Origin of the sequence: Agrococcus jejuensis (genome assembly GCF_900099705.1) — a bacterium.
Lineage (GTDB): Bacteria > Actinomycetota > Actinomycetes > Actinomycetales > Microbacteriaceae > Agrococcus > Agrococcus jejuensis.
Window position 1 is genome coordinate 1414763 of sequence record NZ_LT629695.1, and the last position, 108564, is coordinate 1523326.

Here is a 108564-nt window from a genome sequence, read left to right on the forward strand (position 1 = left end):
GACCGCACGGCGCACGTGCACCTGCGCGACGCCGTGCGCGGCGACTTCGCGAAGCCCATCGGCGGCGGCGACGTCGACTTCGAGGCCGCCTTCGCGGCCCTCGCCGCGTCGGGCTACGAGGGCGGCTTCACGCTCGAGCTGCCGGCCCGCGCCTACACCGACGACGCGACCTCGACGTCGACGCCCGAGTTCCGCGCCGAGCGCCTCGTGGCGATCGACGCCGCCGCGCGCCACGTCGCCCCCATGCTCGAGGCCGCCGGCCTCGCCCACCGTGGCGTGCAGACGCACTGACGCCGACCCACGCATCGACCGCATCCGACGAAGGAGCAGCATGACCACCACCAGGACCGCCATCGTGACGGGCGCCGCGAGCGACCGGGGCATCGGCATGGCCGTCGCCGACCGCTACGCGGCCGACGGCTGGGCCGTCGTCATCCTCGACCTCGACGGCGAGCGCGCCGCGCAGGTCGCCGCCGAGATCGGCGAGCGCCACGGCGTGGCCCACTTCGGCGCCACCGTGAACGTCGCCGACGAGGCATCGGTCGAGGCCGCCCGCGTCGCCGTCGCCGCCGAGGTCGAGGCGGGCCGCCTGCCCGTCGTCGGCGCGCTCGCGAACATCGCCGGCATCACGTCGCCCGTGCCGTTCCTCGAGACCGACCTCGCCCTGTGGAACAAGGTCATGGCCGTGAACGCCACCGGCACCTACCTCGTCACGAAGGCGTTCCTGCCGCCGATGCTCGAGGCCGGCTTCGGTCGCATCGTCAACATGTCGTCGGTCTCCGCGCAGCGCGGCGGCGGCGTGTTCGGCAAGGTGCCCTACTCGGCGGCGAAGGCAGCGATCCTCGGCTTCACGAAGGCGCTCGCCCGCGAGATCGCCGACTCGGGCGTCACCGTGAACTCCGTCACGCCCGGCGCCGTCGACACGAACATCCGCGTCGGCACGACCCCCGAGCTCGAGGCGCGCATCGCCGCCGACATCCCCATCGGCCGCACGGCGTCGACCGACGAGATCTCGGCCGTGTTCGCGTTCCTGTCGAGCGAGGGCGCCTCGTACCTGCAGGGCACGAACATCGACATCAACGGTGGCAGCCACATGCACTGAGCCTCGGCTCGGCTCGTCGAACGGGCGCCCTCCTGCGGGAGGGCGCCCGTTCGGCGTTCCCCGGGGGCTGCATCCGCGCGAATGGCTTCTCGCCCACTGATCGAGAAGCGCGTCTCCACCCGCTCACTGAGGTGCGAGCCCGAAGGGCGAGCCTCGAAGGGCTCCGTGCGAGGAGTCCTCGGTGCGGCACCTTTCGAGGCTCGCTTCGCTCGCACCTCAAGGAGCGGTCATGGGCGATCGCCGACCCAGGAGAGGAGGCCGCAAGGACCGGCCCGTGAGGTGCGAGCCCGAGGGGCGAGCCTCGAAGGGGCCTCCGCGGGACGTCAGTGCGGCAGGTGGTGGTGCCGCAGCAGGTTCGACCAGGCCGGCTCCTCGGGCTCCGGCTCGGGCGCCGCGGGCCGCGTGAGGTGCGCGACGAACCACCACGTGAGCATGCCGGTCGCCGACGCGATCGCGACGTTCATCGCGCAGGCGATGAGCAGGCCCACGACGGTGCCGACTGCGGCGATGCCGCCATCGGCGAGCCCCTCGAAGCCGCGCTCCAGCAGCGGCGACAGCAGGCTCGAGAAGGGGGCGGTGAAGATGTTGAGCACGATGCGGGCGCCGAGCGCGAGGCCGAACGCGGCGATCGTGATGCGCACAGGATGCGCGAAGCCGGCGGCGCGCAGCGCGCGCACGCTCACCGTGACGCCCGCGGCGGCGAGGCCGATGCCGACGAGGGCGACGAGCGCCGTGAGCCACGGCCACGGGCCCGTGTACAGCTGCTCGACGCTCGTCGCGGCGGCGCCGGGGTCGACGTCGGGCAGCAGCGACGCCATCCAGCGCACGAACGACTCGAGCACGAGGGGCAGGAGCAGCAGCAGGAGGCCGAGCCCCGCGAGGTCGGCACCGACGAGCATCATCGCGCCGCCCACGCCGCCTGCGAAGCGGGCGCGGCCCGTCATCGCCTGCGGCAGCTGGGGCTTCGGCGGGGGTGCGATCGACGCGGCGTAGGCCCGCTGCGCCTCCGGGTTGGGGGCGAGCGTGGGTGCCGAGGTGGTGTACCCCAGTCGCTCGTCGGTCGTCACCTCCCCATGGTGCCGGTCGCGCCTGTGCCGGAGGTGGGAGCCGTCCCTTGATGCCGTGCATGAGGACGGCCCGACGGGCGTCAGCGCCGTGGCCTCAGGACGCGACCGCCTCGCCGGCGTCGTGCTCGTCGTCGGCCCTCACCGCGCGCACACCGTGGGTCACGTGGTGGCGTCCGAGCGGCAGCACGAGCGGCTTGCCGCACGTCGGGTCGGCGATGACGCGGCTCGAGAGCCCGAACACCTCGCGCACCATCGTCTCGGTGAGCACCTCCGACGGCTCCCCCGCCGCGTAGAGCGCGCCGGAGCGCACGGCGACGAGATGGTCGGCGTAGCGGGCGGCGAGGTTCAGCTCGTGCAGCACCATGACGATGGTCGTGCCGAGCTCGCGATTGAGGTCGGTGAGCAGGTCGAGCACCTCGACCTGGTGCGTGACGTCGAGGAACGTCGTGGGCTCGTCGAGCAGCAGCAGCTCGGTCTGCTGCGCGAGCACCATCGCGATCCAGACGCGCTGGCGCTGGCCGCCCGAGAGCTCGTCGACCGCGCGGTCGGCGAGCTCCGCCGTGCCCGTCACCTCGAGCGCGCGTGCGACCGCGGCGTCGTCGTCGGCGGTCCACCGGGCGAGCACGCCCTGGTGCGGATGGCGACCGCGGCCGACGAGGTCGGACACGGCGATGCCCTCGGGCGCGACCGGCGACTGCGGCAGCAGCGCGAGCGTGCGCGCGACCTCCTTCGTCGGCATCCCGTGGATGCTGCGGCCGTCGAGCAGCACCGCCCCCGACTTCACGGGCAGCAGGCGCGACATCGCCTTGAGCACCGTCGACTTGCCGCACGCGTTCGCACCGACGATCGCCGTGATCCTCCCCGGCGGCACGGCGAGGTCGAGGTCGTCGACGACGACGCGGTCGCCGTAGCCGAGCCGCAGCGCGTCGGCGACGAGCGTGCGCTCGTGCGTCATCGCGCGCCTCCCGCCGACCGGGCGGCGGCTGCCGCGTCGGGGCGCGCACGGCGCTGGACGGTGTCGATGACGCTCACGCGGAGCCTCCACGGTTGGTGCGGACGAGCAGCGCGATGAGGAACGGGGCGCCGAGCGCGCCCGTGATCACGCCGACGGGGAACTTGGTGCCGAGCGCGTACTGCGCGAACAGGTCGGCGACGAGCACGAGCAGGGCGCCGAAGAGCCCGGAGGCGAGCACCGGCGAGCCGACGGGACCGAGGATGCGGCTCGCGATGGGCCCGGAGAGGAACGCGACGAACGCGATGGGGCCCGCGGCCGCCGTCGCGAAGGCCATGAGCATGACCGCGACGACGATCAGCGTGACGCGGCGCAGCTCCACCGGCACGCCGAGCGCGGAGGCGGTCTGCTCGCCGAGGCGCATGATCTCGAGGTCGCGCAGCAGCCACAGCAGCACGGGCGTCAGCACGACCACCGCGATGACGAGCGGCAGCAGCCGCTCGGTCGTGGCCCCGTTGAGGTTGCCCGTGAGCCAGCGCATCGCCACCTGCATGTCCCACGCCGCTGCGCCGCTCAGCACGTACGAGACGACGCTGCCGAGCATCGCCGACAGGCCGATGCCGACGAGGATGAGCCGCGTGTTCGCGACCCCGCCGCCCCGGTAGGCGAGCAGGTACACGAGCAGCGCCGTCACGAGGGCTGCGACGGTCGCGAGCACCGACACCGCCGTCGGCTCGAGCCCCAGCACGAGGATGCCGATGACCGCCGCCGCGCTGGCACCGGATCCGATGCCGATGATGTCGGGGCTCGCAAGCGGGTTGCGCAGCATGGTCTGGAACGTCGCGCCGGCGAGGCCGAACGCGAAGCCCACGAGCACGCCCGTCGTCGCACGCGGGATGCGCAGCGTGCCGATCGTGAACGTGCCCTCGCCGTCCTGCCCGAGGATCACACGGATGACGTCGAGGCTCGAGTAGGTCGTGCGGCCGACCGTGAGGGAGATCCAGAGCGTCGCGAGCACAGCGACGGCGAGCACCACGTGCACGACGAGACGACGGCGCGCGCGTCTGCGGCGCCCGGCCGCGACGGCGAGCAGGGTCGGCGACGGCTCGGCCGTCGCCGTGGGGATGCGGGTCGCGGTCACAGCTCACGCACCTTCTGCCTGCGGACGATCCAGATGAAGAAGGGAGCCCCGACGATCGACGTGACGATGCCGACCTGGATCTCCTCCGTGCCGCCGACGAGGCGGCCGACGACGTCGGCGGCGACGAGCAGCACCGCGCCGCCGATCGCGGACAGCGGCACGAGCCAGCGATGGTCGACGCCCGAGAGCAGGCGCACGACGTGCGGCACGACGAGGCCGACGAATCCGATCGGCCCGGCGATGGCCGTCGACGCGCCGCAGAGGATGACGCCACCGAGGGCCGCGATCACGCGAGCGCGCAGCACGTGCTCGCCGAGGCCGCGCGCGAGCTCGTCGCCGAGCGCGAGGGAGTTGAGCGCGCGCGCCGACGCCCACGAGACGAGCAGGCCGACGAGCAGGAACGGGCCGATCAGCGCGATCTTGTCCCACGATCCGCCGCCGACGCCGCCGATCGACCAGTGCCGGAACTCCTCCATCGCGTCGACGCGCGGCAGCAGCACGGCGCCCACGAGCGACGTGAGCGCGACGGAGGTCGCGGCGCCCGCGAGCGCGAGCTTGAGCGGCGTCGCGCCGCCCCGACCGAGCGATCCGACGGCGTAGACGAAGACGGCGGCGACGGAGGCGCCGAGCATCGCCGTCCAGATGTACGCCGAGTCGGTCGACATGCCTACGAAGACGATGCCGATGACGACGGCGAGCGACGCGCCCGCGTTGACGCCGAGGATCTCGGGATCCGCGAGCGGGTTGCGCGTGACGCCCTGCATGACGGCGCCGGCCACGCCGAGGGCTGCGCCCACGACGATCGCCAGCACGGTGCGGGGCATGCGCTTGACGACGGCGGCCTGCGCCGTCGTGTCCTGGTGCCCGAGCACACCCGCGACGAGGTCGTCCCATCCGACGTCGAGCACGCCGAACGTGACCGACGCCGCCGAGGCGAGCGCGAGGGCGAGCAGCAGGCCGAGGGCGACGAGCAGACGCACCCGCACCGGGCGTCGACGACGGTCGACGCCCGGTGCGGGTGCGGTGGTGACGGTGCTGGTCATGCTGCGCGACGACCGAGGGTCGTCATCCAGGCGTCAGGCGATCAGGATGCCGTGGCCGCGGCCGCGTCGAGCAGCGGCAGGTAGTGCTCGATGAGGTGGTCGATCGCCAGCGGGCTCGGGTTCGACGATGCGGTCGTCGACGGGTCGGTCTCGACGTCGAGGAACACGACGGAGCCGCTCGCGATGGCCGGGATGCGCGAGAGCAGCGGGTCGGCCTGCAGCGCGGCGAGCTCCTCGCCCGTGCCGTACGTGACGATGACGTCGAGGTCGCTGAGCGTGTCGACGGCCTCGGCGCTCACCGAGAAGTAGAACTCGTCGGTGCCGGGGTCGGCGACGGCCTGCGGCACCTCGAACCCGGCGAACTCGCTGAGGAACGCCGTGCGCGGGTCGGCGGTCGAGTAGAAGCCGACGCTCGAGAGGTCGGTGACGTCGAAGAACGCGAACGCGGCGCCCAGGCCCGTGCCGAGGTGCTCGTAGCCGGCGACGGCCTCGGCGATCGCGGCCTCGTCGTCGGCGACCAGCTGCTCGGCCTCCGCCTCGAAGCCCAGGCCCTTGCCGTTCATGAGGATCGTGTCCTGCCACGACGTGCCCCACGCGACGCCGGGGAACGCCACGACGGGCGCGATCTCGCTGAGCGTGGCGTAGTCGTCCTCCGACAGGCCCGAGTAGGCCGACAGGATGACGTCGGGGTCGGCGTCGGCGATGGCCTCGAAGTCGATGCCGTCGGTGCCGTCGTAGAGCGCGGGCGTCTCGGCGCCGAGCTCCTCGAGCCGCTCCTCGACCCAGGGCAGCACGCCGTCGCCGTCGTCGTCGCCCCACGTCGCCTCCTCCATCACGACGGGCACGATGTCGAACGCGAGCGCGACCTCCTGGTTGCTCCAGCCGACGGTGGCGACGCGCTGGGGCGCCGCGTCGATCGTCGTCTCGCCGTAGGCGTGCTCGATCGTGACGGGGAACGATGCAGACGAGGCGTTCGACGAGCCGGACTCCTGCGCGGCGTCGCCGCTGCTGGCGCAGGCGGCGAGGGCGAGAGCCGTGAGGCCTGCGAACGTGGCGGCGGCGGGACGGGACAGGCGCATCGGGGCTCCATTCAGGATTTAGCAAGGTAAGGCTACCCTGACTCGGAAGTCGTGTCGGCATGCAGTCGGACGCTCAGCGCCCCTCCGCGGGCCCCTCCCGCCGCGATCCCGCGCCTATGGCTGCGACCGGGGTGCAGTCGGCTCGGAGGCTGGCCAGCCCTCGACCGGCCACGGCTGCATCGCCACGACCACGGGCACCTTCTCGCGCAGCGCCCGCGCCATCCACCACGTCGTGAGGATGCCGGTGCCGAGCCACGTGCCTGCCGCGGCGACGACGCCCACGATGACGATCAGCACCGCCGCGAGCACGAACATCGCGCCCGTCGGTCCGCCCGAATCGCCGTACACGTGGCCGAACCCGATGCCGATGAGCGGCGGCAGCCACGCACCCAGCAGCAGCTCGGGCAGGCCGCCGAGCAGGGTGCCCACGACCCACGTGCCGACCCGCGCGAGCAGCAGGCCGAGCAGCGCGACCGCGACCGGCCGGTGCACGCCCGCGCGACGCAGGCGACGGATGGTCGTCACGATGCCCAGCGCGACGAGCCCACCGCCCAGCAGCAGGCACACGACGGTCGCGACGATGCCGATCGGGCTCGACAGCGCCTGCAGCATGTGCTCGAACACGGCGCGCGTGTCGGCATCCATGCCGTCGGGGTCGTTGCCCGGCAGCGTCGCCACCCACGCCTGCAGGCCCGTGGAGCCCCACGCGAACGCCGGCGACAGGGCGATCGGCAGGCCGACGCCCACGAGCGCGCCGCCGAGCGCTCCTGCCCTCCGTGCGGCGCGGGCGTGCTCGACGGGCAGGGGCGCGAAGGCCGGGGTTGGCGCGTAGGTCATGCGCGCGACCGTACGCGGCACCGCTGGACGCCGCGTGCGGGATGCGTCAGCGCAACGTGGTCAGCGCAACGTGCGGCGCGCGGTGATCTGGCCCGTGTCGAAGCCCAGCAGGTGCAGGCCGCCGTGGAAGCGCGCGTGCTCGACCTTGATGCAGCGATCCATCACGACCGTCAGCCCCTTGGCCTCCGCGTCGTACGCCGCCTCCTCGTTCCAGATGCCCAGCTGCACCCAGATGGTCTTCGCGCCGATCTCGACGACCTCGTCGACGACCGACGGGATGTCGGACGCCTTGCGGAACACCACGACGACGTCGGGCACGCCCGGCAGCGACTGCAGGTTCGGGTACACGGGCTGGCCGAGGATCTCGGTCGCGTTCGGATTGACGAACCACAGCTCGAAGTCGCTCGACTGCTGCAGGTACGTGCCCACGAAGTACGACGAGCGCGTCACGTTCGGCGAGGCGCCGACGATCGCGACCGTCTTCGCGGCGCGCAGGATCGCGAGGCGCTCCTTCGCATCCGGCCCGACCCACGTGCGCTGGCTCTTCAGCAGACGCGCGAGCGGCGAGGATGCCGGGATCGAGCAGGTGAGGCCGTTCTGCAGCGTGACGAGCTCCGTGTCCTGCTGCTCGGTCGTGTCGGTCATCGCTCCTCCGTCGCGGCCGCGAGGGCCTGGTCGAGGTCGTGGATGATGTCGTCGACGTCCTCGAGGCCCACCGAGATGCGCACGAGGCCGGGGCCGACGCCCGCATCCACCAGCTGCTGCTCGGAGAGCTGCGCGTGCGTCGTGGATCCGGGGTGGATGATGAGCGTCTTCGTGTCGCCGATGTTCGCCACGTGGCTCGCGAGGTTCACGTGCTCGATGAGGCGCTGGCCGACGGCGCGGCCGCCCTTGACGTCGAACGAGAACACCGAGCCGGGACCCTTCGGCAGGTACTTCTGCGCGCGCTCGTGGTGCGGATGCGACGGCAGGCCCGCCCACGACACGCGCTCGATGCGCGGATCCTGGTCGAGCCACTCGGCGACGGTGCGCGCGTTGTCGACGTGGGACTGCATGCGCAGCGGCAGCGTCTCGACGCCCTGCGCGAGCTGGAACGCCGACTGCGCCGAGAGCACGGGGCCGATGTCGCGCAGCTGCTCGCCGCGCAGGCGCGTGAGGAAGGCGTACTCGCCGAAGTTGCCGTTCCACGTGAGGCCGCCGTAGTGCGGCACGGGCTCGTCGAGCAGCGGGAATCGGCCGTTGTCCCAGGGGAAGCGGCCCGACTCCACGACGACGCCGCCGAGGGTCGTGCCGTGGCCGCCGAGGAACTTCGTCGCCGAGTGCGTGACGATGTCGGCGCCCCACTCGATCGGGCGGTTCAGGTACGGGGTCGCGATCGTCGCGTCGACGACGAGCGGCACGCCGGCCGCGTGCGCGACGTCGGCGAGGCCCTCGAGGTCGGCGACCTCGCCAGACGGATTCGCGACGGTCTCGACGAAGACGAGCTTCGTGCGGTCCGTGATCGCGGCGGCGTAGGCGGCCGGGTCGGAGCTCGACACGAACGTCGTCTCGACGCCGAAGCGGCGCAGCGTCACGTCGAGCTGCGTCACGGTGCCGCCGTAGAGGCTCGATGACGCGACGATGTGGTCGCCCGCGCCGGCGAGCGCCGCGAACACGAGGAACTCGGCGCCGAGGCCCGAGGCCGTCGCGACGGCGCCGAGGCCGCCCTCGAGGCTCGCGATGCGCTCCTCGAACGACGCGACCGTGGGGTTCGAGACGCGCGAGTAGATGTTGCCGTACTTCTGCAGCGCGAAGCGAGCTGCGGCGTCGGCGGTGTCGTCGAAGACGAACGCAGTGGACTGGTGGATGGGGAGCGCGCGGGATCCGTGCACGGCATCGGGGATGTTGCCTGCGTGGATGGCGCGCGTACGGAATCCGTACTCGCGATCGGCCATGCCCTCAGGCTATGCGGTGGCGGGTGCTGCGCGGGTCGCTCGCGTCACGGGGCGTCACGCGTGCGGCGGATGCGGTAGGCGGCTGCGTCGATTGGCCATCTTCTGCGACGGTCGCCCGTCGATTGGCCATCTTCTGCGACGCCGCGCGGTCGATTGGCGCCAATGTGCGCCAATCGGCGGGGTCCCGGCGCAGAAGGTGGCCAATCGATCGCAGAAGATGGCCAATCGACGCGGGTCCGGCGCCTGCCAGAGCCGCGTGGGGTCAGCCCTTGCCGATCGCCTTCGCCACGAGGGCGCGCACGCGGGCCTCGACGTCGGCGTTCACCTCGATGACGGCGAACGAGACGCCCCACATGACGCCGTCGTCGAGCGCGGCGTGCTCGTCGAAGCTCACGGTGCCGTAGCGGGTCTTGAACTTCGACGCCGGCTGGTAGAACACGACGACCTTGCCCTCGTCGTTCGCGTACGCGGGGAAGCCGTAGAACGTCTTCGGGTTCAGGTCGGGCGCGACGTCGCCCACGATGCGGTGCAGCATCGTCGCGACCTCGCCGTCGACGCCCTCGAGCGCCTCGACGGCCGCGCCGCACGCCTCGAGCTCCTTCGCGAGCTTCGCAGCGCCCTTGAGGCCCTTCGTCGAGCGCAGCTCCTCGGCGCGCTGCTGCATCGCGGCGCGCTCCTCGGCGGTGAATCCGGTCTTCGTGCTCACGATGCGGTCCTGTTCTCCTGGATGCGGATGAGGTTGCCTGCGGGGTCGCGCACGGCTGCGTCGCGTACCCCGTAGTCCTGGGCGATGGGCTCCTGCACCACGTCGACGCCCGCCGCCTCGAGCGCGGCGTACGTCGCGTCGAGGTCGTCGGTCGCGAGGTTCACGCCGAAGTACGAGCCCTTGGCGACGAGCTCGTCGATGACGACGCGCTCCTCGTCGGTGAGCTCGCGCGGCGCCGTCGCCGGGTGCAGCACGATCGCGGTATCCGGCTGGTCGGCGGGGCCGACGGTGATCCACCGCATCCCCTCGTAACCGACGTCGAGGCGCACCTCGAAGCCGAGCGCGTCGCGGTAGAACGCGAGCGACGCCTCGGGGTCGCTGTGCGGCAGGAAGCTCGAGTGGATGGTGATGCCCATGCCGCTACCGTACGAGCGCGGATGCGGGTGCCGCTTCTCGATTCCTGACGGGTCTCGTGAGCATGCGCACGATGCACGGCGGCATGCCGTCGCGGAACGGCGCGCCCTCGTCGCGGTAGACGCTGGGCGGCACGCCGACGATCTCGGCGAAGCGCGTCGAGAACGTGCCGAGCGACTGCCATCCGACGGCGAAGCACACCTCGGTCACCGAGTGGTCGCCGCGGCGCAGCAGCAGCATCGCGCGCTCGATGCGGCGCGTCATGAGGTACCGGTAGGGCGTCTCGCCGTACGCGGCGCGGAACTGCCGCGACAGCGTGCCCGACGAGCGGTGCACCATGCGCGCGAGCGCCTCGAGGTCGAGCGGCTGCGCGTAGTCGCGGTCCATGCGGTCGCGCACGCGGCGCATCGCGACGAGCGCCTCGCGGTCGAGGCGCGCGGTGGCACCGGTGGTCATGCGGCGAGCGTACGCCCGCCGCGCACGCACGAGGGGCCGCCCGGGATGGGCGACCCCTCGTGGATCGAACGATGCGCGGGCCGGGCCCGCTCGACTGGCGGTCACCGCAGGGGCGACGTGAGGGCCAGCAGGTGGCGGGCGTCGAGCTCGCGGCGCGCCTCGGCGGCATCGCGGGTCTCGGCCGACCGGCGGTCGGGGCGGTGCAGGGCGATGCGCGCGAGCGCCTCGGCGAGCGCGAGCAGCGCACGCCTGGCGGGGGTCGCGGGCCTCGCGGCTGCGAGCCGCAGGGGCTGGGAGATGGTCGACATGGGGGTCCTTCGGATGGGGCGTGCGGGCACGCCGAATGGAGGTGCGAGCGCATTCGCGAATGCGCGACGGAATGCGTGCGGAATGGCACGCCGAATACGCCGTGGCGCGGAAAGGAATTGCGCAGGGATGCGCATTCGCGAATGCGAGATGGGGGCCGAGCGTCGAGCGCTCGGGTGTGCTGTCGTGTCGCGGTCACGCCGACGCGTGCTCCACCCGATCGCGGCCGAGCGCCGGCGGATGCCGAGGCTCGGATGCGGGGGTGCGGGCGCTGCGTGGGCGGCGATGCACGGGCGGCGACGCGGCGGATGCGCGCGCGGCCGGCGGTGCCGACGTGTCCGCGGTGCTAGCGGATCCCGGAGACGAGGGCCGGGCCGGTGCACGTGGTGGTCATGAACATGGCAGCTCCTCTCTCGACGGGATTGCGGCGTGTGCCGTGGACGAGAGCGAGCATAACCGCACGAATTGCGCTCGCGCAAGTCGATTCGCGGAATTCGTCGCGCGAGGCGCGAATTCTGTCGCGATCAGGCGATCGGGTACGCCTGCTCCGCGGCGTCGGCCGCCGCCTGCGCGGCGATGCGACGCGAGCGCAGCAGCCACGTCATCCACCACGTGGCGAGCGCGCCGAGCGGAGCGCCGGCGAGGCCGAGCAGCACCGCGAGCGTCACGGCGTGCGGCACGGCGGGCGGGCCGCCGAGCAGCGTGAGCGCCGGCAGGAACGCCGCGGTCGTGACGGTGCCGAGCACGAGCATCGCCACGGCGACGACGGCCGTCGACAGCCCGACGACGGCACCCGGCTGCGGCACGCGCCCGCGCAGCAGCAGCCACAGCGCGACGAACGATGCAGCCCCCACCACGGCGCCCGCACCGCCCGCCGTCGCGAGCGGCACCGCGAGCTCGACGAGCGCCTCGTCGTCGAGCACGTCGCCGGGCGGCCCCCACATGACCGAGAGCAGCCCGGCGCCGGCACCCACGAGCGTCGCGACCGCGAGGGCCACGACCACGAGGTTCATGAGCGACAGGCCGGCGCCGAGCATCGCGCCGCCGACCGCGCCCCCGAGGAGGGCGGCGAGCAGCACGGATCGCGGCAGCCTGGGTCGAGGCTCGCGCAGCAGCGTCATGCGGGCACGGTAACCAGCGCCGGTGTGGAGGCGCTGTGCGGCGGGCGCCGCGATCGCGTCCGCGGGTCAGCCGAGGGCGTCGATGCCGACGATGTCGATGGGCTGCTGCGTGCGCGCGCGTCGTTCGGCCAGCGCCGACGACGCCCGCAGCAGCGCGGCGCCAACCGGCGCAGCGACCGCGCCGACGGCGATCGCGGCGGCCGTCGACGCTGCCGAGAGCCTCGCGTCGTCGAGCGCGCGCGACGGCATGGCGAGCCAGCCGGTCGCCGTGCCGACGAGCACGACGACGAGCAAGGTCAGCGCGACGGCGTCGCGCACGGCACGCCGTGCGTCGGCGTCGCGCCTGCCGAGCACGCCCCAGCCGACGATGCAGCCGATCGCCACGAATGCGCATCCGACGAGCACGAGCACGGCGAGCTCCACGCCTCGACTCGCGAGCTCCAACGGCAGCGCCGTCGGATCCCAGGGAGCGTCGCGGCCCGACAGGAAGTTCAGAGGGAACGGACTCTCGGCCGCCGCGACGATCGTGGCGGCGATTCCCACCGCGAGCGATGCGACGCCGACGCCCGCCCCGGCGAAGGCTCCGACGACGGCGCCCGCCGCGAGATCGCGCGCGAGCGGCGGACGCGGACGGGGTGCGGAGTCGTCGGACATGCCGCGACGCTATGCATCCCGACCGAGCGCGCGCTGCGAGCCCTACGACTCCTTCGTGATCTCCACCGTCACGAACAGCTCCGACCCGCCCGCGCCCGCGTACACGCCGCGCAGCGGGGCGACGTCGGCGTAGTCGCGGCCGTAGCCGACCTTGACGTGCCGCTCGCCGATGTCGATGAGGTTCGTGGGATCCCACGCCGTCCAGTCGCCCGTGAACCACTCGACCCACGCGTGGCTCTCGCCCACGACCGTCTCGCCGATCTGCGCGTTCGGCTTCGGGTGCAGGTAGCCGGACACGTACTTCGCAGGGATGCCGACGGCGCGCAGCGCGCCGATCGTCACGTGCGCGATGTCCTGGCAGACGCCCTTGCGCTTCGCCCACGCCTCGTGCGCGTTCGTGTGCACGTGGGTCACGCCCGACATGTACTGCATCTCCTCGCCGACGTAGCGCGCGATCGCCGCGGCGGCCTCGCCGGGCGTCTCCGTCTCGTCGACGAACCGCCTCGCCGTCTCGACGAGGTCGTCGAGCGGCCGCGTGCGGTCGGTCTGGCCCAGCTGCTCGACGTACGGCGTCGCGCGCTTCGACACCTTCGCGAGCTGCTCCCACGTGATGTCGTGCCCGCCCGTGAGGCGGGGACGCACCTCGACGAGGCTCGTCGCCGTGAGCTGCAGCTCGGTGTGGGGCGAGAGCACGTCGAACGACGTGACCGTGGTGCCCCAGTAGTCCTCGTACGTGTTCACCGACGTCGACGGACGCACGTCGAGGTTCGAGTAGATGACGAACTGGCCGTCGCTCGTCGACGGCAGCATGCGCGCCTCGTTGTACGACGCCACGGCGGGCGCCTTGTAGCGGTAGCCGGTCGTGTGCCGGATGCGGATGCGGCTCATGCTCGCTCCCCCACCCACGCGGGCAGGTTGTGCGTCGGGAAGTACCGTTCGCGCACCGCCTCCGACACCGTCGTGGTGGTCGTCTGCACCTGGTCCATGACGCTGGCGAGGTCGTCGATGATCTCCCCGATCGGTCGGAACTCGAGCTCGGCGCGCACCTGGCCCAGCATCCGCTGCGCCGAGTCGCCGTAGCCGACGCGCTCGTGGCGCGGCTCGATGTCGCGCAGGCACTGCTCGGCGCGATGCACGCTGAAGAGGATCGAGCGCGGGAACAGGCGGTCGAGCAGCAGGAACTCGGCGGCGTTCGTCGACGACGGCACGCCGCGGTACGTGCGCAGGTACGCCTCGTACGCGCCGACCGAGCGCAGGATGGCCGTCCACGACGGGCTCGCATCCTCGGTCAGCGCACGCGTGGCGAGCAGGCGGGCAGTCATGTCGGCGCGCTCGAGCGAGCGGCCGAGCGTGAGGAACGACCAGGCGTCGTCGCGGCTCGCGGTCGAGTCGGCGATGCCCGTCGCGAGCGCCGCACGCTCGCGCACCCATCCGAACAGCTCGTGCACCTTCTCGCCCGACACCCGCCGCGGCATGCCGGCGTGCGTGGTGTTGAGCACCTCCCACAGCTCGGTCGAGATGATCTCGCGGGCGCGGCGGGCGTTCTCGCGGGCCGCGTTGACCGAGTAGGCGATGGACGCGGTGTCCATGCGGTCGATCGCGAGCGACGTGATGACGTCGCCGCGGCGCAGGGTGCGCTCGGGCGGGGCGTCGCTGCCCATGACGCCCAGCAGGGCGCGGCAGGCGGTGTCCTCGTCGACGAACGTGTCCTCGAGCAGCAGCTGCAGGTAGACGTCGAGGATGCGGGCGGTGCCGTCGGCTCGCTCGATGTAGCGGCCGATCCAGAAGAGGCTCTCGGCGATGCGGCTCAGCATGCTGCGCCCCCTTCCTGGTCGCGCCCGGCTTGCTGCTGCTGCTCTGCCTGGCGGTTCGTGCCGGCATCCTGCGGGCTCTGATCCTGCGGATGCTCGTGGCCGGCGATGATCGAGATGGGCCGCGTCATCGGCTCGCCCGAGCCGCCGAACTCGGCCTCGACGTCGTCGTACGGCGCCGGCTCGCGCGGGTCGCCGAGCACCCACGTGTCCTTCGACCCGCCGCCCTGCGACGAGTTCACGACGAGCTGGCCCTCGGGCAGCGCGACGCGCGTGAGGCCGCCGGGCAGCACCCACACGTCGTGGCCGTCGTGCACCGCGAACGGACGCAGGTCGACGTGGCGGGGGCGCATGCCGTCCTCGACGAGCGTCGGGATCGTCGACAGCTGCACGACGGGCTGCGCGATCCAGCCGCGCGGGTCGGCGATGAGTCGCTGGCGCAGCTCGTCGAGCTGCTCCTCGGTCGCATCCGGGCCCACGACGAGCCCCTTGCCGCCCGAGCCGTCGACGGGCTTCACGACGAGCTCGTGGAGCCGATCGAGCACCTCGTCGAGCGCACCCTCGTCCTCGAGCCGCCACGTGTCGACGTTCTTGAGGATCGGCTCCTCGTTCAGGTAATAGCGGATGAGCTCGGGCACGTAGGTGTAGACGAGCTTGTCGTCGGCGATGCCGTTGCCGACCGCGTTCGCGATCGTCACGTTGCCGAGGCGCGCCGCGAGCATGAGCCCCGGGCTGCCGAGCATCGAGTCGGGGCGGAACTGCAGCGGGTCGAGGAACTCGTCGTCGACGCGGCGGTAGATGACGTCGACGCGCTGCGGCCCCTCGGTCGTGCGCATGTAGACGCGGCCGCCGCTCGTGAACAGGTCGCGGCCCTCGACGAGCTCGACGCCCATGAGGCGTGCGAGCAGCGTGTGCTCGAAGTACGCCGAGTTGTAGACGCCCGGCGTGAGCACGACGACCGTCGGGTCGTCGACGCCGGCCGGCGCGCTGAGGCGGAGCGCCTGCAGCAGCCGGTCGGGGTACTCGCCGACCGGGCGCACGCGCATCGACGAGAACATCTCGGGCAGCGTCTGCGCGATGACGCGACGGTTCGAGATGACGTACGAGACGCCCGACGGCACGCGCACGTTGTCCTCGAGCACGCGCCACTCGCCATCCTGGTCGCGGATGAGGTCGATGCCCGACACGTGGATGCGCACGCCGTTCGCGCCCACGACGCCGGCCGCCTGGCGGTGGAAGTGCGTCGACGACGAGATGAGCGCCGCGGGGATGATGCCGTCCTCGACGGCGCGCTGCGGCCCGTACATGTCGGCGAGGAACGCCTCGAGCGCGAGCACGCGCTGCCGCACGCCCGACTCGACGTGCGCCCAGTCCTCGCTCGTGATCACGCGCGGCACCGCATCCAACGGGAACGGCCGCTCCTCGCCCGCGAAGTCGAACGTGACGCCCTGCGCGAGGTACGAGCGCGCGAGCGCGTCGGCGCGTCCTCGCAGCTCGGCCTGCGTCATCTCGCCGAGCGACGCGTGCACGTCGGCGTAGGGAGCGCGCGGGGTGCCGGATGCGTCGAACATCTCGTCCCACGGGGTGCCTTGGCGCTTCGGCGGATTCGCGAAGGGCTTGTCGTAGTCCTCGAACAGGTCGCCCATGTCGCGAGCCTACCTAGGCATCTGTTTCCGGCTCGTGACGGTGCGAAGAAGGGTGTGGATGGGGTATCCGCGCGTGGGGCACGGGGCGCATCGGCGCGTGCGGTGCTCGTGAGCGGAGACGCGTGTGCGCATCGCACGTGCCCGCCCTCTCACGAGCACTTCGTGCGGCACGAGGTGACGCTGAGCGCGGCTTGCCGTGCGATGTGCAGGTGAAGCCGCGCTCAGCGTCACCTCGCGCCGGCGGCGTCAGCCCACGCGCGCCTCGACGCCGATGCGGTCGCCCGCCGTGAGCGTCACGTCGGTCACGCGCACGCCGGGCGGCAGCTGCGCGGCCAGGTCGATCGGCTTCGCGGTCGCCTGCTCGACCTTGCCGCGCACCGCGGCGAGCAGGCCCGCGACGATGACGTTCGACGACGTGATGCGCAGGTCCTCGACGTGCACCTGCAGGGCGTCGTCGACGCGCAGGGTCGCGCTCGCCGACGCGGGGGCGCCGAGGAAGCCCTTCTTGATGCGGGCGGTGCCCTCCGCCCGCACGGTGCGGGGTCCCTGCGACGTCAGCTGCACGTCGAGGTCGGCGAGCGTCACGCCCTGCTCGGCGAGCGCAGCCTCGGCGACGCGGCGCACGGCATCCACGGTCTCGGCCTGCGGCGCCTCGATGCGCACGTGCCCGCGCACGGGATTCGCGGCGTCCTGCTCGGCCACGTCGATGCCGACGGTGCCGTCGTCGACCACCTCGACCCAGCGGATCGCGATGCCCTCGAGCGTGATGCCCACGTCGACGGGCACGCCCTCGACGTGCATCGGATGCGCGCGCACGGTGAGCGAGCGCAGCGTGCCGCGGTCGGTCTCGCGCACGTCGGCGTCGCGCGTCGGCACGAGGTCGGAGGCGCCGGTCTCGTCGCCGAAGAGTCCGTCGAACGACAGCCCGGTCGCATCGAGGTCGAGGGAGACGTCGGCGCCGTCGACCTCGGCGGTCGCGTGCGTGAACGCCGCCTCGAGCTGCAGCCGCAGCCGCTCGGGGGCGTCGGCGACCGCCGCGGCATGCAGCCGTGCCAGGAGGTCGGCGCCGGTGGCGGGGCGCGGGGCGGGGCCGAGGTTCAGGTGCTCGCTCATCGTGCCCAGGGTAGGCGGCGCGGCTGTGGCATCGTCACCTCAGCCGACGAGCCTCGCGCCGATCTCGGCGAGCCGCCGGCCCTGGTAGCGAGCGGCTGCGAGCACCTCGTCGCTCGGCGGCGCTCCGTCGGGTCCCGTCGCGTGCCCGGTGCCGTACGGGTTGCCGCCTGCGGCGTACAGCAGGTCGTCGGTGTAGCCCGGCGGCACGATGACGCAGCCCCAGTGGTAGAAGACGTTGTTGAGGGCGAGGATCGTCGACTCGATGCCGCCGTGCTGGTTCATCGCGCTCGTCCAGCTCGTCACGGCCTTCCCCGCCATGACGCCCTCGCCCCACTGCTTCGACGCGGAGTCGAGGAACTGCTTCAGCTGCGCCGCAGGCAGGCCGAAGCGCGTCGGCGTGCCGAAGGCGTACGCATCCGCCCACTCGAGGTCGGCCAGCGTGACCTCCTCGACGGTGGGCGCCACCTCGTCGACGTGGCGGCGCCACTCGGGGTTCGAGTCGATCGCCGCATCGGGCGCGAGCTCGGCGACCCGACGGAGGCGCACCTCGGCGCCCGCCTCCTCCGCCCCGGCTGCGATCTCCTGCGCCAGGCGATGGTTCGTGCCCGTCGACGAGTAGTAGATGACGGCGACCTTCATGGATGCTTCCCTTCGTCGGACGTCCACCGTGCCCAGACGTCGGCGGTCGCGTCGACCGGTTGCGCCGATGGGCTTCGTCGGTCAGGCGCTCGGATGCGTCGCGAACGGCCAGTCGGCCGGGTAGGCGTGCGGCACGGCGACGACCTGCACGTCGTCCTCGTAGGTGATGCGTCCTGGCGTCGACGTGCGCAGCTCCATCCATGCCACGCCGTGCCGGTCGAGCAGCGCGAGGTACGGCTCGCACATGAGCAGGAGGTGCAGGGCGGATGCGCGGAACCACGCACGGGCGCCCGGATGCAGCACGGGGTCGTAGCAGTCGGGCGCGACGGTCGTCGGGTCGACGTACGCAGCGGTCGCGCGGGCGTTCGCCTCGCGCAGCCACACGACGTCGTCGTGCGGCAGGTGGCCGGCGTCGCGCAGGCCGTTCGCGAGCGCGAAGACGCCGGGATGGCGCCCGTGGCGGTTGGGTGCCGCGCTCTGGAATCGCACGAGCCCCGTCATGCCGCGATCGTACGGGCGCGGCGGCCGAGCCCCTCCTAGGCTGGCGGGGTGACCGACGCATCCCTCGCCGTCCGCCTCGTGACCGACGCGGGATCGCTCGCGGCCCGCATGCGCGCGGAGGGGCTCGAGGCCGAGTTCAAGACGTCGATCTCCGACGTCGTGACGGCCGCCGACCGCGCGGCCGAGGACCTCGTGGGCGCGGCGCTGCGCGACGAGCGGCCCGACGATGGCGTGCTCGGCGAGGAGGGGGCCGCCGCCGAGGGCACGACCGGCCGGCGCTGGGTCATCGACCCCGTCGACGGCACCTACAACTTCCTGTCGGGCCTCTCCTACTGGTGCAGCGCCATCGCGCTCGACGACGCCGACGGCGTGATCGTGGGCGCCGTGCACCAGCCGATCACGGGCGAGACCTGGGTCGGCGGCCGCGACCTGCCGACGACGCTCGACGGCGCGCCCGTCGCACCGCTCGTCGACCGTCCGCTCGCCGAGGTCAGCCTCGCGACGTACGTGCACCCGACGACGCTCGACGACCCCGACGTGGCCGAGCCGTGGCACGCGATCGTCGCCGGCGCGGCAACCCTGCGGGTGCTCGGCTCGGGCTCGTGCGACCTCGCGGGCGTCGCCGGCGGACGCGTGGGCGTGTGGGCGCAGCACTCGACCGCCGAGTGGGACTGGCTGCCCGGCAAGGCGCTCGTCGACGCCGCGGGCGGCCGCACGGAGGTCGTCGAGCATCGCGGCCACCGCTGGCACGTCGCCGGCAACCGCCAGGCGGTCGCCGAGCTGCTCGACCTGCTGCTCGCGAGCTGATCGTGGCCGACGCAGCCGAGTACGACGCCGTCGCCGACGCGTACGACCGACTGCTGCCCGGCGTCGACGCCGAGCACGAGCGCGACCTCGCGATGCTCGAGGCGTTCGCGGATGCGGCGGCCGAGACAGGCGGCACGGTCGTCGACGTGGGCTGCGGCACGGGCCGCGTCGCCCGCTGGCTCGGCGCACGAGGGCTCTCGGTCGTCGGCGTCGACCCGTCGGCGGCGATGCTGGCGATCGCGAGCGCCGCGCAGCCCGACGCCGCGTTCGAGGTCGGCACCGCCACCGCGATCCCCGCGCCCACGGCATCCGCCGCCGGCGTGCTCGCCTGGTACTCGCTCATCCACGTGCCGCCCACCGAGCTCGACGCCGCCGCGGCCGAGCTCGCCCGCGTCGTGCACCCCGGCGGCGTCGTGCTCGTCGCCGCCCAGTCGGGCGAGGGGATGCGCACGATCGCCGGCGCGTACGGCACGGACGCGACGCTCACGGCGTGGGCGTACGACGCCGCGACGCTCGCCGCGGCGCTCGAGGCCGAGGGCCTGGTCGTGGAGGCGACGCTCGAGCGCGAGCCCGAGGGCCGCGAGCGCATGCCGCAGGCGGCGGTGCTGGCGCGGCGTCCGCTGCGCTGAGGCCGTCACCCGGTTCCCACCGCACGTCGCACGACGTCATCATGGGAGCAGCGGCGCCCCGACCCGAGCGCCGCCGCCGACCACGACGGAGGAGTCCGATGGCCCGCCAGTCCCCGCTCGACACGATCGCCAAGATGGTCGACCTGTCGATGCTCACGAATCCCGCCGAGACGCGGCTCGCGAAGGCGTCGAACATCTGGGACCTGCGCACGATCGCGAAGAAGCGCACGCCGCGCGGCCCGTTCGACTACACCGACGGCGCCGCAGAGGACGAGATCGGCATCGCTCGCGCCCGGCAGGCCTTCCAGGACGTCGAGCTGCACCCGACGGTGCTCGAGGACGTCACGAACGTCTCCACCGGCTGGGACGTGCTCGGCCGTCCGTCCGCCTTCCCGCTCGCGATCGCGCCCACGGGGTTCACCCGCCTCATGCACACGGCTGGCGAGCCGGCCGGCGCCCGCGCCGCCGCCGCGTACGGCATCCCGTTCACGCTCTCGACGCTCGGCACGACGTCGATCGAGGACACGCGCGCCGCATCCCCGCACGGTCGACTGTGGATGCAGCTCTACATGATGAAGGAACGGTCGCGGTCGATCGAGCTCGTGCACCGCGCGAAGGCGGCGGGCTTCGACGCGCTGCACATCACCGTCGACACCCCCGTCGCCGGTGCGCGGCACCGCGACAAGCGCAACGGCATGCAGTTCCCGCCGCGCCTCACTCCGACGGCGATGCTCGACGCCGCGCCGAAGGTCGAGTGGTGGTGGTCGTTCCTCACGGGCGAGCCGATCGAGTTCGCCGCGATCTCCGAGTGGGACGGCACGGTCGCCGAGCTGCTCGACACGATGTTCGACCCCTCGGTCGACTACGACGCGCTCGCCGAGGTGCGCGAGGCGTGGGACGGCCCGATCGTCGTCAAGGGCGTGCAGTCGCTCGCCGACGCCAAGCGACTCGCCGACCTCGGCGTCGACGCCATCACGCTCTCGAACCACGGTGGCCGCCAGCTCGACCGCGCTCCCGTGCCGTTCCTGCTGCTGCCGGAGGTGGCTCGCGAGGTGGGCGGCGACCTCGAGGTGCACCTCGACACCGGCATCATGTCGGGCACCGACATCGTCTCGGCCATCGCGCTCGGCGCCCGCTCGACCATGGTCGGCCGCGCCTACCTGTACGGCCTCATGGCCGGCGGGCAGGCGGGCGTCAACCGCGCCCTCGCCATCCTCACCGACGAGATCGCCCGCACGATGCGCCTGCTCGGCGTCGGCTCGCTCGAGGAGCTCGGTCCGCAGCACGTGACGCAGCTCGAGCGGCTCGTGCCGCGGCGGTAGGGCACGCACGCGACGAGGGCCCGCGACCGGATGGTCGCGGGCCCTCGTGCGTGGATGGGTGGATCAGTCGTCGACCGAGATGACCGACAGGTCGTCGGCGAGCTCGACGTCGACGTCCTGGTCGCCGCCGAGGTCGACCTGCACCTCGTACGCGTGGCTGTCGTCGTCCTCGGCCTCGATCTTGTCGACGGTGCCGCCGCCCGCAGCCGCGATCGCCGCATCGACGATGGCGGAGACGCGCGACGTGTCGATGAGCCGCTCGTTCGTCGAGTCGTCGTCGTCCTGCTGCACGAGCGAGTCGCGACCGTCGGCGTACACGCGCACCTCGACCTCGGTGCCGTCGGCGAGGCGCACGTCGACCTTCCAGCCGTCGCGCTCGACCTCGATCGACGTCGCACCCTCGCCACCCGCGGCGGCGACCGCTGCGTCGATCGCGTCGACGAGCGCGGTGCCGGAGGCGAGCTGATCGGGGTTCACGGGCGCCATCGTGCTCGTGCCGCCGTCGTCGGAGCCGCTGCCGCCGTTGCCGCCGTCGTCGTCGCCGGGCTGCGTGGGGGCGGGCGCGCTCACCATGGGCGCCGTCGTGGCCGGCTGCGTCTGCGACTGGTCGTTCGCGTCGTCGAGCGCGTCGGCGACCGAGAGGCCGATGCCCGCGACGGCGAGCACCACGACGGCGGCGCCGGCGCCGATGAGCACGGGCTTGAGGATGCCGCGGCCGCGCTTGGGCGCCTCGTCGGCGGCTGCGGGGTTGGCGATGGGCTGCTGCGTCGTCGCCGCATCGGTGGGCTGGGCCACCGGGTGCTGCGGCGTGGGGTCGTTCGCGCCGACCGGCTGCTGCGGGTCGCGGGGCGTCTGCTCGTTCATGGGTCCCACCTTGCTCGGCGGGTGCTGACGCGGAGTTGAACGATGCTGAACGGGGGTTCAGGAGGGGGATCCAGGCACTGGCGCGATTCGCTCGTCCCTCACCAACCGTGCCGAGCGCTCTCAACCGCTCCCTGAGGTGCGAGCCCGAAGGGCGAGCCTCGAAGGGAGCACCACCACGTGGCGTCGTCGCTCGGGCACCTTTCGAGGCTCGCTTCGCTCGCACCTCAAGGAGCGGTCCTGGGGTCGGCGCGGACTCGGGGCGGAGCGGTCCTGGGGCGGCGCGGACTCGGGGCGGAGCGGTCCTGGGGCGGCGCGGACTCGGGGCGGAGCGGTCCTGGCAGGGAGCGGTCTCGAGTCAGGCGTGCGACGCCGGGAGCTCCAGCACGAAGCGGGCTCCGCCCAAGGGGGAGTCGGCGATCCACGCGTCGCCGCCGTGCGCGCGGGCGACCTCGCGCACGATCGCGAGCCCGAGGCCCGATCCGCCGTCGTCGCGCGCCCGCGCCTCGTCGAGCCGCACGAACCGCTCGAAGACCCGCTCGCGCTCCGACTCGGCGACGCCGGCGCCGTCGTCGTCGACCCACACCATCGCGCGTCCGTCGCGCACGACCGAGCCGAGCGCGATGCGACTGGACGCGTGCCGCATGCCGTTGTCGACGAGGTTGCGCAGCGCCCGGCCGAGCAGGCGCGCATCCCCCGCCACCGGCGCGACGCGGATCGCGGCGCCGTCGACCGTGCGGCCGAGCGCGCGCACGCGCTCGACCTCGGCATGCGCGAGGTCGTCGAGGTCGACGGCCTTCGCCGCCGCCGAGCCGTGCTCGTCGAGGCGCGCGAGCAGCAGCAGCCCCTCGACGATGCCGTGCATCCGCTCGCCCTCGCCCAGCACGACGTCGGCGAGCTCGTCGGGCGTCGTCGCGTCGGGATGCGCCTTCGAGAGCTCGGCGAACTGTCGCATGGTCGCGAGCGGCGAGCGCAGCTCGTGCGACGCATCCGACACGAACCGCTGCCGCGCGCGCACGCCGTCGTCCACGCGGCCGAGCATGCGGTTCATCGTCGCCGCGAGCCGATCGACCTCGTCGCCCGACCCCGTCGTCGGCACGCGTCGATCGAGGGCGGTCGCGTCGATGGCGTCGACGCGGGCGCGGATGCGGTCGACCGGCGCGAGCGCGCGGCCCACGACGATCCACACGACGGTGCCGATGAGCACGAGCGCGAGCGGCACGGCGACCGCGAGCAGCACGGCGGCGGTGCGCACGGCGTCGTCGGCCTCCTGCAGCGAGCGCCCGACGACGATGGTGCCCTGGGTGGTCTCGGCGGCGACGACGACGAAGTGCTCGCCACCGACCTCCGCCTCGGTGGGCGCCGCCGTCGACGGGATCGGCAGCAGCGCCGCATCCTCGGCGTTCACCGTCACGCCCGCGGGCGCGCGCAGCGCCACGAGCACGTCGTCGTCGCGCGCGACGAGCGCCGCGGTCTGGATCGTGCCCGCATCCACGCCCTCCGCGAGCGCCGCCAGCTCGTCGGCGAGCTGCTCGGCGACCGACGCGCGCAGCTGCTGCTCGAGCGTCCACGTCATGGCGAGCGCGCCGACGCCGAACGCCACGGCGACGACCGCCACGGCCGCCGCCGTGATGCGCACGCGGATGGATGCGCGCCGCCGCCGCCGCGGAGCCGACGCGGGCGCGGGGTCGGCGACGTCAGCCACCGTCGGCCGCCAGCCGGTACCCGGCGCCGCGCACCGTCTGGATCGCGTCGCGCCCGAACGGGCGGTCGACCTTGCGGCGGATGCGGCCCACGTACACCTCGACGATGTTCGGGTCGCCGTCGAAGTCCTCGCTCCACACGTCGTCGAGCACCTGCGTCTTCGTCACGGCCTCGCCCTTGCGGCGCATGAGCAGCTCGAGCACGGCGAGCTCACGCGCGGTCAGCTCGACCTCGGTGTCGCCGCGATGCACGGTGCGGGCCGCGGGGTCGAGGCGCAGGTCGCCGGCCTCGAGCACGACGGGCCGCTCGCGGCCGCCGCGACGCACGAGGGCACGGATGCGGGCGACGAGCACGGGGAACGAGAAGGGCTTCGTGAGCCAGTCGTCGCCGCCGGTGTCGAGGCCCTCGACCTCGTCCCACTCGCCGTCCTTGGCGGTGAGGAACAGCACGGGCGTCCAGATGCCCTCGGCCCGCATGGTCTGGCACACGCGGTAGCCGGACATGCCGGGCATCATGACGTCGAGCAGCACGACGTCGTACGCGAACTCGCGAGCCCGCCACAGGCCGTCGACGCCGTCGTGGGCGACGTCGACCGTCATGCCCTCGGCCTCGAGGCCGCGACGCACGCCGTCGGCGAGGCGCACCTCGTCGTCGACCAGCAGCACCCGCATGGCTCGATCCTGGCGCGGATGCGCTGACGCGGGGCTGAACGGCGCGGCCCTGACGTCAGCCGGAGGGATCCTCTCGAGGCTCACTTCGCTCGCAGCTCGAGGAGCGGGCTCTGGACAGGGTGCCCATATGGAAGGTGCGCTCCCCACGTCGCTCCCTGAGGTGCGAGCCCGAAGGGCGAGCCTCGAAGGGTTCCCTGCGATGACGTCCCTTGCAAGGCACCTTTCGAGGCTCGCTCCGCTCGCACCTGAAGGAGCGGTCGATGGAGGAGCGGGCATTGGGAGGAGCGGTCGACGGAACGCCGAAGGCCCCGCCCCCCTCCGGGAGCGGGGCCTTCACGAGCGTCAGCCCTGGCGGCGGCTGCGGCGGCCGAGCACGAGGCCGGCGGCCACGAGCAGGCCGGCGAGCAGCGCGAGCAGGGCGGCGAAGCCGAGCTCGGCACCCGTGCGGGGCAGACCCGAGGCGGGCGTGCCTGCCGGCGTCGTCGGCGTCGTCGTCGGCGCGGGGGCCGTCGGCGTCGTCGTCGGCGTCTCCGACGGGGTCGGGGGCTGCTCCGAGGCCGAGGGGCTCGGCGTCGGCGGCTCCGTGGCGGGCGTGTCGAGGATCGCGAGACCCGCGTCGATCGCCAGCTGGTCCGGCACCTCCTGCGTCAGCGTCACCGGGGCGTCGCCCGTGCGGCGGTCGGCGTTCGAGTCGGTCTCGGGGTCGCCCACGAGGTGGCTCGTGTACCACCAGCCCTCGGGCAGGTCGGTGAACTGCACCGTGTAGTCGCCCATCGGCAGGCCCGTGAACAGGTACCGACCGTCGGCATCCGTCACCGTGCGCGCCACCTCGACGCCGTTCGCATCGAGCAGGATCACCGTGACGCCCTCGACGAGATCCTCGTCGCCCTCGCGCTGACCGTCGAAGTCCGGGTCGTACCAGACGATCGAGCCGATCGAGCCGAGCGGGCCCACGAGGCCTGCGTCGACGTCGTCGACGTCGGGCAGCTCGTTCGTGAGCACCACGGCACCCGTGCGACCCGTGGCCGGGTTCGCGTCGGAGTCGACCGAGCGGTCGTCGCCGGCACCTGCGACCGTGAGGGACACGTTCGTGCCGAGGTCCTCGAAGCCGACCGAGTACTCGCCCATCGCGAGGCCGGCGAACAGGTACGTGCCCTGCGCATCCGTCTCGGTGCGTGCGATCTCGGTGCCCGCGGCGTCGTACAGCACGACGGTGATGCCGGCTGCGCCGAGCTCGCCCTCGTCCTGGATGCCGTCGCGGTCGGCGTCGTACCAGACGGTGTCGCCGATGGAGCCGAGGGCCACGAGGCCCGCGTCGACGTCGCGGCGGTCCTGCGCGCCGTCGGCGATCGTGACCGTCGCCGTCGCGCCCGTCGCCGCGTCGGCGTCGGAGTCGACCGTGCGGTCGTCGCCGGCACCCTGCTGCGTGAGGGCGAGGCCTGCGGGCACGTCGGTGAACGTGACCGAGTAGTCGCCGAGCAGCAGGCCCTCGAAGAGGTACGCGCCGTCGTCGTCGGTCGTCGTCGAGTCGAGCACGGCGCCCGAGGCGTCGAGCAGCGTCACGGTGACGCCGGCCACGCCGGGCTCGCCGTCGTCCTGGATGCCGTCGCCGTCGAGGTCGCGCCACACGCGGTCGCCGATCGAGCCGACGGGCGTGACGCCCGCGTCGACGTCGGTGACGTCGGGACGCTCGTTCGTGAGCGTCACCGTGCCCGTGGTGCCGGTCTCGTCGGCGTCGGAGTCGACGTCGCCGTCCTCGCCCGCACCCTGGGGCGACGGGATGGTATCGGCGGGCAGGCCCGTGAACACGACCGTGTAGTCGCCCATGGCCAGGCCGGTGAAGGCGTAGAGGCCGCCACCTGCCGTGACCGTCGTGGCCACCACGTCGCCCGCGGCGTCGAGGAGGGTCACGGTCGCGCCGTCGACGCCGGGCTCGCCGTCGTCCTGGATGCCGTCGCCGTCGAGGTCGCGCCACACGCGGTCGCCGATGGAGCCGAGCTGCACGAGGCCGGCGTCGACGTCGGTGCGGTGCGGCTGCTCGTGGTCGATCGTGACCGCGACCGCACCCGTGGCGGGTGCGACGTCGGAGTCGACCGCACGGTCGTCGCCTGCACCCGGCGTCGTGAAGCCGAGGTCCGCGGCGGGGCTCGTCACGACGACCGTGTAGTCGCCGAGCTCGAGACCGTCGAACAGGTAGGTGCCGTCGGCAGCCGTCGTGGTCGTCGCGACCGTCTGGCCGTTCGCGTCGAGCAGCGTCACGGTGACGCCGGCCACGCCGGGCTCGCCGTCGTCCTGGATGCCGTCGTCGTCGAGGTCGCGCCAGACGGTGTCGCCGATCGAGCCGAGCTGCACGATGCCCGCGTCGACGTCGGTGCGGTCCTTCGCCTCGGGCGTGAGGGCGATGGCGCCCGTGCGGCCCGTGGCCTGGTCCACGTCGGAGTCGAGCGCGGCGTCGCCCTGCGCGGGGGTCGTGATGCGCACGTCGGCGGCGAGGCCCGAGACCTCGATCGCGTAGGTGCCCATCGCGAGACCCGTGAAGGCGTACGCGCCGTCGTCGTCGGTCGTCGTCGTGTCGAGCGCGGCGCCGTTCGCGTCGAGCAGCGTCACGGTGACGCCGGCCACGCCGGGCTCGCCGTCGTCCTGCACGCCGTCGGCGTCGAGGTCGAGCCACACTCGGTCGCCGATCGAGCCGAGCGGCGGCAGCACGCCAGCGTCGACGTCGGTGCGGTCCTTCGCCTCGGGCGTGAGCGTGATCGTGCCGGTCGCACCCGTCTCCGGGTTCGCGTCGGAGTCGACCGTCACGTCGTCGCCCGCACCCTGCTCGGCGAAGGTCGCCGACGTCGGGAGGTTCGAGAACACGACCGTGTAGTCGCCCATCGGGAGGTTCGGGAAGACGTACGAGCCGTCGTCGCCGGTCGTGGTCGTGGCGACCGTCGCGCCCGTGCCGTCGAGCAGCGTCACGGTGACGCCGGCGACGCCGGTCTCACCCTGGTCCTGCACGCCGTTCCGGTTCGCGTCGAGCCAGACAGTGTCGCCGATCGAGCCGAGCGGCGGCAGGATGCCCGCATCCACGTCGGTCCGGTCCTTCGCGTCGGCCGTGAGCGTGATCGTGCCCGTCGCACCCGTCTCCGGGTTCGCGTCGGAGTCGACCGTCACGTCGTCGCCCGCACCCTGCTCGGCGAAGGTCGCCGAGGCCGGGAGGGTCGAGAACACGACCGAGTAGTCGCCGAGCTCGAGGCCGATGAAGCCGTACGAGCCGGTCTCCGAGGTCGTCGTCGTCGCGACGGTCTCGCCGTTCGCGTCGAGCAGCGTCACGGTGACGTCGGCCACGCCGGCCTCGCCCTCGTCCTGCACGCCGTTCCGGTTCACGTCGAGCCACACGCGGTCGCCGATCGAGCCGAGCGGCGGCAGGATGCCTGCATCCACGTCGGTCCGGTCCTTGGCCTCGGGAGTCAGCGTGATCGTGCCGGTCGAGCCCGTGAAGGGGTTCGCGTCGGAGTCGAGCGCGCGGTCGTCGCCCTGGCCGGGCGTCGCGATGGTCGTCGCGGTCGGCAGGTTCGAGAACACCACCGAGTAGTCGCCCATCGGCAGGCCCGTGAAGACGTACGCGCCGGCATCGTCGGTCGTCGTGGTGCCGACGACGGCGCCCGACGCCTCGAGCAGGGTGACGGTGACGTCGGGCTGGCCCAGCTCGCCCTCGTCCTGCACGCCGTTGCGGTTCGTGTCGAGCCACACGCGGTCGCCGATCGAGCCGAGCGGCGCGAGGATGCCCGCATCCACGTCGGTCCGGTCCTTGGCCTCGGGGGTCAGCGTGATCGTGCCGGTCGCACCCGTCGTGACGTCGACGTCGGAGTCGACGGCCCGGTCGTCGCCCTGCGTCTGCGCCGTGAAGGTCGCAGCCGTCGGGAGGTTCGAGACGACGACCGTGTAGTCGCCCATCTCGAGGCCGTCGAAGAGGTACGTGCCGTCGGCGGCGGTCTCGGTCGAGTCGACCTCGGCACCCGTCGCGTCGCGCAGCGTCACGGTGATGCCAGCGACGCCGGTCTCGTCCTCGTCCTGCACGCCGTTCCGGTTCGCGTCGAGCCAGACGGTGTCGCCGATCGAGCCGAGCGGCGACTGCACGCCGGCATCCACGTCGGTGCGGTCCTTCGCGGCCGGCGTGAGCGTGATCGTGCCCGTCGCACCCGTGGTCGGGTTCGCGTCGGAGTCGACGGTCACGTCGTCGCCGGCGCCCTGCTCGGCGAACGTCGCCGCCGTGGGCAGGCCCGAGAAGACGACCGAGTAGTCGCCCATCGCCAGGCCGACGAAGCCGTACGAGCCGGTCTCGGAGGTCGTCGTCGTCGCGACCGTCTGGCCGTTCGCGTCGAGCAGCGTCACCGTGACGCCGGCGAGGCCGAGCTCGCCCTCGTCCTGCACGCCGTTCCGGTTCACGTCGAGCCACACGCGGTCGCCGATCGAGCCGAGCGGCGGCAGGATGCCTGCATCCACGTCGGTGCGGTCCTTGACCTCGGGCGTCAGCGTGATCGTGCCCGTCGAGCCCGTGAAGGGGTTCGCGTCGGAGTCGCGCGTCGCGTCGCCGCCCTGGCCGGGGGTCGCGATGGTCGTCGCGGTCGGCAGGTTCGAGAACACGACCGTGTAGTCGCCCATCGGGAGGTTCGGGAAGACGTACGAGCCGTCGTCGCCCGTCGTCGTCGTCGCGACCGTCTGGCCGGCGCCGTCGAGCAGCGTCACGGTGATGCCGGGCTGGCCCGGCTCGCCCTCGTCCTGCACGCCGTTCCGGTTCTCGTCGACCCACACGAAGTCGCCGATCGAGCCGAGCGGGGGCAGCACGCCCGCGTCGACGTCGGTGCGGTCCTTCGTGGCCGGGGTCAGCGTGATCGTGCCCGTGGCACCCGTGGTCGGGTCCGCGTCGGAGTCGACGGTGACGTCGTCGCCCGCGCCCTGCTCGGCGAAGGTCGCCGAGGTGGGCAGGCCCGAGAAGACCACGGAGTAGTCGCCCATGGGCAGGCCGGTGAAGACGTAGGCGCCCTCGGCGTCGGTCGTCGTCGTGCCGATCGTCTGGCCGTTCGCGTCGCGCAGCGTCACGGTGACGCCGGCCACGCCGACCTCGCCGTCGCCCTGCACGCCGTCGCGGTCGACGTCGAGCCACACGCGGTCGCCGATCGAGCCGAGCGGCGGCAGCACGCCCGCATCCACGTCACGACGGTCCTTCGCGTCGGCCGTGAGCACGATCGCACCCGTGATGCCCGTCGCCTGGTCGGCGTCGGAGTCGAGCGTCGTGTCGCCGCCCTGACCCGCCAGCGTGAAGGTCGCCGCGGTCGGGAGGGTCGAGAACGCCACCGAGTAGGTGCCGAGCTCGAGACCCTGGAAGAGGTACGTGCCGTCCGCGTCGGTCGTCGTCGTGGCGACCGTCGCACCGTCGCCGTCGCGCAGCGTCACGGTGACGCCGGCCACGCCGGCCTCGCCCTGGCCCTGCACGCCGTCACGGTCCGTGTCGAGCCACACGCGGTCGCCGATCGAGCCGAGCGGCGGCAGCACGCCCGCATCCACGTCGCGGCGGTCCTTGCGCGCCGGCGTGAGCGTGATCGTGCCCGTGGCACCCGTCGCGGGGTTCGCGTCGGAGTCGATGGCGCGGTTCGAGCCCGCACGCTGCGTCGTGAGCGACGTCGCCGTGGGCAGCGTCGAGAACGCGACCGAGTAGTCGCCCATCGCGAGCCCCGAGAACACGTACCAGCCGTTCGCGTCGGTCGTGGTCGTGGCGATCGCGGCGCCCGAGGCGTCGCGCAGCGTCACGGTGACGCCGGCCACGCCGGGCTCGCCCGCATCCTGGATGCCGTCGCGGTCCTGGTCGAGCCACACGCGGTCGCCGATCGAGCCGAGCGGCGGCAGCACGCCGGCGTCGACGTCGCGACGGTCCTTCGCGTCGGCCGTGAGCGTCACGGCACCCGTCGTCGCCGTCGCGGGGTTCGCGTCGGAGTCGAGGTTCGCGTCGCCGCCCTCGCCCTGCAGCGTGAGCGTCGTGGCCGTCGGCAGCGTCGAGAACGCGACCGTGTAGGTGCCGAGCTCGAGGTTCGAGAAGAGGTACGCGCCATTCGCGTCGGTCGTCGTGGTCGCCACGGTCATGCCGTTCGCACCCACGAGGCGCACCGTGACGCCCGAGACGCCGGGCTCGCCCGCATCCTGGATGCCGTCGCGGTCCTGGTCGAGCCAGACGAAGTCGCCGATCGAGCCGAGCGGGGGCAGCACGCCCGCGTCGACGTCGCTGCGGTCCTTCGCGGTCGCCGTCAGCGTGATGGCGGCCGTGGCACCCGTGGTCGGGTTCGCGTCGGAGTCGAGCGCGCGGTCGGAGCCGACGCCCTGCGTCGTGAGCGACGTCGCCGTCGGCAGGCCCGAGAAGACGACCGAGTACGTGCCGAGCTCGAGGCCCGAGAAGACGTACGCGCCGTCGGCACCCGTCGTCGTGGTCGCGATCGCCGTTCCGTTCGCGTCGCGCAGCGTCACGGTGACGCCGGCCACGCCGGGCTCGCCCGCGTCCTGGATGCCGTCGCGGTCGGTGTCGAGCCACACGCGGTCGCCGATCGAGCCGAGCGGCGAGCGCACGCCCGCGTCGACGTCGGTGCGGTCCTTCGCACCAGGCGTCAGCGTGATGGGGCCCGTGACGCCCGTCGTCTGGTCGGCGTCGGAGTCGACGGCGCGGTTCGAGCCCACGCCCTGCGTCGTGAACGTCGCGGCCGTCGGCAGGCCCGAGAAGGCCACCGAGTACGTGCCCATCGCGAGGCCCGTGAACGAGTAGGCGCCGTCGACGCCCGTCGTGGTCGTCGCGATGGCGGTGCCGTTGGCGTCGCGCAGCGTCACGGTGATGCCGGGCAGGCCGGCCTCGCCGTCGTCCTGGATGCCGTCGCGGTCCTTGTCGAGCCACACGCGGTCGCCGATCGAGCCGAGCGGCGGCAGCACGCCCGCATCCACGTCGCGGCGGTCCTTCGCCTCGACCGTGAGCGTCACGGGGCCGGTGATGCCCGTCGTCGCGTTGGCGTCGGAGTCGAGGTTCGCGTCGCCGCCCTGCGCCTGCGCCGTGAACGTGGCAGCCGTGGGGAGGTTCGAGAAGGCGACCGAGTAGGTGCCGAGCTCGAGGTTCTGGAACAGGTACGCGCCGTTGGCGTCGGTCGTCGTCGTGGCGACGGCGGTGCCCGACGCGTTGCGCAGCGTCACGGTGACGCCGGCCACGCCGGCCTCGCCCGCATCCTGCACGCCGTCACGGTCCTGGTCGAGCCACACGAAGTCGCCGATCGAGCCGAGGGGCGCGACGATGCCGGCGTCGACGTCGGTGCGGTTGCGGGTCGCCGACGACGTCGGCTGCAGCGTGACGGTGCCCGTGCGACCCGTCGTGGGGCTCGCGTCGGAGCCCGTCGCGGCCGTGCCGGCGCCCATGGCGGTGAAGGCGTGGCCGGTCGGCAGGTTCGAGAAGCCGACGACGTACGAGCCCATGGGGAGGTTCGAGAACAGGTAGGCGCCGTTGGCGTCCGTCGTCGTGGTCTGCAGCGTCGCGCCGGCCGTCGTGAGCAGCGTCACGGTGACGCCGGCGACGCCGACCTCGCCCGAGTCCTGCACGCCGTTGCGGTTGGCGTCGAGCCACACGAAGTCGCCGATCGAGCCGAGCGGGGCGAGGATGCCGGCATCCACGTCGGTGCGGTCCTTCGCGGCGACCGTCAGCGTGATCTGCCCCGTGGTGCCGAGCGACGGGTACACGTCGGAGTCGATCGTGCGGTCGGTGCCGACGGCGCGCGTCGTGTACGTGGCGCCCGTGGGCAGCGTCGCGAACTGCACCGAGTAGGTGCCGAGCTCGAGGCCCTGGAACAGGTAGGCGCCGTTCGCGTCGGTCGTCGTCGTGCGCACCTGGTTGCCGTCGCCGTCGAGCAGCGTCACCGTGACGCCGGCGACGCCGGGCTCGCCAGCGGTCTGCAGACCGTCGCGGTTGGCGTCGAGCCACACGCGGTCGCCGATCGAGCCGAGGGGCGCGAGGATGCCGGCGTCGATGTCCGAGCGGTCGCGGTTGCCAGGGGCCAGCGTGATGGGCGCGGTCGTCGCCGTCGTGACGTTCGCGTCGGAGTCGACGGTGCGGTCGGAGCCGACGCCCTGCGCCGTGAGCGACGTGAGCGTGGGGAGCGTCGTGAAGCGCACGGAGTACGTGCCCATGGCCAGGTTCGTGAACGCGTAGGCGCCGTCGGCGCCCGTGACCATCGACGTGATGGCGGTGCCGTTCGCGTCGAGCAGCGTCACCGTGACGCCGGCGACGCCGACCTCGTTGGCGTCCTGGATGCCGTCGCGGTCCTGGTCGAGCCACACGCGATCGCCGATCGAGCCGAGCGGCGACAGCACGCCGGCGTCGATGTCGCGACGGTCGCGGTTGTCGGCGGTGAGGGCGATGACGCCCGAGCGGCCCGCGTTGTTGCCGGTCGCGAGCACGTCGGAGTCGAGCGTGACGTCGTTGCCGGCCGTCTGCTGGGTGAAGCTCGCGTCGGCGGGGATGTCGGTCACGCGGATGCGGTAGCTGCCGAGCGCGAGGCCCGAGAACAGGTACGCGCCGTTGGCGTCGGTCGTGGTCGTCGCGATCGTCTGCTGGCCGTTCTGCGACAGCAGCGTCACGGTCGCGCCGGCGACGCCGGGCTCGCCGGCGTCCTGCACGCCGTTGCGATTCGTGTCGAGCCACACGCGGTCGCCGATCGAGCCGAGCGGCACGAAGCCGGCATCGACGTCGGTGCGCGCAGGGTTCGTGATGGTGATCGTGACGGTGCCCGAGCGGCCCGTCGTGGTGCTCGCGTCGGAGTCGACCGTGCGGTCGGAGCCGGCGGCCTGCGTCGTCGGGCGGAAGCTCGCGCCGGGCGAGACGAACTCGACGACGTACGAGCCGTAGACGAGCGTGTCGAAGCGGTAGGCGCCGTTGGCGTCGGTGGTCGTGGTGGCGACGACCGTGCCGGTCGTCGTCAGCAGGCGCACGGTCGCGCCGGCGATGCCGGGCTCGCCGGAGTCCTGGATGCCGTCGGCGTCGTCGTCGCGCCACACGCGGTCGCCGATCGAGCCGAGGCTCGCGATGCCGGCGTCGACCGTGAGGTTCGTGGGGGCCGCGGCCGTGATGCGCACGGTGCCCGACTGCCGGGTCGACGGCGAGAAGTCGGAGTCGAGCGTGTCGTTCGTCGTCGTGACGTCCTGGTCGGTGAGCGTGAAGCCCGTGGGCAGCGTGCCGATCTGCACGCGGTAGTCGCCGAACGGCAGGTTCGTGAACTGGTACGCGCCGTTCACGCCGGTCGTCGTGGTGACGGCGGCGCCGGCCGTGGTCGTGACGGGCGTGCCGTCGCCCTTGAGCAGTGACAGCTGCACGCCGGCGACGCCGGGCTCGCCGGCATCCTGCACGCCGTTGCCGTTGAGGTCGTTCCACACGAAGTCACCGATGGTGCCGGTCGAGGGGAGGCGCAGCGAGATGCGCTGGAGGTCGGCGTTCTGCAGGGCGCTCGTGCTGCCGTTGATCACCGAGGTCTCGCCGTAGGTGATGTTCATGCCGTTGATGCCGTCGCCGCCGTTCGACGTGCGGAAGAAGGCCGTGCCCGTGCCGTGCGACGACGTCGGGTAGACGCTCCAGGGCGTGGAGATGTTCGAGACCTGGAAGGTGACCGACGTGAACGTGCCCTGCAGGGTCACGGAGCCGCAGCCTGCGAACGTCTGCGCGGGCATCGCGACGTCGGCGGCGGTCCAGTCGGAGGGCCGGTCGGTGTTGTTGCAGTACGGGCTCGCGTTGCGGTTCGCGACCTGCAGCGTCGTCGGCGTGACCGAGAGGTTCGTGGCGCCCGACGACACGTTGGCGAACTGCACGCCGGCGGTGGCGAGCGTCCAGGACGTGCTGTTGAACGAGCCGCGCGCGGTGCTGCCGTTGCGCTCGACGGCGAAGCCGCCGAGGCCCGAGATGTCCATGATCGGGTCGGTCACGGGCTGCGAGAACGTGAGCGTGAGCGTGCCGACCGAGCAGGTGCCGTTGAAGTTCTGGTGCGCTGCCGTGCCGAGGGCGCCCCCACACCCTGCCGACGACTGCGTCACGAGACCGAGCGCCGGCACGTTGCCGACCGTCGGCGAGCCGGTGAAGGTCGACGAGCTCGCGCCGTAGGCGCCCTGGTTCGAGCCGCTCGTGAGGTAGCTCGCGCCCGCGGTACGACCCGATGCGGTCGCGAACGCGGCCGTGACGCCGACGTTGCCGTACGCCGTCGGGATCTGGGTCGTCGCACCGTTCGTCGCGTTGGCGCTCGAGTCGGCGCTCGTGTTCGCGGTCGCTGCCGAGCCGGGGCTCGTCAGGCTCCACGCGTCGTTGAAGACGTAGCCGCCCTGCGCGGCGGCGGACGCCTGCGGTGCGGCGATCGCCTGCACGACGACGAGGCCGGAGCCGACGAGCGCGGTGCTCACGACTGCGGCGATGGCGCGGAGCGCGCGCGAACGGACGAACGAAGGCATGGGGGGCCTTTCAGGGAAGATGCAGGATTTCCTGCTACTCGACGGACCCCTGGCGAGGGATCACGTGACGGTAGCAGTTGTGAGGGATCCTCGATTGCACGGATTTCGTCGTGGGGGACAAGCGATCGCTGCAATCCACGGGAAATCGGGGCGTTTCGCTTCGGATCCCGTGAGGAAAGGTCATTCCTGAACGTGTCATGAACGCACCCCGAACGACGGTGGTGTGAGGAGAGGAATCAGCCGGGGGACAGACCCCGACACGCCCACTCAGGGAAATCGCAGGTTGGCATGCGTGCGCGTTCGCGGTCGGCATGACGCCGCGAGTCGCCCCGAGCGTGCGGACGCGAGAGGATGGGACGTCGGGCCATCCGGCACGGAGGACGCATGCAGCACCAGACGATCGCACCCGACGCACTCGACCGCATCCGCGCGGACTTCCCCGAGCTCGCCGAGCAGGTGCAGGGCCACGCGCTCGCGTACCTCGACACCGGTGCGACCGCGCTGCGTCCCACGCCCGTGCTCGACGCCGAGCGCGTGTTCGCCGAGACGCGCACCGCTGCCGTGCATCGCGGCGCCCACACGCTCGCGGCCCTCGCGACCGTCGCCTACGAGGAGGCGCGCGAGCGCATCGCCGCGTTCGTCGGCGCCGACGCCGACGAGGTGAGCTGGACGCAGAACGCCACCGACGCGCTCAACATGATCGGCCTCTCGCTCGCGCGGGCGCAGCGCGGCCCGCATGAGCAGCTCGTCGACCTCGGCCCCGGCGACGTCATCGTGACGACCGAGGCCGAGCACCACGCGAACCTGCTGCCGTGGCAGGACCTCGCCGCCGCGACGGGCGCGACGCTGCGCGTCATCCCCGTCGACGACGATGGCCTCTGGACCGCCGACGACGCCCGCGCCGCGATCGACGAGCGCACGCGCCTCGTCGCCTTCGCGCACGTCGGGAACGTCACGGGCCTCATCGCCCCCGTCGCGGAGGTCGTCGCGGCCGCGCGCGCCGTCGGCGCGCTCACGGTGCTCGACGCCTGCCAGTCGGCGCCCCACATGGCGCTCGACCTCCACGCGCTCGACGTCGACGCCGCGGCGTTCTCGTCGCACAAGATGCTCGGCCCCGGCGGCGTCGGCGTGCTGTACCTGCGACGCGAGCTGGGCCTCGCGCTGCCGCCCGCCCGCACCGGCGGCTCGATGATCACGACCGTGACGCTCGAGGGCGCCGAGTGGATGCCGCCGCCGCAGCGCTTCGAGGCGGGCACGCAGGCCGTCACGCAGGTCGTCGGCCTCGCTGCCGCGACCGAGTACCTCGACGCCGTGGGCCTCGACGCCATCGCCGCGCACGAGCACGCGCTCGGCCAGCGGCTCGTCGACGGGCTCGCGACCATCGAGGGCATCCGCATCGTCGGGCCGCAGCGCGGCCTCGAGCGCGCAGGGCTCGCGTCGATCGTCGTCGACGGCGTGCACGCGCACGACGTCGGCCAGCTGCTCGACGCGCAGGGCGTCGCCGCCCGCGTCGGCCACCACTGCGCCCAGCCGCTGCACCGCCGGCTCGGCGTCGCGGCCACGACCCGCGCATCCACGTACCTCTACACGACCGAGGCCGAGGTCGACCGGTTCCTCGATGCCGTCAGCGGCGTGCGCGCCTACTTCGGAGCGACGCGATGAGCGGCCTCGACGAGCTGTACCAGCAGATCATCCTCGACCACGCGAAGGCGCGGCACGGCGAGGGTGCGCTCTCGGCCGACGCGGCCCACGCCGAGCGGTTCGAGCGCAATCCCACGTGCGGCGACGAGATCCGCCTGCGCATCACGATCGACGGCGACCGCGTGGATGCCGTCGGCTGGGAGGGCCAGGGCTGCTCGATCTCGCAGGCGTCGGCCTCGATCGTCGGCCAGGACGTGCCCGGGATCACGCGCGAGGACGCGCAGCTGCGCGTCGACGCCATGCGGCGCATGCTGCGCACGCGCGGCGAGCACGACGACGCCGACCTCGACCTGCTCGGCGACGCGTCCGCGTTCGAGGGCGTCGCGAAGTTCCCCATGCGCGTGAAGTGCGCCATGCTGCCGTGGGTCGCCCTCGAGGACACCCTGCGGCAGGTCACCGCGCGCGACTGACGCGCGGCGCTCCGCGTCGAGCCTGCAGGTCGTCAACCCCGCGCGCGACGTGCGCCGTGCGCCTAGCGTCGGTGCTCCGCCAACGTCAGGAGCACGTCATGCCGATCCCCGTCACCGACTTCGCCCACGTCCGCCTCACGGTCACCGACATCGTGCGCTCGCGGGCGTTCTACGACGAGGTGTTCGGCTTCGACGTCGCGTTCGAGGCGCCGCCCGAGGATGCCGACGCCGAGACGAAGGAGCAGCTCGCGTTCCTGTTCGGCGGGGTGATCTACGAGTTCCCCGGCGGACTCCTCGGCCTGCGTCCCGTCGCCGGCCCGAACGACCGCTACGACGAGGACCGCGTGGGACTCGACCACCTCAGCCTCGCCGTCGCATCGCGGGCCGACCTCGACGAGGCCGCCGCGACGCTCGATCGCCTGGGCATCGCGCACGAGGGCGTCAAGGACATCGGCGCCGGCTTCATCCTGGAGTTCCGCGACCCCGACCACATCGCCCTCGAGCTCAACGCCCCGGCCTGAGCCAGGCGCGCCTCCGCTGCGGAGCGTCTGCGGGTCAACTCGCCTTCGCCGCCTCGCGGGCCGCGATGCGCGCCTGCACCTCGGGGCGCCGCAGCGGCGGCACCGTCTTGGGCGGCTGCCTGCGGTCGGGCAGGTCCTCGAGCAGGTGGCGCGTGATGTGCGCGATCTCGGCGACGGCGTGCTCGAACGCCTCGCTCGTGCGGTCGGTGGGATGCGTGATGCCCGAGACCTTGCGCACGTACTGCCGCGCGGCGGCCTCGACCTCGTCGTCGTTCGCTGCGGGCTCGAGGCCGCGCAGGGTCGTGATGTTCCGGCACATGCCCGCCACGGTACGCCCGACCGCCGACGGCGACCAGAGGCTTGCGATCAGCGCTCGAGCAGCGCGCGCAGGCCGGCCTCGCCCGAGCGCATGACGGCGTCGTGGTTCGCGCGCAGCCGCCTCGTGGCGACGCGGGCGATGGCCTGCAGCGAGCGACGCTGCAGGATGACGTGCTGCTGGAACACCACGCACGTGCCGCCGTCCTTCGCGGGCGAGAGGTGCCACGAGCACCAGCCGAGCAGGTCGCCGCGGATGCGGGCGGCGAGCACGCCGTCTGGCGCATCCATCTGCGTCAGCCGCACGCGCAGCGTGTAGGGCAGCGGGCCGCGCATGCCGATCCAGCCGTCGCCGCGGCCCGGCGTCGCGGCCTGCTCGACGCGGCCCTCGACGACGCTCGGCCACCACTGGGGGTAGGCCGCGACGTCGGCGAGCACGGCCTGCACGGCGTCGGGCTCGGCCGCGATCCGCCACACGGAGCGGAAGCGGAAGTCGGAGGCCACGCATCCATCCTCTCGCGTCGATCTCGATGGATGCCGCATGCGGCATGCATGGCGCATCGTGCTCCTCCCGGGTGCGGTTGGCAAGCCCCCGACGACGGCGCGGAGGCGAGGAGGAACGTGGCATCCATGCATCGCTCCACGTCGCTCGCCATCGCCTCCGCCGTCGCCGTGCTCGCGCTCGCAGGGTGCGCCGGAGGTGCCGAGCCGAGCCCGTCGCCGACGCCCAGCCCGAGCGCGACGAGCTCGCCGACCGCATCGCCGTCGCCGTCGCCCTCCGCCTCCCCCGCGCCCGAGGGGGCGTGCACTGCCTCCGACCTCGCGGTGACGCAGAGCACGGGCGACGCGGGCGCGGGATCCGTGTCCGTGACGTTCGCGTTCGAGAACGTCGGCGTCGAGCCGTGCACCCTCGCGGGCTTCCCTGGCGTCTCGGCCGTCGGTGGCGGCGACGGCGAGCAGCTCGGCCAGCCGGCCGATCGCTCCGACCTCGCGTACGACGCCGTCGAGCTGCCGCCTGGCGTCACGGCGACCGCCGCGATGCGCATGGTGAACGTCGCGGGCGGCGGCGGTCCGCTCGGCGAGGCCTGCGCGGTGCAGGACGCGGACGGCTGGCGCGTCTACCCGCCCGACTCGACCGAGGCGATCTTCGTCGCCGTCGACGGCCTGCAGGCGTGCGCGGGCGACGTCGACTGGATCACGATCGACCCGATCGTCGGCTGAGGTCAGCCCACGAGCCCTCGCTAGGACGGGCCACGCCTCCCCACCAGCTGGTCGAGGAGGCCCCGAGCGCAGCGAGGAGCCGTCACGAGACCTCGTGACGTGCCCGCTCGACGCGACCATGCGCGCGGCTGGCCAGGAGCGGCGGTCGCGAGGTCTCGTGACGCGTGCTCGCCCCAGGGGCTCGCGCGCTCCTCGACCAGCTGGTGGGACGGCCTCAGCCCGCCAGCGCCCCCTCGAACGCCTCCAGCAGCAGGTCGATCTCGGCCTCCGTGATGACGATCGGCGGCGCGAGGCGCACGGTCTGGCCGTGCGTGTCCTTCGCGAGCACGCCCGCATCCATGAGCCGCAGGCACACCTCGCGCGCCGTCGCGACGGCGGGGTCGATGTCGATGCCCGCCCACAGGCCCGCGCAGCGCACCTCGGTGACGCCGCGACCCACGAGTCGCCGCAGCCCCGCCTCGAGCCTGGCGCCGAGCTCGAGCGCACGGCGCTGCATGTCGCCCTCCGCGAGCATCCGCACGACCTCGAGGCCCACGGCCGCGGCGAGCGGGTTGCCGCCGAACGTCGAGCCGTGGCTGCCGGGCGTGAGCACGCCCAGCACGTCGGCGTCGCCGACGACCGCCGACACCGGCACGATGCCGCCGCCGAGCGCCTTGCCGAGCAGGTACAGGTCGGGCACGACGTCGACCTGCTGGCAGCGGAACGTCGCGCCGGTGCGGCCGAGGCCCGACTGGATCTCGTCGGCGATCATGAGCACGCGCTCGCGGCGCGTGATCTCGCGCACGCGCGGCAGGTAGTCGGCAGGCGGGATGCCCACGCCGGCCTCGCCCTGGATGGGCTCGAGCAGCACGGCCGCGGTGTTCGGGCCGATCGCGGCGGCGAGCGCATCCGCATCCCCGTACGGCACGGTGACGAAGCCGGGCGTGAACGGGCCGAATCCCTCGCGCGCGTCGGGATCGTCGGAGAACGACACGATCGTCGTCGTGCGGCCATGGAAGTTGCCGGCCGCGACGACGATCTCGGCCTGCCCCGCGGGCACGCCCTTCACCTCGTATGCCCAGCGGCGCGCGACCTTGATGCCCGACTCCACGGCCTCCGCGCCCGTGTTCATCGGCAGCACCATGTCCTTGCCGGCGAGGGCCGCGAGCTCGGCGACGAACGGGCCGAGCGCCGCCGAGTGGAAGGCGCGGCTCGTGAGCGTGACCCGGTCGATCTGCGCCTTCGCCGCCGCGACGAGGCGTGGGTTGCCGTGGCCGAAGTTCACCGCGGAGTACGCGGCGAGGCAGTCGAGGTAGCGGCGCCCGTCGACGTCGGTGACCCACGCGCCCGACGCCGACTCCACGACGACGGGCAGCGGGTGGTAGTTGTGCGCGGCGTGCTGCTCGACCTGCGCGATCGCCGCCTGCGTGCGCGTCTCGGTGGATGCGGCGCTCATCGTCGCAGCTCCAGCGTGCAGCACTTCACGCCGCCGCCGCCGAGCAGCAGCTCGGAGAGATCGACGCCGACCGTGGCGTAGCCGCGCGCCTGCAGGTCGCGGTCGAAGCCGGCGGCGCGCGAGGCGATGACCATCGACCGGCCGTCGCCGAACGAGTTGAGGCCGAGCACGGCCGCATCGTCGTCGCTCACGAGCACCGCATCCGGGAACCGCCGCTCGAGCTCGGCGCGGCTCGCGTCGTCGAACGCCTTCGGCAGGTACGCGACGTTCTGGTCGTCGAGGATCGCGATGGCCGTGTCCAGGTGGTAGAACGACGGGTCGACGAGGCGCAGGCTCACGACCTCGCGGCCGAAGATGCGGCGCAGCTCGTCGTGCGACTCGAGCGTCGTGCGGAAGCCGTGGCCGGCGAGGATCGCGTCGCCGGCGACGAGGAAGTCGCCCTCGCCCTCGTTGACGTGGCTCGGCGCGTGCACCTCGAAGCCGGCCTCCTGGAGCCACGCCATGTAGGCGGGGCCCTCGGGGGCGCGCTGCTCGTAGGTGAAGAGGGCGCCGTACGCCTTGCCGTCGAGGGTGAAGCCGCCGTTCGCCGAGTAGACCATGTCGTTGAGGCCGTCGATCGGATCGATGAGATGCACGTCGTACCCGAGCGCGACGTACGCTGCGTGCAGGGCCTCCCACTGCGTCACGGCGGTCTGCGTGCTCGTCGGATGCTCGGGATGCATCCACGGGTTGATGCGGTAGCTGACCGTGAAGAAGTCGGGCCGGCACATGAGCACGGTCTTGTGCGTGGCGACGCGGTCGGACTCGATCGGTGGGGCGGTGACGAGCTCGGGCTGCATGCGTTCCATCGTCGCAGCGATCTCGCGCGCCACAGCCAGTTCTCACGCAGGATGCCTGCGAATGTCAGGGTCTGGCTGTAGATTCTTGCGCATGGATCGCATCGATCAGGGCATCATCGACCAGCTTCGCTCGAATGCCCGAGCCGGCTACGGCGACATCGGGCAGGTCGTCGGCCTGTCCGCCTCCGCCGTCAAGCGCCGCGTCGACCGTCTCGTCGCCGACGGCATCATCCGCGGCTTCACCGTGCAGGTCGACCCGAAGGTCGAGGGGCTCGCGACCGAGGCGTACGTCGAGCTGTTCTGCCGCGGCACCGTCTCGCCCACCGACCTCAAGCGCATCCTGTCGGGCGTGCCCGAGATCGTCGAGGCCGGCACCGTCACGGGCGAGGCCGACGCGATCGTCATCATGCGCGCCCGCGACGTCATCGCCCTCGAGGAGGCGCTCGAGAAGGTGCGCGCCGCGTCGTCGGTCGACCACACGCGCTCGGCGATCGTGCTCTCGAAGCTCGTGACGCGCGTCGCGGGCTGACCCGTCGGCGCGTCGCTGGCTAGCCTGGCGGGATGGCATCCGACCCGCGCCCGCTGCTCGCCATGCTCGCCGACGACGACCGCAGGCTGCTGCTCGCGGAGGTCACCGTCGCCGCCGCTCGCCTCGCGCCGATCGTCGCCGAGCGGCTGCCGGCGGTCGAGCGACGGCGGCTCGAGGCCCTCGAGCGCGTGGGTCTCGTCGAGATCGTCGACGGATGGGCGTGGCCGCGCGACCCGTTCACGGCGACGCTCGAGCGCACGCCGAGCCGCACGGGCATCGAGCGCTTCGTGCACGACGGCCGCATCGACGAGTGGCCGCGGCGCATGGCCGACCGCGTCGACCTCATGCGCTGGGCGATGGAGCAGGCCGTCGCCGCCGACGAGGTCGTCGACGAGCCCACGGTGACGGCGCGGCTCGGCGAGGTCTGGCGCGACCCGGCGACGCTGCGCCGCGACCTCGTCGACGCGGGCCTGCTCGACCGCGACCTCGAGGGCCGCGCGTACCGCCGAGCCGGCTGAGCCTCCCGCGCGCATCCAGCGGACTTCGGGCCGCGTCGGCGAGAGTCGACCCGTTCGCACCCCGCGCCCCGCATCCCGGAGGAACCATGTCGACCGATCCCTCGACGACCCTGCTGCACGCGATCGTCGACCACATGCGCGGCGCGCCCGACGACTGGAGCGCCATCGCGATCGTCGTCGCGCTGCGCGGCGGCCGCGTCGGCGGCACCCACGGCTTCGCGTACGCCGCCGACGGCACCGCGACCCCGGTCGCGTCGCGCCCGAGCGGCGTCGACCCCGCCGCGCAGGCGTACCTCGCGAGCCGGCCCGAGCACGCCGCGCAGCCGCCGGTCGCGATGCTCGTGCAGCTCGACCGTGACGCCGGGGCGTACGAGATCACGTTCGAGGACGCCGACGCGTCGCGGTGGGCCGTGACGCCGGCGACCGTCGGCACGATGGGCGAGACGCTGCGGCCGCACCTGGGCTGAGACGGCCGGCGTCGCTGGCGGCGTCAGGCGTCGTCGCCGAGCAGGTCGGCGCGCGCCGCATCCCAGCCCTCGACCTGCAGGGCCCAGTCGGGGCGCACGAACGCGTCGCGATCGAGGCGCAGGCGCTGCTCCTCGATCCGCCGGTCGCCGAACGCCGCGGGCGCCCGGCCGTTGTCGACGTAGCCGAGCCGTCGCGAGACGCCCGCCGAGGCTGCGTTGCCCTCGGCGTAGCCGCTGAGCGCGACGGTGGCGCCGAGCACGTCGAAGGCGAACAGCAGCGCGGCGGCGCGCATCTCGGTGCCGATGCCGCGGCCCTGCACGTCCTGCCGCAGCCACGAGCCCGTCTCGACGACGCGGCGCACGGCGAGGTCCTTCGCGCCGATGTCCTGCACGCCGACGACGCGACCCTCGAACCGCACGCCGAGCTGCACCACCCAGTCGTTCGGCTCGACCGACGCGCGCTGCCGCCACTGGAACTGCAGCACACGACGGCGCACCTCGTCGGGCGTGCCGACGTTCCAGGCGTTCGGGAACGGATGCAGGTCGGGCTCGTGGATGCCGCTCAGGGCGGCGTCGACCACGTCGTCGAGGTCGTCGTCGCGCACGGGCCGCAGCTCGAGCCGGGGCGTGCGCAGCACGAGGTCGAAGAGTGGCCAGGAGCGCATGCGGCGACGCTACCGGTCGAGGTCCGGTGTGCGTTCTGCAGGCGATCAGGGGTGGCGGAGGGAAGATGCCCCTCTGGTACCCCTGATCGCCTGCGAAACGCGAACCGGGTGGGCCGGGCCAGGCGGGTCGATGGCTAGCCTCGACGCGTGGGCATCATCACGGTCTCGGCGGTGTGCTTCGCGCGCGACGGGCGCATCCTCACCGTGCGCAAGCGCGGCACGTCGATGTTCATGCTGCCCGGCGGCAAGCCCGAGGCGGGCGAGTCCGCTGCGGAGTGCGCGGCGCGCGAGGTGCACGAGGAGCTCGGCGTCGTCGTGGCACCAGACGCGCTGCGGCTCGTGGGCGTCTTCGACGCCGTCGCCGCCAACGAGGCCGGCTTCACGGTGCGCGCGACGGTCTTCGCGCACGATGGCGACATCGACCCCGTCGTGCAGGCCGAGCTCGAGGATGCGCGCTGGATCGACCCCGCCGTGGGCATCGACGACCCGCAGGAGGCGCCGCTCAACCGCGTGCACGTCTTCCCGCTGCTGGTGGCCGCGCGCGGGTAGTGCATCGGTCAGCGCCTCGGCGGGCTCCAGCGCAGCATCCAGTCGGCCGCGATCTCGGCGAGCAGCGTCGGCGCGAGGTGGATGACGCCGTTGCGGGCGGCGGCGAGCACGGGGTTCCGCACCTCCATGCCCGAGCGGTAGAGCCGGTGCGACAGCTGCTGCAGCCGCTGCGTGCGCGGACGTCGCAGTCGGTCGTAGGCGCCGAGCAGGTCGTCGACGTCGTCGCGTGCGGCGAGCACGCCGAGGGTCGCGGCGTCCTCGAGCGCCGACGCGGCGCCCTGCCCCATGGTGGGCAGCATCGCGTGAGCGGCGTCGCCGAGCAGGGCGACGCCGGGCGCGACGAACGTGCGCAGCCCCGTCGGCAGGTACCGCATGTCGTGCCGCAGCACCGGCGTCTCGGGCTCGGCGGCCACGTGCGCGCGCACGAGCTCCTCGAAGCCGCGCACCGCATCCGTCGCGGCAGCGTGCTCGTCGCGCGCCGTGCGGCCCATGCGGGCGCGGGCGGCGACGTACCAGTACACGCGGTCGCCGTCGATGGGCACGAGGCCGACCTCCGAGCCGGCGCCGAACCACTGCAGGAAGCCGGCGGGCGAGTCGGGGCGGCGGGCGACGACGCCCCGCCAGCACGTCGAGCCGGAGTAGTCGACCGGCAGATCCGTGCGGATCGCGGCGCGCACGAGCGAGTCGATGCCGTCGGCGCCCACGACGAGGTCGGCGACGCGCTCGCGCTGCTCGCCGCCCTCGACGGTCGTGACGCGGGCGCGGGACCCGGGATGCACGCGCACGACGTGCGCGCCCGTGACGATCTCCGCATCCCTCGCGGCGTCGGCGAGGATGCGGTGCAACGTGGTGCGATGGATGCCGTGCACCGCGCTCGACGCGAACTCCGCCGGCCCCTGCAGGCGCGTGCCCTGCGCCGTGCGCGTGCCCTGCGGCAGCGCGGCGACGGCGACGGCGCGCACGGCGTCGCCGAGATCGAGGGCGTCGAGCGCCACGAGCCCGTTGGCGCTCAGGCCGATGCCGGCGCCGACCTCGCGCAGCGCCGCATCCTCCTCGAGCACCGTGACGCGCCAACCCGCATCCACGAGCCCCTTCGCGGCGGCGAGCCCGCCGATGCCTGCACCGACGACGATGGCCTCACGCATGGTGTCGAGGCTAGCCGCGCCGCCGATGCGGCGACAGTGGATGCGGCTGCGCCGTCAGCGGATCGTCGCGCACGGGCGACGCGCGGGTGCGACGATCGACGCATGCGCATCGCCGACGCCACCTACGTGCTGCTCACCTCGTTCAAGCGCGACGGCGACGGCGTGGGCACGCCCGTGTGGATCGCGCCGCTCGGCGACGGCACCGCGGGCTTCACGACGCCGTCGAACGCGTGGAAGGCGAAGCGCATCCGCCGCACGCCGCGCGTGCTCGTGCAGGAGAGCGACGTGCGCGGCACGCCGACGCCGGGCTCCGAGCCCGTGGAGCTGCACGCGACCGTGCACGCGGACGCGCCGACGGTCGCGCGCGTGCGGGCTGCGGTGCGGGCGAAGTACGGGTTCCAGTACCGCCTCATCTCGGGCGTCGAGCGCGTCGTGGGATTCGTGCGGCGCCGCTCGGTGGAGCGCGTGGTGATCGTGCTCGCGGAGCCGGGCGCCGAGTCCTAGCCGCTCAGTCCGGCAGCGCGACCGTCTCGGCGAAGCGCCGCTGCTGCGGCGTCTCGACCGCGCGCGGGTCGTGGTGCTCGCGCACCCAGGCGACGGCGTCGGTGGCGGGCACGCCGCTCATGCGGGCGAGGATCGCGAGCGCCGTGCCCGTGCGGCCGATGCCGCCCGCGCACGCGACCTCGACGCGTTGCTCCGCCGCGGCGGCGTGGATGTGGGCGAGGGTCGCGACGGCTGCGGCCGCGTCGCGCGGCAGGCGGAAGTCGGGCCAGGCGATCCACACGCTCGGCCACGGGACCTCGGGCGCTCGGCCGAGCAGGTAGGCGCCGAGGTCGGGCTCGTCGCCTGGCGCGACGGCGCCGCGGCGCACCCCGCGACCTCGCACCCGGCGCCCGTCGGGCAGCGTCACGACGCCGAGCGCATCCGCATCCCACACCCGGCGCTCGCTCGTCATGCCGTCATCCTGCGGCTCACCGACGTCGATTGGCCACCTTCTGCGATGCGGCGGCGTCGATTGGCGCCAATGTGCGCCAATCAGTGGGTCGCGATCGCCATTCGTGGCCAATCGAACGCAGAAGGTGGCCAATCGACCTGACGGACGCGTCCTCGCGGTGACCGCGGCGACCGCGGCGACCGGACCCCGGCCCCAGCCCCTCAGCGCAGCAGCGCCCGCACCGCCCGCGCGACGTCGGCGGCGTCGACGGGCTCGAGCGACGGCACCTCGAGCAGGTCGCCGATGCCGAGCGGGCCGGCGTCGTCGACGAGCGAGTCCCACTCGCGCGCGAACCGCTCGCGCGTGCGCAGCCGGTCGCGGCTCGAGAGCGCCCTCGCCTGCGCCACGGCGGGGTCGACGTCGCACCACACCTCGACGACGTGCGGCGAGCCCGCGCGCCGCAGCCCCTCCTGCACGAAGCCGAGGTCGCGCGAGCGGATCCACAGCGAGTCGACGATCGGCGGCTCGTCGCTGCGACCCGCGAGCGCCCACACGACGTCCATCGCGAGCGCGCCGTAGATCGCGCCCGGCAGGCCCATGTGCGGCGTCGAGCCGACGATGCCCGCCTTCACGAGGCTCTTCGACAGCAGCGGCACGTCGAGCTCGGCCGCGAGCGCCCGCGCCAGCGTCGACTTGCCCGAGCCGGGCAGTCCGTTCACGAGCACGACGCTCGAAGCCATCAGGCGGATTCCTCTCGTCGGTCGTCGTCGCCTGCTGCGGGGTGCGCGGATGCGCCGGCCCCCTCGTCGAGCCACGTCGCCGACGCCGGGCTCGGGGCGAACGGGTCGACGTCGTCGGGCGCGTCGCCGGCGGGCGCGACGTCGGACGCCTCGACCTCGACCACGGCGTCCTCGCCGCTCGGTGGCTCGGCAGGCGGCTCGTCGGCGACGACGACCGCGTCGACGATCGTCGCCTCGCCACTCGCAGGCGTCGCGATCGGGGCAGCCTCGGCGCCCGCATCCTCGCCGCGCAGCGCGCGCCCCTCGAGCGCGCGCTCGTCGGCGTCGAGCGTGTCGTCGCGCTGGTTCGTGCGGCGATCCCACACGAGCCACTTCGCATCCATCGCGCGCTCGACGTCGACGCCGGTGACCTGCGCGAACGCGAGCAGCATGCCGATGGAGTCGGCGAGCTCGAGCGCGAACCGCTCGTCGATCTCGGCGGGGGTCAGGCCCTTGTCGCGCTGGCGGCCGGTCTTCGCGAGCCACGCCTGCGCGAGCTCGCCGACCTCCTCCTGCACCTTGAGCATGAGCCAGTCGCCGTCGCGCTCGAACCCGTAGATCTCCGCGTACCGGGCGCTGATGGCGTCGATGCGCCGTGCCAGCTCTGCGAGCTCCATCGCTCCATCATGGGGCGTCGATCCTCATGACGCGCGGGGAGGAGGGGTCACTGTCGTACGCCGCGCCCGGCGGCGCGCGCGACAGTGGTCACTCGATGCCGCTTCGCGCGGCGTGTCGCGGCAGGAGGTGACCAGTCATCGCACGGAGATGACCACTCCCCGGCAGGAAGTGACCACTCCCGATCTCAGGAGGCGGATGCGGGCGCGGTCGGCAGCGGCTGCTCGCGCATGCCCCACGCCTGGCCGTAGCCGCCGTCGGCCTCGGGCGCCGCCATGAGGTCGAGGAACGCCTTCGCGTCGAACGCCTCGGGGCCGAGCACGCCTGCACCCGACCAGACGCCCGTCGCGAGCAGCTCGAGCGCGATGACGGGGTTGAGGGCCGTCTGCCACACGACGCACTGCGAGTCGTACTCGGCCATCGTCCACGCGTTGTCGGACACGTGATAGAGGTACGTCGACCGCGGCTGCCCATCCGTGCCGGTGCCCGTGACCCACACGCCAGCGCACGTCTTGCCCTCCATGCGCGGCCCGATCGTGGCGGGGTCGGGCAGCGCGGCGGCGACGACGTCGCGCGGCGACACCTCCACCGGTCCGCCCTTCGAGCGCACCCGGATGGGCTCGTTCGAGTCGAGGCCGAGCAGGCCCAGGGTGCGCAGCACGCCGATGAACTCCGAGCCGAGGCCGTACTTGAACGTGACGCGCTTCGCGTCGAGCCAGCGCGGCATGAGCAGCACCTCCTCGTGCTCGACGTTGACGCACTCGACGGGGCCGATGCCCTCGGGGAAGTCGAACACCTCGGGCTCCGAGAACGGCGGCGTCGTGAACCAGCCGCGCCCCTGCTCCCACACGACGGGCGGGTTGAGGCACTCCTCGATCGTCGTCCAGATCGAGAACGACGGCGCGAAGATCTCGGTGCCGTCGTCGTCGCGCACGACGAGGTTGGCGCCGTCGCGCGTGCCGAGCTCGTCGATCGACGAGAAGAGGTGGTCGGATGCGTAGCGCGCGAACACGTCGGAGAGGCCGGGCTCGACGCCCATGCCCACGAGCGCGAGCCGGCCGGCGGCCTCCCACTCCCCCGCCTTCGCGAACTGGCGGTCGCCGAGCATGACGCCGACCTCCTCGTACGGCCGCTCGGGGTGGCGCGCCGAGAGGCTCATGGCCATGTCGAGGTAGTCGCAGCCGGCCTCGAAGGCACCGGCGAAGATCGCGTCGACGAATCCGGGCTCGACGGCGTTCATGACGTGCGTCGCGGCGTGCTCGCGCGCGAGCGCGGCGACGTTCGCGGGGTCGGAGGCGTCGACGCGGGCGACCGTGAAGCGACCGGCGACCTCGGCGCCGTGGCGCTCGGCGATCGCGGCGACGACGGCCTCTGCGCGCTCGATCGCGTAGTCGGCGACGACGATCGCGTCGTAGAACGAGCGCCGGGCGGCGATGCGGGCGAAGGCGGCGCCGACGCCGCCGGCGCCGATGAGCAGGATGCGCATGGTCTCTCCTCGTTCCTGGGCGAATCGGCCCCGTGCGCCCAGCATCCCCCGAGCGAGGGCTCGGCGCCAGCAGCCGGGGCACGACCCGGCGCCGAATGTGCGCGTCAGCGAGCCCTCGCGGCGCTGAGCGCCACGTGACCCCATCCAGGCGCACATCCCGCCGGCGATGCGACGGCATCTCGCGGGGCGTAGCGTGGAGACGTGGATCAGCACTTCGACGACCTGCTCGCCGCCAACCGCACCTACGCCGAGACCTTCGACCTGCAGGGATTCGACGGCATCGCCAAGTCGGGCGTCATGCTCGTGACCTGCATGGACTCGCGCATCGAGCCGCTCGGCATGCTGGGCCTGCAGCCGGGCGACGCGAAGATCCTGCGCAACCCGGGCGGCCGCGTCGACGACCGCGCGCTCGTGGCGCTCGTGCTCGGCAACAACCTGCTGAACGTCGACCGCATCCTCATCGTCGAGCACACGCGCTGCGCCGTCGCGTCGAACGACGAGGAGACGATCCTCACCCGCATCGGCGAGTCCGCGGGCCAGGATGCGCACTGGCTGCCGGTCGACCCGATCGCCGACCAGCGCCGCGCGCTCGCGGAGGACGTGCACAAGGTCACGTCGCACCCGCTCATCGCCGACTCCGTGCACGTGGGCGGCTTCCTCTACGACGTCGACTCGGGCCTGCTCGAGCGCGTCGCGTGACCAGCCCCGCCACGCACCCGAACCCGCTCGAGCAGGTGCCGCTCGAGCGGCTGCGCGAGCGCACGAGCATCAAGTGGCGCCACTTCGGCCCCGAGGTGCTGCCGATGTGGGTCGCCGAGATGGACGTCGTGCCCGCCGACGCGATCCAGGATGCGATCGCGAGGGCGATGCGCGACGGCGACACGGGCTACGCCCGCGGCGTCGACTACGCGGAGGCGCACGCGCGCTTCAGCGCCGACCGCTGGGGCTTCGCGCCCGACCCCGCGGCGTCGGTGACGGTCGCCGACGTCATGACGGGCATCTTCGAGCTCATCCGCATGCTCACGGACCTCGGCGACGAGGTGGTCGTGACGAGCCCCGTGTACCCGCCGTTCCACGGCTACACGATGCATGCCGGCCGCGTGGTGCGCGAGGCGCCGCTGACGGCCGCCGGGCGCCTCGACGTCGACGCGATCGACGCGGCGCTCGCCGCCGCGACGGCGGGCGGTCGCCGCTCGGTGCTGCTGCTCGCGAGCCCCCACAACCCCACCGGCACGGTGCACACGCGCGCCGAGCTCGAGGCCGTCGCGGCGATCGCGGCCCGGCACGGCGCATCCGTCGTCGTCGACGAGATCCACGCGCCGCTCGCGCTGCCCGGCGCCGTCTTCACGCCGTACCTCTCGGTCGACCCTCGGGGGTTCGTCGTGACGTCGGCGTCGAAGGCGTGGAACCTCGCCGGCATCCGCTCTGCCACGATCCTCGCGGGCACGGATGCCGCGGCGACGCTGCGCGCGTTCCCCGAGGTCGTGACGCACGGCCCGAACCACCTCGCCGTCATCGCCCACACCGCCGCGTACGACCACGGCCGCGACTGGCTCGACGCCGTCGTCGTGGGCATCGCGGCCAACCACGCCCTCCTCCGCGAGCTGCTCGCCGGCTCGGGCGTCGAGCACCGCATCCCCGAGGCGACGTACCTCGCGTGGCTCGACCTGTCGGCGACCGCGATCGCGGATCCGGATGCGCGCGCCGCCGGCGGCGACGTGACCGCGACGAGCGCGCCGAGCATCGCGCTGCAGCGCGCCGGCCTCGGCGTCAACGCGGGCGAGCCCTTCGGCGCGGGCGGTGCGAACCACGTACGCGTGAACGTCGGCACGTCGCAGGCGGTGCTGCGCGAGGGCGTCGCGAGGCTGCGCTCCGCGGTCGGCCCAGCATGACCCGCTGCTCCCCACGCGCACCCAGGATGCGCGACCGCGATGCGAGTAGCCTCGTCCGCGGAATGTCCGAAGTCTGGAGGGTTCCGTGAGCGAGCCGATCGTGCCGCAGACGCGCATCCGCGCCGAGATCCGCCCCGACGGGTCCGGCGTGCTCGACGTCAACGGCACGCACCGCCACATCGAGCCCGGACCCTTCCCGCAGACGCGCACGGCGATCGTGTCGCACGCCGCCGAGTTCGCCGCAGCGCTGCGCCGCCCCATCGGCGTGACGATCGCGGGCGCCGACGGCCACTGGGACATCGTCGTGCACCCCGACGGCTCCGTCACCGACGTGCGCCAGCTCGAGGCGCCCGCGCCCGAGGTCATCCCGTCGACGCCGCCGCTCGCCGGACCGCCGGCGCCGCAGCAGCCCGCTGCTCCCGCCGCGCCCGCTCCTGCGCCCGCGCCGGTCATCGCATCCGCACCCGCGGCGCCCTCCGCGCCCGCACCGGTCGTCGCGTCGGCGCCCGCCGCATCCGACGCGCCCGCCTTCGGCCAGACCGGCACCGTGCCGCCGCTCGAAGATGCGACGCTCGCGTCGCGCGACGAGCTGCCCGAGGTCGAGCCGGTCGCCTCCGCGCCCGTGGCGTCGGCACCCGTGGCATCCGCTCCCGCGCCCACCGCCCACGGGGCGCAGGAGCTGCCCGCGACCCACGAGACCCCCGCGCCCGCACCGGCCGCGCCGTCGCCGGCGCTGCCGTCGTTCGAGCCGCCCGCGATCGACGACACCGTCGCCGCGCAGCCCGCACCGGCGCCCACGGGCCACCCCATCCAGTCGGTGCCCGGCTACGACCCGCTGCTCGACGAGACCGTCACGCGGCCGCCGACCGCGCACCCCATCGCCTCCGTGCCCACGACGCCCGGCACCGCGCCCGCACCGCTCGGGTACCAGCCCGGCCAGCTCGCGGCCGCGCCGCAGCAGGCGCCCGGCTTCCCGCCCGCATCCGCGCAGGCGCCGATGCAGCAGATGCCCATGCAGCAGATGCCGCAGGCGCCCGCGCAGCCCGGCTACGCGCCCGGCGAGCTCTCGGGCCCCATGACGGCCGACGGCCGCCACTCCTTCCTCGAGGCCGCGCAGCGCGCGCACCCGGCGCAGCAGGGCCTGCGCGGCGCCATGACCCGCATGGGCCTCAAGATGGCGCCGAGCCAGGAGGAGCTGTCGGAGCGCGCCGACGAGCGCGCCGTGAGCCAGCACTGGTCGGGCCCCCGCACGATCGCGGTCGTGAACGGCAAGGGCGGCGCGGGCAAGACGCCCACGACCGTGCTGCTGTCGGCGATCTTCGCCCAGCTCGGCGGCGGCGGCGTGCTCGCGTGGGACAACAACCAGACCCGCGGCACCCTCGGCTGGCGCACCGAGCGCGGCCCGCACGAGGCGACGCTGCTCGAGCTGCTGCCGCAGGCCGACCGCCTGCTCTCGTCGGGCGCGCAGGCCGGCGATCTCGCCGCGTTCGTGCACCACCAGTCGCAGGACAAGTACGACGTGCTGCGCTCGAAGCCCATGCGCCTCGCGCACGAGAACCGCATCGAGCCCGGCGACGTCGACGCCATCCACGCCGTCGCCTCGCGCTACTACCGCCTCATCGTCATCGACTCGGGCAACGACGAGTCCGACCCCATGTGGCTGCGGATGATCGACCACGCCGACCAGATCGTGGTCGCCACCACGACGAGGGCCGACCACGCCGAGGCCGGCGCCCTGCTGCTCGAGGCGCTCGCGCAGCGCGACGAGCGCTCGGCGATCCTCGCGAAGCGCTCGGTCGTCGTCGTGAGCCAGGCCGACCCGAAGGCGTCGCGGCAGGACGTCGACGGCGTGATCGGCGGCTACGGCCCGCTGTCGCGCGAGGTCGTGCGCATCCCCTTCGACCAGGCGATCGTCGACGGCCACCTGCGTCTCTCGTCGCTGCGCCCCGAGACGCGTCGCGCGTGGCTCGGAGCCGCCGCGGCGGTCGCGCGCGGGCTCTGACGCGACGCCCGCGAGCCGCGGGGATCGTCAGGCGTCAGCCGCGGGTCGCGACGCGCGGTCGTGCGCGCTGCCGCGGGAGGTGCCGCCGCGCGGCGAGCGCACCTCGGCGGGCATCATCGAGCTCGCCACGTGCTCCTGCGCGATGCGCCGCATCCCGAGCAGCATCGCGTCGCCCAGCACCGTGCCGATGACGACGGTCTCGGCGATGCGCGAGCGTGCGGCGGCGGCGCGGCCGACGGCGGCGAGGTCCTGCCGCGCGATGAGCTCGATGGGCGTCGCGTAGACCGCGAGCATCTCCTCGATGTCCTCGCGGCCCACGCTGATCGCGGTGTCGACGACGGAGGCGCATTGCAGCACGCCGGGGTTGTCCTCGCCGACGTCCCAACCCTCGCGCTCGATCGCCGCGCGCACGAGCGCGATCGCCTCGTCGGACGGACGCTGCTCGACGCGCGAGACGGCTCGGTGCGCGTCGCGCACGACGATGTCGACCGGCAGGCTGTCGTCGTCGATCGCGTCGAGCAGCTCGCCGACCGCGGCGAGCGACAGCCGACCGCCCTCGACGAGCGCGCGGATCAGGCGCAGCCTCGCGACATGCGTCTCGTCGTAGGTCGTGCTGTTGACGGATTCGCGCACGCCGGGGTGGAGCAGCCCCTCGCGCACGTAGAACTTCACGAGCGCGACGCTGACTCCTGCGGCGGCACTGACCTCTCGCACGTGCATCGCGGCACCTCCCCCAACTGACAGCAAGCCGGCGGTGCTTGGTCGGGTGGCCTCTCCTCGTCCGCGGCGGGTGCAGCCTACTCCCAGGTGGGTGTGATTGTCGAAGGATTCTCGACAATGTCGAGCATTGCTCGCTCGAACCCGTCCCCCACTTCGAGCACGACACGGTGTCGCGCATCCGCCTCGTCCTGCCACGCGCCGTCGACCATCTCGAGCACGGCGCGGGTGCGCCCGCGCTCGGGGCCGTCGGAGCAGTCGACCGTCACGGTCGCGAGCGGCGATCGCGTCGTCTGCACGAGTCCCGTCGCGATGCCGAGGGCGACGGCGTCGTGGTTCACGGCGGCGCGCTGCCCGAGGATCGGCTCGTAGAAGTCCATGTAGGCGTCGAGCATCGCCGCGAGGCGCTGGCCGAGCGCGTCGCCGCCCGCGAGCCGCTGCCGCATCTCGTCGGTGATGATCGAGTCCATCGTCACGTCGAGCCCCACGAGCGTGACCTCCCACGGTGCGGCGAAGACCTTCGCGGCCGCCTCGGGGTCGTGGTGGATGTTCGCCTCGGCGAACTCCGACACGTTGCCGCGGCGCAGCACCGCCCCGCCCATGATCGTGACCTGCCGGATGCGCTCGGGCAGCGTCGGGTCGGCGTCGAGCGCGTGCGCGAGGTTCGTGAGCGGGCCGACGGCGACGAGCTCGAGGTCCGCGACGGCGTGGCTCGCGGCGACGATCGTCTCGACCGCCGTGCGCTCGGAGAGGGTCGGCGCGAACGCGAGGTCGGCGTGGCCGCCCTGCCCGTCGGCGCCGTGCACCTGCGGCGAGTACCAGGCGTCGCGGCCGTCGTACGGGCCGGCGGCGCCGACCGCGACGGGCACGTCGTCGCGGCCCGCGAGCGCGAGCACCTCGCTCGTGTTGCGTGCACCCTGGGCGACGTCGACGTTGCCCCACACGACGGTGCAGGCGACGAGGTCGATCGAGGAGGAGCGAGCCGCGGTGGCGATGGCGAGGGCGTCGTCGATGCCCGTGCCGACGTCGAGGATGATGCTGGTCACGCTGCGAGCCTAGGTCGGCCGCCGTGTCGGTGGCGGCACGCAGGATGGGGCGACGACCTCGAGGAGGAGCCATGTCCGAGCCCACCGGCCCCCAGCACCACGCCATCGACTACGTCGAGCTCTCGGCACCCGACCTGCCCGCCGCGCGCGCGTTCTACGAGCAGGCGTTCGACTGGACGTTCACGGAGTACGGCCCCGAGTACCTGGGCATCCAAGGCGTCGGCCGCGAGCAGGGCGGCATCGCGATCGGCGACGCGCCGCCCCTCGTGCAGCTGTACTCCGACGACCTCGACGCCACGCTCGCGGCCGTGCGCGCCGCGGGCGGCACGATCACGGTCGAGCCGTTCGACTTCCCCGGTGGGCGCCGCTTCGCGTTCGCCGACCCTGCAGGCAACCAGCTGGGCGTCTGGACGGCCGCTCCGGAGTGACGCGTCCGGTGGCTCTACCCGTCGTTCGCGCGGCACAGGCAGAACGGATGCCCCGCCGGGTCGAGGAAGACGCGGAAGCCGCCGTCGGTCGACGGCTGGTGCTCGTGCAGCGTCGCGCCGAGCGCCAGCACCTGCGGCTCGGCCGCGGGGATGTCGTCGACCCACACGTCGAGGTGCATCTGCTGCGGATGCTCCTGCCCCGGCCACTCGGGGGCGCGGTAGCCGTCGGCGCGCTGGAAGCACAGCGGCGGCCATCCCTCGCCGTACGCCTCGGCCCACGACCCGTCGTCGTCGGCGGTGTGCTGCCAGTCGAGCATCGCGGCGTAGAACGTCGCGAGCGCGGCCGGATCGGGACAGTCGAGGACGATGCTGGGCTTGCGTGCGATGGCCATGCCGCGACGGTAGCCCCGGCCTGCGACATGCACGAGGGGCTTGCCGGGTGCGCGGGCCGGCGCCCGCATCCGTCCGTCAGCCGAGCAGCGGCGCCGCGAGCGGGAAGAGCCAGATGAGGTCGGGGTTGCGGCCGACGACGATGGCGAGGAACACGACGACGTCGAACAGCAGGTGCACCGTGACGACGTAGAGCAGGTTGCGCTTCGACAGGTTGAAGATGAGGCCCTGGATGAGCGCGAACGGGATCGTGAGCAGCGGACCCCACGACTGGTAGCCGAGCTCCCACAGGAACGACACGAAGATCGTCGCCTGCAGCACGTTCGCCACCCACAGCGGGAAGTGGCGCAGCAGCAGCGTGAAGACGATGCAGATGAAGAAGAGCTCGTCCCACAACCCCACGGCGTTGACGCCGACGAAGAAGCGGGCGACCTCGCCGCCGTCGGCGAGCTCGGGCCAGTTGAGGTAGACGCCCGAGCCGAGGAAGTAGGCGGGGAGGATGAGGTAGGCGGCGACGATCACGACGGCGACGTACGTCCACTGCGCGCGCGTCCAGCGGCCGCCGCGCCACGGGAACGCGATGCTGCGCTCCTTGTAGATCAGGCGCGTGATGACGACCGGGATCACGATGGCGAGGCCGAGGATGACCGTGAAGCGCGCGACGCCCGCCCACGACACGTCGGCCTTCAGCTCGACGAGGCTGATGACGGTGAGGCTCGCGGCGATGGCGGCGAGGTCGGCGCCGAGGCGCCGTGACAGGCCAGCGCGGTCGGTGAGGATGCCACCGGCGACGCCCGCGAGCAGGATGACGTAGCCGGGGATCGACTCGAGGAACCCGAACAGCACGACCGCCGACAGCGACACGAGCGCCGCGGGCACGATCGCGAGCGGATGCGTCGCGGCGGGGTCGGGGTGGGCTGACGCGCCGGACTCGGCCGGCGTCTCGGCGGCGCTCGCGCTGGTGGCTGCGGACGCGCCGGCGTCGGCTTCCGAGGGCTGCGGCTCCGTGGCCTCCGACGCGGTCACGCCTCCACCCTACGAGGCGCGCCTGTCGGCACGCCGGGCGCGCCCCGCCGAATCCGCGGGATCCCCACCAGCTGGTCGAGGAGCGCGCGAGCCCGCAGGGCGAGCACGCGTCACGAGACCCGCCGACCCTGCAGATCCGGCGCGTCCCGAAGACCGCTCCTCGAGGTGCGAACGAAGTGAGCCTCGAAAGGTGCCCTGCGGCGACGCCGGGGCACCTTTCGAGGCTCGCCCAGGGGCTCGCACCTCAAGGAGCGGTCATTGCGACGCGGACATCCCGCCGCGGCGCGATGGCGGTCAGCGCGCCTCAGCCCCTCGCGACCAGCGCGTCCAACGCCTCGCCGATCGGCGTCGCGCCCGTGTTCACCTCGACGATCGCCTTCGTCAGCGCAGGGCGCTCGAGCACCGCAGCCACGAGCGCGGCCACGTCGGCGCGCGAGATCGTGCCGGACTCGACCGACGCATCCAGCTGCCGCACCTCGACCGCACCGGTCGGCTCGTCGAGCGTGAGCCCGCTCGGGCGCAGGATGACCCAGTCGAGCGCCGACGCGGCGAGCGCGGCGTCGGCATCGGACTTCGCGTCGGCGTACGCGCGGAACGACGAGTCGGCGGGCACGCCATGGTCGGGTCCGGCGCCGAAGTACGACACCATCACGTACCGCGTCGCGCCCGCGGCCTGCGCGGCATGCATCGAGCGCACGGCGGCGTCGCGGTCGACCGCGGTCGTGCGCGCGGCGTCGCCGCCGCCTGCACCGGCCGACCAGACGACCGCATCCGAGCCCTGCAGCAGCTGCGTGAGGGCGGCGGCGTCCATCGACTCGACGTCGGCGACGACGGGCGTCGCACCCGCGGCGACGACGTCGGCCTCGTGGTCGGGGTTGCGGATGATCGAGCGCACCTCGTGGCCGGCCTGCGCGAGCAGGGGCGCCGCGAGCAGCGCGACCTTGCCGTGGCCTCCGATGATCGTGATCTGCATCATGCTCCCTTCTCGAGCAGCGGCAGCACGTCCTCGGCGAACTGGTCGAGGAAGCGCTGCTGGTCGTGGCCCGGCCCGTGGAAGACCAGGTGGGTGAAGCCGAGGTCGACGTAGTGCTGGATGGCGGCGGCCGTCTCCTCGGGGTCCGACGAGACGATCCAGCGCTTCGCGACCTGCTCGATCGGCAGCTCGTCGGCGAGGCGCTGCATCTCGGTGGGCGAGTGCACCGACTGCTTCTGCTCGGGCGTCAGCGACAGCGCCGCCCAGAAGCGCGTGTTCTCGAGCGCGCGCTCGGGGTCGCGGTCGTACGACACCTTGATCTCGATCATGCGGTCGACGTCCGCATCCGTGCGGCCGCCCTTCGCGATCCCCTCCTCGAGGTTGGGGATGATCGTCTCCTGGTAGTAGGCGTCGCCCTTGCCGGAGGTGCAGATGTGACCGTCGCCGACCCGGCCGGCGTAGCGCGTCGTGGCGGGGCCGCCGCCGGCGACGTAGATCGGGATGCGCTCGTGCGGCTTGTCGTAGATGGTCGCGCCGTCGGTGGAGTAGTGCTCGCCCTCGAAGGTGACGAGATCCTCCTTCCACAGCTGGCGGATGAGGCGCACGGCCTCGCGCAGGCGCGCGAAGCGCTCGGGGCCGTCGGGGAACTCGACGCCGATCGCGTGCTCGTTGAGCGCCTCGCCCGTGCCGACGCCGAGGATGAAGCGGCCAGGATGCACCTGGCCGAGCGTGCCGAACGCCTGCGCGATGACCGCCGGGTGGTAGCGCAGCGTGGGGGTGAGCACGCTCGTGCCGAGCACGATGCTGCTCGTGCGCTCGGCGGCCATGCCGAGCCACGTGAGCGCGTTGGGCGCGTGACCGCCCTCGTGCCGCCAGGGCTGCAGGTGGTCGGAGATGAAGGCCGAGTCGAACCCGACGCGCTCGGCCTCGACCACGAGGTCGAGGAGCTCGGCGGGCGTGAACTGCTCGGCGCTGGCCTTGTATCCGTAGCGCATGCTCCCCATGCTGCACCCTCTCCGTCGTCGTCGTGCGGGTCGGCGTCGTGCCTGTCGCGCGGTGCGCGCGCGTGCTATCGCCGCCCTCCCCAGGTGCAACGGGTCGGGCGGGTGGGCATTCCGCGGGCCCCGCGCCTCACGTCGATTGGCCACTTCTTGCGGTGACTGGTCGCAGTTGCACCACACTGGTCGCAGCTTCGGTGCAATGGCGACCAGTCGAGCGGAAGCTGCGACCAGTCAGCGGGGCTCAGGCGCGGGGCCAGGCGGCGACGACGCGGGCGAGGAGGGCCGCGAGCTGCTGACGCTCGGACGGCTCGAGGGCAGCGAGCGCCTCCGCGACCGGTGCCGCGCGGCGCTCGCGGTGCTCGTCGGCGTGACCGCGGCCCTTGGCCGTCACGACGATGCGCGTGCGCCGCGCATCCGACGGGTCGGGCTCGCGCCGCACGAGCCCCTCGTGCTGCAGCATCTGCACGACGCGGGATGCGCGCGGCTGGTCGATGCCGATCGCGGCGCCGAGGTCGGTGATCGACATGGGCTCGTCGGATGCGGCGAGCACGGCGAGGGCACGGTGCACGGCCATCATGCGTCCGCGTCCTCCGGGGCCTCGGCCGTGCGGACCGTGGCCGCGATGCGCGTCGTCGCCGTTCGAGTCCGCGTCGTGCGGCCACCCGCCACGGTCTCCGCGGCCGAAGGGCGGCGGGCCGCCGAACGGGCCGGGGCCACCGAACGGAGCGCCGGCCTCCGCATCTCCCGGCCCACGGCCACGACCCCGCATCCACGGGCCGCCCGGGCCGGGCACGCCTCGCCCGCGGCGCAGGATCGCGAGGGCGTCGAGCGCATCGGCGACGGCTGCGACGGATTCGTCGGATGCGGGGTCTTGACGTGGCGGGCGCATGCATGTCATCCTACATATGCATGCACTTCGACATGCACTTGCGATGCGACAGGAACGGTCGCCGCATCCGCCCCTCGACTCCATCGAGCCGCGGACGCCCGACCCGACGCCACCCAGGCGCCCGGCATCGCCGAAGATCCTGAAGGAGCCATCTTGAGCACCCACGACATCCAGAACGAGTCCACGCCCGAGCCGCGCGACGAGCGCCGCTGCGAGCACCCCCACGCCGGCCACCCGCACGGCGAGCACCCGCACCGCGGCCACGGCCGCACGGGCTTCGGCCCCGGCCACCGCGGCTTCGGCCCGGAGGCAGCGGGCGACGAGCGCGACGAGCGCGACGAGCGCACGCCGCTCGACGACCGCCGTCCCTTCGGCCGCGGCATGCACCCCGGCCGTGCGTTCGGCCGCCCCATCGGTCACGGCGGCCGCGGCTTCGGCCCTCGTCCGTTCGGCCCGGGCTTCGGCCCGCGCCCCTTCGGCCCCGGCTTCGGCCCCGGCCGTCCTGCCGACGGCGAGCGGATGCGCGACGAGCGCGCCGACCACCGCGGCGCCCGCGGCCGGCAGCGCCGGCTCGACCGCCGCATCCTGCGCACCGCGCGCATCGTGGCGTTCGCCGAGCACCGCTCGGGCCGCGAGGCCGTCGAGCGCACGATGGCGGCGAGCGTGAGCCACGCCGACCACGAGGCGACGATGCGCACCCTGCGCACCATCGCTCGCGCCGTGCGCGCCGAGCACCTGCCCGAGCGCGGCCACGGCCGACGCCACCAGGGCTGACCCATCCAGCACGACGGGCCGCACCGCGAGGTGCGGCCCGTCGTCGTGCCCGGCGGAATGTGCGCGAATCCGAGGCCATGTGGCGCTGAGCGCCGCAAGAGCCTGGATTCGCGCACATCTCGCCGCGCACCCGTCGGTCACGCGAGGAGATGTGCACCTGAGCGACACGGCAGGCCCGCATGCGCGGATGGTCGCCCGCTCACGTGCACATCTCCCATATTGGAGCCATGGAGCCAGCGCCCATCACCAGCATCGAGCTGCTGCTCGACGCCGACGCCGAGGCCGCCGTGCGCGCCGAATGGGATGCGCTCGCCGCGGCCGGGCTGTCGAGCATGGCGCCGCACACGTCGCCGTCGAACCGTCCGCACGTCACGCTGCTCGCGCGGCGCGGGGGCGTGCCGCATCCGCTCGCCCTACCCGACGATGCGCTGCCGGTGCCGCTCGTGCTGGGCGCGCCGCTGCTGTTCGGCGACGGCGACCGGCGCGTGCTCGTGCGCTCGGTGGTGCCGTCAGCGGCGCTGCTCGCGCTGCAGGCCGCGGTGCGGGATGCGGCGGGCGCCGGCGACGACGTCGACCACATGGCGCCCGGCACGTGGACGCCGCACGTCACGCTCGCGCGACGCCTGCGCCTCGCGGACCTCGAGCGTGCGCTGCCGCTCGTCGGCGGCGAGCTCGCATGCGAGGGCGTCGCCCTGCGTCGATGGGACGCGGGCACGCGCACGGTGACGGCGCTCTGACGCGTCGGCGCTGGGCCATCGCGTCGTCGATTGGCGCACATTGGCGCCAATCGAGCGGGTTCCGACGCAGAACGTGACCACTCGATCGCAGAAGGTGGCCAATCACCGCACGAAGTCGCCAATCAGCGCAGGAATCGGCCGATCGACGATCGGCAGCCCCGCCCGCGCGTCAGTCCTCCAGCGGCGCCGGGGGGACGGGCGTGAGGTGGAACGACGCGAACGAGCGGCTCGCCGTCGGGCCGCGCTGACCCTGGTAGCGGTTCTTGTTGTCGCCAGTGCCGTAGGGGTGCTCCGACGGGCTCGTCAGCTGGAAGTAGCAGATCTGCCCGATCTTCATGCCGGGCCACAGCTTCACGGGCAGCGTCGACACGTTCGCGAGCTCGAGCGTCACGTGACCCGAGAATCCGGGGTCGATGAAGCCGGCGGTCGAGTGCGTCAGCAGACCGAGGCGGCCGAGCGACGACTTGCCCTCGAGTCGGGCGGCGACGTCGGCGGGCAGCGAGACGCGCTCGAACGTCGCGCCGAGCACGAACTCGCCGGGGTGCAGGATGAACGCCTCGCCGTCGGGGGTGTCGACGAGTCGCGTGAGCTCGGGCTGGTCGATCGACGGATCGATGAACGGGTACCGGTGGTTGTCGAACAGCCGGAACTGCCGGTCGAGCCGCACGTCGACGCTCGACGGCTGCACCATCGACGGGTCGAACGGGTCGAGGCCCAGCTCGCCGGAGTCCAGACGGGCACGGATGTCGCGGTCGCTGAGCAGCACGGGTCGAGCCTATGCCGTGCCGCGCCCCACATCCGAAGGGGTGACTGGTCGCTCGTGGTGGGGAATGGTCGCTCGTTGCACCCACGAGTGACGACTCGATCCCCACCAGTGACCAGTCGACACCACGAGTGACCAGTCAGCACCACCAGTGACCAGTCAGCACCACCAGTGACCAGTCAGCACCACCAGTGACCAGTCAGCACCACGAGCGACCGGTCGCGGGATTGACGCCCGAGCGCCGAGCGCGGATCGTGGATGCAGGAGGTCGCCATGCCCGCATCCGTGCCCGGCAGTCCCGCGCCGAGGAGCCCGGGGCTCGCGCTGCTCGTCGAGCAGGTCGCCCGCGTCGTCGCCCGCGCCCGCGCGCAGCAGGGCGATGCTGCGGTGCACGACCGCATCGACTCAGCGATCACGCCCGAGGATGCCGCGACCGCTGCCCGCGTGCTGCGCACGCTCGGCCGCGAGCTCGGCGAGACGCCGCTCGACCTCGGCGCGCTCGACGCTCGCCTGCGGTCGATCGCGCGCGACGCGAGCGGCGACGCACCAGCCACGCCCGACGCGGAGCAGCCGAAGGCGCCGCGTCCCGTGCCGCCGACGGGTCTGCGGTCCGCGATGCGCGGTCGTCGCAACTGACGACTCGGCGGCGCCGAGCGCGCCCGGCACCCCGCCCCGAGCGGGCTGACGCACCGCGATGCGCACGCAGCGCCGCCTCGGGTGCGCATCGCGCTCGAGCGCCCGCTCCGTACGCATCCGCGCGGGCGGACGCGCCTCAGCGCTTCGACGCCCAGACGCCGCGCGCGATCGAGAAGACGCCGTACGCGCCGATCCCGAGCCCGACGACGAGCAGCAGCACGACGCCGAACGGCAGCTGCTGCAGCGACTTCAGCGCATCGTCGAGCCCGCCGGCCTGCGACGGGTCGTGCGCGATCGCGGCGGCGACGAACAGCACCCCGACGACGGCGATCGCGACGCCCTTCGCGACGTAGCCGACGACGCCGAGCGCCATGGCAGCCCGCCGTGCCGACGCCGGCGGCGAAATGTGCTTCTCGAACGAGCGACGCACGCCCATCACGACGAACGCGATGCCGATCGCGAGGATCCCGACGCCCACGATGCCGACGAGCACCTGGCCGAGCGGCTGCGCCATGAGCTGGCCCGTGGCCGACTGCGCCTGCTGGTCGCCGTCGCTGCCGCCACCGAGCGCCGTGCGGATGCCCGTGACCGCGACGGCGCCGTAGGCGATCGCCTTCCCGATGCCCTTCGCGAGCGCCTTCGCCCCGTCGCTCGCGCGCTGCGCGATGCCCTCGAGCACGGCGAAGGCCGCGAGGGCGAGCATCGCGATCGCCACGGCCCACAGGGCGCCGACGCCCGCGGGCGTCGACGCGAGCGCCTGCATCGCGCCACCCTGGTCGGCCGAGCCGCCACCGGCGCCGACGGCGACCGCCACCACGATGCCGGCGAGGGCGAGGTGCACGATGCCGTTCGCGACATGCCCGACGCGGGCGGCGACGCGCATCCCCCGGCTGCGCTCGAGGCGGGATGCGTGCCGCTCGGCATCGTCGGCGGCACCCTTCGCAGCATCGGAGGCGCGGCGCACGTCATGTCGATCGACCATGTGCTCGACGCTAGCCACGCTGCGGCGGATGCGGCGAGGGGTGGCGCCGCCGAGCGCACCCGCGTAGCGCATCCGCGCCGACGGATCCTCACAGCATGTCCAGGCAAGGGCCAGCCGGCGTCCAGCGGCCCCTTCCTACGGTGGAGGCAGTCCCACTGCTCGAAGAGAGGCACCTCCATGCCCGCGCGCCGCGCCCCACTGCTCGCCACCATCGTCGCCGCCGCTGCCCTCGGCCTCACCGCCTGCATCCCGACGCCGCCCGCGGTGCCCACGGAGACGCCCGAGACGACGGCACCTGAGACCAGCTCGGCCCCCGCCGAGAGCGAGGAGGCGGAGGAGGAGCAGCCCGCATCGGCGCCCGGCGAGGCCGCCGCCCCCGGCTCGGAGTTCGCCTTCGGCGAGTACGCGACCGTCGAGCTCATCAACCTCGACGACCAGGCGCAGCTCGTCGAGATCACCGTGACGGGCGTGCGCACCGGCTCGGTCGCCGACTTCGAGGCCGCGGGCCTCGACCAGGAGTTCCTCGACCAGCTCGAGGGCTACACGCCGCTGTACGTCGACGTCGAGATGCGCCAGGTCGCCCCGATGACGGCCGCGCTCGAGTACGACTCGATCTACATCGACTTCGGCGGCCTCGACCAGGCCGACCGCGCGCTGCAGGACATCTCGATCTTCGGCTCGTTCGAGCCGTGCGACACCGCGTCGATCGACCCCGAGTTCGACTCGGGCACGCCGCACACGACGTGCTTCATCGTCGCGACGGCCGGCGGCGACGAGCTCGCGGGCATCAGCTACGGCCCGTACGACACGGTCTACGACGACTACGACGGCGAGCCGCTCGTCTGGCGTCCGTAGTCGCAGGCAGCACGAAGGGGTCGCCCGCGAGGGCGGCCCCTTCGTCGTGTCCGGCTGGCCCCGGAACACGTGCGGCGAGCCGGATGCCCCCATGCATCCGATCCGCCGCGCTCATCCGGCGCGAACGGCGTCGCGCCGGTGGCTCAGCGCGTCTGGCCCGTGTGCTGGCCCTCCGAGATCTCCTCGATCGTCTTGGCGTTGAACGCGGGCAGGTCGTCGGGCGTGCGGCTCGAGGTGAGCCCCTGGTCGACGACGACCTCCTCGTCGACCCACTCGGCGCCGGCGTTGATCAGGTCGGTGCGCAGGCTCGGGAAGCTCGTCATGCGGCGACCGCGCACGGCGTCGGCCTCGGTGAGGATCCACGCGCCGTGGCAGATGACCGAGACGGGCTTGTGCTGGTCGAAGAACGCGCCGGCGAAGGCGACGGATGCGGCGTCGAGCCGCAGGTGGTCGGCGTTGCCGGTGCCGCCGGGCAGCACGAGCGCGTCGAAGTCGGATGCGTCGGCAGCGGATGCGGCGAGGTCGACGGCCTGCACGTGGCCGTTCTTGCCCTCGACCGAGCCCTCCTTCGGGCTCACGAGCGTCGCCGTCGCGCCCTCGCCGGTCACGGCATCCCAGGGGCTCGTGAGCTCCGAGTCCTCGAAGCCGTCGGTGAGCAGGAATGCGACCTTCTTGCCGTCGAGCTGGGCCATGCTGTGCCTCCAGATGGTTCGGTGATGTGCGGTACGTCCACGCTAGGAACGCGGGCAGGTGGTTCGCGCGGCCTTGACAGCGTTCGCTCTCGGCGAGGAGGCCGGGCCGTCGCGCGCGGTCGCGGCTGGCACGGCGACGACCGCGTGCGCTAGCATTCCTGAACGAACGGTCAGGAATTCGCGAGCCCGCGCATCCGGCCCCGATTCGTCGAGGAGGACGGATGCCCGAGGCGTACCTCGTGGGTGGCGTGCGCACGCCGGTCGGCCGCTACGGCGGCGCCCTCGCATCCGTGCGGCCCGACGACCTCGCGGCGCTCGTCGTGGGCGAGGCCGTACGCCGCGCCGGCATCGACGGGGCGGCGGTCGACGAGGTCATCCTCGGCGCCGCGAACCAGGCCGGCGAGGACAACCGCAATGTCGCGCGCATGGCCGTGCTGCTCGCGGGGCTGCCCGACGACGTGCCCGGCATCACCGTGAACCGGCTCTGCGCCTCCGGCATGTCGGCCATCCAGCTCGCGTCGCAGGCGATCCGCGCCGGCGACGCCGACCTCGTCGTCGCCGGCGGCGTCGAGTCGATGACGCGCGCACCGTGGGTGCAGGCGAAGCCCGAGCGCGCCTGGGCCAAGCCCGGCGACGCGTTCGACACGTCGATCGGCTGGCGCTTCACGAACCCGCGGCTCGCGGCCCGCGACAAGGCCGTGTTCACGATGCCCGAGACGGCCGAGGAGGTCGCGCGCGTCGACGGCATCAGCCGTGCGGATGCGGATGCGTTCGCCGTGCGCTCGCACGAGCGCGCCATCGCCGCGATCGACGCCGGGCGGTTCGCCGACGAGATCGTGGCGGTGCCGACGAAGGCGGGCGAGGTGTCGGTCGACGAGGGTCCGCGTCGCGACACGTCGCTCGAGACGCTCGCGGGGCTGCGGCCCGTCGTCGCGGGCGGCTCGGTCGTGACGGCCGGCAACGCGTCGTCGCTCAACGACGGCGCCTCGGCGATCGTGGTCGCGAGCGCCGCCGCCGTCGAGCGGTACGGCCTCACGCCGCGCGCCCGCATCGTCTCCGCCGTGAGCGCCGCGCTCGAGCCCGAGGTCATGGGCCTCGGCCCCGTGCCGGCCACGAGGAAGGCGCTCGAGCGCGCCGGGCTGACGATCGGCGACATCGGTGCCGTCGAGCTCAACGAGGCGTTCGCGGCGCAGGGCCTCGCGTGCGTGCGCCGCCTCGGCCTCGACGAGGCGATCGTGAACGCCGACGGCGGCGCGATCGCGCTGGGGCATCCGCTCGGCTCGTCGGGCTGCCGCATCGTCGTGACGCTGTTGGGCCGCATGGAGCGCGAGGGCGTCGACCGCGGCCTCGCCACGATGTGCGTCGGCGTGGGCCAGGGCACCGCGATGATCCTGGAGCGGGTGTGATGCCTTCCCACGCGCTGATCGCACAGGACCGCCCCTTGAGGTGCGAGCCGCTAGGCGAGCCTCGAAAGGGGCATCGCGATCGGGTCGCGAGCATGCGCCTCTCTGAGAACCCTTCGAGGCTCACTTCGTTCGCACCTCAGGGAGCGAAACGGGACGACCACCTAGCAAGGGACCTCGCATGACCGGCGCCCTGCGCGTCGAGCGCCACGACGCCTACGTGCTCGCGACGCTCGACCGGCCCGAGCGGCGCAACGCCATCGACCAGGCGACGATCGACGACCTGCACGCGCTGTGCGCCGACCTCGAGGCGAACCCTGCGACGCTCATCCTCACGGGCGCCGGCGGCGTCTTCGCGGGCGGCGCCGACATCGCGCAGCTGCGCGAGCGCCGCGCCGCCGACGCGCTGCGCGGCATCAACGCCACGGCGTTCGCGCGCGTGCACGCGCTGCCGATGCCGGTCATCGCCGCGCTCGAGGGCTTCGCGCTCGGCGGCGGCGCCGAGCTGGCCTTCGCCGCCGACATCCGCTTCGCCTCGCCCACGCTGCGCCTCGGCAACCCCGAGCCGGGCCTCGGCATCCTCGCCGCGGCGGGCGCGACGTGGCGCCTGCCCGAGATCGCGGGCCACGGCGTCGCGGCCGACCTCCTGCTCACGGCGCGCATCGTGGACGCCGACGAGGCGCTGCGGCTCGGCATCGTGTCGCGCGTCGTCGACGACCCGCTCGCCGAGGCCATCGCGGCCGCCGAGCAGATCGCGAGTCTCGACGCCGACGCCATCCAGGCGACGAAGCGCGCCCTCGCGGCGCCGCGCGCCGAGCATCCGCGCGTCGACTGCGAGGAGCAGGCGATCCTCTTCGAGAGCCCCGAGAAGGAGCGACGGATGACCGAGTTCCTCGAGCGCAAGGCGAAGCGATGAGCGTCGGTGGTGCACCTTTCGAGGCTCGCTCCGCTCGCACCTCAAGGAGCGGGCTCGGCGGCGTCCCGGCACGCGTCGGCGTGCTCGGCGGCGGCCGCATGGGCGCGGGCATCGCGCACGCGTTCGTGCTGGCCGGCGCGCAGGTGACGGTCGTCGAGCGTGATGCGGATGCGGCTGCCGGCGCTCGCGAGCGCGTGGAGCAGGCGATCGACGGCTCGCTCGCGCGCGGCCTCGACGCCGACCGCGCCGCGCTCGTCGCCGCGCTCACCACCGCGACCGACGCATCCGCGTTCGCCGGCTGCGGCCTCGTGATCGAGGCCGTGCCCGAGGATCCCGCGCTCAAGGCCGACGCGCTCGCTCGCGCCGAGGCCGCCATCGACGACGACGCCGTGCTCGCCACGAACACGTCGTCGATCGGCATCGCCTCCCTCGCGCAGCCCCTCGCGCGCCCGCACCGATTCATCGGCCTCCACTTCTTCAACCCCGTGCCGGCGTCGAGGCTCGTCGAGGTCGTCGTCGGCGACGCGACCGACGCCGACGTCGTCGAGAGCGCGCAGGGCTGGGTCGAGGCGCTCGGCAAGGCCGCCGTCACGGTGCGCGACTCCCCCGGATTCGCCTCCAGCCGCCTCGGCGTGATGCTGGGCCTCGAGGCCATCCGCATGCTCGAGGAGGGCGTCGCGTCGGCCGCCGACATCGACGCCGCCATGGAGCTCGGCTACCGCCATCCCATGGGTCCGCTGAAGACGACCGACGTCGTGGGCCTCGACGTGCGTCTCGGCATCGCCGAGCAGCTCGAGGCCGAGCTCGGCCCGCGCTTCGCGCCGCCCGCGCTGCTGCGGCAGATGGTCGCCGACGGGCGCCTGGGCCGCAAGAGCGGCAGCGGCTTCTACGACTACGACTGACGGCCCCGACGGCCGAACGAACGAACCACCGGAAGGACGACGATGACCAAGGTGCTCCCGAGCTACATGCAGGACGCGTGGTGGACCCCCGCCGACGTGAGCGACGCGACGGTCGTGCGCGACGCCTCCACCGGCGAGGTCGTTCGCCACGTCTCGAGCGCCGGCATCGACCTCGCGGGCGCGCTCGAGCACGCCCGCACCGTCGGCCAGGCGAGCCTCGCGCCGCTCACCTTCCACCAGCGCGCGATCCTGTTGAAGCAGATGGCGCTCGCGCTCACGGAGCGCAAGGACGAGCTCTACGCCCTGTCGGCGCGCACGGGTGCGACGAAGGCCGACACGTGGGTCGACGTCGACGGCGGCATCGGCGTGCTCTTCACGTACTCGTCGAAGGGGCGGCGCGAGATGCCGCAGTCGACCGTCTACCTCGACGGGCCGGTCGAGCCGCTGTCGAAGGACGGCTCGTTCCTCGGCCGCCACATCGCCACGACGCTGCCGGGTGTCGCGGTGCAGGTCAACGCGTTCAACTTCCCCGTCTGGGGCTCGCTCGAGAAGCTCGCGCCCGCCTTCCTCGCCGGCATGCCCACGGTCATCAAGCCGGCGACGCCCACGGGCTACGTCGCCGAGCACATGGTGCGCATCCTCGTCGAGTCGGGGCTCCTGCCCGCGGGCTCGGTGCAGCTCGTGTCGGGCTCGGCGCGCGACCTCATGGACCACCTGCGCCTCGGCGACCTCGTGGGCTTCACGGGCTCCGCATCGACGGCCGAGCGCCTGCGCAGCCACGCCACAGTGCAGACCGGCGGCGTGCGCTTCACGAGCGAGACCGACTCGATCAACGCCTCCGTGCTGGGGCCGGATGCGACGCCCGAGACGCCCGAGTTCGCCGCGTACGTGCGCGGCCTCGTCGCAGAGATGACGACGAAGGCGGGCCAGAAGTGCACCGCCATCCGTCGCGCGATCGTGCCGACGGAGCAGGTGGATGCGGTCGTCGCCGCCGTGCGCGAGCGCATCGCCGACAAGGTGGTCGTGGGCGACCCGCGCGCCGAGGGCGTGACGATGGGAGCGCTCGCGTCGACCGAGCAGCGCGACGAGGTGCTGCGGCAGGTCGCGCGGCTCGTCGAGGCCGGCGGCGAGCTCGTGCTCGGGTCGACCGACGCCCCCGAGGTGCGCCTCGCCGACGGCTCGACCGGCCAGGCGCCCGACGGCGCCTTCGCCTCCCCGATGCTGCTGCGCTTCGCCGACGCGGATGCGGCCGCGCTGCACGAGGTCGAGGCGTTCGGCCCCGTCTCGTCGATCGTCGGCTACGCCGACGCCGACGACGCCGCTCGCCTCGTCGCCCGCGGCGGCGGCTCGCTCGTGACGAGCGTCGCGAGCCACGACCCCGCGTTCGTCTCCACGCTCACGCGCCGCATCGCATCCTCGAACGGTCGCGTGCTGCTGCTCGACCGCGACGACGCCCGCGCCTCGACCGGCCACGGCTCGCCGCTGCCGATGCTGCTGCACGGCGGCCCCGGCCGCGCAGGCGGCGGCGAGGAGCTCGGCGGCATCCGCGCCGTGCTGCACCACATGCAGCGCACCGCCATCCAGGGCTCCCCCGCCATGCTCACGGCGCTCACGGGCGTGTGGCACGCGGGTGCGCCGGCGACGACGGGCGGCACGCATCCGTTCCGCAAGTCGCTCGCCGAGCTGCGCATCGGCGACCAGGTGTCGTCACCGTCGCGCGAGGTGACGCTCGATGACATCGAGACGTTCGCGCACTTCACGGGCGACACGTTCTACGCGCACATGGACGAGGACGCCGCCGAGGCGAACCCGTTCTTCCCCGGCCGCGTCGCCCACGGCTATCTGCTCGTGTCGTTCGCCGCCGGCCTCTTCGTCGAGCCGGCGCCAGGCCCCGTGCTCGCGAACACGGGCCTCGAGCACCTGCGCTTCATGACGCCCGTCTCGCCCGGCGACTCCATCCGCGTCGAGCTGACGGCGAAGCAGATCACGCCGCGCGAGACCGACGAGTACGGCGAGGTGCGCTGGGATGCGCGCCTGCTGAACCAGCACGACGAGGTCGTGGCGCAGTACGACGTGCTGACGTACGTGCAGAAGGAGCAGGACTCGGAGGTCGTCGCGGCCTAGCGCCCGACACGACGACGGGGCCGATGCGCGCGCATCGGTCCCGTCGTCGTGCGGTCGAGGATCAGACCGGCGGGGCGACCACGATCGGCACCGTCGACACCTCGGGAGCGCAGCCGGGGCCGGGCTCGAAGATGGTGTCGAGGGCGAGGCCGAGGTCGGGGAAGCCCGACTGGACGACCTCGGCCCCGGGGTGACGTGCCTCGACTGCCGCGTAGGCCGCGTCGGCCCGCTCCTGGAACGCCTCGCCGTCGGCGATCGCGAGCACGAGCTGCTGCGCCGCCTCGTCGTACGCGAGCGTCGCCAGCCACGGGATGGTCTCGGAGTCGGTGGTCTGCACGTCGCCCGGGCCGTACACGGTGAAGGGGATGATGACCGCGTTGGCCGTCGTCAGCTGGTACGAGACGCCCTCGGCCGCGAGCTCGTCGAACACCGCGGGCTCGAAGACGATCAGGCGCAGCTCCTCGGAGGGGCCCTCCTGCGGCACGGGGAGCGCGACGATGCGCTCGGGCAGCTCGACGGGCAGCTCGGCGACGGGCGTCGGCGTGAGGTCGAACGTCCACGACGCGGGCGCGCCGATCGCGAGCACGTAGCCGGGCTGCGCCGCGGCGGTCACGGTGAGCGTCAGTCCCTCCTGCGCCTCGGTGTACGTCACGCCCTCCTGCGTCGGGATGGAGATCGCCGGGGCGAGGCCGCACTGCGCGGCTGCGGTCGGCGCGGCGGGCGTCACGATGACGATCTCGGGGATCGTCGGCTCGGGGCGCGGGGGCAGCTCGGACGCGCTCGGGGCCACCTCGGACGGCTGCGTGGGCGCAGGAGCCGTGGGGGCCGTGACGCAGTCGCGCGTGCCGGCGTCGGCCTGCGCCGAGGGGGCCGCGGCGACGGAGCCGAGCGCGAGCGCGCCGACGATCGCGAGGGCTCCCACGCCGGTGAGCACGCGGCGGCGGGCAGCACCCGAGCGCAGCAGCACGCCGCCCGTCACGATGAGGGCGGCAGCGACGACGATGACGATCGGCCAGGTCGCGTCGCTCGCTCCGGTCTGCGGCAGCACGCACAGCTCCATGGGACCTCCTGGTCCGTCGATGTCTCTCGGCACCGAGCGGCCGCTCGATCTCCTGTCCCGATCCTATGGGACGCGTGAGGATTGTTCACGCACGATCGCGACGGCTCATCGCATCTCCGCGCGGTCGACGCGCACCACGAGCTTGCCCGCGACGTGCCCCTGCTCGAGCAGCGCGAGCGCGTCCGGCGCCGCGTCGAACGGCACGACCTCGGCGACGACAGGGCGCAGCGCCCCGCTCGCCGTCCAGGCGACGAGCTGCGCGAGGTCGAGGCTGCGCACCTGCGCGAGCATGCCGCGCAGGTGCACGCGCCGCACGACGCCCACCACGGATCGGCGCACGAGCGACGCGAGCGGGCCGAGCAGTCGTCCGCCGCCGAGGCCGCCCACCGTCACGACGCGGCCGCCGGGGGCGAGCATGCCCTGCAGCGTCGCGACCGACGCCGTCGAGACCGTGTCGATGACGACGTCGAATGGACCGGCGGGCGTCGCCGCGTCGCGGTCGTGCACGACGTCGACGCCGAGGTCGCGCAGCATCACGGCCCGGGCAGGCGAGGCGACCGCCTCGACGCGGGCCGCGCCCAGGATGCGCGCGAGCTGCACCGCCAGGTGCCCGACGCCGCCCGACGCACCCCACACGAGCACGCGCTCGCCGGCCTGGAGCGCCCCGACGTCGCGCAGCGCCTGCAGCGCAGTGACGCCCGCGACGGGCAGCGCTGCAGCCGCCTCCGACGACACCTCCGGCGGCAGCACCGCGAGGCTCTCCACTCGTACGCGCGCCACCTCGGCGAGCGCGCTGGCCGTCGAGCCCACGACGCGATCGCCGACCGCGACGCCCGTCACGTCGTCGGCGACCGCCACGACCGTGCCCGCGAGGTCCGCGCCGGCGACGCGCGGCGCCGCGACCCGCAGTCCGCGCTGCAGCCGCAGCATCCAGGGATCCCCGCGCACCTCGTGCCAGTCGAGCGGATTGAGCCCCACGGCCTCGACGCGCACGAGCACGCGGCCCTCGAGCAGCTCGGGCTCGGGCACGTCGACGATGCGCAGGTCGGCGGGCGGCCCGTACCGGTCGAAGGCGATGGCGCGCATGACGCGTCAGTGCACGGCGTCGGTCGTCGGGTCGGGCGCGCCGAGGGTCTGCTGGATGCGCTCGAGGGCCTTCGCCGCGTAGCCCTGCCACATCGACGCGATGAGCGGCGTCACGAGCGTGCCGATCGGGTTGCGCGGCTGCAGCCGCCACCGCCACGTCACGAGCGTGCCGCCGGTCGCGGGCGCGAACGTCCACTCACCGAGCACGCCGCGGAACAGCAGTGCGAACGGCCCCGTGAGGTCGCTCATCGTGTACGCGGCGCGACGCGGCGCATCCACCTCGCGCAGCGTCTCGACCATGGACGTCTCGTCGGCGAGCGCGATGCGGCGCGACCGCCCCACCGTCGTGCCCCAGCGACCCGAGCCGACGAGGTCGAGCGCGCCGACGATCGCGGGCAGCATGCGGTGGCCGCGGTCGAAGAAGCCCGTGAGCCCGTCGCCGAGCACCCGGTCGAACGCGACGTCGATCGGTGCGGCGACCACGATGGAGCGCTCCATCAGCGGTGGATCCGTCGGCGCCAGTCGTCGGGCACGCGGCCGGCGGGACCGGGTGCGGGCTGCGACTCGGGGCGTGCGGTGGGCGGGGCGAGCTCGAGGCCGTCGACCGACTCCTCCGCGTCGAAGCTCCAACCCCAGTCCTCGCCGGGCTCGAACGACTGCATGACGCGGTGGCCCGTGACGTTCCAGTGGGCCGTCGCGTGCTGGCCGGGCGACGAGTCGCAGCAGCCGACGTGCCCGCAGGCGGCGCAGCGGCGCAGGTGCACCCACCAGCCGCCCGCCTCGTCGCACTCGGCGCAGTCCGTGCCGCTCGGCGGCACCGTCGCATCCACGTCTCCCGGGAGCAGGTCCATGCTCGTGAGCGTACGCGTGAGACGCCTGACGCGACAGCACGACGCGTGCGCGGGCCCAGGCAGCACGACGCCCCGGATGCTCGGGGCATCCGGGGCGTCGGCGTCTTCGGGCGGCTAGCGCTCGTCGACGGGGGTCGTCGCGTCGACGACCTCCTCGTCCGAGGCCGGTGCTGCGTCGGTCTCGGACGGGGCTGCGGGCGCCTCGGTCGCGGGCGCCTCGGATGCGGGCGCCTGCGTCGAGGGCGACTCGAGCGCCGGCGACTCGACGGGTGCGTCGTCGAGCGACTCGAGGCGGTCGATCGCCTCGTCGAGGGCCGGTGCGAGGCCGTCGAGGATCGCACGGGGCGCGGGCATCGGCTGGAACACGAGGTCGAGCGGCACGACCTGCGTCACGGTCTCGCAGCCGACGCCGGGCTCGTACGAGGCCACGATCTGCAGGCCGTCGTAGATGTCGGCCTCCGACTCGAGGTCGGCCTCGATCCTGGCGTCGGGGTAGAGGGCTTGCAGCTCCTCACCGGCCGCGGTGACCGCAGCGAACAGGTTCTCGAACGAGAACTCCTCGGAGACGAGCAGGTACTCGCCGCGCTCGAAGTCGTACGAGAGCTCGGCGGGGATGGGCGCCGACGCGGTGCGGCGGTCGAGCTCCTCGTCGGTCTCGGGGTCGTAGGCGACGAGGTCGATCTCCATGCGCCAGCCGGAGCCGTCGAGCGCGTACGTGACCTCGCCGGCGTCGGCAGCCGCCTGGAGGGCGGGCACGAGCTCGGGGTCGATCGGCGTGAGGTACGCGCCGCCGAGCCAGGGCGTGCCCTCGCTCGGGTATGCGGCGGTGCGCTCGGGCAGCTCGACGGGCCACGGGGCCGCGCTCGTCGCCGTCATGTCGAAGGTCCACGTCGTGGTGGCGCCGGCGACGAAGGCGTAGCCCGCGGCGGGCACGGCGGTGACGGTGAGCGTCGATCCCGTGCGGGCCTGCGTGTACGTGACGCCCTGCGTCGAGGGGATCTGCACCGTCGGCTCCGCCGCGCACTGCAGCGCGGCCGTCGGGATGCCGGGGGCGACGAGGGTCGCAGCGGACACCTCGTCGCCCACCGGCGCCGTGACGCAGCTCGTCGAGCCGGCATCGGCCTGCGCGGGTGCCGCGCCGCCGATCGAGCCGGCGACGAGCGCGCCGATGATCGCGAGCGCGCCCAGGCCAGTGAGCACGCTCCTGCGCGCACGCCCGCTCGCCGTGAGGGCGATGCCGGCTGCGATGAGCACGGCGGCGACGACGGCGACGAGCATCCAGGGCTCGGTGCTGCCGGTCTGCGGGAGGACGCACAGATCCATGAGGTTCCGTTCTCGATGTCAATGACGGCATCGAGCGCGGGGCCCGACCTGTGTCGACCCTATGGATGCGCGGGTGCGCCCGCCACGAAACTCCGAGGGATCCTCACAGGTGTCCCCCGAAGTCGTCGAGGGGACGGATCGGAGACGCGAACGGCGGCGGCCGGATCGCTCCGGCCGCCGCCCTCGGCGCGGTCAGGAGGCGGGCAGCACGAGCTGCTGGCCCGCGAAGATGACGTCGGGGTCGCTGATGACGCCCTGGTTCACCGCGGCGATGCCGAGGTAGCCGCTCGCGACGCCGTTGGCCGCCGCGATGCCCGAGAGCGTGTCGCCCGGCTGCACCGTGATCGTCCGATCCGACGGTGCGACGTCGGGCAGCTGCTGCGCGGGTGCTGCGGGCGCGGCGGGTGCTGCCTCCGCGGGCGCTGCCGGGGCAGCCTCTGCGGGCGCCGGCTGCGGCGCGGGTGCCGCGGCGCTCGGCTCTGCCGCGCCCGTCGCGCCGATCTGGGCCGAGCACGACGGCCACGCACCCCATCCCTGGCTCGCGAGCGTGTTCTCGGCGACGCGGATCTGCTCCTCGCGCGACGCGGCGGCCGGGTTGCCCGTGCCGCCGTTCGCCTCCCACGTCGACTGCGAGAACTGCAGTCCGCCGTAGTAGCCGTTGCCGGTGTCGATCGCCCAGTTGCCGCTCGACTCGCACTGCGCGAGCGCATCCCACGTGGCGTCGTCGGCCGCGTTCGCGGTCGTCGGCGCGAGCAGCATCGCGGCTGCGACGGCGACGCCGGTCGTGGCGGTGGCGAGTCCAGCGCGACGTGCGCGCTTCGTGCGCGTGATCCGGCGGGTGTCGAAGGTGTCCTGCATGGTGCACTCCACGGCCCCACCTCGACGAGACGTCGCCCACCCGACCGGAACGCTTCGATTCCATGGCACGAGGGGCTCTCGGGGCGGATGCGGCGGCGGCCCCTCGCGGTACGGCGAGCGACGGTACACGGGCGCGGGACGCGGCGTCGAATCGGGCCCCGCTCCCGCGCCCGGGGCTCAGCGTCTGGCGACGCGCACCGCGGCGCCGAGGGCGACGAGCAGGCCACCCACGAGCATGACGAGCAGCAGCGGCTCTCCACCGGTTCGCGGCAGGGTCGCCTCCTGTGCCACCGCGACGGCCGTCGCGGGCTGCACGGCAGCTGCAGTCGGCGTCGCGGCGACGGGCTGCTCGGAGGCGGCGGGAGTGCCGACCTCGGTGGGCACCTCGCCAGCGTCGACGGCCGGGACGTCGGTCGCCGGCGACTCCTCGCTCGGCGTCGGCTGGTCCGTCGCCGGCGGCTCGGTCGGCGGCACCGGCTCGGTCGGCGGGTCGACTGCGGGGACGTCGACGCCAGGCTCGGACGGCGTGGGCTGCGACGGCGTGGGCTCGCTCGGGGCCGGCTCGGACGGCGTGGGCTGCGACGGCGTCGGCTCGGACGGCGTGGGCTCGGACGGGGTCGGATCGGACGGCGTGGGCTGCGACGGCGTCGGCTCGCTCGGCGCGGGCTCGGACGGGGCGGGCTCGGACGGGGTCGGCTCGGACGGGGTCGGCTCGGACGGGGCGGGCGACACCGGAGGCGTCGATGCAGGGCAGGTGCGAGCCGGGAACGTCCACGAGCGACCCGTGTCCGTGGTGATGACGTACTTCCCGTCGACCGGCGCGATGCGCGTGCCATCGGCATCGGTGTGGATGCCCGACCGGGCAGGCACGAGGTAGTCGACGCCGTTGATCGTGTAGGTCACGTCGACGGTCGACGAGCCGTTGTCGAGCACGAAGGCCGCGTCGCACGCACCCACGTAGTCCTGGATCTGCGGCGAGACGACGCACTCGCGAGCCGGGAACGTCCACGAGCGACCGGTGTCGGTCGTGATGACGTACTTCCCGTCGACCGGCGCGATGCGCGTGCCATCGGCATCGGTGTGGATGCCCGAGCGGGCAGGCACGAGGTAGTCGACGCCGTTGATCGTGTAGGTCACGTCGACGGTCGACGAGCCGTTGTCGAGCACGAAGGCCGCGTCGCACGCACCCACGTAGTCCTGGATCTCGGGATGCACGACGGCGGGCTCGCTCGGCGCCGGCTCGCTCGGCGCGGGCTCGCTCGGCGTGGGCTCCTCGTCCACGGGCGTGGTCGTGCAGATCGGGTCCTGCCCGCCCTCGCCGAAGTGCTCGTCGAACCCATCCACCTGCACCCAGATCACGCAGTAGCCGTCGGCGGGCAGCTGCTGCTGCGCACCGCTGAAGGGGTAGTACGACTGGCCGATGTAGGCGCCGCCGGGCTGGCCGTTGTTGGGGTCGAAGTGACGGGTGATCTGCATGGGCGTCCAGTCGGCGCCACGAGCACGGTAGGTCTCGCCCGGGGTGTACTGCGACACGGGGATGACCTGCGCGTTGACGTGGCCGTTGGCGCGGAAGGTCTGACCGTCGGGCAGGGTGACGCCCGAGGCGGACACCGTGTACGGCGTCGGCGCGTCGGAGCCGCCGGCCATCGCCGGTGCGGCGACGACGAGCGCGGTGATCGGCAGCAGCAGCGCTCCGGCAGTGGCGACGGCGGCGAGCGCGAGTCGGCGCGTGCGGGCACGCAGGGTGGGACGAGGCATGGGGCTCTTCTCGAGAGGGTGCGCTCGTTCCGGAGCGCGGCGGGCATGAGGTCGCGAGCGTCGCGTGGGTCATGCGGCCACGAACGAGACTCCTACGAATTCGAAGGAGACCGTTGAGATAGATGAGGAATGCACGAGAACGCTAACGCGATCGACGCCGCAGGTGCACGCATTGGAGGAATGCTCAGATCGTCGTACCCCGACGGATCGGCGACGGAATCCGAAGCGGACCAGCGGGCCGTGCGACGAGATCCGCACAGTTCCCAGGAATCCCCCAGGAACGGCGCAGCGACTCAGCGGGCGCGGATGCCGTCGAGCGCGATGGTGAGCAGGTCGTCGGCGAGGCGGCTCGCATCCTCGGGACCGCCCGGCCGGTACCACTCGACGATCGAGTTCACCATGCCGAACAGCAGGCGCTCGACGATGCGCGCATCCACGTCGGCGCGCACGGCGCCCGCATCCTGCGCCTCGCGCACGAGCGCCTGCATCGCGCGGTCGAACGCGCGGCGGCGGCGCACGGCGTCGCGCTCGACGTCGGTGTTGCCGCGCACGCGCAGCAGCAGCGTGACCTCCGAGAGCCGGTCGACGAGCACGTGCACGGCGCCGCGCAGCACGTGCGCGAGGCGATCCTCGGCGGGGCCACCGAGCGCCTCCGACTCGATGACGACGGCTTCGAGCCCACCGAGCGCCTGGTCGAGCGCCGCTGCGAGCAGCGCCTCCTTCGACGCGAAGTGGTGGTAGATCGCCGACTTCGACAGCCCGAGCCGCTCGGCGAGCATCGCGATCGACGTCGCGTCGTAGCCGTGCTCGATGAACGCCGACACGGCGACGGCGAGGATGCCGGCACGGTCGTACCCGGGGCGTCCCCTGCGCTGCTCGACGTCGGTCATCCGTCCATCTTCCCGGATGCGGGGTGCCGGCCGGGCTCGGTGAGCTTGCGTTTTGCAGGTGATTCCGGCTTTCAAGGGAACATTCCCCTCAGGACCCGGAATCGCCTGCAAAACGCAGACCACCAGCCGGACGGGTTCCGCACGTCGGCGGTCGGTGCCATGCTCGGCGCATGGCCATCGACGAGGGGCTCGTCGCCCGCATCCGCCCGCTGCTCGAGCCGCACGAGCCGGTCGACGAGAAGCGCATGTTCGGCGGCCTGGCCTTCCTCGTGCACGGTCACATGACCGTGTGCGTCACGAGCCACCGCAGCCTCATGGTGCGGGTGCGCGAGGAGGACAGGGATGCGCTGCTCGCGCTCGACGGCGCGGGCGAGATGGTGATGCGCGGCAGCGCGACGAGGACGTGGGTGCTGATGTCCGGCCCGGTGCTCGACGACGACGCCGCGCTCGCCGAGTGGGTCGAGCGCGGCGTCGAGACGGTCGAGGACCTGCCGCCGAAGGCGTGAGCCGTCGCAGCAGTCGCGTTTCGCAGGCGATTCCGGGTCTTGAGGGGAATGCTCCCTCGAGAGGCGGAATCGCCTGCAAAACGCAACCGGGGGCGGTGCCGGGTCGCGCGTCAGCCCGCGTGCGGCACGATGACGGCGCGCGCGTCGAGCGTGCCCTCCTCGAGCCTGCGGTACGCCTCGGGGGCGTCCTCGAGCGAGAAGCGCTCGACGTCGGGCACGATCTGCCCGCGCTGGTACATCGCGACGACCTCGTGCAGGTCGGCGATCGAGCCCCAGTACGTGTTGGTGATGACGGCCTCGTAGGGGTTCGTGAAGAACGACCACGACACCTCGCCGCCGGCGATGCCCACGACCGACAGGCGGCCGCCGCGCGCGAGCACGGCCTGGCCGAGCTGGATCGTCGGCGTCGCGCCGACGAGGTCGAAGACCGCATCCACGCCCGTGCCGCCCGTGGCCTCGCGCAGCTGCGCGGCCTGGTCGCCGGATGCGTCGATCGCGATCGCGCCGCGCGCGACGGCGCGGTCGACGGCATCCTGCTTGCGGTCGGTGACGTAGACCGTCGCGCCGGTGAGGGCCGTGAGGATCTGCACGGCGATCTGGCCGAGACCGCCGAGGCCGATGACGAGCGCCGTCGACCCGCCCTTCGCGAGCACCGGCAGGGCGAGCGAGATCGCGTGGTACGGCGTGAGCGCGGCGTCGGCGAGCGGCGCGGCGGCCACGGGGTCGGCGTCGCCGAGCGGCACGAGGTTGCGGGCGGGCACGGTGACGTACTCGGCCATGCCGCCGTCGCGGCCGAGGCCCGTCGCGAGGTACGGCATCTCGGCGACGCGCTCGCAGTACGTGTCCTGGCCCTTCGAGCACGGCACGCAGCGACCGCAGCCGATGGGGCCGTAGACGAGGAACGCCTCGCCGAGCGCGATGCCCGTGACGCCCTCACCCAGCTCCTCGGCCCATCCGGAGGTCTCGTGGCCGAGCGTGAACGGGGGCGTCATGCCCTTCGGCGCCGTCGCGGCCTCGAAGTCGTCGTACGCGGCGACGTCGGAGTGGCACGCACCCGCGCCCGCGACCTTCAGCAGCACCTCGCCGGGGCCGGGCGTCGGCCGGTCCACGTCCTGCAGGGTGGGCTTCGTCTTCCAGTCGGTGAATCGCAGCGCGCGCACGGGGGTGCCTCCAAGGTCGTCGGTGGGCCACCCGCCAGGCTACGCCTCTGCAGGGTTGATGGTCTCGGCCCGATGCGACCTCGCATCGGGCCGAGACCCTCAACGCTCGCGGAGGTCGTAGACGCGCTTGAGCTTGCCCTCGCTGCGGGGCAGGTGCCCGGGCTGGATGAGGCGCACCGCCACCGACGTGCCGATCCGCTCCTTCACCCGCTGCTGCAGCAGGTCGGCCGCGGCCTGGGCTGCCGCATCCGACGCCTCCGGATCGGGCTCGATGCCGACCGTGAGCGCATCCATGCGCCCGTTGCGCGTCAGCTCGAGCACGAAGTGCGGCGACAGGTCGTCGATGCCGAGCGCGATCTCCTCGATCTGCGTCGGGAACAGGTTCACGCCGCGCAGGATGATCATGTCGTCGTTGCGGCCCGTGATCTTCTCGATGCGGCGCATGCCCGTGCGGCCCGAGCCGGGCAGCAGGCGCGTGAGGTCGCGCGTGCGGTAGCGCAGCACGGGGAACGCCTCCTTCGTGAGCGACGTGAACACGAGCTCGCCGACCTGGCCGTCGGGCAGCGGCGCCCCGTCGGCGTCGATGATCTCGGGCAGGAAGTGGTCCTCCCAGATGTGCGGGCCGTCCTTCGTCTCCACGCACTCGCTGCCGACGCCGGGACCCATGACCTCCGAGAGGCCGTAGATGTCGACGGCGTCGATGTCGAGGCGCTCCTCGAGCTCGCGGCGCATCTCGTTCGTCCACGGCTCGGCGCCCAGCACCGCGACCTTGAGGCTCGTGGAGCGCGGGTCGACGCCGGCCGCCTCGAGCGCATCCGCGATCGTGAGCAGGTACGAGGGCGTGCAGAGGATGGCGTCGGGCTCGAAGTCGCAGATGAGCTGCGCCTGGCGCGCGGTCTGCCCGCCGGACATGGGGATGACGGTCGCGCCGAGCCGCTCGATGCCCGCGTGCGCGCCGAGCCCGCCGGTGAAGAGGCCGTAGCCGTACGCGTTGTGCACCTTCATGCCGCGGCGGATGCCGGCGGCGCGCAGGCTGCGCGCCACGAGGTCGCCCCAGCGGTCGAGGTCGCCGGCCGTGTAGCCGACGACGGTCGGCTTGCCGGTCGTGCCGCTCGACGCGTGGATGCGCGCCACCTGCTCCATCGGCACCGCGAACATGCCGAACGGGTACGTCTCGCGCAGGTCGGCCTTCGTCGTGAACGGCAGGCGGGCGACGTCGGCGAGCGTGCGGATGTCGGCGGGGGCGACGCCGGCGGCGTCGAGCTTGGCCGTGTACAGCGGCACGTTGGCGTAGGCGTGGTGCACCGTCTGCTGCAGGCGCTCGAGCTGCAGCGCCTCGAGGTCGGCGCGGCTCAGGCGCTCCTCGGGGTCGCGGTCGGCGTCGGGCGCGGCGACCACGCGGGTGCGCTCGGGGTTCGTGATCGTCATCTCAGACTCCTTCGTCTGCGTCTCGTCGATGACTGGGCACTAGATGCTGTCATTCGGGCGTTCTCACGACATCTACTGCCCACTCGCGGACATCAAGTGCCCAGTCGGTGGTCTCAAGGGGTGGGGAGGGGGCGGGCGGTGGTGAACGAGCGGCCGCGGAACTCCGCCACGACGTCGCCCGTCTCGTCGGTGACCTGCACGTCGTAGAGGCCCGATCGGCCGTGCTGCGTGCGACGCACCGCGGTGGCGGTGAGCGTCTGGCCGGGATGCGTCGACTTGAGGAACGTGACGTCGGCGCCCTGCGCCACCGTCATCGCCTCGCCGTCGTTGCATGCGATCGCGAACGCCGTGTCGGCGAGCGCGAACACGAGGCCGCCGTGGGTGATGGCGAACCCGTTCGTGAGCTCGGGGCGCACGACCATCGACGTGACGGCGAGGCCGTCCTCGTCGCGCTCGACGCGCATGCCCAGGAGGGCCGAGGCGGCGTCGCGCTGCAGCATCGCCCGCGTGTGCGGGCGCGCCGCGGCGACGGCGTCGCCCGAGATGCCGGCTGCGGGCGCCGGGGTGGCGCCGTCGAACGCGTCGTCGAGGCCCGAGGCGTCGGGGGCGGATGCGTGACCCGTGTCGGGCGCGGTGACGGCGGACGCATCGGATGCCGCCCCGCCGACCGCGCGCTCGGCGTCGGCTCGGGTCGTCGCTGCGTCGGCCATCCGCACTCCCTCGTGCTCGAGCATCCGCGGCCGGGGTGTTCCGGATCGCGTCGTGCCGCTATAGTAACTGAACGATCGTTCGGTAATCCAGTCGGGCCGACCAGGAGCATCCGCGATCGACGAAGAAGGAGTCGACGATGACCGCACCCCTCGCCCCCGCGAGCGCTCAGGGCGATGCCCGAGCGACCGCCGAGCAGGCCGCGATCGACGAGGCCGGCCAAGCCCGGTTCGACGCGCTCATCGAGGCCGACGGCCGCATCGAGCCGCGCGACTGGATGCCCGCCGCCTACCGCAAGACGCTCGTGCGGCAGATCTCGCAGCACGCGCACTCCGAGATCATCGGCATGCAGCCCGAGGCCAACTGGATCACGCGCGCGCCGAGCCTCAAGCGCAAGGCCATCCTCATGGCCAAGGTGCAGGACGAGGCGGGCCACGGCCTCTACCTCTACTCCGCGGCGCAGACGCTCGGCATCGGCCGCGAGGAGATGACCGACCAGCTCATCGCCGGCCGCGCCCGCTACTCGTCGATCTTCAACTACCCCACGCCGACGTGGGCCGACATGGGCGCCATCGGCTGGCTCGTCGACGGCGCCGCGATCGCCAACCAGGTGCCGCTGTGCCGCGCCTCGTACGGCCCGTACGGCCGCGCGATGGTGCGCATCTGCAAGGAGGAGTCGTTCCACCAGCGCCAGGGCTTCGAGATCCTGCTCGAGCTGAGCCAGGGCACGGATGCGCAGCACGCGATGGCGCAGGATGCGGTCGACCGCTGGTACTGGCCGTCGCTCATGATGTTCGGCCCGCCCGACGACGAGTCGCCGAACTCGGCGCAGTCGATGGCGTGGAACATCAAGCGCTTCTCGAACGACGAGCTGCGCCAGCGCTTCGTCGGCATGCTCGTGCCGCAGGCCGAGGTGCTGGGCCTCACGCTGCCCGACCCGAACCTGCGCTGGAACGACGAGACGCAGGCGTACGACATGAGCGAGATCGACTGGACGGAGTTCCACGAGGTGCTCGCCGGTCGCGGCCCGTGCAACGCGCAGCGCCTGCAGCACCGCCGCCAGGCGCACGACGACGGCGCCTGGGTGCGCGAGGCGGCGCACGCCTACGCGACGAAGCAGGCGGCGGCGACCGAGCAGGCGGCCGCCTGATGGCCACGCCCGGCGAGCTCGGCACCGAGGCCTGGCCCCTGTGGGAGGTCTTCGTGCGCGCGAATCGCGGCCTGAGCCACGTGCACGTGGGCTCGCTGCACGCGCCCGACGCGACCATGGCCATCCGCAACGCCCGCGACCTCTACACGCGGCGCGGCGAGGGCGTGTCGATCTGGGTGATGCCGGCCGACGGCATCACGACGAGCGACCCCGACGAGAAGGGCGAGTGGTTCGAGAGCCCGGCGGGCAAGAACTTCCGCCACGCGATCTACTACACGAAGACCGAAGGCGTGAAGCACCTGTGATCGTCACCGAGCGCGCGACCGGAGTGATTGGCGACTTCGGCACGGATGAAGTCGCCAATCGGTGGCAGGAGTCGCCAATCACCGGATGGGCGGTGACGCGATGAGCCACGACATCAGCACGGGCGTCGAGGGCGAGGAGACGCACGGCGACGTGAGCGTCGACGAGCTCGCGCTCAGCGTCGAGCTCGCGGGCGCCGACGGCGCCGTCGCGACGCCCGACACGGCCGAGTACGCCATGTGGCTCGGCGACGACGCGCTCATCCTCGCCCAGCAGCTGGGCTGGTGGATCTCGCGCGCCCCCGAGCTCGAGGAGGACGTCGCGCTCGGCAACATCGGGCTCGACGTGCTCGGCCACGCCCGCTCGTTCCTGCGCTACGCCGGCACCGCCGACGGTCGCACCGAGGACGACCTCGCGTACTGGCGCGACGAGCCCGCCTTCCGCAGCGCGTGGCTCTTCGAGGCGCCGAACGGGCACTTCGGCGACACGATCGCGCGGCAGCTCGTCGCATCCGCGTTCCAGCTCGAGCTCTACCGTCGCCTCGCCGACTCCGCCGACCCCGCGCTCGCGGCGATCGCCACGAAGTCGGTGAAGGAGGTCGCGTACCACCTCGACCACGCCGTGCAGTGGATGCTGCGCCTCGGCGGCGGCACGGAGCTCTCGCACGAGCGCATCCAGCAGTCGCTCGTCGACGTGTGGCCGTTCGTCGACGAGCTGTTCCGCGACGAGCCGGTGATCGATCGGCTCGAGGGCGTCGCCGTGCGCCCCTCGACCCTGCGCGAGCCCGTGCTGGCGCGCATCCAGGCGATCCTCGACGCCGCAGGCCTCGAGACGCCGAGCGTCGAGCCGTCGATGGCGGGCGGGCGCCGCGGCAGCCACTCGACGCGCCTGGGCTACCTGCTCGCCGAGATGCAGGTGCTCGCGCGCTCGCACCCGGGGGCGACGTGGTGACCGCGCTCGCCGCCCGCGCCGCGACGCCCGAGGCCGCGGGCGACGCGTCGAGCCGTGCCGCGTGGGAGGTCGCCGCCCAGGTGACCGACCCCGAGGTGCCCGTGCTCACGATCGCCGACCTCGGCGTGCTGCGCTCGGTCGCGAGCGACGGACGCGCTGCGCACGTCGTGCTCACGCCCACCTACTCGGGCTGCCCCGCGATCGACCAGATGCGCGACGACGTCGTGCTGCAGCTCACCGCCGCCGGCTACGGCGACGTGCGCGTCGACTTCACGCTCACGCCGGCGTGGACGACCGATTGGATGAGCGCCGACGGCCGCGCGAAGCTGCGCCGCTACGGCATCGCCCCGCCCAACGGCAAGGCGCCGCATCTCGACGGCCCCGTGCGCCTGACGATGGCCGTGAAGTGCCCGCGTTGCGACTCGCTCGACACGCGCGAGCTCGCCCGCTTCGGCTCCACCTCGTGCAAGGCGCTCTACGAGTGCCGCTCGTGCCTCGAGCCCTTCGACTTCTTCAAGGTGCTCTGATGGCCGCGCAGAACCTCACGCCGCCGCGCACGCGTCGCGGGCAGTTCCACCGCCTCGAGGTCGCCGACGTGCGCCCGCTCACGGCCGAGAGCGTCGAGGTGACGTTCGCGGTGCCGCCCGAGCTGCACGGCCAGTACGACTACGTCGCGGGCCAGCACGTGGCCCTGCGCGCCACGATCGACGGCCGCGAGGTGCGTCGCTCGTACTCGATCTGCCGCCCGCCGACCCCCGGATCCGTGTCGGTCGCGATCAAGCGCGACCTCGGCGGCGTCTTCTCGTCGTGGGCGAACGAGACGCTCGAGCCGGGCACGGCCGTGGACGTGATGAGCCCACAGGGCACGTTCACGTCGGGCCTCGACGAGCTCGCGGGCACCCACGTCGTCGGCATCGCCGCGGGCAGCGGCATCACGCCGCTCATGGCGATGGCGCACCGCGTGCTCGGGTCGGCCGACGACTCGCGCTTCACGCTCGTCTACACGAACCGCTCGCAGCTCGACGTGATGTTCGTCGAGGAGCTCGCCGACCTCAAGGACCGCTACCGCGGCCGCCTCGCGCTGCACCACGTGCTCACGCGCGAGCAGCGCACCGCTCCCCTGCTGTCCGGCCGCATCGACGAGGAGCGCCTCGGCCGCATCCTCGACGCCCTCATCCCGCCCGCGACGGTCGACGAGTGGTTCCTGTGCGGGCCGTTCGAGCTGGTGCAGCTGTGCCGAGACGTGCTCGAGGCACGCGGCGTCGACGCGAGCCACGTGCGCTTCGAGCTGTTCACGACGGGCCGACCGGAGCGCGTCGAGGGGGATGCTGGCCGCCCGGTCGACGTGCGCAAGGGCGAGCCCACGTGGCGCCTCGACTTCACGCTCGACGGCCAGTCGGCGAGCGTCGAGAGCCCGGTCGCGGCGAACGAGTCGATCCTCAACGCGGCGCTGCGCGTGCGGCAGGACGTGCCGTTCGCGTGCGCGGGCGGCGTGTGCGGCACGTGCAGGGCGCGCGTCGTCGAGGGCAGCGTGTCGATGACCGAGAACTACGCGCTCGAGCCCGACGAGATCGACCGCGGCTACGTGCTCACGTGCCAGTCGCATCCGAAGGGCGAGCGCGTCGTCGTCGACTACGACGGCTGACGCGTCGTCGACGACGACAGCTGACGCGCGGTCGACGACGGCTGCGCCGTCGTCGACCTTCGCACCGCGCGTCCAGTGCATCCGCGCGAGGATCGTCGCATGACCTCCCCGGCAGCAGGCGTCCCCATCGGCGTGCCCGTGCACGGCATCGGCTTCAGCGCGGCCGTCGGCCGCTTCTTCCGCGGCTACGTCGCGTTCGGCGGCCGCGCGAGCCGCGGCGAGTACTGGTGGCCGCAGCTCGTGCTCGGCATCTACGTCTTCGTGGTGATGATCGTCGCGTTCGCGATCGCGGGCGTCGCGATCTGGGATGCCGCGTCGCACCCGACACCCGAGGTCGCGCGCATCCTGCCCGCGATCCTGCTTCCCACCATCGTGATGGTCGTGCTGATGCTGCCGCTCACGCTGCCGTCGTACGCGATCGGTGCGCGACGCATCCGCGACGCCGGCTTCTCGGGGTGGCTCATGCTGCTGTGCCTCGTGCCGGGCGGCTCGATCGTGCCGCTCGTCATGGCATTCCTCCCGTCGAAGCCCGACCTCGGGCCTGGCGCGCCGTTCGGGCAGCAGGCTCCGTACGGACAGGCGCCGTACGGGCAGCAGCCCGCACCGTACGGGCAGGCGCCGTACGGCCAGCCGCCCTCCGGCCAGCCCGGCCAGCCGGGCCAGCCCACGCAGCAGCAGCCATACGGCCGTTGAGCCTCGCATCCCCTCGCCCAGCACGAGAGGATGGATGCGAGCGCGAAGGAGCAGCATGATCGACCTCACCATCGAGCACGACGTCGCCGAGATCACCCTCGACGCACCCCAGCGCCGCAACGCGCTCGACGAGACGGCCATCCAGGACCTCGCCATGGCGGTCGCCGACGCGGAGTCGGCGGGCGTGCGCGCGCTCGTGCTGCGCGGCGAGGGTCCGTCGTTCTGCGCCGGCCGTGACATCTCGGAGGTCGACCCGGCGACCGACGACGTCCAGGGCTTCCTCGGCCACCGCGTGCAGCCGCTGCTCGAGCACCTCAGCGCCTTCCCCGCGCCCACGTTCGCGGCGGCGCACGGCGCGTGCCTCGGCGTGGGCCTCGGCCTGCTCGTCGCGACCGACGTCGTCTACGTCGCGGAGTCGGCGAAGATCGGCAGCCCGTTCGCGAACCTCGGCGCGACGCTCGACTCGGGCGGCCACGCGCTGTTCGTCGAGCGCCTCGGCACCCACCGCACGCTCGACCTCGTCTACTCGGGTCGGCTCATGACCGGCGCGGAGGCCGTCGCCGCCGGGCTGTTCTCGCAGGCGCTGCCCGACGACGAGGTGCTGGATGCGACGCGCGCCGCCGCCGCCCACGCGGCGCAGGGTGCGACGCTCGCGTTCCGCGCATCCAAGGAGCTCGTGCGCGAGCTGCGCGACGAGCGCCTCGGCCTGTGGCGGTCGATGGCGCACGAGACGCGGGCGCAGGCGCGACTGGCGCGCTCCGACGACTACGTCGAGGGCTTCGCCGCGTTCCAGCAGAAGCGCACGCCCACGTTCCGCGGTCGCTGACCGGGGAACCGCCGCCCCACCAGCTGGTCGAGGAGCGCGCGAGCCCGAAGGGCGAGCACGCGTCACGAGACCACGCGACTCGCGGCTCCTGCCCAGCCGTGCGCATGGTCGCGTCGAGCGAGCACGTCGCGAGGTCTCGTGACGGCTCCTCGCCTGCGGCTCGGGGCCTCCTCGACCAGCAGCACGGGGGCGCGACCCCAAGCCGCGCGGCGACGGATCAGACGCCCCAGAAGTCCGCCGCCGACTCCCAGGTGGATCGGGCGAGGATGGCGGCATGGCCATCCCGACCCCTGGCGCCGCCGTGCCGCTCGACCAGCCCATCTACGGCGCGACGTTCCGCCAGTCGGTCTCGCGGCTCTTCCGCAAGTACGCGACCTTCACGGGCCGCGCGAGCCGCAGCGAGTTCTGGTGGACGCAGCTGTTCACGAACGTCGTCGTGCTCGCCGCGACGGTGCCGCTCATGGTGACGCTCGTCGGGCAGATCGCGTCGACGATCGGATACGCCGTGTCGGCGAGCAGCGTCGGCTCGACGGGCTCGTCGACGATGCCGATCGACATCATCGGATGGATGCTCGGCTCCATCGTCGCGATGCTGCCCCTCTTCGTCATCGCCTTCGCCCTCATGGTGCCGACGTACGCGCTCGGCGCGCGACGCCTGCACGACGCGGGGCTCAGCGGCTGGTTCATGGCGCTCGCTCCCGTCACGGGCGGCGTCGCCGTGCTCGTCATCGGCTTCCTGCCGTCGAAGGTCGAGGGCCTGCGATACGAGCAGCCGGGCTCGGTGCCGCTGCTCGCCCCCGGCCTCGTCGTGCCGGCGCCCGGGTTCGGCGCCGCGCCGCAGGCGGGCGCCCCGTACGGCGTCGTCGGTCAGCCGTTCGGGTACGCGCCGTCGGGTCAGCCGCGCTGACCCACCACGACGCCCAGCGTCAGGCGTCGGTGATCGTCACGAACAGGCGGTCGCCCTCGACCTCCAGCAGCACGACGTGGCTGCCGTCGCCGTACGTCGACGCGCCCTGCTCGGCGAAGCCGTCGGCCATGAGCTCGGCGGCGTAGTCGTCGACCGAGCCACCCTGCAGGTCGTAGGTCGCCGAGAAGGCGATGATGAGGTCGGTCTCCTCGATGAGCGGCAGGTCGGGCCGCGGCACCGACGACGGCCACGCGCCCGCCGACTCGCCGCCGCCGCTCAGGAGGTCGACGCCGCCGCCCGCATCCGCTCCCTCGGCGCATCCCGTCAGCAGCGCCGCCGCGACGGCCGCGCATGCGACGAGGGGCAGCGCCCGCCCGAAGGCGGGGGCTGCCCCTCGTCGGCTCGCACGCATGCGCTCACCCTCGCATGCGCCGCTGGATGCCGCGGTCAGGCCGCGACGATGCCGAGCTCGCGCAGCTTCGCGTCGACGTCGGCGTTCGACGGCTCGACGTGGTGCGTCGCGTCGGGGTAGACGACGACGGGGATCTGCGTGCGGCCCGAGATCTCGCGCGCCACCTCGACGGCGTCGGGCTCGGCCTCGAGGTCGACGTACCGGTAGGGCACGCCGAGCCCGTCGAGCTGCGCCTTCGTGCGGCGGCAGTCGCGGCACCACTCGGCGCCGAACATCGTGATGCCCTGGGCTGCGGTCTCGGCCGCCGTGGTGCTGGTCGCGTCGCTCATGCTGCGATCCTCGCATCCTCGGCGTGCCCGCGCGCGGCGACGGTCGCGACGAGCGCATCCGCCTCCGCCGTCACGGCCACGGCGCCGCCCTCGCCGACCGAGCCGGCCACGAGCAGGTCGGCGACGCGGTCGTCGACCTCGCGCTGGATGAGGCGGCGCAGCGGGCGCGCACCGAGCTCGGGCTCGTACCCGTGCTCGGCGAGCCACGCGATCGCCGCGTCGTCGACGTGGATGCGGATGCCCTGCCGCTCGAGGCGCGCGGACGTCTGGCCCAGCAGCATGTGCACAATCGCGTGCAGCTGCTCGCGCTCGAGCGCACCGAACAGCACGATCTCGTCGATGCGGTTGATGAGCTCGGGGCGCATCGCCTCGCGCAGGCGCCCCATGACGCGGGCGCGCAGCTCGTCGGCCGAGAAGCCCGAGCCGCCGTGCGCGACGAAGCCCATGGCGCCCGACCGGCTCGCGAGCGTCTCGGACCCCACGTTCGACGTCATGATGACGACGGCGTTGCGGAAGTCGACCGTGCGGCCCTGGCCGTCGGTGAGACGGCCGTCCTCGAGCACCTGCAGCAGCAGCGTCAGCACGTCGGGGTGCGCCTTCTCGATCTCGTCGAGCAGCACCACCGAGTACGGGCGGCGGCGGATGCGCTCGGTGAGCTGGCCCGCCTCGTCGTAGCCGACGTACCCGGGAGGGGCGCCGATGAGCCGCGAGACCGTGTGGCGCTCGCCGAACTCCGACATGTCGAAGCGCACCATCGCCGACGCGTCGCCGAACAGCGACGCCGCGAGGGTCTTCGCGAGCTCGGTCTTGCCGACGCCCGTCGGGCCGAGGAAGAGGAACGAGCCGATGGGGCGCGTCTCGTCGCCCATGCCCGACCGCGAGCGCCGCACGGCGCGCGCGACGGCGTCGACGGCGTCGTCCTGGCCGACGACGCGCTCGTGCAGCTCGTCGCCCAGGCGGGCGAGGCGCTGCCGGTCGTCGTCGCCGAGCGACGCGGCGGGGATGCCCGTCGCACGGCTCACGACCTCGGCGATCTGCGCCACGTCGACGACGGCATCGTCGGCGGGCACCGCGGGGGCGTCGCCGTCGAGCTGCGCCTGCACCGCGAGGATGCGGTCGCGCAGGCGCGACGCCTCCTCGTAGTCCTCGCGGGCGATCGCCGCATCCTTGTCGGCCTCGAGCGTCGTGCGCTCGGCCTCGAGGGCCTCGACGTCGACGGTCGCACCGAGGCGCAGGCGCAGGCGCGCGCCGGCCTGGTCGACGAGGTCGATGGCCTTGTCGGGCAGGAAGCGGTCGGTGACGTAGCGGTGCGACAGGTCGACGGCCGCGCGGATGGCGTCGTCGGTGTAGCGCACGGCGTGGTGCTCCTCGTAGGCCGAGCGGATGCCCTGCAGGATCGCGACGGCATCGTCGACCGACGGCTCCGCCACGTGCACCGCCTGGAAGCGGCGCGTGAGCGCGGCATCCTTCTCGATGCGGCGGTACTCGGCGAGCGTCGTCGCGCCGACCATGTGCAGGTCGCCGCGCGCGAGCCGCGGCTTGAGGATGTTCGCCGCATCCATGCCGCCCTCGCCGCCGCCGGCGCCGAGGATCGTGTGCAGCTCGTCGATGAAGACGACGAGGTCGTCCTTGTTGGCGGCGATCTCGTCCATCGCCGTGCCGATGCGCTCCTCGAAGTCGCCGCGGTAGCGGGTGCCGGCGACCATGGCGGTCATGTCGAGCGACACGACGCGCTTGCCCGCGAGCTGCGGCGGCACCGTGCCGGCGACGATGGCCTGCGCGAGGCCCTCGGCGATCGCCGTCTTGCCGACGCCGGCCTCGCCGATGAGCACGGGGTTGTTCTTCGTGCGGCGCGCGAGGATCTCGATCGTCTGCGCGATCTCGTCGGCGCGGCCGATGACGGGGTCGATCTCGCCGCGCTCGGCGCGGGCCGTGAGGTCGATGCCGTACTGGTCGAGCGTCGGGGTGGTGGAGTCGGCGTCGATGGGCTCGCCGTCGCGACTCGTCGCGGGCTCGCGGCCCTCGAGCTGCTCGCGCTGCGCCTCCGCCATCGCGCGACCCAGCGACTCCTGGTTCACGCCCGCGGCGTCGAGGATGCGTCCGCCGACCGTGTCCTGCGCGAGCAGGAACGCGAAGAGCAGGTGCTCGGGGTCGATGTAGCTCGCGCCGTTCGCGCGGGCGACCTGGTACGCGTCGCGCAGCACGCGCTGCGCGCTCGCCGTGAGCACCGAGGGCGTCTCGCTCGCCTCGGTCTCGGCGGGCAGGCGCTCCTCGGCGGCCGACTCGATGGCGTCGGTGTCGGCGCCGGCGGCGCGGATGGCCTCGGCGACCTGCGGGTGCGCGACGGTCGCCTGCAGCAGGTGCAGGGCGTCGACGTCCTGGTGGCCGTGCTCGCGGGCGCGCTCGACGGCGCGGGCGAGGATCGTGGCGGCGCGACGCGTGAGCAGTCGCGAGACGTCGACCTGACGGCCGGCGCCCTGCGCCTGCCGCAGTCGCGCGAGGAAGTCGTCGAACGATCCGCTGGGACCGGTGAACTGGGGCATGCTGCCTCCTCAGGTGGCTCGTCGGGCGGCCCACCGTGAATGTGAGCGCCCTACGCTCAAGTACGACGCATGGGCGGGATGCGGCATTCCCGCCAGGGCGTTCGCCCACGGCGAGCAGGGGCTGGCAGGCTCGACCCCATGCCCTCCCCTCGCGCCATCGCCATCGCCCTGCCCGTGCGCGACGAGGGCGTCACCCCACAGCTGGTCGAGGAGCGCAGGCGCGCAGCGCCTCCGCGTCACGAGACCTCGTGACGCGCCCGCCCGACTCGACCGCGCGCGTGGCCGGGCAGGAGACGGGGTCGCGTGGTCTCGTGACGCGGGCTCGCCCAAGGGCTCGCGCGCTCCTCGACCAACTGGTGAGACGGCCCCGACGGCGGTTGCGAGGGCCGATGGGTGCGGACGGGGCCGCAGGCCGGAGTCAGCCCTTCGTCACATCCCAGGCGTGGTGCTCGAGGTCGTGCAGCGCGTAGACGCCCAGCGAGCGCACCGTGAAGCGCGAGCCGTTCGAGCGGCTGCCGGTGCGCTCCCACGCATCCGCCGGCACCGACGCGTACGCGTCGGCGAGGTCGGCGGCGGCGACGTCGAGCTCGATGGCGACGCGCGGTGGGCGCTGCTCGCCGTACGCCTCCTCGATGGCGGTCGCATCCTGATCCCAGTTCGCGAACGTCGGGTCGTCGTGCTCGAGCATCGACACGAGACGCTCGCGCATGATGCGGCACACGTCGCGCACGTGCGCGGCGTACTCGAGCTTCGACCACGTCGCCGCGTCGGGGCGCTCGCGCACGTCGGCGTCGTGCAGCGCGTGGTGCACGGTGCCGACCGCCGTGCGGATGCGCGCGGGCAGCTCGTCGTCGGGCACCTCGGGCGTGAACCCGCACTCGGCGCACGGGCGCTCGAGCACCCAGGTCCAGTCCTTGGCGTCGGGCTCGATCGTCATGCGTCGATCCTGACAGTCGGCGGATGCGCCACGCGCGCACGGGCCGGCGACGCGCCGCCGCCGATGCGCGGCGCCCCCCGCCGGCGCGCGCGCCAGGGGGTGCGCGCGCACCGCGACCGGTGGCAGGGTCGAGGCATGAGCAGCGTGCGCAAGGGTGAGGCCGGAGACCGGTTCGAGATCGTCGACGACGCGGGCGTCGTCGCGGGCAGAGCGTACTTCGTGGAGGTGGCGGGCGCGCGCGTCTTCTTCCACACGAAGGTCGACGACGCCTACGCCGGGCAGGGGCTCGGCCGCGAGCTCGTGGTCGCGGCCCTCGACGCCACGCGCGCCGACGGCCTGCACGTCATGCCCGTGTGCCCGTACGTCGCGAAGGTCGTCGCCGCCGACCAGCGCTGGGCCGACATCGTGGTCGCCGTGACGCAGGATGCGCTCGACGCCATCGAGGCGCGCACGCAGCGCTGACGCCGCGGCCGCCTCAGATCGTGATCGACCCGTCGGCGGCGATCGTCCAACCCGGGTTGTGCGCGACCTCCCACACGTAGCCCTCGGGGTCGGCGAACGCGCCCGACGTGCCGCCCCACTCCGCCACCTCGGCGGGCCGCACGATCGACCCGCCGGCGGCCTCGGCCTCGGCGAGCACCGCCGCGACCTCGTCGGGCGTGCGCACGTTGTGGGCGATCTCGATGCCCGGCGCCCCGTGCCCGCCCAGCCGCGTCCACAGCCCGAACGCCATGCCGCCCGCCTGGAAGAAGCAGACCTCGCCGTCGGGCTGCTGCGCATCCGCCCACCCGAGCGCCTCGTAGAACGCCCGCTCGCGGGCGAGGTCGTGCACGCCGAGGGTGATGAGGCTGATGCGCTGCTGCATGCCGACCACGGTAGCCACGGCCGCCGACGTGCGTCGCACCCTGGCGTCGCCGCAGATCATCCCCGAGGATGACGGCCGCGAGCCTCTCGGACGACGCGCCGCACCCCCTCCTGCCGCGAGGCTCGAAGCGAGCCGAAGGAGAGCGGACATGGACATGGTGCAGCAGGCGCAGGACCTCATGAACCTGGGCGTCGTCGTGTACGCGGCGATCGCGATCATGCTGCTGGGCATGCTCGCCCTGCTGTGCGTGGGCGTCGCCGCGATCGAGCGCCGCGGCACCGCCGCCGAGCGCCGCCGAGCGCCGCGCACGGCGCCGTCGTACGGTGCCACGCGGCGCCGAGTGCTCGCCTCACGCTGACGCTCGTCGCGGCGCGGCCGCCGCGATGCGCAGCCAGCGCCGCCACGGGTGGGATGCACGCTCGTGACCCCGCTGACGGCGCATCCGCGTGTGCAGGATGTGCCCCGACCGTCACCATCCGCATCGCTCGCTCGTCTTCCAGACGTGCGACCCCACACCCCGCCGGCGACACGCCCGGCCAGATCCATGCGTGACGAACGCCTCCCTCATGACGTCTCCCTGGCGACACCGATGACGTCGAAGGAGGATCGCCGGCCGCAGCGCGCGCCCGGCACGACGGCATGAGCACCGACGAGCAGGATCAGACGGCTGTCCCCGACGGCATCCACGACACCGGCGACCTCGGACGCCTGTGGGATGCGCTCGAGCATCTCGCGGGCAAGGTAGACGCCGCGGCGCCGGACCCCGCGATCGACGAGGAGGGTCCGCCTCCGGCCGTGCCGTGACGGCGCAGCATCACTCGGCAGTGAGCTCCTCGTGCACGCGCCGCAGGTCCTCGAGCATCGACCCGATGACGACCCAGTGCTCGGGATGCGGTGACACGACGACGAGCGGCGCCGTGAGCAGCGGACCGGTGTCGGAGGCGACCGCGTCGCCGGGAGCGGCGAGCACGTAGCGGATGCGCAGGTCGTGCGCCGCGCGCCGCAGCTCGGCGGCGATCTGCCCCATGACGGGCTCGCGGTGCAGCGAGTCGTCGTAGTGGTCGCGCATCGTGCGGGTCATGCCCGAGACCCTCGTGACGAGCACGCCGAGCGCGACGAGTCCCGCGTCGTAGCCCTCGAGCTCGCCACGATGGCGTCCGCCGCGCCAGTTGAGCGCGAGCGAGTCCTCGGCGGTGAGCACCGCGGCCTGCGCACGGGCGAGCATGGGACGCAGCAGCCGCACCTCCACGAGGTGGCCCTGCAGCGCACCGCGGCCGACGGGCTCGGACGACGCGACTGCGAGGCGCTCGAGGCTGCGCGCGAGCTCCTCGGCGAGCGCCTTCACCTCTCGGCGCGCGGGCTCGACCAGCACGGGCGGCACGATGAGCAGGTTCACGACGAACGCGATCGCCGCGCCCAGCACGGTCTCGGCGATGCGGTCGATCGCGTAAATCGGGGATGCGGCGCCGAGCGCGAGCACGAGCATCGCCGAGATGGGGATCTGGTTCGACGTCTGCTGCGACAGCCGCAGCGCCCACGCGAGCAGCACCGAGAGCACGACGGCGACGAGGATGATCCAGGCCGCCGAGCCGAACAGCAGCGAGATGCCCGTCGCGAGCACGACGCCCACGATGACGCCGATCGAGCGCTCGAGCGCTCGGCCGAGCGACTGGTTGACGCTCGGCTGCACCACGATGAGCGCCGCGATGACGGCGAAGATCGGCGGCTCCTCGGCGATGAGCGCGTCGGCGGCGAACCACGACGCGATCGCGGCGACGCTGATCTTCACGACCTGCAGGAACGGCAGTCGCCCGGTCGCGCGGATGCGGCCGACCCACGCCGTGGTGCGCTGGTGCCAGCGGGCCATGCCGCTCCTTCCGTCGGGTCCATCCTCTACCCCGGTGGAGGACGCGCCATCCATGGACCGCTCCCCTCATCCGTCGCGGTGCGCCCCCAGACCGCTCCTTGAGGTGCGAACGAAGTGAGCCTCGAAAGGTGCCCCCGGAAGGACGTCAGCGCAAGGGACCCTTCGAGGCTCGCTTCGCTCGCACCTCAGGGAGCGAGGTGGGCGTCTGGACGGAGCGAGCACCGACTTATCAACCAAACGGTTGACAACCATCCACCCCCGTGCCACGCTCTTCTCAACCGATCAGTTGAGAAGGAGGCGACGATGGACGACCAGCTCGACAAGGCGTTCGCAGCACTCGCGGATGCGACCAGACGCGCCCTCGTGGCACGGCTGTCGCTCGGCGACGCGACCGTCGGCGAGCTCGCCGCACCCTTCGACGTCAGCCTGCAGGCGATCTCGAAGCACCTCGGGGTGCTCGAGGCCGCCGGCCTCGTGACCAAGGGTCGCGACGGCACGCGCAGGCTCGTGCACCTCGAGGCGCACGCGCTCGGATCCATGACGTCGTGGATCGAGCGGCACCAACGGCAGGCGGAGGAGCGCTTCGCGCGCCTCGACGCCGTGCTCGACGAGCTGCGCGCGGCCGATGCCGCAGCCACCGCATCCGACGACGACACCACCGAACCCCGGGCCTGAGCCGACCGGCCGCCCGCTCACGATCAGGAGACCACCATGGACGCCACCATCACCGCCGACCCCGCCGTGCCGCTCATCCGCATGACGCGCGACTTCCACGCGACGCCCGCACAGCTGCTCACGGCGCACACCGACCCCGACCTCTACGCCCGCTGGAACGGGCCCGAGGGCACGCAGGTGCGCATCGACCGCTGGGATGCGGTGTCGGGCGGCGCGTGGGCGATGACCCACGTGCACGAGGGCGAGGAGTACGGGTTCCGCGGCACGTTCCACGACGTGTCCGAGACGGGCATCGTGCAGACCTTCGAGTTCCTCGGCGCCCCGGGCGTCGCGCTCGAGACCCTCACGTTCGAGGACCTCGGCGACGGCCGCACGCGCCTGCACGCCACGAGCCTCGTCGACTCGTTCGAGGGCCGCGACGCGTGGCTGCAGAGCGGCATGGAGGTGGGCGTCAACGACGGCTACGCCAAGCTCGACGCGATCATCGCGGAGGGCGCGGTCTGAGTCGCCGCCACCGCGTGACGCTGAGCGGGCCGCCGAGGGAAGATCCCCCTCGGCGGCCCGCTCAGCGTCATCTCGTGTCCGTCAGGGGCGCAGCAGCACCTTGCCGACGCGGCCCGGCGTCAGGCTCGCCTCGACGGCGGCCTGCACGTCGTCGAGGCCGTGGATGCTCGACACCGGCAGCGTGAGCGCACCCGACGCGAGGCGCTCGCCGAGCTCGCCGAACAGCGCGCGCCGGGTGTCGGCATCCATCGTGCGACTCACGACCGACCCCCAGAAGCCGCGCACCGTCGCCTGCTTGAAGATGAGGTCGCCCGAGCGCAGCTCGAGCACCGGCGACGCCATGGCGCCGAACACCACGAGCTCGCCGCCCTCGGCGAGCACCGACAGCACGTCCTGCGCCGACGCGCCGCCGACGGAGTCGACGCCCGCGACGATCGGCTCGCCACCCGTGATCGCCTCGACGCGCTCGCGCCAGTCGTCGGCGTCGGTCGCGACGACGTCGCCGATGCCGGCCTCGCGCAGCTCGTCGACGCCCTCGGCGCGACGCACGAGGCCGAGCACGCGGATGCCGCGGGCCACCGCGAGCTGCGCGACCATGCGGCCGACGGCGCCGTTCGCGGCGTTCTGCACGATCCACTGCCCAGGCTGCAGGTCGAGCGAGTGCAGCAGAGAGATGGCGCTGAACGGCATCGCGACGAGCTGCGCGGCAGCCTCGTCGGGCACGCCGGCGGGCGCGGGGATGAGGCCGGCGGCGTTCGCGACGACCTGCTCGGCCCAGGCGCCGAACGTGCCGCCGGTCACGACGCGGTCGCCGATCGCGAGCGCATCCACGCCCTCGCCGAGGGCCTCGACGACGCCGAGCGCCTCGGTGCCCGAGCCGGCGGGCAGGTCGGGCACGAAGCCGTAGGTGCCGCGCACGGTCCACAGGTCGTGGTTGTGGATGGGCGACAGCACGATGCGCAGGCGCACCTTGCCGGGGCCGGGCTCGGGGGTGGGGCGGTCGGCGACCGTCAGGACGTCGGCGGGCTCGCCGAAGGTGTCGTGCACGACTGCGCGCATGGTGGGGTCCTCTCGTGGAAGCGGTGGTGGCGTGCGACAGCCGGCCGACCGAGTCGGTCGACCGGCTGCGGAGGGGTCAGTCGTCGCTGACCGTGACGGTGACGTCGATGTTGCCGCGCGTCGCGTTGGAGTACGGGCACACCTGGTGCGCGGCGTCGGCGAGCTGCTGCGCCTGCTCGTGCGGCAGCTCGGGGATGACCACCTCGAGCTCGACAGCGAGCTGGTAGCCGCCCTGGCCGTTCGAGCCGATGTGCACGCGGGCGCCGACGGTCGAGTCGCCGACGTCGACCTTCTGCGCACGCGCGACGGCGTGGAGCGCGGAGTGGAAGCACGCCGCGTAGCCCGAGGCGAAGAGCTGCTCGGGGTTCGTCGCGCCGCCGGCGCCGCCCATCTCCTTCGGGATGGCGAGGTCGAGGTCGAGCCGCCCGTCGTTCGTCACGACGTGGCCGTCGCGGCCGGCTCCGGTCGCGAGCGCCTCGGCGGTGTAGATGGCGTCCATGGGTCTCCTGTCTCGTCGCGGTGGCGACGTCATCGGTCGGCGCCGGCGTCGCCGGTGTCGTGGTTCGCGGGGGCTGCGGCGTGCATCGACGCCTCGATCGCGTGGAGGCGCTGCAGCAGGCCCTCGGCGTCGGCGGCGTCGGCGAGCCCCATGCCCGAGGCGATGGCGGCCGGGATGTGGCACAGCTCGGCACGCAGGGCGAGGCCGCGGTCGGTGGGGTGCACGTCGACGACGCGCGCGTCGGCGGCGCTGCGCTCGCGGCGCACGAGGTCGCGCTCCTCCATGCGGCGCAGCAGCGGCGAGAGGGTGCCGGAGTCGAGCTGCATGGCGTCGCCGAGGTCGCGCACGGACTGCGGCCCCTCGTTCCAGAGCGTCGCGAGCACGAGGTACTGCGGATAGGTGAGGTCCCACGGCGCGAGGAGCGCACGGTAGGTCTGCGAGGTCGCGCGGTGCGCGGCGTAGAGCGCGAAGCACACCATCTCGTCGGTCACGGCCATGCGTCGAGCGTGCCACGAAATTCGATTGTGCACAACCGATCAAAGCAGGGAGCCTTCCCCGCGCGGCGACGCTGCGCTAGGACGGAGGCATGGATCGCACCACGGATCGCGCATGACCCAGCGCGTGCTCGACCCCGTCTCCACCGCCATCGGCGCGTACCTGCAGCCCGCGGTCGCCGAGCGGTGGCTCGCGCTCGTCGCCGCCGACACGCGCCGCGCGCACGGGCGTCTCGTCGGCATGCTGTCGCACCTCGACGCCTTCCTCCCAGGGCGCGCGCACCGCGTCACGGGCTCCGAGGACGTGGGTGCGCTGCTGCGCGAGCTCGGCGACCCGCAGCGCTTCGCAGCACTCTCGGACTCGCCGGCGCTCGACGGCCGCGTCATCGACGTCGACGAGCTGCTGCAGCACGCCCACGTCGGCACGGGCATCCTCGCCGCAGCCGTCGACGGCTCGCTGGCCGTCTGGATGGGCGAGGGGCGCGACGGCGTCGTCGTGCTGCGCTGAGGCGAGCGAAGCACGAGCCGCTCGATGCGCGCGAGTCAGCCGCCGAGCACGGCCCAGCCGCGCGGCGCCAGGTGCACGACGTCGCCCTCGAGGGTCGCGCCCTCGCCCGCGAGCACCTCGCGCGCATCCGCCGCGGGCAACCGCACCTGCTCGTCGCCGATGCTCAGCGCCGTGACGATCGACGCGTCGACCGTCGCGGTGCGCAGCACGATCGCGCCGTTCGCGACCGCGACGACGTCGGTGTGCGCACGCGTGAGCCACGGGTGCCGGCGGCGCACGGCGACGAGCTGGCGCGTGACGTCGAGGATGCGCGCGGCCGCCGGGTCGAGCGCGTCGACCGACGGCGGCGTCGCGGGCATCTCGGGCCGCACGGCGTCGTCGCCGCCGACGCGCTCCTCCTTGATCCCGAGCATCCCGAGCTCGTCGCCCGCGTAGATCGCGGGCGTGCCCGCGACGGTCATGAGGATCGCGAGCGCGTGCGGCACGAGGTCGGGCCCGATGGCGGAGGCGATGCGCGTGACGTCGTGGTTGCCGACGAACGTGTATGGCACGAACGTCGCGAGCAGGTCGTCGTGGCGGCCGATCGCGTGCTCGAGCTCGAAGAGGTTGCCGTCGGCGATGCCGTGCCAGATGCCCTGCCACAGCTCGTACTGCGTGACGGCATCCATCGTCGACGCCTGCACGATCTCGGCATAGTCGCCGTGGATGACCTCGCCCACGAACCACGCGTGCGGATGCCGCTCGCGCACGGCGGGCAGCACGCGCGCCCAGAACGCGCTCGGCACGCTGTACGCGGCGTCGAGACGCCAGCCGTCGATGCCGCGCTGGAGCCAGCGGTCCATGACCTCGACCACGAGGTCGACGGTCGCATCGGACGAGTGGTCGAGGGCGACGAGCGCCTCGTGCCCCTCGAACACGGCCACCTCGCCGCCGTCGAGCCGGAACAGCGCCGCCTCCGGCCCACCGTCGAGCGCCGCCTGGAACGCGGGATGCTCGCGCCCCACGTGGTTGAAGACGCCGTCGAGCAGCACGCGGATGCCCCGCTCGTGCGCCGCGGCGACGAGCCGGTCGAGGTCGCCGTCGTCGCCGAGGCGCGGGTCGACGCGCAGGAGGTCGGTGGTGTCGTAGCCGTGCGTGCTGCTGGCGAAGATCGGGCCGAGCGCGATGCCGTTGAGCCCGAGCTCGACGACGTGGTCGAGCCACGCCTCGATGCGCGCGAGCCGATGCGGCGGATGCGTCGCCTCCGCCTCGCGGATCGGCGCGCCCGTGAACCCCAGCGGGTACACGTGCCACCACATCGCCGACTCCGCCCATGCACGCTCGTCCGCCATGCATGCAGTCTCGCGGGGCTGCGAGTCGTGCACGAGTCGGCGGCGGCGGGTTGCGGGCAAGAGGTCAGCGCGACAGCGTCGGTGCCACGCAAGGGGCTGTCGACCTCGAACGGGATGCGGGACCGTGGGCGGGCCGCGCCGAACGGCACGGCCGACGCGAGGAGGACCGCATGAGCGATCAGCAGCAGCACGGCAGCTCGACGAGCCCGAGCGAGGAGGAGCAGGAGCGCGTCGACGACCTGCCCAGCGGCTCGGGCTCCGACGACGACCACGCCGACACGGCATCGGGCGGTGCGCCGGAGCAGCCGGAGCGATGAGCTCCCTCGGTCGCGACGGCGCCCGAGACGCCCGCGACGGCGCGGACGGCGACCGCCGGCCGCGACTGCCCGGCGAAGGCCAGCGACCCGTGATGCCGCCGCGCGAGCATCGCGTGCCGCCGCGCTGGTGGATCGTCGGCGGCCTCGCACTCATCGTGGTCGGCGTCGTGGGGCTGGCGATCATGATGGCGACGAGCATGGCGCTGCCCGCGACGTTCGTCGTGCTCATGGTGCTCGTGCCCGTCGGCATCGGGGTCGTGCTGCGCGGCATCGCGCTCGAGCGCCGCGCAGGCGGTCCCCCATCCCCGACCACGCCATCGGAGACGCCGCGCGATTGACCCGCATGTGGGTGGTCGACGGCATCCTCGGACCACTCGAGAGGGGTGGATGCGGTGCGCGAATCACACGGTTGTAAGCCCCCTTCGGCGTGTCGCGAAATCCGTCTCCACAGGTGTGGAGAGCGGTCTCCACAGGCCACTTCCGCGCCACCACTGGGCAGGAATCCCGACCGGTGGAGAAGCGTTGGATCAGATGTGGAGAAACGCCGCATCTAGTGCCGCATGAATGTCGGTGGCCCTACATATAGTGGGTGCTCCCGGCTCCGGGACCGACGGTCCCACGCACCGAGCACGTACCACCCCCACCGCGAGAGAAGGATCGAAATGGCTGTCACCGTCTACTCCAAGCCGGCATGCGTGCAGTGCACCGCGACGAAGCGCGCCCTCGACGCGCAGGGCGTCGAGTACGAGCTCTTCGACGTGTCGGTCGACGACAAGGCCCTCCAGACGGTCAAGGACCTCGGCTACATGCAGGCCCCCGTCGTGATCGCCGACGGCGACCACTGGTCGGGCTTCCGCCCCGACAAGATCCAGGCGCTCTCGGCCTGACGCCCCTCCCAGGCACCAGCACCGCAGCGAGCGCCCGACCCATGCTCCTCGAAGCCCCCGTCGTCGCCCCCGAGATCGTCTACTTCTCGTCGATCTCCGGCAACACGGCGCGCTTCGTGTCGAAGCTGGGTCGGCCCGCTGCGCGCATCCCCCTCCACGCGAGCGAGCCTGCGCTCGAGGTCGCGCATCCGTACGTGCTCATCACCCCCACCTACGGGGAGCACGGGCGCGGATCCGTGCCGAAGCAGGTCATCCGCTTCCTGAACGACGAGGGCAACCGTGCGCTCATCCGCGGCGTGGTCGCGGGTGGCAACACCAACTTCGGGTCCGACTTCTGCATCGCCGGCGACATCATCGCCGCGAAGTGCGACGTGCCCTACCTGCATCGATTCGAGGTCTTCGGGACTCCCGACGACGTCACCACGCTCAACAAGAGATTGGACGACCTGTGGCAACTGTGACCACCGAGCAGTCCGCAGCGGGCACCCACTCGCCGCAGATGGACTACCACTCGCTGAACGCGATGCTCAACCTCTACGGCCCGAACGGCGAGATCCAGTTCGAGAAGGACCGTGAGGCTGCGAACCAGTACTTCCTGCAGCACGTCAACCAGAACACCGTCTTCTTCCACTCGCTGAAGGAGAAGCTCGACTACCTCGTCGAGAACGAGTACTACGAGGGCGAGGTGCTCGAGCAGTACTCGTTCGAGTTCATCAAGGGCCTCATGAAGCGGGCCTACGGCTACAAGTTCCGCTTCCCGACGTTCCTCGGCGCGTTCAAGTACTACACGTCGTACACGCTCAAGACGTTCGACGGGAACCGCTACCTCGAGCGCTACGAGGACCGCGTCGTCAACGTCGCGCTCGCGCTCGCCGCGGGCGACGAGCGGCTGGCCGAGGCGCTCGTCGACGAGATCGTCACGGGTCGCTTCCAGCCGGCGACGCCGACGTTCCTCAACGCGGGCAAGAAGCAGCGCGGCGAGCTCGTCTCCTGCTTCCTCCTCCGCATCGAGGACAACATGGAGTCGATCGGTCGCTCGATCAACTCGGCCCTGCAGCTCTCGAAGCGCGGCGGCGGCGTGGCGTTCAACCTCACGAACATCCGCGAGTACGGCGCCCCGATCAAGCAGATCCAGAACCAGTCGTCGGGGATCATCCCCGTCATGAAGCTGTTCGAGGACAGCTTCTCGTACGCGAACCAGCTCGGTGCCCGTCAGGGTGCCGGCGCGGTGTACCTGCAGGCGCACCACCCCGACATCATGCGGTTCCTCGACACGAAGCGCGAGAACGCCGACGAGAAGATCCGCATCAAGACGCTGTCCCTCGGCGTCGTGGTGCCGGACATCACGTTCGAGCTCGCGAAGAAGGACGAGGACATGTACCTGTTCTCGCCCTACGACGTCGAGCGCGTCTACGGCGTGCCCTTCGCGGACATCTCCGTGACGGAGAAGTACCACGAGATGGTCGACGACGCCCGCATCCAGAAGAAGAAGATCCGCGCCCGCGACTTCTTCCAGACGCTGGCCGAGATCCAGTTCGAGTCGGGCTACCCGTACATCATGTTCGAGGACACGGTGAACCGGGCCAACCCGATCGACGGCCGCATCAACATGTCGAACCTGTGCAGCGAGATCCTGCAGGTGAACACGCCGTCGCAGTACGTCGAGGACCTCGGCTACGAGTCGATCGGCAAGGACATCTCCTGCAACCTCGGCTCGCTGAACATCGCGCTGACGATGGACTCCCCCGACTTCGGTCGCACGATCGAGACCTCGATCCGTGCGCTCACGGCGGTGTCCGACCAGTCGAACATCGACTCCGTGCCGTCGATCGCTCGCGGCAACGACATGAGCCACGCCATCGGCCTCGGCCAGATGAACCTGCACGGCTACCTCGGTCGCGAGCGCATCTTCTACGGCTCGGACGAGGGCGTCGACTTCACGAACATCTACTTCTACACGGTGCTGTTCCACGCTCTGCGGGCGTCGAACCTCATCGCGACCGAGAAGGGGCAGACGTTCGAGGGCTTCGAGCGCTCGAAGTACGCGTCGGGCGAGTTCTTCGACAAGTACACCGAGCAGGCGTGGGTGCCGGCGACCGACCGCGTGGCGCAGATCTTCGCCGACGCCGAGGTGCACATCCCGACGCAGTCCGACTGGCTGGAGCTGAAGGCGCTCGTGCAGGAGCACGGCATCTACAACCAGAACCTGCAGGCGGTGCCGCCGACCGGCTCGATCTCGTACATCAACAACTCGACGTCGTCGATCCACCCGATCGCGGCGAAGATCGAGATCCGCAAGGAAGGCAAGATCGGCCGCGTCTACTACCCGGCGCCGTTCATGACGAACGACAACCTGGAGTACTTCCAGGATGCGTACGAGATCGGCCCCGAGAAGATCATCGACACGTACGCCGCGGCGACGCAGCACGTCGACCAGGGCCTGTCGCTGACGCTGTTCTTCAAGGACACGGCGACGACGCGCGACATCAACAAGGCCCAGATCTACGCATGGCGCAAGGGCATCAAGACCGTCTACTACATCCGTCTCCGCCAGCTCGCGCTGGAAGGTACGGAAGTGGATGGCTGCGTCTCTTGCATGCTGTGACCTGCCGACTGCACTGAGAACAGGATCAGGACAATGACCGACACCCAGCACAGCGCCGGCGCGGCCGGGGCGTTCGACGAGCTCGTCGACGCCCCGATCGAGGACACGCGCGAGGCCATCGCCGCCGAGCGGGAGGCGACGAGCGAGACGCTCGCCGCCGGCCAGCAGACCGAGGCCCAGAAGCGCCAGCACCGCCACAACCACCTGGTGCAGGCGATCAACTGGAACCGCATCCAGGACGACAAGGACCTCGAGGTCTGGAACCGTCTCGTGAACAACTTCTGGCTGCCCGAGAAGGTGCCACTGTCGAACGACATCCAGTCGTGGGGCACGCTGACGCCGGCCGAGCAGCAGCTCACGATGCGCGTCTTCACGGGCCTCACGCTGCTCGACACCATCCAGGGCACCGTCGGCGCCGTCTCGCTCATCCCCGATGCGATCACCCCGCACGAGGAGGCCGTCTACACGAACATCGCGTTCATGGAGTCGGTGCACGCGAAGTCGTACTCGTCGATCTTCTCGACGCTCGCGTCGACGAAGGAGATCGACGACGCGTTCCGCTGGTCGACCGAGAACCCGTACCTGCAGCGCAAGGCCGAGATCATCGTCGACTACTACGAGGGCGACGACCCCCTGAAGCGGAAGGTCGCCTCGACGCTGCTCGAGTCGTTCCTCTTCTACTCGGGCTTCTACCTGCCGATGTACTGGTCGAGCCACGCGAAGCTCACGAACACGGCCGACATGATCCGCCTCATCATCCGCGACGAGGCCGTGCACGGCTACTACATCGGCTACAAGTTCCAGCAGGGCTACGCGAAGCTGACCGAGGAGCAGCAGGCGGAGCTCAAGGACTACACGTACACGCTGCTCTACGAGCTGTACGAGAACGAGTCGAAGTACACGGCCGAGCTGTACGACGCCGTGGGCCTCACGGAGGACGTGAAGAAGTTCCTGCACTACAACGCGAACAAGGCGCTCATGAACCTCGGGTTCGAGCCCCTGTTCCCGTCGTCGGTGACGGATGTGAACCCGGCGATCCTCTCGGCCCTGTCGCCGAACGCCGACGAGAACCACGACTTCTTCTCGGGCTCCGGCTCCTCCTACGTCATCGGCAAGGCAGTCGCCACCGAGGACGAGGACTGGGACTTCTGAGTCTCCTCTGACCCGGTCGGACCTCCCGCCGACCGAACGCAGCGCCCCGGCCCCGCATCGTGCGGGCCGGGGCGCTTCGTCGTGCTGGGGTGCCGTTGCGAGGTGCGCTTCTCGTTGCGAGGTGCGGCTTTCGTTGCGAGGTGCGGTTCTCCTATTCAGGTGCGCGGAAAGCCGCACCTCGACAGGAGAAGCGCACCTCGCAACGGGTCGGGGCGCTCCTCAGACGCTGCGGTCGGCCGCATCCGATCGCCCGAGCGACTCGAGGCCGGTGACGCGCAGCAGGTCGAGCCGCGACGCGTCCTCGGAACCCGGCACCGCCGTGTACGCGACGATGCGCAGGTCGCTGCCCGGAGCGGTGAGCACGTCGCAGTCGAGCGTGATGGGGCCGACGGGCGAGCGCGTCACGGTCTTGCGCGACGAGCGGTGCTCGGCGACGCGCGCCTCCGCCCACCGCGCCTCGAACGCCGGCGAGACGGAGCGCAGGCGGGCGACGAGCGCCGCGAGCGGCGCATCGGTCGGATACGTGCCGACCGCCGAGCGCAGGTCGCCGACGAGGTCGCGCGTGAACGCATCCTCGTGCTCGTCGTCGAACTCGATGCCGGCGTGGCCCTCGGTGAAGTGCCGCCACACGAGGTTGGCGTCGGCGCCGGTGCGCAGCGACGGGTCGCCGAGCAGCGCCGCCCACATGCGGTTCCAGCGCACGATGTCCCACGCGGCCGAGAACACCGCGAGCGGCACGTCGTCGAGGCGATCGACGAGGCGCTGCACGCCCGGGGTGATGTGGCGCGGCACCGTGCCGCGCGCGGGCACCGCGGCGCCGGCGACGCGGTAGAGATGGTCGCGCTCGGCGTCGGTGAGGCGCAGCGCGCGGGCGAGGGCGCCGAGCAGCTGGGGCGACGGATGCTCGGCGCGGCCCTGCTCGAGCCGCACGACGTAGTCGACGCTGACGCCGGCGAGGGCGGCGAGCTCCTCGCGGCGCAGGCCGGGCGTGCGTCGCGATCCGCCCGCGGGCAGGCCGGCCTCGGCAGGCGTGACGCGCTCGCGCCACGACCTGAGCACGCTCGCGAACTCCGTCACGCCATCCATCATGCGCCCGTCGCAACGCGGATGGCTGGTACCGCGAGTCCTACCGTCGAGGGGTGCCTGGGGCATCGGGGCGGCGCGGCGCACGGTGAATGCATGACCACGACACTCATCACCGGAGCCAACAAGAGCCTCGGACTCGAGACCGCCCGCCGCCTCGTCGAGGCCGGCCACACCGTCTACGCCGGCATGCGCGACCTCGCCGCCGGCGACGCCGCCCGCACGATCGGCGCGACGCCCGTGCAGCTCGACGTGACCGACGACTCGTCGGTCGCCGCCGCCATCGCATCCCTCCCCGAGCTCGACGTGCTCGTGAACAACGCCGGCATCGTCGGCGGCGCGCGCACGATCGACGAGCTCACGCCCGAGATCATGCGGGCGACGCTCGAGACGAACGTCGTCGGCATCGTGCGCGTGAGCCAGGCGGCGCTGCCGCTGCTGCGCGCGTCGGCGAACCCCGTCATCGTCAACGTGGCGTCGGGGCTCGGATGGCCGCGGTTCCTGCTCGAGCATCCCGACGCCGAGCACGTGCTCGCGGTGCCGTATCCCGCGTCGAAGGCCGCCGTCATCACGCTCACGGTGCAGTACGCGCGCAGCCTGCCGACGTTCCGCGTGAACGCGAGCGACCCCGGCTACACGTCGACCGACCTCAACGGCCACACCGGCCACCAGACGGTGACGGAGGGCACGGATGCGACCGTGATGCTCGCGCAGCTCGGTGCGGACGGCCCCACGGGCGAGTTCCACGACCGCGACGGACGTATCGTCTACTGACGCGCAGCGGTCGGCGCTTGTTGCGAGGTGCGCTTCTCGCCCGCGAGGTGCGGTTCTCCTGTTTAGGTGCGGCTCTCCGCGCACCTCAACAGGAGAAGCGCACCTCGCAACGGGTGGACCGGGCAGATGCGCAGGCGCAGACTGACGCGATGACCGCGAGCACCGACGCAGCGTCCAGCGCATCCGAGCAGCCCGAGCTCAAGCGGGTGATGGGGCCGAAGCTCCTGCTCCTGTTCGTGATCGGCGACATCCTCGGCACCGGCATCTACGCCCTCACCGGGCAGGTCGCGGCCGAGGTGGGCGGGGCGGCGTGGCTGCCGTTCCTCATCGCGTTCGCCGTCGCGACGATCACGGCGTGCTCGTACCTCGAGCTCGTCACGAAGTACCCGCAGGCGGCGGGCGCCGCGCTCTACGCGCACAAGGCGTTCGGCATCCACTTCATCACCTTCCTCGTGCTCTTCACCGTCATGTGCTCGGGCATCACGTCGGCGTCGAGCGCGTCGAGCGCGTTCGCGGCGAACTTCGCCATCGGGTTCGGGCTCGGGGATGTGTCGCCGCTGCCGATCGCGATCGGGTTCATGATCCTGCTGGCGCTCGTGAACCTGCGCGGCGTCGCCGAGGGCGTCGGCCTCAACGTGGTGCTGACCATGATCGAGCTGTCGGGCCTGCTGCTCGTGATCTGCATCTCGATGTTCGCGGTGTTCGGCGGCACGGCCGACTTCTCGCGCGTGATCCTGTTCGAGACGCCCGAGGACAAGAGCGTGCTGCTGGCGGTGAGCACGGCGACGTCGCTGGCGTTCTTCGCGATGGTCGGCTTCGAGGACAGCGTGAACATGGCCGAGGAGGTGCGGGAGCCGAGCAAGATCTTCCCGAAGATCATGCTCACGGGCCTCGGCATCGCCGCCGTCGTCTACGTCGTCGTGTCGCTGCTCGCCGTGGCGATCGTGCCGATCGGCGAGCTCGCGGGCAACGCGGCGCCCTTCGTGACGGTGGTGGAGACGGCCGCGCCGGGCTTCCCGATCAACGCGCTCATCCCGTTCATCTCGATGTTCGCCGTCGCCAACACGGCGCTCATCAACATGATGATGGCGAGCCGTCTGCTCTACGGCATGAGCCGCCAGGGCGTGCTGCCGCCCATCCTGAAGGGCGTGCTGAAGACGCGCCGCACGCCGTGGGTCGCGATCGTCGTGACGACGCTCATCGCGCTCGGCCTCATCACGTGGGTGGCGACGAACAGCGACGACCCGATCGTGGTGCTGCTCGGCGGCACGACCTCGCTGCTGCTGCTCGCGGTCTTCGCGATCGTGAACGTGGCGGTGCTCGTGCTGCGCCG

Annotated in this window: 115 protein-coding genes (2 of these 115 only partly in view); 49 read left to right on the forward strand and 66 right to left on the reverse strand. The window is 72.9% G+C overall.

Translation table 11 applies throughout. From position 1 onward, the window contains the following. Positions 1 to 291 carry the end of a sugar phosphate isomerase/epimerase family protein gene (locus BLQ67_RS06535; RefSeq protein WP_092503535.1) on the forward strand. It extends 600 nt beyond the left edge of the window, so only the last 291 of its 891 coding nucleotides appear in the window; its start codon lies beyond the left edge, outside the window; its stop codon occupies positions 289 to 291. 40 nt (positions 292 to 331) lie between these two features. Then, on the forward strand, positions 332 to 1102 hold the full coding sequence (locus tag BLQ67_RS06540) for an SDR family NAD(P)-dependent oxidoreductase (RefSeq protein ID WP_092503537.1): 771 nt from the start codon (positions 332 to 334) through the stop codon (positions 1100 to 1102). Between the two features lie 323 nt (positions 1103 to 1425). On the opposite strand, the gene BLQ67_RS06545 is transcribed toward BLQ67_RS06540, so the two are convergent. From BLQ67_RS06545 to BLQ67_RS06640, 20 genes are all read right to left on the reverse strand, one after another. Then, complete coding sequence (locus tag BLQ67_RS06545) at positions 1426 to 2169, reverse strand: hypothetical protein (RefSeq protein ID WP_092503539.1); 744 nt, start codon at positions 2167 to 2169, stop codon at positions 1426 to 1428. A 94-nt stretch (positions 2170 to 2263) separates the two neighbouring features. Continuing rightward, positions 2264 to 3124, reverse strand: coding sequence for an ABC transporter ATP-binding protein (locus BLQ67_RS06550; RefSeq protein ID WP_092503541.1), 861 nt, complete (start codon positions 3122 to 3124; stop codon positions 2264 to 2266). A gap of 73 nt (positions 3125 to 3197) precedes the next feature. Continuing rightward, on the reverse strand, positions 3198 to 4262 hold the full coding sequence (locus BLQ67_RS06555) for a FecCD family ABC transporter permease (RefSeq protein ID WP_231945188.1): 1065 nt from the start codon (positions 4260 to 4262) through the stop codon (positions 3198 to 3200). Beyond that, complete coding sequence (locus tag BLQ67_RS06560) at positions 4259 to 5305, reverse strand: FecCD family ABC transporter permease (RefSeq protein WP_092503543.1); 1047 nt, start codon at positions 5303 to 5305, stop codon at positions 4259 to 4261. The genes BLQ67_RS06555 and BLQ67_RS06560 overlap by 4 nt, the downstream gene beginning before the upstream one ends. A 41-nt stretch (positions 5306 to 5346) precedes the next feature. Next, positions 5347 to 6384 carry an ABC transporter substrate-binding protein gene (locus BLQ67_RS06565; protein ID WP_092503545.1) on the reverse strand — a complete coding sequence of 346 codons (1038 nt, stop codon included), beginning with the start codon at positions 6382 to 6384 and terminating at the stop codon, positions 5347 to 5349. Positions 6385 to 6498: 114 nt separating this feature from the next. Next, positions 6499 to 7221 carry a hypothetical protein gene (locus BLQ67_RS06570; protein ID WP_092503546.1) on the reverse strand — a complete coding sequence of 241 codons (723 nt, stop codon included), beginning with the start codon at positions 7219 to 7221 and terminating at the stop codon, positions 6499 to 6501. 60 nt (positions 7222 to 7281) lie between these two features. Continuing rightward, positions 7282 to 7866, reverse strand: a complete 585-nt coding sequence (locus BLQ67_RS06575) for a CoA-binding protein (protein WP_092503548.1) — start codon at positions 7864 to 7866, stop codon at positions 7282 to 7284. Further along, positions 7863 to 9155, reverse strand: a complete 1293-nt coding sequence (locus tag BLQ67_RS06580) for an O-acetylhomoserine aminocarboxypropyltransferase/cysteine synthase family protein (protein ID WP_092503550.1) — start codon at positions 9153 to 9155, stop codon at positions 7863 to 7865. The genes BLQ67_RS06575 and BLQ67_RS06580 overlap by 4 nt, the downstream gene beginning before the upstream one ends. Before the next feature lie 262 nt (positions 9156 to 9417). Further along, entirely contained in the window at positions 9418 to 9864 is a 447-nt protein-coding gene (locus BLQ67_RS06585; protein ID WP_231945223.1) for a hypothetical protein, read from the reverse strand. Continuing rightward, complete coding sequence (locus BLQ67_RS06590; RefSeq protein WP_092503551.1) at positions 9858 to 10277, reverse strand: VOC family protein; 420 nt, start codon at positions 10275 to 10277, stop codon at positions 9858 to 9860. The genes BLQ67_RS06585 and BLQ67_RS06590 overlap by 7 nt, the downstream gene beginning before the upstream one ends. A gap of 4 nt (positions 10278 to 10281) precedes the next feature. After that, the gene (locus BLQ67_RS06595; RefSeq protein ID WP_092503553.1) at positions 10282 to 10731 is read right to left on the reverse strand and encodes a helix-turn-helix transcriptional regulator; all 450 of its coding nucleotides are present in this window, start codon (positions 10729 to 10731) and stop codon (positions 10282 to 10284) included. Between the two features lie 101 nt (positions 10732 to 10832). Next, on the reverse strand, positions 10833 to 11039 hold the full coding sequence (locus tag BLQ67_RS06600) for a hypothetical protein (RefSeq protein ID WP_092503555.1): 207 nt from the start codon (positions 11037 to 11039) through the stop codon (positions 10833 to 10835). A 522-nt stretch (positions 11040 to 11561) separates the two neighbouring features. Beyond that, on the reverse strand, positions 11562 to 12158 hold the full coding sequence (locus BLQ67_RS06605) for a hypothetical protein (RefSeq protein ID WP_092503557.1): 597 nt from the start codon (positions 12156 to 12158) through the stop codon (positions 11562 to 11564). A 66-nt stretch (positions 12159 to 12224) separates the two neighbouring features. Then, the gene (locus BLQ67_RS06610) at positions 12225 to 12812 is read right to left on the reverse strand and encodes a hypothetical protein (protein WP_092503559.1); all 588 of its coding nucleotides are present in this window, start codon (positions 12810 to 12812) and stop codon (positions 12225 to 12227) included. A 42-nt stretch (positions 12813 to 12854) separates the two neighbouring features. Beyond that, positions 12855 to 13700: a transglutaminase family protein gene (locus BLQ67_RS06615; protein WP_092503561.1), complete on the reverse strand. Its 846-nt coding sequence runs from the start codon at positions 13698 to 13700 to the stop codon at positions 12855 to 12857. Beyond that, on the reverse strand, positions 13697 to 14626 hold the full coding sequence (locus tag BLQ67_RS06620; RefSeq protein WP_092503563.1) for an alpha-E domain-containing protein: 930 nt from the start codon (positions 14624 to 14626) through the stop codon (positions 13697 to 13699). Before BLQ67_RS06620 ends, BLQ67_RS06615 begins: the two co-directional genes overlap by 4 nt. Further along, positions 14620 to 16269, reverse strand: a complete 1650-nt coding sequence (locus tag BLQ67_RS06625) for a circularly permuted type 2 ATP-grasp protein (protein ID WP_092503565.1) — start codon at positions 16267 to 16269, stop codon at positions 14620 to 14622. The genes BLQ67_RS06620 and BLQ67_RS06625 overlap by 7 nt, the downstream gene beginning before the upstream one ends. Positions 16270 to 16515: 246 nt before the next feature. After that, positions 16516 to 17382 carry a hypothetical protein gene (locus BLQ67_RS06630; protein ID WP_092503567.1) on the reverse strand — a complete coding sequence of 289 codons (867 nt, stop codon included), beginning with the start codon at positions 17380 to 17382 and terminating at the stop codon, positions 16516 to 16518. Between the two features lie 39 nt (positions 17383 to 17421). Beyond that, on the reverse strand, positions 17422 to 18021 hold the full coding sequence (wrbA, locus tag BLQ67_RS06635) for an NAD(P)H:quinone oxidoreductase (RefSeq protein WP_092503569.1): 600 nt from the start codon (positions 18019 to 18021) through the stop codon (positions 17422 to 17424). Positions 18022 to 18102: 81 nt separating this feature from the next. Next, the gene (locus BLQ67_RS06640) at positions 18103 to 18522 is read right to left on the reverse strand and encodes a hypothetical protein (protein WP_092503571.1); all 420 of its coding nucleotides are present in this window, start codon (positions 18520 to 18522) and stop codon (positions 18103 to 18105) included. Between the two features lie 48 nt (positions 18523 to 18570). Between BLQ67_RS06640 and BLQ67_RS06645 the strand changes: the two genes are divergently transcribed. The 3 genes from BLQ67_RS06645 (at position 18571) to BLQ67_RS06655 (ending at position 21280) form a co-directional block, all read left to right on the forward strand. Next, complete coding sequence (locus BLQ67_RS06645; RefSeq protein WP_092503573.1) at positions 18571 to 19329, forward strand: inositol monophosphatase family protein; 759 nt, start codon at positions 18571 to 18573, stop codon at positions 19327 to 19329. A 2-nt stretch (positions 19330 to 19331) separates the two neighbouring features. After that, complete coding sequence (locus tag BLQ67_RS06650; protein WP_092503575.1) at positions 19332 to 19958, forward strand: class I SAM-dependent methyltransferase; 627 nt, start codon at positions 19332 to 19334, stop codon at positions 19956 to 19958. Positions 19959 to 20056: 98 nt separating this feature from the next. Then, positions 20057 to 21280 (forward strand): alpha-hydroxy acid oxidase, encoded by a 1224-nt coding sequence (locus BLQ67_RS06655; protein WP_092503577.1) that lies wholly within the window; start codon positions 20057 to 20059, stop codon positions 21278 to 21280. A gap of 63 nt (positions 21281 to 21343) precedes the next feature. Here the strand turns inward: BLQ67_RS06655 and BLQ67_RS06660 are convergent, their stop codons facing one another. The 4 genes from BLQ67_RS06660 to BLQ67_RS06675 all read right to left on the reverse strand — a co-directional run bounded on the left by BLQ67_RS06660 (position 21344) and on the right by BLQ67_RS06675 (position 34962). Then, the gene (locus BLQ67_RS06660) at positions 21344 to 22144 is read right to left on the reverse strand and encodes a hypothetical protein (protein ID WP_092503579.1); all 801 of its coding nucleotides are present in this window, start codon (positions 22142 to 22144) and stop codon (positions 21344 to 21346) included. A 355-nt stretch (positions 22145 to 22499) separates the two neighbouring features. Beyond that, positions 22500 to 23846 carry a sensor histidine kinase gene (locus BLQ67_RS06665; protein WP_231945189.1) on the reverse strand — a complete coding sequence of 449 codons (1347 nt, stop codon included), beginning with the start codon at positions 23844 to 23846 and terminating at the stop codon, positions 22500 to 22502. Beyond that, positions 23839 to 24516, reverse strand: a complete 678-nt coding sequence (locus tag BLQ67_RS06670) for a response regulator transcription factor (protein WP_092503581.1) — start codon at positions 24514 to 24516, stop codon at positions 23839 to 23841. Before BLQ67_RS06670 ends, BLQ67_RS06665 begins: the two co-directional genes overlap by 8 nt. Before the next feature lie 342 nt (positions 24517 to 24858). Beyond that, positions 24859 to 34962 carry an SdrD B-like domain-containing protein gene (locus tag BLQ67_RS06675; protein ID WP_172802261.1) on the reverse strand — a complete coding sequence of 3368 codons (10104 nt, stop codon included), beginning with the start codon at positions 34960 to 34962 and terminating at the stop codon, positions 24859 to 24861. 432 nt (positions 34963 to 35394) lie between these two features. Here BLQ67_RS06675 and BLQ67_RS06680 point away from each other — a divergent pair, with 432 nt between their 5' ends. The 3 genes from BLQ67_RS06680 to BLQ67_RS06690 all read left to right on the forward strand — a co-directional run bounded on the left by BLQ67_RS06680 (position 35395) and on the right by BLQ67_RS06690 (position 37642). Beyond that, on the forward strand, positions 35395 to 36672 hold the full coding sequence (locus BLQ67_RS06680) for a SufS family cysteine desulfurase (RefSeq protein WP_172802262.1): 1278 nt from the start codon (positions 35395 to 35397) through the stop codon (positions 36670 to 36672). Further along, a complete protein-coding gene (sufU, locus tag BLQ67_RS06685) occupies positions 36669 to 37121 on the forward strand; it encodes a Fe-S cluster assembly sulfur transfer protein SufU (RefSeq protein WP_092503585.1) in 453 nt (150 codons plus the stop codon). Before BLQ67_RS06680 ends, sufU begins: the two co-directional genes overlap by 4 nt. Positions 37122 to 37219: 98 nt before the next feature. Next, the gene (locus tag BLQ67_RS06690; protein WP_092503587.1) at positions 37220 to 37642 is read left to right on the forward strand and encodes a VOC family protein; all 423 of its coding nucleotides are present in this window, start codon (positions 37220 to 37222) and stop codon (positions 37640 to 37642) included. Positions 37643 to 37676: 34 nt separating this feature from the next. On the opposite strand, the gene BLQ67_RS06695 is transcribed toward BLQ67_RS06690, so the two are convergent. Both BLQ67_RS06695 and BLQ67_RS06700 read right to left on the reverse strand, forming a co-directional pair. Further along, positions 37677 to 37961 carry a DUF2277 domain-containing protein gene (locus BLQ67_RS06695; RefSeq protein WP_092503589.1) on the reverse strand — a complete coding sequence of 95 codons (285 nt, stop codon included), beginning with the start codon at positions 37959 to 37961 and terminating at the stop codon, positions 37677 to 37679. A gap of 47 nt (positions 37962 to 38008) precedes the next feature. Further along, the gene (locus BLQ67_RS06700; protein ID WP_157674701.1) at positions 38009 to 38461 is read right to left on the reverse strand and encodes an SRPBCC family protein; all 453 of its coding nucleotides are present in this window, start codon (positions 38459 to 38461) and stop codon (positions 38009 to 38011) included. A gap of 126 nt (positions 38462 to 38587) precedes the next feature. Here BLQ67_RS06700 and BLQ67_RS06705 point away from each other — a divergent pair, with 126 nt between their 5' ends. Further along, entirely contained in the window at positions 38588 to 39178 is a 591-nt protein-coding gene (locus BLQ67_RS06705) for a DUF4232 domain-containing protein (RefSeq protein WP_157674702.1), read from the forward strand. Between the two features lie 214 nt (positions 39179 to 39392). Here BLQ67_RS06705 and rocD read toward each other — a convergent pair whose 3' ends face one another. Further along, a complete protein-coding gene (gene rocD, locus BLQ67_RS06710) occupies positions 39393 to 40613 on the reverse strand; it encodes an ornithine--oxo-acid transaminase (protein WP_092503593.1) in 1221 nt (406 codons plus the stop codon). Further along, the gene (gene ddaH / locus BLQ67_RS06715; RefSeq protein ID WP_092503595.1) at positions 40610 to 41452 is read right to left on the reverse strand and encodes a dimethylargininase; all 843 of its coding nucleotides are present in this window, start codon (positions 41450 to 41452) and stop codon (positions 40610 to 40612) included. Before ddaH ends, rocD begins: the two co-directional genes overlap by 4 nt. A gap of 91 nt (positions 41453 to 41543) precedes the next feature. On the opposite strand from ddaH, the gene BLQ67_RS06720 reads away from it, so the two are divergent. The 3 genes from BLQ67_RS06720 to BLQ67_RS06730 all read left to right on the forward strand — a co-directional run bounded on the left by BLQ67_RS06720 (position 41544) and on the right by BLQ67_RS06730 (position 42966). After that, the gene (locus tag BLQ67_RS06720; protein WP_092503597.1) at positions 41544 to 41981 is read left to right on the forward strand and encodes an Lrp/AsnC family transcriptional regulator; all 438 of its coding nucleotides are present in this window, start codon (positions 41544 to 41546) and stop codon (positions 41979 to 41981) included. A gap of 32 nt (positions 41982 to 42013) precedes the next feature. Continuing rightward, the gene (locus BLQ67_RS06725) at positions 42014 to 42499 is read left to right on the forward strand and encodes a DUF2087 domain-containing protein (protein ID WP_092503599.1); all 486 of its coding nucleotides are present in this window, start codon (positions 42014 to 42016) and stop codon (positions 42497 to 42499) included. A gap of 86 nt (positions 42500 to 42585) precedes the next feature. Then, positions 42586 to 42966 (forward strand): hypothetical protein, encoded by a 381-nt coding sequence (locus BLQ67_RS06730; protein ID WP_092503601.1) that lies wholly within the window; start codon positions 42586 to 42588, stop codon positions 42964 to 42966. 23 nt (positions 42967 to 42989) lie between these two features. Here the strand turns inward: BLQ67_RS06730 and BLQ67_RS06735 are convergent, their stop codons facing one another. Beyond that, positions 42990 to 43631 (reverse strand): GNAT family N-acetyltransferase, encoded by a 642-nt coding sequence (locus BLQ67_RS06735; protein ID WP_092503603.1) that lies wholly within the window; start codon positions 43629 to 43631, stop codon positions 42990 to 42992. Between the two features lie 147 nt (positions 43632 to 43778). On the opposite strand from BLQ67_RS06735, the gene BLQ67_RS06740 reads away from it, so the two are divergent. Continuing rightward, positions 43779 to 44180, forward strand: a complete 402-nt coding sequence (locus tag BLQ67_RS06740) for an NUDIX hydrolase (protein ID WP_092503605.1) — start codon at positions 43779 to 43781, stop codon at positions 44178 to 44180. Between the two features lie 8 nt (positions 44181 to 44188). Here BLQ67_RS06740 and BLQ67_RS06745 read toward each other — a convergent pair whose 3' ends face one another. After that, a complete protein-coding gene (locus BLQ67_RS06745; RefSeq protein ID WP_092503607.1) occupies positions 44189 to 45325 on the reverse strand; it encodes an FAD-dependent monooxygenase in 1137 nt (378 codons plus the stop codon). Positions 45326 to 45427: 102 nt separating this feature from the next. Between BLQ67_RS06745 and BLQ67_RS06750 the strand changes: the two genes are divergently transcribed. After that, the gene (locus BLQ67_RS06750; protein WP_092503609.1) at positions 45428 to 45829 is read left to right on the forward strand and encodes a PPOX class F420-dependent oxidoreductase; all 402 of its coding nucleotides are present in this window, start codon (positions 45428 to 45430) and stop codon (positions 45827 to 45829) included. A 4-nt stretch (positions 45830 to 45833) separates the two neighbouring features. On the opposite strand, the gene BLQ67_RS06755 is transcribed toward BLQ67_RS06750, so the two are convergent. The 4 genes from BLQ67_RS06755 to BLQ67_RS06770 form a co-directional block, all read right to left on the reverse strand. After that, positions 45834 to 46280, reverse strand: coding sequence for a protein-tyrosine phosphatase family protein (locus BLQ67_RS06755; protein WP_092503611.1), 447 nt, complete (start codon positions 46278 to 46280; stop codon positions 45834 to 45836). Positions 46281 to 46480: 200 nt separating this feature from the next. Beyond that, positions 46481 to 46999 carry an AAA family ATPase gene (locus tag BLQ67_RS16330; RefSeq protein ID WP_157674703.1) on the reverse strand — a complete coding sequence of 173 codons (519 nt, stop codon included), beginning with the start codon at positions 46997 to 46999 and terminating at the stop codon, positions 46481 to 46483. Beyond that, the gene (locus BLQ67_RS16695; RefSeq protein WP_197674638.1) at positions 46999 to 47655 is read right to left on the reverse strand and encodes a nucleoside triphosphate pyrophosphohydrolase family protein; all 657 of its coding nucleotides are present in this window, start codon (positions 47653 to 47655) and stop codon (positions 46999 to 47001) included. The genes BLQ67_RS16330 and BLQ67_RS16695 overlap by 1 nt, the downstream gene beginning before the upstream one ends. A gap of 185 nt (positions 47656 to 47840) precedes the next feature. After that, positions 47841 to 49139, reverse strand: coding sequence for a saccharopine dehydrogenase family protein (locus tag BLQ67_RS06770; protein ID WP_092503615.1), 1299 nt, complete (start codon positions 49137 to 49139; stop codon positions 47841 to 47843). A gap of 201 nt (positions 49140 to 49340) precedes the next feature. Between BLQ67_RS06770 and BLQ67_RS06775 the strand changes: the two genes are divergently transcribed. The 3 genes from BLQ67_RS06775 to BLQ67_RS16840 all read left to right on the forward strand — a co-directional run bounded on the left by BLQ67_RS06775 (position 49341) and on the right by BLQ67_RS16840 (position 53033). Further along, positions 49341 to 49838 (forward strand): beta-class carbonic anhydrase, encoded by a 498-nt coding sequence (locus BLQ67_RS06775; protein ID WP_231945190.1) that lies wholly within the window; start codon positions 49341 to 49343, stop codon positions 49836 to 49838. Then, positions 49835 to 51031, forward strand: coding sequence for a MalY/PatB family protein (locus BLQ67_RS06780; RefSeq protein WP_092503617.1), 1197 nt, complete (start codon positions 49835 to 49837; stop codon positions 51029 to 51031). The genes BLQ67_RS06775 and BLQ67_RS06780 overlap by 4 nt, the downstream gene beginning before the upstream one ends. Before the next feature lie 85 nt (positions 51032 to 51116). Continuing rightward, positions 51117 to 53033, forward strand: a complete 1917-nt coding sequence (locus BLQ67_RS16840; protein WP_231945191.1) for an AAA family ATPase — start codon at positions 51117 to 51119, stop codon at positions 53031 to 53033. A gap of 27 nt (positions 53034 to 53060) precedes the next feature. Here BLQ67_RS16840 and BLQ67_RS06790 read toward each other — a convergent pair whose 3' ends face one another. Continuing rightward, complete coding sequence (locus BLQ67_RS06790; protein ID WP_092503619.1) at positions 53061 to 53753, reverse strand: MerR family transcriptional regulator; 693 nt, start codon at positions 53751 to 53753, stop codon at positions 53061 to 53063. A 77-nt stretch (positions 53754 to 53830) separates the two neighbouring features. Further along, positions 53831 to 54796, reverse strand: a complete 966-nt coding sequence (locus BLQ67_RS06795) for a nucleoside hydrolase (RefSeq protein ID WP_092503621.1) — start codon at positions 54794 to 54796, stop codon at positions 53831 to 53833. A 71-nt stretch (positions 54797 to 54867) separates the two neighbouring features. Between BLQ67_RS06795 and BLQ67_RS06800 the strand changes: the two genes are divergently transcribed. Further along, the gene (locus BLQ67_RS06800; RefSeq protein WP_092503623.1) at positions 54868 to 55224 is read left to right on the forward strand and encodes a VOC family protein; all 357 of its coding nucleotides are present in this window, start codon (positions 54868 to 54870) and stop codon (positions 55222 to 55224) included. A gap of 14 nt (positions 55225 to 55238) precedes the next feature. On the opposite strand, the gene BLQ67_RS06805 is transcribed toward BLQ67_RS06800, so the two are convergent. The 5 genes from BLQ67_RS06805 to BLQ67_RS16945 all read right to left on the reverse strand — a co-directional run bounded on the left by BLQ67_RS06805 (position 55239) and on the right by BLQ67_RS16945 (position 59503). Further along, positions 55239 to 55616 carry a VOC family protein gene (locus BLQ67_RS06805; protein ID WP_092503625.1) on the reverse strand — a complete coding sequence of 126 codons (378 nt, stop codon included), beginning with the start codon at positions 55614 to 55616 and terminating at the stop codon, positions 55239 to 55241. Positions 55617 to 55692: 76 nt separating this feature from the next. Next, the gene (locus BLQ67_RS06810; RefSeq protein ID WP_231945192.1) at positions 55693 to 56640 is read right to left on the reverse strand and encodes a CPBP family glutamic-type intramembrane protease; all 948 of its coding nucleotides are present in this window, start codon (positions 56638 to 56640) and stop codon (positions 55693 to 55695) included. A 304-nt stretch (positions 56641 to 56944) separates the two neighbouring features. After that, positions 56945 to 57616 carry an NAD(P)-dependent oxidoreductase gene (locus tag BLQ67_RS06815; RefSeq protein ID WP_092503627.1) on the reverse strand — a complete coding sequence of 224 codons (672 nt, stop codon included), beginning with the start codon at positions 57614 to 57616 and terminating at the stop codon, positions 56945 to 56947. After that, a complete protein-coding gene (gene fgd, locus BLQ67_RS06820) occupies positions 57613 to 58617 on the reverse strand; it encodes a glucose-6-phosphate dehydrogenase (coenzyme-F420) (RefSeq protein WP_092503629.1) in 1005 nt (334 codons plus the stop codon). Before fgd ends, BLQ67_RS06815 begins: the two co-directional genes overlap by 4 nt. A 238-nt stretch (positions 58618 to 58855) precedes the next feature. After that, a complete protein-coding gene (locus BLQ67_RS16945) occupies positions 58856 to 59503 on the reverse strand; it encodes a MarR family winged helix-turn-helix transcriptional regulator (RefSeq protein WP_269457106.1) in 648 nt (215 codons plus the stop codon). 153 nt (positions 59504 to 59656) lie between these two features. Between BLQ67_RS16945 and BLQ67_RS16700 the strand changes: the two genes are divergently transcribed. Both BLQ67_RS16700 and BLQ67_RS06835 read left to right on the forward strand, forming a co-directional pair. Further along, the gene (locus tag BLQ67_RS16700; RefSeq protein WP_092503630.1) at positions 59657 to 60277 is read left to right on the forward strand and encodes a hypothetical protein; all 621 of its coding nucleotides are present in this window, start codon (positions 59657 to 59659) and stop codon (positions 60275 to 60277) included. A 227-nt stretch (positions 60278 to 60504) separates the two neighbouring features. After that, positions 60505 to 61014, forward strand: a complete 510-nt coding sequence (locus BLQ67_RS06835) for a 2'-5' RNA ligase family protein (protein WP_231945193.1) — start codon at positions 60505 to 60507, stop codon at positions 61012 to 61014. A 169-nt stretch (positions 61015 to 61183) separates the two neighbouring features. Here the strand turns inward: BLQ67_RS06835 and dcd are convergent, their stop codons facing one another. Further along, positions 61184 to 61780 (reverse strand): dCTP deaminase, encoded by a 597-nt coding sequence (dcd, locus tag BLQ67_RS06840; protein WP_092503632.1) that lies wholly within the window; start codon positions 61778 to 61780, stop codon positions 61184 to 61186. Positions 61781 to 62050: 270 nt separating this feature from the next. On the opposite strand from dcd, the gene BLQ67_RS06845 reads away from it, so the two are divergent. Continuing rightward, the gene (locus BLQ67_RS06845; protein ID WP_157674704.1) at positions 62051 to 62413 is read left to right on the forward strand and encodes a hypothetical protein; all 363 of its coding nucleotides are present in this window, start codon (positions 62051 to 62053) and stop codon (positions 62411 to 62413) included. A gap of 136 nt (positions 62414 to 62549) precedes the next feature. Here the strand turns inward: BLQ67_RS06845 and BLQ67_RS06850 are convergent, their stop codons facing one another. Next, positions 62550 to 63395, reverse strand: coding sequence for a DUF1206 domain-containing protein (locus tag BLQ67_RS06850; RefSeq protein WP_172802263.1), 846 nt, complete (start codon positions 63393 to 63395; stop codon positions 62550 to 62552). Positions 63396 to 63572: 177 nt separating this feature from the next. On the opposite strand from BLQ67_RS06850, the gene BLQ67_RS06855 reads away from it, so the two are divergent. Beyond that, positions 63573 to 64250, forward strand: coding sequence for a hypothetical protein (locus BLQ67_RS06855; RefSeq protein ID WP_092503637.1), 678 nt, complete (start codon positions 63573 to 63575; stop codon positions 64248 to 64250). A gap of 143 nt (positions 64251 to 64393) precedes the next feature. On the opposite strand, the gene BLQ67_RS06860 is transcribed toward BLQ67_RS06855, so the two are convergent. Next, positions 64394 to 64942 (reverse strand): type 1 glutamine amidotransferase domain-containing protein, encoded by a 549-nt coding sequence (locus BLQ67_RS06860; RefSeq protein ID WP_092503639.1) that lies wholly within the window; start codon positions 64940 to 64942, stop codon positions 64394 to 64396. A gap of 221 nt (positions 64943 to 65163) precedes the next feature. Here BLQ67_RS06860 and BLQ67_RS06865 point away from each other — a divergent pair, with 221 nt between their 5' ends. From BLQ67_RS06865 to paaZ, 4 genes are all read left to right on the forward strand, one after another. Continuing rightward, positions 65164 to 66348, forward strand: coding sequence for a thiolase family protein (locus tag BLQ67_RS06865; RefSeq protein WP_092503641.1), 1185 nt, complete (start codon positions 65164 to 65166; stop codon positions 66346 to 66348). A gap of 178 nt (positions 66349 to 66526) precedes the next feature. After that, the gene (locus tag BLQ67_RS06870) at positions 66527 to 67261 is read left to right on the forward strand and encodes an enoyl-CoA hydratase/isomerase family protein (RefSeq protein ID WP_092503643.1); all 735 of its coding nucleotides are present in this window, start codon (positions 66527 to 66529) and stop codon (positions 67259 to 67261) included. Next, entirely contained in the window at positions 67258 to 68163 is a 906-nt protein-coding gene (locus BLQ67_RS06875) for a 3-hydroxyacyl-CoA dehydrogenase family protein (RefSeq protein WP_092503645.1), read from the forward strand. The genes BLQ67_RS06870 and BLQ67_RS06875 overlap by 4 nt, the downstream gene beginning before the upstream one ends. Before the next feature lie 42 nt (positions 68164 to 68205). Continuing rightward, entirely contained in the window at positions 68206 to 70287 is a 2082-nt protein-coding gene (gene paaZ / locus BLQ67_RS06880; protein WP_092503647.1) for a phenylacetic acid degradation bifunctional protein PaaZ, read from the forward strand. Between the two features lie 61 nt (positions 70288 to 70348). Here the strand turns inward: paaZ and BLQ67_RS06885 are convergent, their stop codons facing one another. From BLQ67_RS06885 to BLQ67_RS06920, 8 genes are all read right to left on the reverse strand, one after another. Beyond that, positions 70349 to 71347: an LPXTG cell wall anchor domain-containing protein gene (locus tag BLQ67_RS06885; RefSeq protein WP_092503649.1), complete on the reverse strand. Its 999-nt coding sequence runs from the start codon at positions 71345 to 71347 to the stop codon at positions 70349 to 70351. Positions 71348 to 71452: 105 nt separating this feature from the next. Further along, complete coding sequence (locus tag BLQ67_RS06890; protein ID WP_092503651.1) at positions 71453 to 72433, reverse strand: NAD(P)-dependent alcohol dehydrogenase; 981 nt, start codon at positions 72431 to 72433, stop codon at positions 71453 to 71455. 6 nt (positions 72434 to 72439) lie between these two features. Then, positions 72440 to 72931, reverse strand: a complete 492-nt coding sequence (locus BLQ67_RS06895; RefSeq protein WP_092503653.1) for an SRPBCC family protein — start codon at positions 72929 to 72931, stop codon at positions 72440 to 72442. Continuing rightward, positions 72931 to 73284 carry a UBP-type zinc finger domain-containing protein gene (locus tag BLQ67_RS06900; RefSeq protein ID WP_092503655.1) on the reverse strand — a complete coding sequence of 118 codons (354 nt, stop codon included), beginning with the start codon at positions 73282 to 73284 and terminating at the stop codon, positions 72931 to 72933. The genes BLQ67_RS06895 and BLQ67_RS06900 overlap by 1 nt, the downstream gene beginning before the upstream one ends. 114 nt (positions 73285 to 73398) lie before the next feature. Then, positions 73399 to 74607, reverse strand: coding sequence for a hypothetical protein (locus tag BLQ67_RS06905; protein ID WP_092503657.1), 1209 nt, complete (start codon positions 74605 to 74607; stop codon positions 73399 to 73401). A 192-nt stretch (positions 74608 to 74799) separates the two neighbouring features. Further along, a complete protein-coding gene (locus BLQ67_RS16950) occupies positions 74800 to 75465 on the reverse strand; it encodes a LysM peptidoglycan-binding domain-containing protein (RefSeq protein WP_092503659.1) in 666 nt (221 codons plus the stop codon). 177 nt (positions 75466 to 75642) lie between these two features. Beyond that, positions 75643 to 77223: a hypothetical protein gene (locus BLQ67_RS16955; RefSeq protein WP_092503661.1), complete on the reverse strand. Its 1581-nt coding sequence runs from the start codon at positions 77221 to 77223 to the stop codon at positions 75643 to 75645. A 293-nt stretch (positions 77224 to 77516) separates the two neighbouring features. Further along, positions 77517 to 78113, reverse strand: coding sequence for a TetR/AcrR family transcriptional regulator (locus BLQ67_RS06920; RefSeq protein WP_092503663.1), 597 nt, complete (start codon positions 78111 to 78113; stop codon positions 77517 to 77519). A 170-nt stretch (positions 78114 to 78283) separates the two neighbouring features. Between BLQ67_RS06920 and BLQ67_RS06925 the strand changes: the two genes are divergently transcribed. Beyond that, entirely contained in the window at positions 78284 to 78619 is a 336-nt protein-coding gene (locus BLQ67_RS06925; protein ID WP_092503665.1) for a TfoX/Sxy family protein, read from the forward strand. Between the two features lie 110 nt (positions 78620 to 78729). Here the strand turns inward: BLQ67_RS06925 and BLQ67_RS06930 are convergent, their stop codons facing one another. The 3 genes from BLQ67_RS06930 to BLQ67_RS17005 all read right to left on the reverse strand — a co-directional run bounded on the left by BLQ67_RS06930 (position 78730) and on the right by BLQ67_RS17005 (position 81917). Then, a complete protein-coding gene (locus BLQ67_RS06930; RefSeq protein WP_092503667.1) occupies positions 78730 to 79779 on the reverse strand; it encodes an NAD(P)-dependent alcohol dehydrogenase in 1050 nt (349 codons plus the stop codon). A 99-nt stretch (positions 79780 to 79878) separates the two neighbouring features. After that, the gene (gene paaK, locus BLQ67_RS06935; protein WP_092503669.1) at positions 79879 to 81207 is read right to left on the reverse strand and encodes a phenylacetate--CoA ligase PaaK; all 1329 of its coding nucleotides are present in this window, start codon (positions 81205 to 81207) and stop codon (positions 79879 to 79881) included. Positions 81208 to 81320: 113 nt separating this feature from the next. Further along, the gene (locus BLQ67_RS17005) at positions 81321 to 81917 is read right to left on the reverse strand and encodes a hotdog fold thioesterase (protein WP_331711992.1); all 597 of its coding nucleotides are present in this window, start codon (positions 81915 to 81917) and stop codon (positions 81321 to 81323) included. A gap of 137 nt (positions 81918 to 82054) precedes the next feature. Here BLQ67_RS17005 and paaA point away from each other — a divergent pair, with 137 nt between their 5' ends. From paaA to BLQ67_RS06980, 8 genes are all read left to right on the forward strand, one after another. Next, entirely contained in the window at positions 82055 to 83065 is a 1011-nt protein-coding gene (gene paaA / locus BLQ67_RS06945) for a 1,2-phenylacetyl-CoA epoxidase subunit PaaA (RefSeq protein WP_092503671.1), read from the forward strand. Beyond that, positions 83065 to 83370 carry a 1,2-phenylacetyl-CoA epoxidase subunit PaaB gene (gene paaB / locus BLQ67_RS06950; RefSeq protein ID WP_092503672.1) on the forward strand — a complete coding sequence of 102 codons (306 nt, stop codon included), beginning with the start codon at positions 83065 to 83067 and terminating at the stop codon, positions 83368 to 83370. The genes paaA and paaB overlap by 1 nt, the downstream gene beginning before the upstream one ends. Positions 83371 to 83470: 100 nt before the next feature. Next, on the forward strand, positions 83471 to 84319 hold the full coding sequence (gene paaC, locus BLQ67_RS06955) for a 1,2-phenylacetyl-CoA epoxidase subunit PaaC (RefSeq protein ID WP_092506819.1): 849 nt from the start codon (positions 83471 to 83473) through the stop codon (positions 84317 to 84319). After that, complete coding sequence (paaD, locus tag BLQ67_RS06960) at positions 84316 to 84846, forward strand: 1,2-phenylacetyl-CoA epoxidase subunit PaaD (RefSeq protein WP_197674639.1); 531 nt, start codon at positions 84316 to 84318, stop codon at positions 84844 to 84846. Before paaC ends, paaD begins: the two co-directional genes overlap by 4 nt. Beyond that, positions 84846 to 85964, forward strand: a complete 1119-nt coding sequence (gene paaE / locus BLQ67_RS06965) for a 1,2-phenylacetyl-CoA epoxidase subunit PaaE (RefSeq protein WP_092503674.1) — start codon at positions 84846 to 84848, stop codon at positions 85962 to 85964. The genes paaD and paaE overlap by 1 nt, the downstream gene beginning before the upstream one ends. 99 nt (positions 85965 to 86063) lie before the next feature. Beyond that, positions 86064 to 86657, forward strand: coding sequence for a DUF805 domain-containing protein (locus tag BLQ67_RS06970; RefSeq protein ID WP_092503676.1), 594 nt, complete (start codon positions 86064 to 86066; stop codon positions 86655 to 86657). A 55-nt stretch (positions 86658 to 86712) separates the two neighbouring features. Further along, positions 86713 to 87483 carry an enoyl-CoA hydratase/isomerase family protein gene (locus tag BLQ67_RS06975; RefSeq protein ID WP_092503678.1) on the forward strand — a complete coding sequence of 257 codons (771 nt, stop codon included), beginning with the start codon at positions 86713 to 86715 and terminating at the stop codon, positions 87481 to 87483. 274 nt (positions 87484 to 87757) lie between these two features. Continuing rightward, on the forward strand, positions 87758 to 88390 hold the full coding sequence (locus BLQ67_RS06980) for a DUF805 domain-containing protein (protein ID WP_092503680.1): 633 nt from the start codon (positions 87758 to 87760) through the stop codon (positions 88388 to 88390). Positions 88391 to 88409: 19 nt separating this feature from the next. On the opposite strand, the gene BLQ67_RS06985 is transcribed toward BLQ67_RS06980, so the two are convergent. From BLQ67_RS06985 to BLQ67_RS07000, 4 genes are all read right to left on the reverse strand, one after another. Further along, the gene (locus BLQ67_RS06985; RefSeq protein ID WP_092503682.1) at positions 88410 to 88802 is read right to left on the reverse strand and encodes a hypothetical protein; all 393 of its coding nucleotides are present in this window, start codon (positions 88800 to 88802) and stop codon (positions 88410 to 88412) included. A gap of 35 nt (positions 88803 to 88837) precedes the next feature. Then, on the reverse strand, positions 88838 to 89131 hold the full coding sequence (locus BLQ67_RS06990; protein ID WP_092503684.1) for a glutaredoxin family protein: 294 nt from the start codon (positions 89129 to 89131) through the stop codon (positions 88838 to 88840). Continuing rightward, positions 89128 to 91674 (reverse strand): ATP-dependent Clp protease ATP-binding subunit, encoded by a 2547-nt coding sequence (locus BLQ67_RS06995; RefSeq protein ID WP_092503686.1) that lies wholly within the window; start codon positions 91672 to 91674, stop codon positions 89128 to 89130. The genes BLQ67_RS06990 and BLQ67_RS06995 overlap by 4 nt, the downstream gene beginning before the upstream one ends. A 418-nt stretch (positions 91675 to 92092) precedes the next feature. Then, the gene (locus BLQ67_RS07000) at positions 92093 to 92611 is read right to left on the reverse strand and encodes a DinB family protein (protein ID WP_092503688.1); all 519 of its coding nucleotides are present in this window, start codon (positions 92609 to 92611) and stop codon (positions 92093 to 92095) included. A 135-nt stretch (positions 92612 to 92746) separates the two neighbouring features. Between BLQ67_RS07000 and BLQ67_RS07005 the strand changes: the two genes are divergently transcribed. Beyond that, entirely contained in the window at positions 92747 to 93073 is a 327-nt protein-coding gene (locus BLQ67_RS07005) for a GNAT family N-acetyltransferase (protein ID WP_092503690.1), read from the forward strand. 13 nt (positions 93074 to 93086) lie between these two features. On the opposite strand, the gene BLQ67_RS07010 is transcribed toward BLQ67_RS07005, so the two are convergent. Then, positions 93087 to 93476: a VOC family protein gene (locus BLQ67_RS07010; RefSeq protein ID WP_092506821.1), complete on the reverse strand. Its 390-nt coding sequence runs from the start codon at positions 93474 to 93476 to the stop codon at positions 93087 to 93089. A 148-nt stretch (positions 93477 to 93624) separates the two neighbouring features. Here BLQ67_RS07010 and BLQ67_RS07015 point away from each other — a divergent pair, with 148 nt between their 5' ends. Next, entirely contained in the window at positions 93625 to 93834 is a 210-nt protein-coding gene (locus BLQ67_RS07015; RefSeq protein WP_092503692.1) for a hypothetical protein, read from the forward strand. 281 nt (positions 93835 to 94115) lie between these two features. Further along, the gene (locus BLQ67_RS16340) at positions 94116 to 94280 is read left to right on the forward strand and encodes a hypothetical protein (protein ID WP_157674705.1); all 165 of its coding nucleotides are present in this window, start codon (positions 94116 to 94118) and stop codon (positions 94278 to 94280) included. 10 nt (positions 94281 to 94290) lie between these two features. Here BLQ67_RS16340 and BLQ67_RS07020 read toward each other — a convergent pair whose 3' ends face one another. Next, complete coding sequence (locus BLQ67_RS07020; RefSeq protein ID WP_092503694.1) at positions 94291 to 95343, reverse strand: FUSC family protein; 1053 nt, start codon at positions 95341 to 95343, stop codon at positions 94291 to 94293. 303 nt (positions 95344 to 95646) lie between these two features. Here BLQ67_RS07020 and BLQ67_RS07025 point away from each other — a divergent pair, with 303 nt between their 5' ends. Both BLQ67_RS07025 and BLQ67_RS07030 read left to right on the forward strand, forming a co-directional pair. Then, positions 95647 to 96018 (forward strand): ArsR/SmtB family transcription factor, encoded by a 372-nt coding sequence (locus BLQ67_RS07025; protein ID WP_092503696.1) that lies wholly within the window; start codon positions 95647 to 95649, stop codon positions 96016 to 96018. Positions 96019 to 96054: 36 nt separating this feature from the next. After that, positions 96055 to 96522, forward strand: coding sequence for an SRPBCC domain-containing protein (locus tag BLQ67_RS07030; RefSeq protein ID WP_092503698.1), 468 nt, complete (start codon positions 96055 to 96057; stop codon positions 96520 to 96522). 81 nt (positions 96523 to 96603) lie between these two features. Here BLQ67_RS07030 and BLQ67_RS07035 read toward each other — a convergent pair whose 3' ends face one another. From BLQ67_RS07035 to BLQ67_RS07045, 3 genes are all read right to left on the reverse strand, one after another. Then, entirely contained in the window at positions 96604 to 97581 is a 978-nt protein-coding gene (locus tag BLQ67_RS07035) for a zinc-binding dehydrogenase (protein WP_092503700.1), read from the reverse strand. Between the two features lie 76 nt (positions 97582 to 97657). Continuing rightward, positions 97658 to 98080 carry an organic hydroperoxide resistance protein gene (locus BLQ67_RS07040; protein WP_092503702.1) on the reverse strand — a complete coding sequence of 141 codons (423 nt, stop codon included), beginning with the start codon at positions 98078 to 98080 and terminating at the stop codon, positions 97658 to 97660. A 29-nt stretch (positions 98081 to 98109) separates the two neighbouring features. Continuing rightward, complete coding sequence (locus BLQ67_RS07045) at positions 98110 to 98577, reverse strand: MarR family winged helix-turn-helix transcriptional regulator (protein ID WP_172802264.1); 468 nt, start codon at positions 98575 to 98577, stop codon at positions 98110 to 98112. A gap of 112 nt (positions 98578 to 98689) precedes the next feature. Between BLQ67_RS07045 and BLQ67_RS07050 the strand changes: the two genes are divergently transcribed. Beyond that, positions 98690 to 99082 (forward strand): hypothetical protein, encoded by a 393-nt coding sequence (locus BLQ67_RS07050; protein WP_092503704.1) that lies wholly within the window; start codon positions 98690 to 98692, stop codon positions 99080 to 99082. A gap of 35 nt (positions 99083 to 99117) precedes the next feature. On the opposite strand, the gene BLQ67_RS07055 is transcribed toward BLQ67_RS07050, so the two are convergent. Next, on the reverse strand, positions 99118 to 100413 hold the full coding sequence (locus BLQ67_RS07055) for an alpha-amylase family protein (protein WP_092503706.1): 1296 nt from the start codon (positions 100411 to 100413) through the stop codon (positions 99118 to 99120). A 170-nt stretch (positions 100414 to 100583) separates the two neighbouring features. Here BLQ67_RS07055 and BLQ67_RS16345 point away from each other — a divergent pair, with 170 nt between their 5' ends. From BLQ67_RS16345 to nrdF, 6 genes are all read left to right on the forward strand, one after another. Further along, entirely contained in the window at positions 100584 to 100730 is a 147-nt protein-coding gene (locus BLQ67_RS16345; RefSeq protein ID WP_157674706.1) for a hypothetical protein, read from the forward strand. Continuing rightward, a complete protein-coding gene (locus BLQ67_RS07060; protein WP_092503708.1) occupies positions 100727 to 101068 on the forward strand; it encodes an SdpI family protein in 342 nt (113 codons plus the stop codon). Before BLQ67_RS16345 ends, BLQ67_RS07060 begins: the two co-directional genes overlap by 4 nt. Positions 101069 to 101392: 324 nt before the next feature. Further along, positions 101393 to 101617 carry a glutaredoxin-like protein NrdH gene (nrdH, locus tag BLQ67_RS07065; RefSeq protein WP_092503710.1) on the forward strand — a complete coding sequence of 75 codons (225 nt, stop codon included), beginning with the start codon at positions 101393 to 101395 and terminating at the stop codon, positions 101615 to 101617. Positions 101618 to 101658: 41 nt separating this feature from the next. Further along, positions 101659 to 102078, forward strand: coding sequence for a class Ib ribonucleoside-diphosphate reductase assembly flavoprotein NrdI (gene nrdI / locus BLQ67_RS07070; RefSeq protein WP_092503712.1), 420 nt, complete (start codon positions 101659 to 101661; stop codon positions 102076 to 102078). A 38-nt stretch (positions 102079 to 102116) separates the two neighbouring features. Then, positions 102117 to 104222, forward strand: a complete 2106-nt coding sequence (gene nrdE, locus BLQ67_RS07075) for a class 1b ribonucleoside-diphosphate reductase subunit alpha (RefSeq protein ID WP_092506823.1) — start codon at positions 102117 to 102119, stop codon at positions 104220 to 104222. 33 nt (positions 104223 to 104255) lie between these two features. Further along, positions 104256 to 105374 (forward strand): class 1b ribonucleoside-diphosphate reductase subunit beta, encoded by a 1119-nt coding sequence (gene nrdF, locus BLQ67_RS07080; RefSeq protein ID WP_092503714.1) that lies wholly within the window; start codon positions 104256 to 104258, stop codon positions 105372 to 105374. Positions 105375 to 105593: 219 nt separating this feature from the next. Here the strand turns inward: nrdF and BLQ67_RS07085 are convergent, their stop codons facing one another. After that, positions 105594 to 106451, reverse strand: coding sequence for a helix-turn-helix transcriptional regulator (locus BLQ67_RS07085; protein ID WP_092503716.1), 858 nt, complete (start codon positions 106449 to 106451; stop codon positions 105594 to 105596). A 102-nt stretch (positions 106452 to 106553) separates the two neighbouring features. On the opposite strand from BLQ67_RS07085, the gene BLQ67_RS07090 reads away from it, so the two are divergent. Beyond that, positions 106554 to 107231 (forward strand): SDR family NAD(P)-dependent oxidoreductase, encoded by a 678-nt coding sequence (locus BLQ67_RS07090; RefSeq protein ID WP_092503718.1) that lies wholly within the window; start codon positions 106554 to 106556, stop codon positions 107229 to 107231. A 149-nt stretch (positions 107232 to 107380) separates the two neighbouring features. Then, positions 107381 to 108564, forward strand: the 5' portion of a protein-coding gene (locus BLQ67_RS07095; protein ID WP_197674640.1) for an APC family permease. The gene runs 247 nt beyond the window's last position; the window shows 1184 of its 1431 coding nt (coding positions 1-1184); its start codon is at positions 107381 to 107383; its stop codon lies off the right edge, out of view.

Excerpts from the sequence above, each read along its gene's own strand:
- BLQ67_RS06540 (WP_092503537.1), top strand. The coding sequence starts at position 332 with ATGACCACCACCAGGACCGCCATCGTGACGGGCGCCGCGAGCGACCGG.
- BLQ67_RS06550 (WP_092503541.1), bottom strand. The coding sequence starts at position 3,124 with ATGACGCACGAGCGCACGCTCGTCGCCGACGCGCTGCGGCTCGGCTAC.
- BLQ67_RS06560 (WP_092503543.1), bottom strand. The coding sequence starts at position 5,305 with ATGACCAGCACCGTCACCACCGCACCCGCACCGGGCGTCGACCGTCGT.
- BLQ67_RS06565 (WP_092503545.1), bottom strand. The coding sequence starts at position 6,384 with ATGCGCCTGTCCCGTCCCGCCGCCGCCACGTTCGCAGGCCTCACGGCT.
- BLQ67_RS06570 (WP_092503546.1), bottom strand. The coding sequence starts at position 7,221 with ATGACCTACGCGCCAACCCCGGCCTTCGCGCCCCTGCCCGTCGAGCAC.
- BLQ67_RS06575 (WP_092503548.1), bottom strand. The coding sequence starts at position 7,866 with ATGACCGACACGACCGAGCAGCAGGACACGGAGCTCGTCACGCTGCAG.
- BLQ67_RS06580 (WP_092503550.1), bottom strand. The coding sequence starts at position 9,155 with ATGGCCGATCGCGAGTACGGATTCCGTACGCGCGCCATCCACGCAGGC.
- BLQ67_RS06590 (WP_092503551.1), bottom strand. The coding sequence starts at position 10,277 with ATGGGCATCACCATCCACTCGAGCTTCCTGCCGCACAGCGACCCCGAG.
- BLQ67_RS06595 (WP_092503553.1), bottom strand. The coding sequence starts at position 10,731 with ATGACCACCGGTGCCACCGCGCGCCTCGACCGCGAGGCGCTCGTCGCG.
- BLQ67_RS06600 (WP_092503555.1), bottom strand. The coding sequence starts at position 11,039 with ATGTCGACCATCTCCCAGCCCCTGCGGCTCGCAGCCGCGAGGCCCGCG.
- BLQ67_RS06605 (WP_092503557.1), bottom strand. The coding sequence starts at position 12,158 with ATGACGCTGCTGCGCGAGCCTCGACCCAGGCTGCCGCGATCCGTGCTG.
- BLQ67_RS06610 (WP_092503559.1), bottom strand. The coding sequence starts at position 12,812 with ATGTCCGACGACTCCGCACCCCGTCCGCGTCCGCCGCTCGCGCGCGAT.
- BLQ67_RS06615 (WP_092503561.1), bottom strand. The coding sequence starts at position 13,700 with ATGAGCCGCATCCGCATCCGGCACACGACCGGCTACCGCTACAAGGCG.
- BLQ67_RS06620 (WP_092503563.1), bottom strand. The coding sequence starts at position 14,626 with ATGCTGAGCCGCATCGCCGAGAGCCTCTTCTGGATCGGCCGCTACATC.
- BLQ67_RS06625 (WP_092503565.1), bottom strand. The coding sequence starts at position 16,269 with ATGGGCGACCTGTTCGAGGACTACGACAAGCCCTTCGCGAATCCGCCG.
- BLQ67_RS06630 (WP_092503567.1), bottom strand. The coding sequence starts at position 17,382 with ATGAGCGAGCACCTGAACCTCGGCCCCGCCCCGCGCCCCGCCACCGGC.
- wrbA (WP_092503569.1), bottom strand. The coding sequence starts at position 18,021 with ATGAAGGTCGCCGTCATCTACTACTCGTCGACGGGCACGAACCATCGC.
- BLQ67_RS06640 (WP_092503571.1), bottom strand. The coding sequence starts at position 18,522 with ATGACGGGGCTCGTGCGATTCCAGAGCGCGGCACCCAACCGCCACGGG.
- BLQ67_RS06655 (WP_092503577.1), top strand. The coding sequence starts at position 20,057 with ATGGCCCGCCAGTCCCCGCTCGACACGATCGCCAAGATGGTCGACCTG.
- BLQ67_RS06660 (WP_092503579.1), bottom strand. The coding sequence starts at position 22,144 with ATGAACGAGCAGACGCCCCGCGACCCGCAGCAGCCGGTCGGCGCGAAC.
- BLQ67_RS06670 (WP_092503581.1), bottom strand. The coding sequence starts at position 24,516 with ATGCGGGTGCTGCTGGTCGACGACGAGGTGCGCCTCGCCGACGGCGTG.
- BLQ67_RS06680 (WP_172802262.1), top strand. The coding sequence starts at position 35,395 with ATGCAGCACCAGACGATCGCACCCGACGCACTCGACCGCATCCGCGCG.
- sufU (WP_092503585.1), top strand. The coding sequence starts at position 36,669 with ATGAGCGGCCTCGACGAGCTGTACCAGCAGATCATCCTCGACCACGCG.
- BLQ67_RS06690 (WP_092503587.1), top strand. The coding sequence starts at position 37,220 with ATGCCGATCCCCGTCACCGACTTCGCCCACGTCCGCCTCACGGTCACC.
- BLQ67_RS06695 (WP_092503589.1), bottom strand. The coding sequence starts at position 37,961 with ATGTGCCGGAACATCACGACCCTGCGCGGCCTCGAGCCCGCAGCGAAC.
- BLQ67_RS06705 (WP_157674702.1), top strand. The coding sequence starts at position 38,588 with ATGCATCGCTCCACGTCGCTCGCCATCGCCTCCGCCGTCGCCGTGCTC.
- rocD (WP_092503593.1), bottom strand. The coding sequence starts at position 40,613 with ATGAGCGCCGCATCCACCGAGACGCGCACGCAGGCGGCGATCGCGCAG.
- ddaH (WP_092503595.1), bottom strand. The coding sequence starts at position 41,452 with ATGCAGCCCGAGCTCGTCACCGCCCCACCGATCGAGTCCGACCGCGTC.
- BLQ67_RS06720 (WP_092503597.1), top strand. The coding sequence starts at position 41,544 with ATGGATCGCATCGATCAGGGCATCATCGACCAGCTTCGCTCGAATGCC.
- BLQ67_RS06725 (WP_092503599.1), top strand. The coding sequence starts at position 42,014 with ATGGCATCCGACCCGCGCCCGCTGCTCGCCATGCTCGCCGACGACGAC.
- BLQ67_RS06730 (WP_092503601.1), top strand. The coding sequence starts at position 42,586 with ATGTCGACCGATCCCTCGACGACCCTGCTGCACGCGATCGTCGACCAC.
- BLQ67_RS06735 (WP_092503603.1), bottom strand. The coding sequence starts at position 43,631 with ATGCGCTCCTGGCCACTCTTCGACCTCGTGCTGCGCACGCCCCGGCTC.
- BLQ67_RS06745 (WP_092503607.1), bottom strand. The coding sequence starts at position 45,325 with ATGCGTGAGGCCATCGTCGTCGGTGCAGGCATCGGCGGGCTCGCCGCC.
- BLQ67_RS06750 (WP_092503609.1), top strand. The coding sequence starts at position 45,428 with ATGCGCATCGCCGACGCCACCTACGTGCTGCTCACCTCGTTCAAGCGC.
- BLQ67_RS06755 (WP_092503611.1), bottom strand. The coding sequence starts at position 46,280 with ATGACGAGCGAGCGCCGGGTGTGGGATGCGGATGCGCTCGGCGTCGTG.
- BLQ67_RS16330 (WP_157674703.1), bottom strand. The coding sequence starts at position 46,999 with ATGGCTTCGAGCGTCGTGCTCGTGAACGGACTGCCCGGCTCGGGCAAG.
- BLQ67_RS16695 (WP_197674638.1), bottom strand. The coding sequence starts at position 47,655 with ATGGAGCTCGCAGAGCTGGCACGGCGCATCGACGCCATCAGCGCCCGG.
- BLQ67_RS06770 (WP_092503615.1), bottom strand. The coding sequence starts at position 49,139 with ATGCGCATCCTGCTCATCGGCGCCGGCGGCGTCGGCGCCGCCTTCGCC.
- BLQ67_RS06790 (WP_092503619.1), bottom strand. The coding sequence starts at position 53,753 with ATGCACGTGCGAGAGGTCAGTGCCGCCGCAGGAGTCAGCGTCGCGCTC.
- BLQ67_RS06800 (WP_092503623.1), top strand. The coding sequence starts at position 54,868 with ATGTCCGAGCCCACCGGCCCCCAGCACCACGCCATCGACTACGTCGAG.
- BLQ67_RS06805 (WP_092503625.1), bottom strand. The coding sequence starts at position 55,616 with ATGGCCATCGCACGCAAGCCCAGCATCGTCCTCGACTGTCCCGATCCG.
- BLQ67_RS06815 (WP_092503627.1), bottom strand. The coding sequence starts at position 57,616 with ATGATGCAGATCACGATCATCGGAGGCCACGGCAAGGTCGCGCTGCTC.
- fgd (WP_092503629.1), bottom strand. The coding sequence starts at position 58,617 with ATGGGGAGCATGCGCTACGGATACAAGGCCAGCGCCGAGCAGTTCACG.
- BLQ67_RS16945 (WP_269457106.1), bottom strand. The coding sequence starts at position 59,503 with ATGCGCCCGCCACGTCAAGACCCCGCATCCGACGAATCCGTCGCAGCC.
- BLQ67_RS06835 (WP_231945193.1), top strand. The coding sequence starts at position 60,505 with ATGGAGCCAGCGCCCATCACCAGCATCGAGCTGCTGCTCGACGCCGAC.
- BLQ67_RS06845 (WP_157674704.1), top strand. The coding sequence starts at position 62,051 with ATGCCCGCATCCGTGCCCGGCAGTCCCGCGCCGAGGAGCCCGGGGCTC.
- BLQ67_RS06850 (WP_172802263.1), bottom strand. The coding sequence starts at position 63,395 with ATGGTCGATCGACATGACGTGCGCCGCGCCTCCGATGCTGCGAAGGGT.
- BLQ67_RS06855 (WP_092503637.1), top strand. The coding sequence starts at position 63,573 with ATGCCCGCGCGCCGCGCCCCACTGCTCGCCACCATCGTCGCCGCCGCT.
- BLQ67_RS06860 (WP_092503639.1), bottom strand. The coding sequence starts at position 64,942 with ATGGCCCAGCTCGACGGCAAGAAGGTCGCATTCCTGCTCACCGACGGC.
- BLQ67_RS06865 (WP_092503641.1), top strand. The coding sequence starts at position 65,164 with ATGCCCGAGGCGTACCTCGTGGGTGGCGTGCGCACGCCGGTCGGCCGC.
- BLQ67_RS06870 (WP_092503643.1), top strand. The coding sequence starts at position 66,527 with ATGACCGGCGCCCTGCGCGTCGAGCGCCACGACGCCTACGTGCTCGCG.
- BLQ67_RS06875 (WP_092503645.1), top strand. The coding sequence starts at position 67,258 with ATGAGCGTCGGTGGTGCACCTTTCGAGGCTCGCTCCGCTCGCACCTCA.
- paaZ (WP_092503647.1), top strand. The coding sequence starts at position 68,206 with ATGACCAAGGTGCTCCCGAGCTACATGCAGGACGCGTGGTGGACCCCC.
- BLQ67_RS06885 (WP_092503649.1), bottom strand. The coding sequence starts at position 71,347 with ATGGAGCTGTGCGTGCTGCCGCAGACCGGAGCGAGCGACGCGACCTGG.
- BLQ67_RS06890 (WP_092503651.1), bottom strand. The coding sequence starts at position 72,433 with ATGCGCGCCATCGCCTTCGACCGGTACGGGCCGCCCGCCGACCTGCGC.
- BLQ67_RS06895 (WP_092503653.1), bottom strand. The coding sequence starts at position 72,931 with ATGGAGCGCTCCATCGTGGTCGCCGCACCGATCGACGTCGCGTTCGAC.
- BLQ67_RS06900 (WP_092503655.1), bottom strand. The coding sequence starts at position 73,284 with ATGGACCTGCTCCCGGGAGACGTGGATGCGACGGTGCCGCCGAGCGGC.
- BLQ67_RS06905 (WP_092503657.1), bottom strand. The coding sequence starts at position 74,607 with ATGGATCTGTGCGTCCTCCCGCAGACCGGCAGCACCGAGCCCTGGATG.
- BLQ67_RS16950 (WP_092503659.1), bottom strand. The coding sequence starts at position 75,465 with ATGCAGGACACCTTCGACACCCGCCGGATCACGCGCACGAAGCGCGCA.
- BLQ67_RS16955 (WP_092503661.1), bottom strand. The coding sequence starts at position 77,223 with ATGCCTCGTCCCACCCTGCGTGCCCGCACGCGCCGACTCGCGCTCGCC.
- BLQ67_RS06920 (WP_092503663.1), bottom strand. The coding sequence starts at position 78,113 with ATGACCGACGTCGAGCAGCGCAGGGGACGCCCCGGGTACGACCGTGCC.
- BLQ67_RS06925 (WP_092503665.1), top strand. The coding sequence starts at position 78,284 with ATGGCCATCGACGAGGGGCTCGTCGCCCGCATCCGCCCGCTGCTCGAG.
- paaK (WP_092503669.1), bottom strand. The coding sequence starts at position 81,207 with ATGACGATCACGAACCCCGAGCGCACCCGCGTGGTCGCCGCGCCCGAC.
- BLQ67_RS17005 (WP_331711992.1), bottom strand. The coding sequence starts at position 81,917 with ATGGCCGACGCAGCGACGACCCGAGCCGACGCCGAGCGCGCGGTCGGC.
- paaA (WP_092503671.1), top strand. The coding sequence starts at position 82,055 with ATGACCGCACCCCTCGCCCCCGCGAGCGCTCAGGGCGATGCCCGAGCG.
- paaB (WP_092503672.1), top strand. The coding sequence starts at position 83,065 with ATGGCCACGCCCGGCGAGCTCGGCACCGAGGCCTGGCCCCTGTGGGAG.
- paaC (WP_092506819.1), top strand. The coding sequence starts at position 83,471 with ATGAGCCACGACATCAGCACGGGCGTCGAGGGCGAGGAGACGCACGGC.
- paaE (WP_092503674.1), top strand. The coding sequence starts at position 84,846 with ATGGCCGCGCAGAACCTCACGCCGCCGCGCACGCGTCGCGGGCAGTTC.
- BLQ67_RS06970 (WP_092503676.1), top strand. The coding sequence starts at position 86,064 with ATGACCTCCCCGGCAGCAGGCGTCCCCATCGGCGTGCCCGTGCACGGC.
- BLQ67_RS06975 (WP_092503678.1), top strand. The coding sequence starts at position 86,713 with ATGATCGACCTCACCATCGAGCACGACGTCGCCGAGATCACCCTCGAC.
- BLQ67_RS06980 (WP_092503680.1), top strand. The coding sequence starts at position 87,758 with ATGGCCATCCCGACCCCTGGCGCCGCCGTGCCGCTCGACCAGCCCATC.
- BLQ67_RS06985 (WP_092503682.1), bottom strand. The coding sequence starts at position 88,802 with ATGCGTGCGAGCCGACGAGGGGCAGCCCCCGCCTTCGGGCGGGCGCTG.
- BLQ67_RS06990 (WP_092503684.1), bottom strand. The coding sequence starts at position 89,131 with ATGAGCGACGCGACCAGCACCACGGCGGCCGAGACCGCAGCCCAGGGC.
- BLQ67_RS06995 (WP_092503686.1), bottom strand. The coding sequence starts at position 91,674 with ATGCCCCAGTTCACCGGTCCCAGCGGATCGTTCGACGACTTCCTCGCG.
- BLQ67_RS07000 (WP_092503688.1), bottom strand. The coding sequence starts at position 92,611 with ATGACGATCGAGCCCGACGCCAAGGACTGGACCTGGGTGCTCGAGCGC.
- BLQ67_RS07005 (WP_092503690.1), top strand. The coding sequence starts at position 92,747 with ATGAGCAGCGTGCGCAAGGGTGAGGCCGGAGACCGGTTCGAGATCGTC.
- BLQ67_RS07010 (WP_092506821.1), bottom strand. The coding sequence starts at position 93,476 with ATGCAGCAGCGCATCAGCCTCATCACCCTCGGCGTGCACGACCTCGCC.
- BLQ67_RS07015 (WP_092503692.1), top strand. The coding sequence starts at position 93,625 with ATGGACATGGTGCAGCAGGCGCAGGACCTCATGAACCTGGGCGTCGTC.
- BLQ67_RS16340 (WP_157674705.1), top strand. The coding sequence starts at position 94,116 with ATGAGCACCGACGAGCAGGATCAGACGGCTGTCCCCGACGGCATCCAC.
- BLQ67_RS07020 (WP_092503694.1), bottom strand. The coding sequence starts at position 95,343 with ATGGCCCGCTGGCACCAGCGCACCACGGCGTGGGTCGGCCGCATCCGC.
- BLQ67_RS07025 (WP_092503696.1), top strand. The coding sequence starts at position 95,647 with ATGGACGACCAGCTCGACAAGGCGTTCGCAGCACTCGCGGATGCGACC.
- BLQ67_RS07030 (WP_092503698.1), top strand. The coding sequence starts at position 96,055 with ATGGACGCCACCATCACCGCCGACCCCGCCGTGCCGCTCATCCGCATG.
- BLQ67_RS07035 (WP_092503700.1), bottom strand. The coding sequence starts at position 97,581 with ATGCGCGCAGTCGTGCACGACACCTTCGGCGAGCCCGCCGACGTCCTG.
- BLQ67_RS07040 (WP_092503702.1), bottom strand. The coding sequence starts at position 98,080 with ATGGACGCCATCTACACCGCCGAGGCGCTCGCGACCGGAGCCGGCCGC.
- BLQ67_RS07045 (WP_172802264.1), bottom strand. The coding sequence starts at position 98,577 with ATGGCCGTGACCGACGAGATGGTGTGCTTCGCGCTCTACGCCGCGCAC.
- BLQ67_RS07050 (WP_092503704.1), top strand. The coding sequence starts at position 98,690 with ATGACCCAGCGCGTGCTCGACCCCGTCTCCACCGCCATCGGCGCGTAC.
- BLQ67_RS07055 (WP_092503706.1), bottom strand. The coding sequence starts at position 100,413 with ATGGCGGACGAGCGTGCATGGGCGGAGTCGGCGATGTGGTGGCACGTG.
- BLQ67_RS16345 (WP_157674706.1), top strand. The coding sequence starts at position 100,584 with ATGAGCGATCAGCAGCAGCACGGCAGCTCGACGAGCCCGAGCGAGGAG.
- BLQ67_RS07060 (WP_092503708.1), top strand. The coding sequence starts at position 100,727 with ATGAGCTCCCTCGGTCGCGACGGCGCCCGAGACGCCCGCGACGGCGCG.
- nrdH (WP_092503710.1), top strand. The coding sequence starts at position 101,393 with ATGGCTGTCACCGTCTACTCCAAGCCGGCATGCGTGCAGTGCACCGCG.
- nrdI (WP_092503712.1), top strand. The coding sequence starts at position 101,659 with ATGCTCCTCGAAGCCCCCGTCGTCGCCCCCGAGATCGTCTACTTCTCG.
- nrdE (WP_092506823.1), top strand. The coding sequence starts at position 102,117 with ATGGACTACCACTCGCTGAACGCGATGCTCAACCTCTACGGCCCGAAC.
- nrdF (WP_092503714.1), top strand. The coding sequence starts at position 104,256 with ATGACCGACACCCAGCACAGCGCCGGCGCGGCCGGGGCGTTCGACGAG.
- BLQ67_RS07090 (WP_092503718.1), top strand. The coding sequence starts at position 106,554 with ATGACCACGACACTCATCACCGGAGCCAACAAGAGCCTCGGACTCGAG.